At 51.2% G+C, this 115,343-nt stretch carries 95 protein-coding genes and 2 tRNA genes (2 of these 97 only partly in view); 47 read left to right on the top strand and 50 right to left on the bottom strand.

Features of this window, described 5'->3' with window-relative positions; translation table 11 throughout:
• The 8 genes from KIS77_03825 to KIS77_03790 form a co-directional block, all read right to left on the bottom strand.
• A protein-coding gene (locus KIS77_03825) for a DUF1738 domain-containing protein (protein MCW5921446.1) crosses the window boundary here: on the bottom strand, positions 1 to 365 show its beginning. The gene continues 589 nt to the left of window position 1, outside the view; the window shows 365 of its 954 coding nt (coding positions 1–365); the start codon lies at positions 363 to 365; the stop codon falls past the left edge of the window.
• 49 nt (positions 366 to 414) lie between these two features.
• Positions 415 to 873, bottom strand: a complete 459-nt coding sequence (locus tag KIS77_03820; GenBank protein MCW5921445.1) for a JAB domain-containing protein — start codon at positions 871 to 873, stop codon at positions 415 to 417.
• 696 nt (positions 874 to 1,569) lie between these two features.
• Complete coding sequence (locus KIS77_03815) at positions 1,570 to 2,229, bottom strand: DnaJ domain-containing protein (protein ID MCW5921444.1); 660 nt, start codon at positions 2,227 to 2,229, stop codon at positions 1,570 to 1,572.
• A gap of 74 nt (positions 2,230 to 2,303) precedes the next feature.
• Positions 2,304 to 2,705, bottom strand: a complete 402-nt coding sequence (locus KIS77_03810; GenBank protein MCW5921443.1) for a hypothetical protein — start codon at positions 2,703 to 2,705, stop codon at positions 2,304 to 2,306.
• A 69-nt stretch (positions 2,706 to 2,774) separates the two neighbouring features.
• Complete coding sequence (locus KIS77_03805; GenBank protein ID MCW5921442.1) at positions 2,775 to 3,377, bottom strand: hypothetical protein; 603 nt, start codon at positions 3,375 to 3,377, stop codon at positions 2,775 to 2,777.
• Between the two features lie 20 nt (positions 3,378 to 3,397).
• Positions 3,398 to 4,039, bottom strand: coding sequence for a hypothetical protein (locus KIS77_03800; GenBank protein ID MCW5921441.1), 642 nt, complete (start codon positions 4,037 to 4,039; stop codon positions 3,398 to 3,400).
• Between the two features lies 1 nt (position 4,040).
• Positions 4,041 to 5,588, bottom strand: coding sequence for a TraM recognition domain-containing protein (locus KIS77_03795; protein MCW5921440.1), 1,548 nt, complete (start codon positions 5,586 to 5,588; stop codon positions 4,041 to 4,043).
• A 1-nt stretch (position 5,589) separates the two neighbouring features.
• Positions 5,590 to 6,459, bottom strand: a complete 870-nt coding sequence (locus KIS77_03790) for a hypothetical protein (protein ID MCW5921439.1) — start codon at positions 6,457 to 6,459, stop codon at positions 5,590 to 5,592.
• Positions 6,460 to 6,544: 85 nt separating this feature from the next.
• Between KIS77_03790 and KIS77_03785 the strand changes: the two genes are divergently transcribed.
• The 3 genes from KIS77_03785 (at position 6,545) to KIS77_03775 (ending at position 10,321) form a co-directional block, all read left to right on the top strand.
• Positions 6,545 to 6,922, top strand: a complete 378-nt coding sequence (locus KIS77_03785) for a sel1 repeat family protein (GenBank protein MCW5921438.1) — start codon at positions 6,545 to 6,547, stop codon at positions 6,920 to 6,922.
• A 214-nt stretch (positions 6,923 to 7,136) separates the two neighbouring features.
• Complete coding sequence (locus KIS77_03780) at positions 7,137 to 9,941, top strand: relaxase domain-containing protein (GenBank protein ID MCW5921437.1); 2,805 nt, start codon at positions 7,137 to 7,139, stop codon at positions 9,939 to 9,941.
• The gene (locus tag KIS77_03775; GenBank protein MCW5921436.1) at positions 9,938 to 10,321 is read left to right on the top strand and encodes a hypothetical protein; all 384 of its coding nucleotides are present in this window, start codon (positions 9,938 to 9,940) and stop codon (positions 10,319 to 10,321) included. The genes KIS77_03780 and KIS77_03775 overlap by 4 nt, the downstream gene beginning before the upstream one ends.
• A gap of 43 nt (positions 10,322 to 10,364) precedes the next feature.
• Here KIS77_03775 and KIS77_03770 read toward each other — a convergent pair whose 3' ends face one another.
• The 16 genes from KIS77_03770 to KIS77_03695 form a co-directional block, all read right to left on the bottom strand.
• A complete protein-coding gene (locus tag KIS77_03770; protein ID MCW5921435.1) occupies positions 10,365 to 10,766 on the bottom strand; it encodes a single-stranded DNA-binding protein in 402 nt (133 codons plus the stop codon).
• 52 nt (positions 10,767 to 10,818) lie between these two features.
• A complete protein-coding gene (locus KIS77_03765) occupies positions 10,819 to 11,115 on the bottom strand; it encodes a hypothetical protein (GenBank protein MCW5921434.1) in 297 nt (98 codons plus the stop codon).
• Position 11,116: 1 nt separating this feature from the next.
• Complete coding sequence (locus KIS77_03760; GenBank protein MCW5921433.1) at positions 11,117 to 11,308, bottom strand: hypothetical protein; 192 nt, start codon at positions 11,306 to 11,308, stop codon at positions 11,117 to 11,119.
• A gap of 379 nt (positions 11,309 to 11,687) precedes the next feature.
• Positions 11,688 to 12,047, bottom strand: a complete 360-nt coding sequence (locus KIS77_03755) for a hypothetical protein (protein MCW5921432.1) — start codon at positions 12,045 to 12,047, stop codon at positions 11,688 to 11,690.
• A 508-nt stretch (positions 12,048 to 12,555) separates the two neighbouring features.
• Positions 12,556 to 13,440: a toprim domain-containing protein gene (locus tag KIS77_03750; GenBank protein ID MCW5921431.1), complete on the bottom strand. Its 885-nt coding sequence runs from the start codon at positions 13,438 to 13,440 to the stop codon at positions 12,556 to 12,558.
• Between the two features lie 82 nt (positions 13,441 to 13,522).
• Entirely contained in the window at positions 13,523 to 13,810 is a 288-nt protein-coding gene (locus tag KIS77_03745) for a hypothetical protein (GenBank protein ID MCW5921430.1), read from the bottom strand.
• Entirely contained in the window at positions 13,779 to 14,474 is a 696-nt protein-coding gene (locus KIS77_03740; GenBank protein MCW5921429.1) for a ParA family protein, read from the bottom strand. The genes KIS77_03745 and KIS77_03740 overlap by 32 nt, the downstream gene beginning before the upstream one ends.
• Positions 14,475 to 15,040: 566 nt before the next feature.
• The gene (locus KIS77_03735; GenBank protein MCW5921428.1) at positions 15,041 to 15,955 is read right to left on the bottom strand and encodes a plasmid encoded RepA protein; all 915 of its coding nucleotides are present in this window, start codon (positions 15,953 to 15,955) and stop codon (positions 15,041 to 15,043) included.
• A 168-nt stretch (positions 15,956 to 16,123) separates the two neighbouring features.
• Positions 16,124 to 16,393 (bottom strand): hypothetical protein, encoded by a 270-nt coding sequence (locus KIS77_03730; protein ID MCW5921427.1) that lies wholly within the window; start codon positions 16,391 to 16,393, stop codon positions 16,124 to 16,126.
• Positions 16,393 to 16,683: a helix-turn-helix domain-containing protein gene (locus KIS77_03725; protein ID MCW5921426.1), complete on the bottom strand. Its 291-nt coding sequence runs from the start codon at positions 16,681 to 16,683 to the stop codon at positions 16,393 to 16,395. Before KIS77_03725 ends, KIS77_03730 begins: the two co-directional genes overlap by 1 nt.
• Before the next feature lie 197 nt (positions 16,684 to 16,880).
• Positions 16,881 to 16,954, bottom strand: a tRNA-Pro gene (locus KIS77_03720).
• Between the two features lie 33 nt (positions 16,955 to 16,987).
• Positions 16,988 to 17,076 (bottom strand) — tRNA-Ser (locus KIS77_03715).
• Between the two features lie 43 nt (positions 17,077 to 17,119).
• The gene (locus tag KIS77_03710) at positions 17,120 to 18,394 is read right to left on the bottom strand and encodes a tetratricopeptide repeat protein (GenBank protein MCW5921425.1); all 1,275 of its coding nucleotides are present in this window, start codon (positions 18,392 to 18,394) and stop codon (positions 17,120 to 17,122) included.
• A gap of 417 nt (positions 18,395 to 18,811) precedes the next feature.
• Entirely contained in the window at positions 18,812 to 20,875 is a 2,064-nt protein-coding gene (locus KIS77_03705; protein ID MCW5921424.1) for a DUF4331 family protein, read from the bottom strand.
• 104 nt (positions 20,876 to 20,979) lie between these two features.
• Positions 20,980 to 22,698 carry a DUF4331 domain-containing protein gene (locus tag KIS77_03700; GenBank protein MCW5921423.1) on the bottom strand — a complete coding sequence of 573 codons (1,719 nt, stop codon included), beginning with the start codon at positions 22,696 to 22,698 and terminating at the stop codon, positions 20,980 to 20,982.
• A gap of 48 nt (positions 22,699 to 22,746) precedes the next feature.
• Positions 22,747 to 25,017 carry a TonB-dependent receptor gene (locus KIS77_03695; protein ID MCW5921422.1) on the bottom strand — a complete coding sequence of 757 codons (2,271 nt, stop codon included), beginning with the start codon at positions 25,015 to 25,017 and terminating at the stop codon, positions 22,747 to 22,749.
• A gap of 197 nt (positions 25,018 to 25,214) precedes the next feature.
• Here KIS77_03695 and purH point away from each other — a divergent pair, with 197 nt between their 5' ends.
• From purH to nth, 3 genes are all read left to right on the top strand, one after another.
• Complete coding sequence (gene purH, locus KIS77_03690; GenBank protein MCW5921421.1) at positions 25,215 to 26,732, top strand: bifunctional phosphoribosylaminoimidazolecarboxamide formyltransferase/IMP cyclohydrolase; 1,518 nt, start codon at positions 25,215 to 25,217, stop codon at positions 26,730 to 26,732.
• Positions 26,733 to 26,801: 69 nt separating this feature from the next.
• Positions 26,802 to 27,257: a lipocalin family protein gene (locus KIS77_03685; protein MCW5921420.1), complete on the top strand. Its 456-nt coding sequence runs from the start codon at positions 26,802 to 26,804 to the stop codon at positions 27,255 to 27,257.
• 5 nt (positions 27,258 to 27,262) lie between these two features.
• Positions 27,263 to 27,919, top strand: a complete 657-nt coding sequence (gene nth / locus KIS77_03680) for an endonuclease III (GenBank protein ID MCW5921419.1) — start codon at positions 27,263 to 27,265, stop codon at positions 27,917 to 27,919.
• A 3-nt stretch (positions 27,920 to 27,922) separates the two neighbouring features.
• Here the strand turns inward: nth and KIS77_03675 are convergent, their stop codons facing one another.
• Complete coding sequence (locus tag KIS77_03675; protein ID MCW5921418.1) at positions 27,923 to 28,429, bottom strand: hypothetical protein; 507 nt, start codon at positions 28,427 to 28,429, stop codon at positions 27,923 to 27,925.
• Between the two features lie 60 nt (positions 28,430 to 28,489).
• On the opposite strand from KIS77_03675, the gene bshB1 reads away from it, so the two are divergent.
• The 3 genes from bshB1 (at position 28,490) to KIS77_03660 (ending at position 30,485) form a co-directional block, all read left to right on the top strand.
• Positions 28,490 to 29,215, top strand: coding sequence for a bacillithiol biosynthesis deacetylase BshB1 (gene bshB1 / locus KIS77_03670; protein ID MCW5921417.1), 726 nt, complete (start codon positions 28,490 to 28,492; stop codon positions 29,213 to 29,215).
• Positions 29,216 to 29,308: 93 nt separating this feature from the next.
• Positions 29,309 to 29,734 (top strand): hypothetical protein, encoded by a 426-nt coding sequence (locus KIS77_03665; GenBank protein ID MCW5921416.1) that lies wholly within the window; start codon positions 29,309 to 29,311, stop codon positions 29,732 to 29,734.
• A 19-nt stretch (positions 29,735 to 29,753) separates the two neighbouring features.
• The gene (locus tag KIS77_03660) at positions 29,754 to 30,485 is read left to right on the top strand and encodes a PorT family protein (GenBank protein ID MCW5921415.1); all 732 of its coding nucleotides are present in this window, start codon (positions 29,754 to 29,756) and stop codon (positions 30,483 to 30,485) included.
• Positions 30,486 to 30,574: 89 nt separating this feature from the next.
• Here the strand turns inward: KIS77_03660 and atpC are convergent, their stop codons facing one another.
• Positions 30,575 to 30,835 (bottom strand): ATP synthase F1 subunit epsilon, encoded by a 261-nt coding sequence (gene atpC / locus KIS77_03655; GenBank protein MCW5921414.1) that lies wholly within the window; start codon positions 30,833 to 30,835, stop codon positions 30,575 to 30,577.
• Positions 30,836 to 30,954: 119 nt separating this feature from the next.
• The gene (gene atpD, locus KIS77_03650; protein ID MCW5921413.1) at positions 30,955 to 32,472 is read right to left on the bottom strand and encodes a F0F1 ATP synthase subunit beta; all 1,518 of its coding nucleotides are present in this window, start codon (positions 32,470 to 32,472) and stop codon (positions 30,955 to 30,957) included.
• A 19-nt stretch (positions 32,473 to 32,491) separates the two neighbouring features.
• On the opposite strand from atpD, the gene KIS77_03645 reads away from it, so the two are divergent.
• From KIS77_03645 to KIS77_03620, 6 genes are all read left to right on the top strand, one after another.
• On the top strand, positions 32,492 to 32,770 hold the full coding sequence (locus KIS77_03645; protein ID MCW5921412.1) for a hypothetical protein: 279 nt from the start codon (positions 32,492 to 32,494) through the stop codon (positions 32,768 to 32,770).
• A gap of 192 nt (positions 32,771 to 32,962) precedes the next feature.
• Positions 32,963 to 34,471: a transglycosylase SLT domain-containing protein gene (locus KIS77_03640; protein MCW5921411.1), complete on the top strand. Its 1,509-nt coding sequence runs from the start codon at positions 32,963 to 32,965 to the stop codon at positions 34,469 to 34,471.
• Positions 34,472 to 34,619: 148 nt separating this feature from the next.
• Complete coding sequence (locus KIS77_03635) at positions 34,620 to 35,390, top strand: response regulator transcription factor (protein ID MCW5921410.1); 771 nt, start codon at positions 34,620 to 34,622, stop codon at positions 35,388 to 35,390.
• A 58-nt stretch (positions 35,391 to 35,448) separates the two neighbouring features.
• Positions 35,449 to 36,405, top strand: a complete 957-nt coding sequence (ftsY, locus tag KIS77_03630) for a signal recognition particle-docking protein FtsY (protein ID MCW5921409.1) — start codon at positions 35,449 to 35,451, stop codon at positions 36,403 to 36,405.
• 75 nt (positions 36,406 to 36,480) lie between these two features.
• Complete coding sequence (gene fbaA / locus KIS77_03625; protein ID MCW5921408.1) at positions 36,481 to 37,551, top strand: class II fructose-bisphosphate aldolase; 1,071 nt, start codon at positions 36,481 to 36,483, stop codon at positions 37,549 to 37,551.
• A gap of 170 nt (positions 37,552 to 37,721) precedes the next feature.
• Positions 37,722 to 38,726, top strand: coding sequence for a serine hydrolase (locus KIS77_03620; protein ID MCW5921407.1), 1,005 nt, complete (start codon positions 37,722 to 37,724; stop codon positions 38,724 to 38,726).
• A 95-nt stretch (positions 38,727 to 38,821) separates the two neighbouring features.
• Here the strand turns inward: KIS77_03620 and KIS77_03615 are convergent, their stop codons facing one another.
• Complete coding sequence (locus tag KIS77_03615) at positions 38,822 to 39,469, bottom strand: DedA family protein (GenBank protein ID MCW5921406.1); 648 nt, start codon at positions 39,467 to 39,469, stop codon at positions 38,822 to 38,824.
• Between the two features lie 286 nt (positions 39,470 to 39,755).
• Between KIS77_03615 and KIS77_03610 the strand changes: the two genes are divergently transcribed.
• The 7 genes from KIS77_03610 (at position 39,756) to KIS77_03580 (ending at position 46,709) form a co-directional block, all read left to right on the top strand.
• Positions 39,756 to 41,546, top strand: coding sequence for an FAD-dependent oxidoreductase (locus tag KIS77_03610; GenBank protein MCW5921405.1), 1,791 nt, complete (start codon positions 39,756 to 39,758; stop codon positions 41,544 to 41,546).
• Between the two features lie 25 nt (positions 41,547 to 41,571).
• Positions 41,572 to 42,069 (top strand): signal peptidase II, encoded by a 498-nt coding sequence (gene lspA / locus KIS77_03605; GenBank protein MCW5921404.1) that lies wholly within the window; start codon positions 41,572 to 41,574, stop codon positions 42,067 to 42,069.
• A gap of 53 nt (positions 42,070 to 42,122) precedes the next feature.
• The gene (locus KIS77_03600; GenBank protein ID MCW5921403.1) at positions 42,123 to 42,371 is read left to right on the top strand and encodes a DUF4258 domain-containing protein; all 249 of its coding nucleotides are present in this window, start codon (positions 42,123 to 42,125) and stop codon (positions 42,369 to 42,371) included.
• Between the two features lie 4 nt (positions 42,372 to 42,375).
• Positions 42,376 to 42,606 (top strand): type II toxin-antitoxin system MqsA family antitoxin, encoded by a 231-nt coding sequence (locus tag KIS77_03595; protein ID MCW5921402.1) that lies wholly within the window; start codon positions 42,376 to 42,378, stop codon positions 42,604 to 42,606.
• A gap of 811 nt (positions 42,607 to 43,417) precedes the next feature.
• Positions 43,418 to 43,648 carry an HNH endonuclease gene (locus KIS77_03590; GenBank protein MCW5921401.1) on the top strand — a complete coding sequence of 77 codons (231 nt, stop codon included), beginning with the start codon at positions 43,418 to 43,420 and terminating at the stop codon, positions 43,646 to 43,648.
• 1 nt (position 43,649) lies between these two features.
• Positions 43,650 to 45,530, top strand: a complete 1,881-nt coding sequence (locus tag KIS77_03585; protein MCW5921400.1) for a 2-oxoacid:acceptor oxidoreductase subunit alpha — start codon at positions 43,650 to 43,652, stop codon at positions 45,528 to 45,530.
• 126 nt (positions 45,531 to 45,656) lie between these two features.
• Positions 45,657 to 46,709, top strand: a complete 1,053-nt coding sequence (locus tag KIS77_03580; protein ID MCW5921399.1) for a 2-oxoacid:ferredoxin oxidoreductase subunit beta — start codon at positions 45,657 to 45,659, stop codon at positions 46,707 to 46,709.
• An 18-nt stretch (positions 46,710 to 46,727) separates the two neighbouring features.
• On the opposite strand, the gene KIS77_03575 is transcribed toward KIS77_03580, so the two are convergent.
• The gene (locus KIS77_03575) at positions 46,728 to 47,831 is read right to left on the bottom strand and encodes an endonuclease (protein ID MCW5921398.1); all 1,104 of its coding nucleotides are present in this window, start codon (positions 47,829 to 47,831) and stop codon (positions 46,728 to 46,730) included.
• A gap of 102 nt (positions 47,832 to 47,933) precedes the next feature.
• Here KIS77_03575 and KIS77_03570 point away from each other — a divergent pair, with 102 nt between their 5' ends.
• Positions 47,934 to 49,343 carry an alkaline phosphatase family protein gene (locus KIS77_03570; GenBank protein MCW5921397.1) on the top strand — a complete coding sequence of 470 codons (1,410 nt, stop codon included), beginning with the start codon at positions 47,934 to 47,936 and terminating at the stop codon, positions 49,341 to 49,343.
• A complete protein-coding gene (locus KIS77_03565) occupies positions 49,324 to 50,373 on the top strand; it encodes a flippase-like domain-containing protein (protein ID MCW5921396.1) in 1,050 nt (349 codons plus the stop codon). Before KIS77_03570 ends, KIS77_03565 begins: the two co-directional genes overlap by 20 nt.
• 24 nt (positions 50,374 to 50,397) lie before the next feature.
• On the opposite strand, the gene KIS77_03560 is transcribed toward KIS77_03565, so the two are convergent.
• Together KIS77_03560 and KIS77_03555 are read right to left on the bottom strand one after the other, a co-directional pair.
• A complete protein-coding gene (locus KIS77_03560; protein MCW5921395.1) occupies positions 50,398 to 50,862 on the bottom strand; it encodes a DUF962 domain-containing protein in 465 nt (154 codons plus the stop codon).
• Between the two features lie 150 nt (positions 50,863 to 51,012).
• Entirely contained in the window at positions 51,013 to 52,086 is a 1,074-nt protein-coding gene (locus KIS77_03555) for a PorP/SprF family type IX secretion system membrane protein (protein MCW5921394.1), read from the bottom strand.
• A gap of 317 nt (positions 52,087 to 52,403) precedes the next feature.
• Here KIS77_03555 and KIS77_03550 point away from each other — a divergent pair, with 317 nt between their 5' ends.
• Positions 52,404 to 54,449: an oligopeptide transporter, OPT family gene (locus tag KIS77_03550; GenBank protein MCW5921393.1), complete on the top strand. Its 2,046-nt coding sequence runs from the start codon at positions 52,404 to 52,406 to the stop codon at positions 54,447 to 54,449.
• Between the two features lie 96 nt (positions 54,450 to 54,545).
• On the opposite strand, the gene KIS77_03545 is transcribed toward KIS77_03550, so the two are convergent.
• The 6 genes from KIS77_03545 to pyrR form a co-directional block, all read right to left on the bottom strand.
• Positions 54,546 to 56,225, bottom strand: a complete 1,680-nt coding sequence (locus tag KIS77_03545; GenBank protein MCW5921392.1) for an AarF/ABC1/UbiB kinase family protein — start codon at positions 56,223 to 56,225, stop codon at positions 54,546 to 54,548.
• 63 nt (positions 56,226 to 56,288) lie between these two features.
• Positions 56,289 to 57,074, bottom strand: a complete 786-nt coding sequence (locus KIS77_03540) for a PIG-L family deacetylase (protein MCW5921391.1) — start codon at positions 57,072 to 57,074, stop codon at positions 56,289 to 56,291.
• Between the two features lie 503 nt (positions 57,075 to 57,577).
• Complete coding sequence (locus tag KIS77_03535) at positions 57,578 to 57,736, bottom strand: hypothetical protein (GenBank protein MCW5921390.1); 159 nt, start codon at positions 57,734 to 57,736, stop codon at positions 57,578 to 57,580.
• 86 nt (positions 57,737 to 57,822) lie between these two features.
• On the bottom strand, positions 57,823 to 58,368 hold the full coding sequence (sigZ, locus tag KIS77_03530; protein ID MCW5921389.1) for an RNA polymerase sigma factor SigZ: 546 nt from the start codon (positions 58,366 to 58,368) through the stop codon (positions 57,823 to 57,825).
• A gap of 54 nt (positions 58,369 to 58,422) precedes the next feature.
• On the bottom strand, positions 58,423 to 59,340 hold the full coding sequence (locus KIS77_03525; GenBank protein MCW5921388.1) for an aspartate carbamoyltransferase catalytic subunit: 918 nt from the start codon (positions 59,338 to 59,340) through the stop codon (positions 58,423 to 58,425).
• A gap of 84 nt (positions 59,341 to 59,424) precedes the next feature.
• The gene (pyrR, locus tag KIS77_03520) at positions 59,425 to 59,976 is read right to left on the bottom strand and encodes a bifunctional pyr operon transcriptional regulator/uracil phosphoribosyltransferase PyrR (protein ID MCW5921387.1); all 552 of its coding nucleotides are present in this window, start codon (positions 59,974 to 59,976) and stop codon (positions 59,425 to 59,427) included.
• Between the two features lie 265 nt (positions 59,977 to 60,241).
• Between pyrR and KIS77_03515 the strand changes: the two genes are divergently transcribed.
• From KIS77_03515 to KIS77_03505, 3 genes are all read left to right on the top strand, one after another.
• Positions 60,242 to 61,774, top strand: a complete 1,533-nt coding sequence (locus tag KIS77_03515; protein ID MCW5921386.1) for a hypothetical protein — start codon at positions 60,242 to 60,244, stop codon at positions 61,772 to 61,774.
• 153 nt (positions 61,775 to 61,927) lie between these two features.
• On the top strand, positions 61,928 to 63,445 hold the full coding sequence (locus KIS77_03510; protein ID MCW5921385.1) for a zinc-dependent metalloprotease: 1,518 nt from the start codon (positions 61,928 to 61,930) through the stop codon (positions 63,443 to 63,445).
• Between the two features lie 199 nt (positions 63,446 to 63,644).
• Positions 63,645 to 65,150 carry a polysaccharide biosynthesis C-terminal domain-containing protein gene (locus KIS77_03505; GenBank protein MCW5921384.1) on the top strand — a complete coding sequence of 502 codons (1,506 nt, stop codon included), beginning with the start codon at positions 63,645 to 63,647 and terminating at the stop codon, positions 65,148 to 65,150.
• A gap of 23 nt (positions 65,151 to 65,173) precedes the next feature.
• Here the strand turns inward: KIS77_03505 and KIS77_03500 are convergent, their stop codons facing one another.
• A complete protein-coding gene (locus KIS77_03500) occupies positions 65,174 to 65,665 on the bottom strand; it encodes a hypothetical protein (protein ID MCW5921383.1) in 492 nt (163 codons plus the stop codon).
• A 173-nt stretch (positions 65,666 to 65,838) separates the two neighbouring features.
• On the opposite strand from KIS77_03500, the gene hutI reads away from it, so the two are divergent.
• The 3 genes from hutI to KIS77_03485 all read left to right on the top strand — a co-directional run bounded on the left by hutI (position 65,839) and on the right by KIS77_03485 (position 73,320).
• Positions 65,839 to 67,089, top strand: coding sequence for an imidazolonepropionase (hutI, locus tag KIS77_03495; protein MCW5921382.1), 1,251 nt, complete (start codon positions 65,839 to 65,841; stop codon positions 67,087 to 67,089).
• Positions 67,090 to 67,365: 276 nt separating this feature from the next.
• On the top strand, positions 67,366 to 72,006 hold the full coding sequence (locus KIS77_03490; GenBank protein MCW5921381.1) for a gliding motility-associated C-terminal domain-containing protein: 4,641 nt from the start codon (positions 67,366 to 67,368) through the stop codon (positions 72,004 to 72,006).
• Between the two features lie 141 nt (positions 72,007 to 72,147).
• Positions 72,148 to 73,320 (top strand): dipeptidase, encoded by a 1,173-nt coding sequence (locus KIS77_03485; GenBank protein MCW5921380.1) that lies wholly within the window; start codon positions 72,148 to 72,150, stop codon positions 73,318 to 73,320.
• Positions 73,321 to 73,384: 64 nt separating this feature from the next.
• On the opposite strand, the gene KIS77_03480 is transcribed toward KIS77_03485, so the two are convergent.
• Both KIS77_03480 and KIS77_03475 read right to left on the bottom strand, forming a co-directional pair.
• Positions 73,385 to 75,172 (bottom strand): hypothetical protein, encoded by a 1,788-nt coding sequence (locus KIS77_03480; GenBank protein MCW5921379.1) that lies wholly within the window; start codon positions 75,170 to 75,172, stop codon positions 73,385 to 73,387.
• Positions 75,173 to 75,236: 64 nt separating this feature from the next.
• Positions 75,237 to 76,259 carry an aspartate-semialdehyde dehydrogenase gene (locus KIS77_03475; protein ID MCW5921378.1) on the bottom strand — a complete coding sequence of 341 codons (1,023 nt, stop codon included), beginning with the start codon at positions 76,257 to 76,259 and terminating at the stop codon, positions 75,237 to 75,239.
• Between the two features lie 202 nt (positions 76,260 to 76,461).
• Here KIS77_03475 and KIS77_03470 point away from each other — a divergent pair, with 202 nt between their 5' ends.
• The 3 genes from KIS77_03470 (at position 76,462) to KIS77_03460 (ending at position 78,538) form a co-directional block, all read left to right on the top strand.
• The gene (locus KIS77_03470) at positions 76,462 to 77,115 is read left to right on the top strand and encodes a phosphatidylserine decarboxylase family protein (GenBank protein ID MCW5921377.1); all 654 of its coding nucleotides are present in this window, start codon (positions 76,462 to 76,464) and stop codon (positions 77,113 to 77,115) included.
• A 53-nt stretch (positions 77,116 to 77,168) separates the two neighbouring features.
• Complete coding sequence (locus KIS77_03465; protein ID MCW5921376.1) at positions 77,169 to 77,861, top strand: hypothetical protein; 693 nt, start codon at positions 77,169 to 77,171, stop codon at positions 77,859 to 77,861.
• Positions 77,862 to 78,100: 239 nt separating this feature from the next.
• A complete protein-coding gene (locus KIS77_03460; GenBank protein ID MCW5921375.1) occupies positions 78,101 to 78,538 on the top strand; it encodes a hypothetical protein in 438 nt (145 codons plus the stop codon).
• 107 nt (positions 78,539 to 78,645) lie between these two features.
• Here KIS77_03460 and KIS77_03455 read toward each other — a convergent pair whose 3' ends face one another.
• On the bottom strand, positions 78,646 to 79,209 hold the full coding sequence (locus tag KIS77_03455) for a UbiX family flavin prenyltransferase (protein ID MCW5921374.1): 564 nt from the start codon (positions 79,207 to 79,209) through the stop codon (positions 78,646 to 78,648).
• A 151-nt stretch (positions 79,210 to 79,360) separates the two neighbouring features.
• Between KIS77_03455 and KIS77_03450 the strand changes: the two genes are divergently transcribed.
• The 3 genes from KIS77_03450 (at position 79,361) to KIS77_03440 (ending at position 84,317) form a co-directional block, all read left to right on the top strand.
• Positions 79,361 to 82,801 carry a VCBS repeat-containing protein gene (locus tag KIS77_03450; protein MCW5921373.1) on the top strand — a complete coding sequence of 1,147 codons (3,441 nt, stop codon included), beginning with the start codon at positions 79,361 to 79,363 and terminating at the stop codon, positions 82,799 to 82,801.
• Positions 82,802 to 82,921: 120 nt separating this feature from the next.
• Complete coding sequence (locus tag KIS77_03445; protein ID MCW5921372.1) at positions 82,922 to 83,347, top strand: cupin domain-containing protein; 426 nt, start codon at positions 82,922 to 82,924, stop codon at positions 83,345 to 83,347.
• 136 nt (positions 83,348 to 83,483) lie between these two features.
• Complete coding sequence (locus tag KIS77_03440) at positions 83,484 to 84,317, top strand: AraC family transcriptional regulator (GenBank protein MCW5921371.1); 834 nt, start codon at positions 83,484 to 83,486, stop codon at positions 84,315 to 84,317.
• Positions 84,318 to 84,408: 91 nt separating this feature from the next.
• Here KIS77_03440 and KIS77_03435 read toward each other — a convergent pair whose 3' ends face one another.
• Positions 84,409 to 85,629, bottom strand: coding sequence for a T9SS type A sorting domain-containing protein (locus KIS77_03435; GenBank protein MCW5921370.1), 1,221 nt, complete (start codon positions 85,627 to 85,629; stop codon positions 84,409 to 84,411).
• A 15-nt stretch (positions 85,630 to 85,644) separates the two neighbouring features.
• On the opposite strand from KIS77_03435, the gene KIS77_03430 reads away from it, so the two are divergent.
• Together KIS77_03430 and KIS77_03425 are read left to right on the top strand one after the other, a co-directional pair.
• Positions 85,645 to 87,069 carry a hypothetical protein gene (locus KIS77_03430; GenBank protein MCW5921369.1) on the top strand — a complete coding sequence of 475 codons (1,425 nt, stop codon included), beginning with the start codon at positions 85,645 to 85,647 and terminating at the stop codon, positions 87,067 to 87,069.
• A 281-nt stretch (positions 87,070 to 87,350) separates the two neighbouring features.
• A complete protein-coding gene (locus tag KIS77_03425) occupies positions 87,351 to 87,785 on the top strand; it encodes a hypothetical protein (GenBank protein MCW5921368.1) in 435 nt (144 codons plus the stop codon).
• A gap of 115 nt (positions 87,786 to 87,900) precedes the next feature.
• On the opposite strand, the gene KIS77_03420 is transcribed toward KIS77_03425, so the two are convergent.
• From KIS77_03420 to KIS77_03395, 6 genes are all read right to left on the bottom strand, one after another.
• Entirely contained in the window at positions 87,901 to 89,220 is a 1,320-nt protein-coding gene (locus tag KIS77_03420; protein MCW5921367.1) for an amidohydrolase family protein, read from the bottom strand.
• Between the two features lie 92 nt (positions 89,221 to 89,312).
• Positions 89,313 to 90,644 carry a Gfo/Idh/MocA family oxidoreductase gene (locus tag KIS77_03415; GenBank protein MCW5921366.1) on the bottom strand — a complete coding sequence of 444 codons (1,332 nt, stop codon included), beginning with the start codon at positions 90,642 to 90,644 and terminating at the stop codon, positions 89,313 to 89,315.
• Positions 90,645 to 90,717: 73 nt separating this feature from the next.
• Complete coding sequence (locus KIS77_03410; protein ID MCW5921365.1) at positions 90,718 to 92,142, bottom strand: DUF1080 domain-containing protein; 1,425 nt, start codon at positions 92,140 to 92,142, stop codon at positions 90,718 to 90,720.
• A gap of 48 nt (positions 92,143 to 92,190) precedes the next feature.
• Positions 92,191 to 93,498: a polysaccharide biosynthesis C-terminal domain-containing protein gene (locus KIS77_03405; protein MCW5921364.1), complete on the bottom strand. Its 1,308-nt coding sequence runs from the start codon at positions 93,496 to 93,498 to the stop codon at positions 92,191 to 92,193.
• 51 nt (positions 93,499 to 93,549) lie between these two features.
• Positions 93,550 to 94,338, bottom strand: coding sequence for an anti-sigma factor (locus KIS77_03400; GenBank protein ID MCW5921363.1), 789 nt, complete (start codon positions 94,336 to 94,338; stop codon positions 93,550 to 93,552).
• Between the two features lie 55 nt (positions 94,339 to 94,393).
• Complete coding sequence (locus KIS77_03395; GenBank protein ID MCW5921362.1) at positions 94,394 to 94,957, bottom strand: sigma-70 family RNA polymerase sigma factor; 564 nt, start codon at positions 94,955 to 94,957, stop codon at positions 94,394 to 94,396.
• 446 nt (positions 94,958 to 95,403) lie between these two features.
• Between KIS77_03395 and KIS77_03390 the strand changes: the two genes are divergently transcribed.
• The 4 genes from KIS77_03390 to KIS77_03375 all read left to right on the top strand — a co-directional run bounded on the left by KIS77_03390 (position 95,404) and on the right by KIS77_03375 (position 110,496).
• Complete coding sequence (locus KIS77_03390) at positions 95,404 to 97,797, top strand: S8 family serine peptidase (protein MCW5921361.1); 2,394 nt, start codon at positions 95,404 to 95,406, stop codon at positions 97,795 to 97,797.
• 56 nt (positions 97,798 to 97,853) lie between these two features.
• Positions 97,854 to 101,273, top strand: a complete 3,420-nt coding sequence (locus tag KIS77_03385) for a hypothetical protein (protein ID MCW5921360.1) — start codon at positions 97,854 to 97,856, stop codon at positions 101,271 to 101,273.
• A 103-nt stretch (positions 101,274 to 101,376) separates the two neighbouring features.
• The gene (locus KIS77_03380; GenBank protein ID MCW5921359.1) at positions 101,377 to 104,736 is read left to right on the top strand and encodes a hypothetical protein; all 3,360 of its coding nucleotides are present in this window, start codon (positions 101,377 to 101,379) and stop codon (positions 104,734 to 104,736) included.
• Between the two features lie 63 nt (positions 104,737 to 104,799).
• Positions 104,800 to 110,496 (top strand): hypothetical protein, encoded by a 5,697-nt coding sequence (locus KIS77_03375; GenBank protein ID MCW5921358.1) that lies wholly within the window; start codon positions 104,800 to 104,802, stop codon positions 110,494 to 110,496.
• A gap of 90 nt (positions 110,497 to 110,586) precedes the next feature.
• Here the strand turns inward: KIS77_03375 and KIS77_03370 are convergent, their stop codons facing one another.
• Complete coding sequence (locus KIS77_03370; protein MCW5921357.1) at positions 110,587 to 111,585, bottom strand: hypothetical protein; 999 nt, start codon at positions 111,583 to 111,585, stop codon at positions 110,587 to 110,589.
• Positions 111,586 to 111,606: 21 nt separating this feature from the next.
• Positions 111,607 to 112,467, bottom strand: a complete 861-nt coding sequence (locus tag KIS77_03365; protein MCW5921356.1) for a hypothetical protein — start codon at positions 112,465 to 112,467, stop codon at positions 111,607 to 111,609.
• Between the two features lie 211 nt (positions 112,468 to 112,678).
• Between KIS77_03365 and KIS77_03360 the strand changes: the two genes are divergently transcribed.
• From KIS77_03360 to KIS77_03345, 4 genes are all read left to right on the top strand, one after another.
• Positions 112,679 to 113,224 (top strand): hypothetical protein, encoded by a 546-nt coding sequence (locus KIS77_03360; GenBank protein ID MCW5921355.1) that lies wholly within the window; start codon positions 112,679 to 112,681, stop codon positions 113,222 to 113,224.
• Positions 113,225 to 113,245: 21 nt separating this feature from the next.
• The gene (locus KIS77_03355; protein ID MCW5921354.1) at positions 113,246 to 114,229 is read left to right on the top strand and encodes a hypothetical protein; all 984 of its coding nucleotides are present in this window, start codon (positions 113,246 to 113,248) and stop codon (positions 114,227 to 114,229) included.
• Positions 114,229 to 115,131 (top strand): histone deacetylase, encoded by a 903-nt coding sequence (locus tag KIS77_03350; protein MCW5921353.1) that lies wholly within the window; start codon positions 114,229 to 114,231, stop codon positions 115,129 to 115,131. Before KIS77_03355 ends, KIS77_03350 begins: the two co-directional genes overlap by 1 nt.
• Before the next feature lie 194 nt (positions 115,132 to 115,325).
• A protein-coding gene (locus tag KIS77_03345) for a hypothetical protein (GenBank protein MCW5921352.1) crosses the window boundary here: on the top strand, positions 115,326 to 115,343 show its 5' portion. 795 nt of this gene lie beyond the right edge of the window; 18 of the gene's 813 nt are visible here — the first part of the coding sequence; the start codon lies at positions 115,326 to 115,328; its stop codon lies beyond the right edge, outside the window.

The following is a 115,343-nucleotide window of genomic DNA, read 5'->3' as shown; positions in this document are numbered from 1 at the left end:
CTTACCCGTGCTTCAAACTTGGTCAGGTTCCGGTCGTTGGCATCTTTGTAATACACATTGAAGTAAATGACCATTTGCGCTTTTGCGCCTTTGCGGATTTGCGCACCGCGTTCCTGTATCTGATTGAAGGTCATAAAATAAGGAACGGGGTGTTCCGTGTTGTTCATCAGGATCATATTTATCCCCGTGTAAATGTGCTTGGTTGCGTAATTGCGGGCTAAGCCGTAAGTGCTCCAAGTTCTGCGCCAGGGCGCTACACCTTTTTCAATCATCCCAATAATTCTATCGGTTACATCGCGGTAAAGGTCTCGGCCTGTGGTTTGGGTAGTGGTTGTGGGTTGGGCTGTTGCGGTTGCGGTCTGCATAGTGGTAAAATTTAAAGCGGAAGGATGTAAATGTTATGTTGGGTAGCAACTAAAGCCCGCCTTCATCGGCAAAGGAGTAGTAGCCGTTATAGGGGGCAAGAATGATGTGGTCTAACACTGGGACATCGAGCGTTTCCCCTGCACTGCGGAGTTTGCGCGTGAGTGATATATCCGCCTGGCTTGGAATGAGACTGCCGGAAGGGTGATTGTGGGCGACGATGATACCTGCGGCCATTGCTTTAATGGCTGATGCAAAGACGATTTTGGCATCTACCACAGTGCCGCAAGTGCCGCCACGAGAGGCACGAAAAAGCCCTTTTACCCGATTGGCTTTGTTCAAGAAGAGGACGACAAACTCTTCTAAAAAATCAATGTCGTCGCTCCAGTTCTGCCGAAGGATGTTTTCAGCATCGTGGGAAGAATTGATTTGCGGAAGGTCTGCCGATGGCAAATGACTTTTGTAACTTACCTGAACCTCCGATACTTGCCAAAATTTTGGATTTTTCATAATCGCTTGATTTTCAATTTCTCATAACAAGGAAACTCCCTCATTTCGGGAGCGGAGGGTTGCCTCGTTTGGGCTGATGGCTTGGTAGCCTTTTATGCTCTTAACTGAGGTATCCTCCCTTTTGTGAAGCAATCGTGGACAAGCGGAGCGGAGGCGAAGGCAAGGGGGCGCGGACTATTATTTTGAGGCTTGCCTTCGGGTGAAACCCGACCGGAACAGGCAAAAAAATCGGTTGTGCAACGACCTAAGGAGTGACCCTTGCCGTAGCACGGAGCGAGGCTGTAGATTTCGAAGCGAAAAGGGAGGAGGAAATACCGAAGGTTAAGAGGAAAGCAATTAAAGGCGATAAAGCACGAGCGTAGGCACACACCCAAAGCGAACCCATCAGTTTGCCGATTGCCCCTTGGAGTCCTGAAATGGCGGCGGTTTTTGCCGACTGCAAGTCAAAGCAATAAACCGTGACATTTTAGGGGGGGATGAGGGAAACTGAAAAAGAGCGTGGCCTTTGCGGGAGAGGAAATTTTTTGCCTTTAAAAAGCGGCTTGCCGACTGAAAGAAAGAGGGTTTAACGGCTTAAGGATGGGAGAGAGCCGAGTGCAAGCGAGGCGTCAGAATGACCGGAGTGAAGGCGAAGTCTCGGACAGCCTGACCCAATGAGGGAAGCCCCTGAATTTATCGTTATTTTTCTATTTGTCTCTACTTAATGCCGCGCTGTTTCTTTATTATTTCATAGGCTTCGTTAATCTTCTGGCTCATTTCTTTGGCGTATTTGTGCATTGCATCCGATGCGTTTGTTCCCAAGTGGTCAGGATGAAACTCTCTCACAAGTCGGCGGTAATTTCGTTTTATTGCATCAAAATCGTCTTGCGGGCGGGATTCAAGCAAGGTATAGTATTTTTGATAAAGATTGGTGCTGTTTGCGCTCCAAGTATTCGTTGAATCTTTCTTTTCTTGTGATTGTTGCTTGCCACTCGAAGAACTCGATGAACCTGAATAGTCTTTCCGGTTATCATTCTGTGAATCATCTGTGCTTTTTTTAGAATCGCCTGATTTGTTCGTTCCTGCTGAATTAGATGATGACTGACTTTTTTCTTCTTGCGATTTATTGCTTTTGTAGGTTCTTCTTGCATTTTCTGCACGTACTTCAAAAAACGACTCTAATCTAATTGCGATATGGTAACCCAAAAGCAATCCAATGAATCCACCAAATAGTGCTCCAATAATTATTACTATTATGTTGTCAAATTTATTATAAGTATAAATACCACCCCAAAATAGCCCAATTATTGGGAATGCAATAAGCAAACCCAATAAGAGCCATTCGAGGTTTTCATTGCCTCCCTTATTATTACTCATTTATGATCAGTTAATAAGATAAAAAACGAATGGAGTTGAAGGTTTTCTGAGATTTTACGTCACTATGTTAGAGGTTATTTTTTCCAGCCTTTCTTTATAGATTCCTGAATTGAGGCCGCGGCTTTGACTTCATTAGCGTGGTCTTGTTCAAAATTGTGAATTGCCATAATGGTTTTTGCCCCTATAGCGCCATCTACCCCGTTCTTATCTTTGCCAGATGTGCCTAGGTCATATCCAAGCCTGACAAGTTCATCCTGCATCTCTTTTATCAATGGGTGGTTCTTTTCAAATTCCTCTTTATCTTGGTAGTATTCTCCGACTAATACACCAGCAACATTCTGGATTGCATCTTTTTTTGCTTTTTCATCATTTTTTCCAGGCCATTTGTCAAGGGAGTCAGGTACACCATCTCTATCTTTATCCGGACCATATTGCATTTGTTGTTGCAAACCTTGACATTTGAAAAAATCAACCATAATTGCTCCCTTATTTGTTTATATTAATTTACCATAAAAAGATTAAAAAGAGGTTAACGAGAGTTAATTTTAATCTTTTTTTCGTCTAAAGGTATATATTTGTTTGAAATCATCTGAAAAGCGGCTCTCTTTAGTTACTATCTTATCCCTGTTGAATTTTACAATTGTAGAACTTACTTCCTTGCTCTGGTAGTTGCCAAAAAACCATCCGTTACCTACACTATAATATTTATAACAAGCGTCGAAATCTTTGTATGAATATCCTACTATAGAAGGCGGCAATAAATCACAATCACTGACAATTTCTTTCCAGTTGCCTTTGATAGTGTCAACAACAAAATGACCACTTATGCTCCCTCCTTGCAAAAAATATAAATAATCGTCATCTTTACTATCGCTATTATAGTGTTTTATTGTTACGCGTCTTTGAAAACTATCCTTGGCAAAAAATTCAACATCGCCTTCAAAAGTCCAAATGCCAAGCGTTGGGGACTTCCATTTTCCATAAAAATCCCATTTGCCAAGCAAAATTTCTTCCCATTCGTGATAGGGCGACACCTTTGAACCCACAGACAAAAAAGAAGGAAGTTCAAGATCATCCCTAAAATAAAATAATGGCCCGCCTATGAACAAAATAAGGAGGAGAAGGACAAAAAGGATGGTTCTGACCATAATAAAAGTTGTAGTATGGTTTAGTTGAAATCAGCAGAGTCCCTGTCGTCAGACCGACGGTTAGTTGTTTGAGGTTCGGGAGTTTCAAGAAAAATGGCATCCATCACCATGCAAGCCCAGACTGAAAGGGCGCAGTAGATAATCGGAATGCCCCAAAGGATATTGATAAATGAGAGAAATATTCCAACCGCCAAAGTTAAAATTGGCTCTGCAAGATTCTGAATTTTATTTTCGCTCCATCCGTCTTTTTTAAGGAAAGAGAGGACGGCACTTTCACCGACAAATTTATAAGGTCGGTTGGAGTTTCGTGCTTTGGCAATTCCTTTCAATCCATTACGGAGAACGATAAAACCAAGAATGAAATAAAATACCCCTGCCCAAGCAAAACTTTCGGGACTGCCGATGATTTTAGATGAGCCGTCTGCATACAGGTTTAGTAGAAAGAAAATAACGGCAATAAGTTCAAAAAGGATGAAGCAAACCACAATGCGCAGACCGCTTAACCCTCCGGGGCCAAAATTTCGGCGAAAGATAACTTGAACTGCCTCCTCACCGACAAAGGCGAGCATAGCGAGTATAACCCATGTGAGTTTATCCTTACCCACTATCAAAGACCCCAGGAAGCCCGCCATCCTTTCTGAGAATTCATCTCGATTTTTCATGTTATTTGGCAAATGATTGAGTGAAAGTTACAAGCCTGTAATTAGTGTTGTTTGACCAAAGTCGGTTAGCAACCAACATAATCGCCTCTACCTTGAAATCATTTTCCTTACCACCGGATTTTAAGACGGTAAATTCTCTTGGAAAAACCTGCGGCTGAATGACCATTGCTTCGCCCACACTCCTGTTATCATCAGGCCTGAACTTGCTGATTTGACGGCTTTCACTACCGGCGGGAAGTAGGGCATTGCCGATAAGCCTGCTGGCATATTCATTGGTTTCGGCATCCATATTGGCGTGGAAAATCTTGGTTGAGAGATTGCCAAGCAGACTGTCAACCTTCGCCTTTGACTCCATACCTGCGCCCATTACGGCGAGGTAGTTTGAGATATTCTGCGTCAAAAATACGGTTGCAACACGTTTAGAGCGTGCAGTGGTTAAAAATATTTGGTCGTAAGGGTTAACGAATAACTGAACTTCATCCGCCCATAAAAAGACCGGAATTGGATGTTTTCCCACATCCCGCCGTTCTGCCGCTTGCTGAAACATAAGTTTAAAAACACACTGGGCAATAATGCCCATATCCAAAAACTCTTTGACTGAAAAGTTCAGAATGAAAATCTTTTTGCTCTCCGGTCTTCCCTTGCGGGGATCATCATCAAAACTCCATTCGGGAAAAACATTGGTTTCGCCTGCGAAGTGTTTGGATAGAAGCCCTGCCAAAAAAGGCTCTGCCAACCCCATAAAACTTTCAGTAACAGTTGAGCGGGTTTTGTCACCAAGCGCGTTGAAATCACTGGTGAAATAACGATAAACCATTTCAAAGGCGCTTTCCGTTTCGACTGCATCTACCGCATCATCTTCAAATTTTCTTTGAACTTTCTGATAAGCATCAATTAAGCATTTAAGGCAAAAATTTTCGTCATCTTGAGATTCTGCGCTCCTTTCTGATGCTATTTCCTGGGCAAAAATTTCTGAATTTACATTTGCACAGGAGGAAAGGACTTGAACCATATTTTTAAAACTCAACGGCTTATCGGCAAGTTTTAAAAGTTCAATCACACGGTTTAGGCATCTTTTTAATGCCATATCCCAAAATCTTTCTTCTTTGCCGCCTCCCTCTCCCTCGCCCGCAACTCGATTTCCCATGCGGTAGATATTCATAAAAATATTAGTGATATTCTGAGTTTCACCCGCGCCCTCACCTGGCCGTTTCAATTCATAATCAATCGGGTTAAAAACCATCAATTGTCCTGCAAATGCGCCTTCTTTATGGGCTGCGCCCTTTTCAAAAACGATCAGGTCGTTTGTTCTACCTTTTTCTTCACAGTATTTCTTCCAGAGTTCGGCTTCATCAGTTTTTGCGCAAAGAACAACCCCGCCCCAACCTTCTTCGAGGTATTTAAGCGCAAGAGCGCGACCAGAAGCGGATGTCTTTCCGCTACCTGTTCCCCCCAGGATTGAGACACCTTTCATGGCATCATCAACAGTCCAGACATCTTTTGAGCCTTTCGGAAATTCGGCAATTATCTTGTTGAGATATTCATCCATACTACCTACCTTTTATTATGGGCTTGGGAGCGACTTTTGCGATTTCGGTTTTGGGGGCTTTGGGCTTAGGTTGTTCGGCGGTGGCTTTTTTTACTGCGTCAACTTTTTTCTCAATTTTTGAAATAATGCCTTCGCGCTTCGGAACTGGTTTTTCGGCAACTGGCTTTTCCGGTTGAGCCTTATCCTGTTTACCCACCTGCTCCTGAATTTTGGCATCTAAAGAAGCCATAAAAGATGACTTGTGTTTTGCTTGCTGTGGCTGTGATTCCTGCTTTTGTTGGGGCAGGGTAACGGCAGGCTTTTTATCTTTTTGGGAAAGTATGTCCTCTGGGTTCGTGTTTTTATGCTTCTCCTTCAAGATTTCATCCGGCTCTCTCATCATCGGCGAGCCTCCGCCGCGAAAACCGCCGCCCCTTGAGGGCGGGGTTTCTTTTCCGAAGTTTTTGGCTTTTGATGCGTCTTTAAGATTTTGCTTTGCGGTTTCGGGGTCAGTAAGAGCAGTAGTAGATTTGAGATGGAGGTCTTTATCGCCATGAAACAAAGCCTGTGTTTTCTTTTTAGGTTCAGAAGGCACACCCTTATTCTGTTCAACAAGTTTATCTGTCATCACTTCCTTAGGCGGTTTCAAGGTTTCAGCCTTGCCAATCCGTTCTTTGAAGAGTTTCCCTTCTTGCTTTTTACCCTCCTGCAAGATTTGTTCTACTGACTTTACTTTACCTCCGTCAGCATCTCTCACTCGTTCAATCTTTTCGCCTTTTGCCTGGTTGGATTTTTCATTTGCAGGTTCCCTCCTTTCGCCGTGCGTTTCAGCCCAATCAGTGCGGTAGTTGATTCGGGGGTCGCTAATGTCCTTTTTTTCTTCTTCGTTCATGGCGTGAAATGTTGGTTAGCAAACGGTTGCAATTTACGGTGGTTTTTGATATGGTATTTTTGTGGGGAGAGAATATTGGGAATTTATGTTGATTGACGCTGAATTGCTCCCTTTGAAAAAAAGAGCCGATGAAGGCGACCCTGTTGCTCAGGTTAAAATTGCCGACGCATATTATCAAGGAAGCGGCGTGCCTTTAGATTACGAGCAAGCCAAGCGGTATTTAATTATGGTAGCCTCAAACGACCCCGAAGTTTTACCGCAATATGGTTTTGGGACTTTGCTATATGTCATTGGGGAACTCTGCTATCATTCTGGTCAAATGAAAGAAGCAAATGAGTGGTATCAAAAATCCAGAGACTACTTCCGTGAAACTTACGAAGATGACTTTGGCAACGAACTAATCGGAGATTTTAAACTGGAAAATCTGATTGCAGAAACGCAACTAAAAATCGCTTCGCAATGATATAGCAATTCACCTAAAACGACAAAATAAATTAACCTCTTTTTAGACTTTTTTCTTTTTCAAAAACTTTAACAAACCAAATGAAACCATATTACAACAGATAGAACCAATATAGTTTTCACCCCTTGCGCATAGTCTTTTTTACTACTTCCTTTGCCTTAGGCTCTGCTAAGGAGAGATGTCTGTAAAAAAATTAATTACTATCAAAAACACTATGCTAAGGGTTATAGTAAACGCAAGTTCAGCCGGAGCAAAGTCATATTATTCACAAGGATTATCAAAAGAGGATTATTACGCAAAGGAAAATTCTCAGGAGATAATCGGTTTATGGCATGGCAAAGGCGCAACATTACTCGGTCTAAATGGTAAGGTTGATAAAGAACAATTTGCCTCACTTTGCGACAATATTAACCCTGAAACCGGTGAACAATTAACTGCCCGAAATATTGAAAATAGACGAGTCGGATATGACCTAAATTTTCACGCACCGAAATCAGTTTCCATCTGCTACAGTCTCAATCAGGATGAAAATATAATGTCTGCTTTTCGGGATAGCGTTCAGGAAACAATGACCGAACTTGAAAAAAATATGCAGGCGCGCGTTCGGGTAAATGGACAAAATGACAATCGTGATACCGGCAACCTGATTTACGGCGAATTTATCCATACCACTGCACGACCTGTTGACGGTATTCCTGACCCACATTTGCACGCGCATTGCTTCACTTTTAACGCCACTTACGACCAGGTTGAAGATAAATGGAAAGCCGGTGAATTTGCCACCATAAAGCGAGACGCCGCCTTTTTTGAGGCTTATTTTCATTCCGCTTTTTCCTCCAAACTGAAAGAAGCGGGCTACGGAATTGAACGAACTGAAAAAGGGTGGGAGATTGCCGGAATTAACCGCGACACGATTGAAAAATTCTCCAACCGCACTCAGGAAGTTGAAACTATCGCCGCCGAAAAAGGCATCACCGATGCCAAAGTAAAAGACGGACTTGGTGCCAAAACCCGAAGCAGTAAAATTGAAAACCTGACACTGGACGAACTGCGCACCGAATGGAGCGGTCGGCTGACTGAAAGAGAAAAAGCAGTTATCGGAGAGGTCGGGAAAAAAGGATTTGAAAAATCCCAAGTGCCGGATATGGAAGCCCAAGCGGACAAAGCAGTAAATATGGCACTGGAACATTGCTTGGAGCGAAAGTCCGTCGCCGGTGAGCGGGAAGTGCTGCGCGACGCAATGCGACGATCCTACGGCGATTGCACCCCTGCGGAAGTGATAAAAGCCTATGGGCTGAAAGAAAAAGAGATGTTTACGGTAGCGACAAAAGACGGCACTGTGCTCACGACCAAAGAGGCGGTGAAAGAAGAGCGGCAGTTGGTTGAAATGACCGTTTCCGACAAGGGAAAACTTGCACCTATTAATAAAGGCTACGAAATCCAAAATCCGGCACTGAATGAGGAACAGCAAAAGGCGGTGAAACACGCCCTTGCCTCCAATGACAGGGTCATCGTGATTGAAGGCGGAGCCGGAACCGGCAAAACAACTTTGATGAAGGAAATAAATCAAGGTTGTGAAAGTGCCGGAAAAAAAGTGTTTGCCTTTGCGCCTTCGGCAGAAGCATCGCGCGGGGTTTTGCAATCCGAAGGTTTTGAAAAAGCCGACACTGTGGCAAGGCTTCTCCAAGACAAGGAGTTGCAAACGCAACTGAAAAACCAAGTGCTGTGGGTAGATGAAGCGGGGTTGCTTGGCAACAAGCAAGCCGGTCAGATTTTGGAAATTGCAAAGAGCCAAAACGCCCGCCTGATACTCACCGGCGACACGCGCCAACACAACAGCGTTGAGCGCGGTGATGCGCTCCGCATCATCTTGGAAAAATCCAAAATCAAACCTGCCCGCGTTACGGAGATCCAGCGGCAAAGAAATCGCGCCGACTACAAACAGGTGGTGAAGCAGATTTCCGAAGGGAAGCAGGCACAAGCCTTTGACGGCTTGGAAAAAATGGGCGCGATTCAGGAAATAGCCGACCCTAAAGAGCGATATGCTGCGCTTGCAAAAGAATATGCGGCAGATGCGAAGAGCAAAAAATCGGTGCTGGTAGTGGCGCCGACCCATATTGAGGGCGAGCAGGTAACGGCGCATATTCGGGCGGAACTCAAAAAAACGAAGTTGTTTGACGGGACGCCTTTACTGGCTGAAAAAGAAAACACCTTCACCATTCAAAAGAACCTTTCACCGACTGAGGCACAGAAACAGGAGGTTGCTTTTTATCGGGCGGGGCAATCCGTGCAGTTTCACCAGAACGCCAAAGGTTTTATGCGCGGAAGCATTTTTGATGTGGTCGGCAAGGACGAAAAGGGAAATATTCAAATTCGGAACGGCAAGGGGGAGGTTTCCGTCTTGCCGCTGGCTGAAAGAAAAAAGTTTTCAGTGTTTGAAAAAACGGAAATCAATCTAAGCAAAGGCGACCGCATCAGGATTACTCAAAATGGGTTTTCAGAGAATAAGAAGCGGATGAATAACGGGAATATTATGACCGTTTCGGGGTTTGACTCTTCCGGCAACATCATCGCCCGCCCTGACCAGAGCAAAGCGGCGGTTATCATCGGCAAGGATTTCAGGAATTTCACTTATGGATATGCAACGACCTCGCATTCATCGCAGGGCAAAACTGTGGATAAGGTTCTGATTGCGCAAAGTTCGTTCTCGGCGCGGGCGGGGTCAAAAGAGCAATTTTATGTTTCCGTTTCCAGGGGAAAAGGTGAAATTTCAATCTTCACCGACAACAAGCAGGAGTTGAAAGAGGCGGTTGGCAAAAGTTCGGCCAGGGCAACCGCTTCCGAAGTGGCGCAAAAAGCCGAACAGCAGAAAAGAGCCTTCGGGAAAGACGTTCTGGCAAGACAAAGCCTTCCGGCGCAGCAAAAATTGGTCAGCAGGCTTGCAACCCTTGCGAGAGTGCATTATGAAAGAGCAAGGGCGATAACTCAAAATGTCAAACAAGTAATTGTTCGCAGATGAATCAGCCGTTAAAAACATCCTTCGTTGAAAAACTCCGCGCTCAGACCGAGCAAGCGGAAGAGGAAGGCAAATATTTCGGGTTTGACCGGCAGGAAAACGGTCGCGCCCTGATGTTTGAACTTCGCACCCGCGACGGCAGGCGTTCAGCCCTTCCCTATTCTTATATGACCCGTGCGGAATTTGACCCAAGCGGCGGAATTGAGATTTTTGTCTCAAGCGCGGTGATTTTGATAAAAGGGCGAGGTTTGGAGGCTATTTTCGCCTATCTGCTTCAAAATCGCCTGACTTGGGTGCGAGAAGATAGTTCCGGTATGGATACTGAAGATGAGACGGTTTTTGTTGAAGGGATTGAGGTAAAGGAGCGGGGGGAGATAGAATAATGCCCTTCCCGCCCGCTATCTAAAAGAAAAATTACTAAACGGTTTATGCGGCTTGAGAGATAGCCGTGTTAATTTCATCAAAGGAGAGTTCATCCTGGCGATTATATTCGACCTTTTCAAGGTAATTCGCAATGATACTTGCCTGGCGTTTGGTGTTCCCGCTCTCATCCTTGAACGTTTTATAGCCAAGTGAGGCGCTGATGGTAACAGCATCGCCCTTTTTCAGGTCGCGCGCGAAGTGCGCGGCGTTGGGGCGGAATACAAGAACATCGTGCCATACTGTTTCTTTATCCTTCCATTTGATTTCACCGGTCTTTTCATCTTTCACGGGGTAACTATCTGTTGTAGCAACGCGGAGCGCGATAAATGTTTTGCCGTTTTTGGAAATGGATTTCGGGTCTGCACCTAAAAACCCGTTTAGTTCTATTTTGCAGTTTGTAGCCATAAATACTCCTTTGGTTAATGGGTAAAAAGGGGGATTGCTCCCCCTGTAATTATCACTTTAGGTTGAGTCTTTCAAGTGCTTCTTCTGAAAGTTCATCTTTGAAGCCTTCTTCACCTGTTTTAAAATCGGTGTAGAAACTTTCAAGCCTGTCTCCGTTCATCATGGCAACCTGATAATCAGAATTGGTCAAAAAGACATTTCCTGAATGAGGGTTTAGAAGAAGAACGACTTTGTCTTCACGAAAATCTTCAGGTAAGCCCTGTTCGTTCCATGCATTTAAAAGTTGTTCGCCAAGTTTTCTTTCCCTTTTTCCGAATTCTGCAAAGTCTGATGTAACTAATTTTTTCATGTTATACCCCCGCCTTGCCGTTAGCCATTTCGCGGAGTGTCGGCATTGAATAGCCGCAAATTGCGATCAGAAGCGCATCGCAATCGCCTTCTTGATAGGCTTTTTCAAGCCAAGAAACTTGTTTGCTGCTTGACTCTTCATCGGTAAGAACTGCCTGCCTGATGACATCGATTAGATTCATTTTGTTTTTCATAAAACCTCATGGTTTGGATTATTAAGCGGTAACGCCACTATCAAAGTGCCGTTACCCTTCTGCCCTCCGGCGAGGAATGAGGAAAAAAGCAAACCGCCTTTGGCGGTGAAGCGACCGAATGAGTATGGGGGTGAGAGTGTCACCGGCGCGGCAAGCACAGTGCAGTGAAACGGAACAAGCAAGACGCAAAGGGAAAGCGGAGGGGAATCACCCAGTCTGCACGGAGCGAAAACCGAAGGCTTGATGCGGAGGAAGATTGGGGACACCGCTTGACACGAACGGGGGCGAAGCCCAAAAAGATTCCTGCTTTATTCACCAAAAAAAGACGGGGCAAAGCCCCGAAAAATTTGAGGGCAGGAAACCCCTGCCCTCATTCCTTTCAATACTCGCTTGGGAGTATCAAAGTGCCCTCAATAAACCAGAGGTCAATTTGCTCAAGCGGGAAATCGGTAAACTCCAACTTGAAGAATTTTACCTGATTTTTGTTTCCATCTTCAACGGTGATAGTTGCAGTGTTATCTTTGGCATTCAAACTCCAGACTTGAAAAGGTGTTTGTTGAAGTGTCTTGCTGTGCTGATTGCTGAATATGTAATCAAGCAACCAGTAACAATTGGCTTCTTGCGCCAGATACTTCACACCTTCGGTATATCTGAATTTGCGAAAAAGCGGGTTGTAAAAAACCTGCTCTGAGCCTGTGAAGTTTTTGAGTTCCGCTTGGAGTTTTATTTTATCAATCATATTATCCTCTTTGTTTTGGTTATTAAGGTAACGCCACTAAAAAGTGCCGTTAACCTTCTGCCCTCCGGCGAGGAGTGAAGAGAGCGAACTTCGGTGAGCGAATGAAATGAGAATGGGGGTGCGAGTGACACCGGCGCGAATGTGAACGGAGCGAAACAGGAGCAAGGGAAAGCGGAGGGGAATCACCCAGTCTGCACGGAGCGGAAACCGAAGGTTGGCGCGGAGGAAGATTGGGGACACCGCTTGACACGAACGGGGGCGAAGCCCCGCTTGCTAACTGAAAGAAAAAGTCATATTAGAATTTGCTTTACGCCCCTTGTTTATCTTACCTTTACCTTAGGTTTTTTGGGGTTATATTTCTGACGGTAGGGCGAATGCTCTGCCGTCTTTTTTGTAGATTATCCCCTCGAATTCGAGGGGATTAAAAACCTCTTTTGGCTATTTACGGATTTGGGCAAATGACCAAACACTCATTTGGGAATTTGAGTAATTGGGTATAATTGGATAATTAAATGGATATTAGAAACTCGTTCAAATCCTTAAATTCTTGATAATCAAAGCGCATATCAAAAAATAAATCACCGAACTCGGATTTGAATTTTTCACTGGCGTCATTCCCTGCCTTGTCATTATCAAAAAAGCCCAAGATTTTTTGATAGCCCTTTTCACGGACAAAGAGAATGGCCTTTTCGGTATAGGAAACAGAGTTGAGAATAAGCGCGTCGGCAGAAAGCGAAGGAACATTCTCAAGGGTGAGTTTTGAAAGAAAATCCATAAACCCTTCGAAAATCATTATTTCGCCCCCTGCCCCGTTTCCTTTGATGAAACTCATATCTTTTTCACCCAGAGAAGATTTAAAGAACGGGTTACGGATTTCATATCCGCCGGAGATGTTTTCAAAACCGACTGCAAAATATTTCTTGCCATTCTCCCGATTGGAGTACCGGACTTCCTTCAAATACGCCTTAGCGATTTCAAGATTTATTTTGCGCGCCTCCGTAATATAGGCGACAAGCGAGTTTGCGCTTGTGCCGAATGGAGTTATGCTTTCTAAAAGAAAAAACTCTTCCCTTTCCTGCTCTTGTTTCTCCGGCTTTTCAGGCGTTGGCGGCGGTGTCCAATTTCTGCCAAACATCTGCTCCAAAAATTCAAGTGCGCCCCTGACATCAGTATTTCGGTAACGGATTACAAAATCCAGTGCATTACCGCCAATGTCGCCGAAATCATACCAGACATTTTTGCGGATATTGACGAAAAGGCTTGCCTCTTTCTCTTTCCTGAATGGAGAGAGAAAGGCAAGTTCTTCCCCGCCTTTAAATGATTTGACCGCCTGCAAACCAAGTTTGGCAAGTATCTCTTGCAAAGGGATTTTTTTCGCTTGGGTTGAGTTCATTTAACCATTTACTTAATTGGTTAAGTGCGGATTAGCAAATTTACGCTAAAGCGTATTTACGCATCTGCGCATTTGAGTATTTTCAGTTTTTTACATCTTCTTCGATGAGGCGAATGATGTAAGCCATCAATGTTTGATCCTGCATTGTGGATTTGGTTTTTGCCTTTAAGTAAAGAGACACGGGCGCGTTGACTGAAATCCGTTTTACTTTTTCTGCGACGGGCAAGGGCAGGGGCTTTGCGGTTTCCTTTATCTGTGCAGGTTCGTGAATTTTTTTGGTGATTTGGTCAATCTCCACACTTGAAGGTTTGCGGGAAAGAGGCTTTTTCGAAATCAGATCAGCGATTGATTTTCTTTTTGGGTTTGACATTTTTCCTCCTGGGGGTTGAGTGTTTTATTATTGTTTCAAGTTCCTTACATAAATCGGCGACTTCCGTTTTAGCGCGCTCATCTTCCCACTCATAAGCAGTCAGGCCGTATTTGCTGGCGCGGCGGTGTGCAACCCTGTCGCCAAGTGTGGATTTAAGCGGTTTTATACCGCTTTCCGAAAATAATTTGAGAGCGGAGCGGACTTCTTTATCTTCATTAACTCGCCCGCTGAATTTGTTGAGGACTAAAAATGTCGGGATGTTTTCACGGTGGATTTTTACTTCTTCAAGACGGGTTAAAAATCTTTCAAAGGATTTGAGGTCATCAATGCTTGGTGTGATGGGGATGAGAAGAATATCACTGATGAGCATTGTTCGGGTGGCAACCTGATCCATTTGCGGAACGCCGTCAATGATGATGATTTGGTAGCCGTCTTGCTCGTGTGTTTCAACATCTTTGGGAAGAGCCTGAACGGTGGTCATCGGAAAAACCGGAATACGCATTTCGCTCTCTCTTCTTTCCTGCCAGTCGCAGGTGGTTCTTTGCTCAAGGTCGGTATCAATGATGCAGGTTTTGACGCCCTGCTTGATAAAATACGCCGCCAGATTTCTGGCAATAGTGGATTTGCCGACGCCGCCTTTCAAATTTGTTACTGCAATTATCATACGCTCTTGTTTTTGAAAGGAGCGTATAGTCAAATGGGGATAAGGGCAAGAAGGCATTTGCCCATTTGGGTAAATGTCCATCTGATTTTTTACCGACTTGTGCGTTTACGCAACAAGTCTTTCTTTCAGACAGCAAATTCTTTCAGTAAGCATTTTTATGATTTGTGAGCGAAGCGAACTCAATTTTAGGCAATGCCGAAGGCTTACGCCTTCGGCATTGGGAGGAGCGAACGAAGTTCGCGGAGGGTAGGTGCTTAAAGGATAGTTATTGTTTATTTGTATATATAGGGTTGTCAACCAAACTTCACGTGGTTTCGCTACCAAACTTCACGTGAAAACCTACCAAACTTCACGGATTTTGCCTACCAAACTTCACGTGGTGGCGTGGTGAAAAGCCCGATTATACCAAACTTCACGTGCGGATTTTGATAATTATACCAAACTTCACGAATTGTCATCCTGTTTCATACCAAACTTCACGCGGATTTTGGGGTAATCATACCAAACTTCACGTGGTTTTGCCGGTGTTTATTGAAAAAACCTACCAAACTTCACGCAATGCGTGTTCACGCGGATTGCTGCCCCAAACTGATAAAGGTTTTTTTCTCAATTGGGGAAGGGGAGTGATGAAGCCAAAAACCTTCGTTTTTATCTTCAAAGATATTTGCCTGCGGGTATTGGGTTCTGGCAAGAGAAAGGGTTTTCCTGAATATCTGTTTGAACTTATACATCTGGTTGTAACCCCTGCCGAATTGCTCTTTAAGTGCCTTCCAAGTGAGGAATTGCGGCCCTTTGGGGTTGATGCGGTGAAGCCTTTGCACAAGCCAAGCGTAAATATCCAATGCCATTGCACTGTGAGAAAGAGCAGCAAGAGCGCGCTCATCAAGCGGTATGGCGTGGTTTATCAAACTGTTGAAGTAGTCGTCCGTTAGTTGGACGGTTGTCGGCCATAAAACCCTTTGCCGCTCATCTTTTGGGAACCAGAGATCAAATGCCTTGACGATTTTCAAGTCAACCTGGACACCTTTTTCATTGTCGGAATAGCCAAGACTCAAAGTTGAGGAGGTGATTTTTCTGAGTTGGTTTTTAACCTCATTGATAGTTCTGCCGTCAGTATTGAGGCCGATACATTTGATAAAGGCGGTCATACTGTCTTCTACATTGATGGCTTTGGACTGGGTTCGGATTGCCTCGCTGTTGATATGGGCGAGGATCAGGCGGGCTTTCGGGCCGTAGGGCAGCCCGATAAATTCAAAATCGTCTTTCTCAGGATTGAAGGTTTCGCTCGCTTGAATGGCAAGGCTAACATTGCCTTGTTTCTGCTTCCAAATGCGGACATCAGTGCCAGGATTTCGGTAAGGGAGGAAGGTTTGGCAGAGGACGCTGTGTTGAAAAACGGCGTCTTTGATCGTGCCCTTTTTTAAAATCAGTTGATAAGCCGAGTCTTGGAGACGCTTTTCTATTGGGGTGATTTCCGACATTTTCCGCTCTTAAAATTGCTTTATAGCAACTTTTAAGCAGAGGGAACGGCTTGTCAAGAAATTTGAAGTGGGTTGCGGGCTGAAAGAAAAAATGATTTTGGAAACAAGTGGATATTTTGAAACTGACAGGCAACCCCTACCAAACTTCACGTGTTCAATTTCGGCATTTCAAATATCAATATCCATTTCCTTATCGTCGCGGTCGCGGCTGGGCTTTCTTTTCGTAGGCTCACCGAAATTTTCCTTGAGTTTTTCCAAGAACTTGGACTTGCCACGAGAACGCTCTGCGATCATTTCCTTGCTTCCGGCGATATAGCCTTCAGCAAACGGGCTGGTTTTATCCTGAAACCCTTTTACAAGCATTTTGGAGAGTTGGGGCAGGTATTTCTCAATCAGATACCCTGCATTGAAAGCCTTTTGAATTACTGCGTTTGCCATCAGAAAGTATCTTTTGCCTTAGTGTTTAAGAAATCCAAAATGGAATTGCGGTCATAAAGGATCAGTTTTCGGCTTGGTTGTGAGAAGCGGATAAGCCCTTCATCGCGGTAGCGTTGTAGGGTTGTCTTGGAACTGATGTGGAGAAGTTTCATTGCTTCCTCATCATTTATCCATTTCTCCTGCTCGATGCCGTTTTTTTCTTTGAGGCGGTTCACAACTTCCTCCACCAAAGCGTAGAACGCTTCGGACTCAAGGCAAATAACATCAAGGCGGTTACCGAATTCTGGCATCGCCGAAATGTAAAAACAAATTGCGAAGTGGAGTAGGGCGAGCCAAAAAAATCGCTGAAAGCAAGGTATGTGGAAAAAAATTTAAAAAATTTTTTCTACATCAAATAAGCCCAAAAGAAACCGAATTCTGCTTGCAAATTGCTTGCAAATAAAAAAGGAGTTACAAACTTTCGTTCATAACTCCTTGATTTTCAGTGTCGGGATACCAGGATTCGAACCTGGGACCCCCTGCTCCCAAAGCAGGTGCGCTACCGGACTGCGCTACATCCCGAAAAAAAGCCCGCAGGATAGCGGGCAAACGATGCGGATAGGGCGGGATTCGAACCCGCGGTACAGGTTTACCCGTACGTCGGTTTAGCAAACCGGTGGTTTAAGCCACTCACCCACCTATCCGAATGGGTCGCAAAGGTAAGCGAGGCCAATGCGATTCGCCAAATTAACTGCCCAACATTTTTTTTAGTTTCATCAATTCTGGATGCTTCGAATCGGTCGCGGCAGCTTTGACGAGATGCTCTTTGGCTTTGACACTGTCTTTTTTCGCCAAATATATTCTGGCCAGCAACCGATTTACGTCAATGTTTGCGGGACGCTTGTTGTATTCGCTTAAAGCCAATCGCAAGGCTTTGTCATAATCTGGTTGCAACTCCAAATGAAACTCAGCCATTTCCATGCTCATGTTGTGTCCTTTGTCAGTGTCTTCTTGCATCATTTCAAGAATTTGCGATGCGAGTGCCTGATATTCCTCTATGCGTCCGGTTTCGCGATATAGCGCGGCCAACGTTTCATAAAAACTAACTTCGGGGGCAATATCACACGCTTTTTTCAACAGTTCTTCGGCCTTGTCGTATTGCTTCTTTTGCATTTCCACTTCTGCGAGCATTGCGAGGGCAAAAGGATAGTTCTCTCTTTCGAGCAAAATCATCTGATACTGTGTCTCGGCTTTTTTCCAATCGCCGTATGTCTTGTGAATGTTGCCAAGCGTCAGCCTCGCCCAAGCGGTGGCTTCTTGGCCGGGGAAACCCGCCTTGACGGCCATGACAAGCGCCTCGACGGCACCCGGCACGTCGCCGTGAATCTCTCTAAGATAAGAGACGCGGGAATAGGAGCGCAAATCAGGCCGAATGCTCACCATTTTGTCTGCCATTTCGACGGCCTTGGCATAATTGCCAAGCTCCACATGTGCATCGACCAAAGCTCCGTAAATCTGGGCGTTGTAGGGGTTGATTTGCACAGCCTTGTTGGCTGTTGCGAGGGCGCTGGAAAAATCATGCAAGGATAGTTGCACCCCTGCTTTAGCAGACAAAGAGCGAAAAAGCAGGTCTTTTTGCTCAATTTTCATTTTGGCAATATCATCCTGAGGTATTTGCGCCAATACTTCGTCCAACATTTTGAGCGCCGCCGGGTAGTAGTGCGGGTGTTCGCCCGTGACGCGAGCTTCCTGTATGAACAGCTCAGCTAGCTTCAGTCTTGGCTCAAGTGCCGTCGGGTTGGCAATAATGGCTTGTCGTTGTGCGCCATAGATATTTTGCACGTTGTCCCATTCTTTTCCCAACCGGAGCGTTTCGTTGCGGTCAAGCAGCGGAGGGATAGAGGCTGCAATTTCTTCGGGAGTCAAATTGGTTTTTGCGGAGTTTGTGCCTCCAAACTGGGAACAAGCGATGCAAAGCAGGCTTGCGGCAAATGAAAATTCGATGAGGGTTGGGATTCGCATGGTCGTTTTTTTTGAAAAATGTGTTATACCCAGATTAAAGAGGATTTGAAGATTTCCTTGATTGATTTGGTGATTTTCAAAGGATTGCGAGCAACGTTTGTTCAAAACCACTTTGCGTTGACTATATCGGTGGAGGATGCGGGCATTAGTGTTCAGTTGTCACTTCCGGTAAATGACCACTAAATTGGAGGAAAAGACATTTCACAAGCCTGTTTGGCAACTCATGGCACCCTCTCAACCTTTAACTAAAAACCAGCGCCAATGTGAGACAGGCTTGTAAAACGCCTCTTGTGGTTGCGTTTCAAATTGTCGCCAAATGTGTGGCGGAATGGCATCGCGGCAACTACCTGAATGCCATTCCGGGTTACAAAAGGCGACAATTTGAAACGCAACCATTCTTGTGAGGATTTCAAATACTCATTCGCGGGCTTTTGACAACTTTAATGCCTGTACGACCTTGCCATTTGCCACCACCGATGCAAAGTATTGACCCGTAGGCAGGTTGGACATGGACACGTCGAACTTGTAGTCGCCCGCAGCCTTTTGCTCGTTCAGCACCGTGCGGACAAGACGACCATTCGCATCATGTATCACCACTTGTATTTTGGCCGGGGAAGCGACGTGCAGGCTGAGCGTGGTGTTTTCTCGAAAGGGGTTGGGAGCGCTCGACATTACTGCCTGCGCTGGTTGCAAACCCAGCAAACTGCTTCCGCCCCGTACATCCGCCACTTGCTTGACGGGGCGAGCATCATCGGCCAGCGTACCGCCACAGTCGCCGTCGCCCGGCCACGGGGCCGCCACATAGGGGAAAGAGGTTTTGAATGGCGCATCGTTGGTGTCAATCCCTGTTGTGTAAGTCAATACATTGAGCAGCTGTTGAGTCACGGGAGAGCCTCCGGGCACAAAATCATCGTACCAAAGCCCTATTGCAGCCAGAGCGATACCGCTAACTGCTTGCAGTTCTATACGGGTGACATCGTCTTCCAAACGGCGGCCGTTTGGAAAGCCATCCATGTTCGGGATGAACTGCAAATCGGCGGTAGTGTTGTATGTTGGGTCGGTCAGGCCCAGCACCGCAGCTTGGATGAGGCCGAGCGAGCTAAAGCTAGGGTCGTTGCGCGGTGTCACGGGTACGGCCATGTTCAAGCGGAGCATATCACCTCCGTTTGGCAGGAAGTTGTTGATGAATGGTTTGCCCGGTGCGAGAGGGTTGCCGTTCTTACCCGTCGCCAATTGGTAGGGTGCCAGATTGGGTACTCCAGTATGGAAAATTGGCCACAAGTCCACCGAGCGAGGCTTGGCGGGTCCGGGCAAAAGCAACGTGCCAAATACTGCATCATCCAGTGCCGTGCCAGCCAGAGCGGGGTTGCCCTTGAGGCCAAACAAACCATCGTTGCCATTCCCAAAATCGAACGCGCCCAGAGCGTTGCGCTGAATTCGCAGTTTAGCAAATGCTGGCACAGCAGCTCCGAACAGTGAATCGTCCATGTAAAGTGCCAGTTCGGGATTGTAGAAAAAGCCATCCAAGTTTTGGTCGTTGATTTCCACGTATGGCGAGAGCGAGTTCCAGAGGTCTTTCCAGCCAATCGGAATCACCACTTCATTGGTCAGCGGCATGCCCAGCCTTGACACTTGCACCCAATCGCCAGAGGTTTCGATTTGCCCGTATTTCTTTAAAGTGCGAGTGGCTGGCCTGCTGGCCGATGCCCATACACCGATGACGTAGTCAGAGTCAAGTATGCTGGTTGGTTGCAGCGGTGCACCCGCCTTTAGCAAATTAGCGATGGGTACCTGAATAGCGATGGTGCTCGTGTTGAAGCAAGCAACGCCGTCTCGAGGCTTCCCATTTTGTCTTGGCAAATCGCCGAGGTCGAACGCTCCTCCCAAATCAACAAAGAAAGGGTCGTCGGCAGAGCCACAGTAAATCTTCTCGCCAGTCGGCAGGGTGCGTATGGCTTTATTGATAAGCGCATCGTAGGTCGTGTTCAGGCCAACCGGGCTCTCGATGGAACGCTTGCCGATATTGGAGGGCGGCACGAAGCCATCTTGTACCAAGGTTTGGAATGTGGCGCCGCCATCCGTGCTTCTTTCAAGAGTATAGGTAGTGCGGTTGTTTCGCAAACCAAGCCGCACGCTAAAAAACGTGGTAGGGTCTTCATACACGTTTTTGAATGTGAAGCGATAGATAATATCGTCACCGGGAGTGGCGATGTTGTTGTCAATGTGGATTTCGTAGCGGATGTTTTCGCCAAAAAAGTAGTAGTTCGGACCGCCTTGTGGCAGTTGCAAGGGTACATAATTGGCAATGATGGTAATCGTGTTGGGGTTGTCGGGGCTGCGGAAAGCATATACATCGGTGTTGTCCGCAAGCGGGTCGTCAGCGATGAGCGGCGCCTCGCGATGGCTGGATGCCACGGCAAATTGGAATGTCATCAGCACGAACAGAGCTGTGGCGATGGTTATTTTTGCTAAGTATTTCATTGCAAATTTTATTTTAAACGGTTTGGAGCATCAAACTATCCATGCCTTTACTGAGTGATAGTTTGACACACTCGGTGATGAGAGATGATTGTGTTGACAACGGTTCAGTCCGGTTCTTGCCCGCTCCAAGGGGAAGCGATATATGGGAAAGTGGGCTTGAAAGGCCTGTCGTTTTGGTTTACGCCTGTTCGATAAGTCAACACGTTGAGCAGGTTCTGAGTCACTGGGCTTTCCCCCGGCACAAAATCGTCGTACCAAAGCCCGATAGCAGCCAATGCTATGCCGCTGACAGCTTGTAGTTCTATGAGCGTCACGTCATCCTCCAAGCGACGACCGTTGGGGAACCCATCCATGTTTGGGATGAACTGTAAATCGGTGCTTGAGTTGTAAGTGGGGTCTGTCAGACCAAGTACCGCCGCTTGTATGATGCCAAGTGGGCTAAAAGCAGGGTCGTTGCGCGGTGTCACCGGGGTTGCCATGTTCAGTCGAAGCATATCGGCTGAATTGGGTAAAAAGTTGTGTATGAAGGGTTTGCCTTCCGCGAGCGGGTTCCCGTTCTTGCCAGTTGCCAATTGATATGGGCGCACGTTGGGAACGCCCGTATGAAAAATCGGCCACAAATCCACCGAGCGGGCACTATTGGGACCTGGAAGAAGAAGGCTTCCAAAAACAGCATCATCCAGAGCCGTCCCTGCCAAGGCGGGGTTTCCTTTTAGGCCAAATAGCCCATCCTTCTTGTAGCCAAAGTCGAATGCCCCCAAAGAATTGGTCTGGATGCGCAGCGGGCCGAAAGCGGGTACTGCTGTGCCGAAGAAGCGGTCGTCCATGTAAAGCGCAAGCTCGGGGTTCCAGAAGTATTGGTCGAGAAACTTGTCGAAGATATCCTCATAAGCAGTGAGCGAGTTCCAGTAGTCTTTGAAACAGGTCGGGATGATTACCTCGTTGGTGAGCGGCATGCCGAGGCGAGATACCTGCACCCAATCCCCTGTTTCGCTTAGCGTGCCATCATTTCCAAGTGTGCGAGTGGCGCGTCGGCTAGCCGAGGCCCACACACCAATCACATAGTCCGGGTCAAGGATGCTGATTGGCTGTGCCGGGGCACCAGACTTGAGCAAGGTGGCAATCGGTATTTGCAGACAAATGCTGTGGACGTTGTAGCGTCCAAGCCCGTCGCGGCTAGGGCCATCTTGGCGAGGCAGGTTGCCCAAGTCGAACACGCCTCCTAGATCCACGAAAAACGGGTCGTCGGCAGGACCACAAAACACTTTTTCTCCCGTAGTCGCAGTCACGATAGCTTGATTGATGAGCTCATCGTAATCAAAAGCGCCCAATCCTACGCCACTTTGTATGGAGCGAGGCCCGATGTTTGGAGGCGGCACATCCCCGTTGCTCACAATGACTTGCCAAGTTTTGCCGCCATCAATCGAACGCTCACAGGTGTAGCGCGTCCGAAGGTTGCGCTGCCCAAGGCGGATGTTGAAAAAGGTGGTCGGGTCTTCATTCACGCGGCTGAAGGTGAACCGATAGGTAATCTCGTCGCCAAATTTTGTGACATCGTTGTCAATGTGAATCTCATAGCGGATGTTCTCCCCGAAAGTATTGTAGTTGGGACCGCCAAAAGGCAGCTCCGCCGGGATGTAATTGGCTATGATGGTGATGGTGTTGGGATTGTCGGGGCTTCGAAAAGCATATAGGTCTGTGTTGTCGGCTAGCGGGTCGTTGGCAATTAGGGGAGCTTCTCGATGGCTTGAGGCCATGGCAAGGTATGACCAGCATGCAAATAGCAAAGCGCCAAGAAACCTGAATCGTCTATTGTTTGGCATGGTGAAAAAGATTTTATTGTGTGATAAAAAAGATAGTTGAGTTGTGGGTCAAAACGAGAACTGCACATACCCTCTCGCAAAAAATGGGGTACCGGGCGTGAAGTGGATTTCGGCAACAGGCTCCAGCTCATCGCGCAGACGCGACTCGGTTTCGAACTGTGCTTCTTTCCATCGAGAGTTCATCAGGTTCTGTATCGAAAATCCCAGCTCGCAGCCGCCCCTTCTCCACCCGCCCACCGCGTCGAGCAGGAAATAGCCCTTGGCTACAAGGCTGTTGTCTTCGTTGGCAGGGCGGTCGCCCAGATAGCGAAAACGCAAGCTGCCAAAAACACCCTTGCCTTTGTCCCATGCCAAGCCGCCTGTACCCGTCCATCGCGGAGCGAGCGGTATAAACCGGTTGCCTTCCGGCTCATCAGTCGCGCGAGCGTGCGAGTAGGTCACGTCGGCATCAATAAAGAAGTGCCTCAGCCACTGGATTCGAGCAGATATGTCCACCCCATAACGAGCAGTTTTGCCGCCCGGCTCCACAATGCCCGCATCGCCTACATAGACAAACTCTTGTTCGAGGTCGAGATGCCAACCCGCCAGATTGAATAGCATGGAAGGTAGCGGCTTAAACACAGCTCCCACATCCACCCCCAGTGCTCTCGGCAAAATTTGCCGGCCTGCTTGGGGCGCCACCACGCGTGCGTCGTTGGAGTGAAAACCATAACCGCTGTTGATATAGAGCCTGACCCTTTTGCTGAGGTCATAGTAGAGGTTGAGTTTTGGGCTGGCCAAACTCGCATTCACGCGCTGTGGCGCATAGACAGAATCCAACTTATTCTCGTATTGAAATTGGAAAAGGTCGAAACGGCCTCCTGCGTCGAGACTCAGATTAGGCAGAATTTCCCATGTGGCCGAAACAAAAGCGCCTGTATTTGTCTCGTTCACGTTGCCCAAAGCAATTGGGTATTGGGTGAAGCTGCGCTGAAAAGTGCGCGACAATTCGTTGTCGCTCACATCGTCGTTGCGGAAAAAAAAGCCGATTTCCGAAACAAGCCGTTTGCCGGACAGACTGCCCTCTTTTTGAAGCGCGCCGTTGTAACCAAATATGCGACGACGCTCTTTTTGCCTTATCTCATCTCCTTTGTCAGGTTCTTCCAGGAAAAAAGTAAAGTTGGAGTAAAGCTCAAAGGCATAATCCGTGTAAAAAATCTGGTTTTTTATCAAACCGTTGTTTTTCAAGTTTTTGAGGTGCTCAAAGTTGAGGTTGTACCGGCTAGTGATGCCTCCTTCATTGTCATCAATTGCTCCAAAATATCCAATCAGCCCGGTTTCCACTGCACGGACCGGTATTTGACCGGAGGCATCCCACTTGCTCTGAAAAGCGGAGGCAGAAAAAGTAACTTGTTGACCGTCATCAAATTGAGTGTTGTATTTGCCAAAAAGATTCAGCCGATGAAAATTTTGGGGGCTATCAAAATAACCATCCGAGTAAAAAACTTCGGATGCCACATAAGCGTGCTGATTGCGGCGAGCCGCATTCCTGCCCAACAGGTCGAACGCACCGACAAATCTTGCCGTGGCAAACTGCCCGACCTCCGTCTTGATAAAACTATTGGGCAAGGCATCGGCCGTCTCGAAACGCGCCAAACCCGCCGTGGCGAAATTGCCCGCGTCCGCATAGTAGGGGCCTTTCTTGAACTCTACGTTGCTAATAATTTCGGGTATGACGAAGTGCAAATCCGAGTACCCTTGACCGTGAGCGTGACTCACCATATTGACAGGCATCCCATCCACTGTCAAATTGATATCGGTGCCATGGTCGATGTCAAAACCGCGCAAAAATATTTGCTCCGCTTTGCCACCACCGGCGTGCTGAGCGATAAAAAGCCCCGGCACAAGCCGCAAGATGTCCTGTGAGTTGGTGATGGGGCGAGTGCGCATATCCACTGCGCTGATGTTTTGAAATGGGTCGCTCACCCGAGTTTTGATTTCCACGTCTTGCAGATTGACGGGCGCAAAATCAAGGTCAATCCGAATCGTGGTGGTTTCGCTGTCTCGAACATTGACATCGCTCACCGTCTTTGTCTCATAACCCACATAATTGACAGTAAGGGTATAGCCGCCCGCCGCCACGTTGACAAAGCTGAAAAAACCCAACGCATTGGTGGCAACATACTGACCTCCCGGTTCTATCCGCACCACAGCACCCGGCAGGGCAAGCCCTGAGGCATTTTCAATTACTTGGCCGTTGATAGAGCCGTTGTGCGCACAGAGATGAGACACCAAGAAAAGGCATAAGGCGGTGACAGATGATTTCAATGTGTTTTGCACGTTCAGAAAAATTTTGTTCGATGCTCGATATTTACGAACCCGACCATGCATTGGATTTCCTGACCGCGAAAAATCTTCTTACAACTTCAAACACTCTTCAAATCCTTCCGCCAATCCGTCGCACCCTGCTACCTTTGCGACTTGCCTTGTTTATATTAGATAGGCATTCAGCTTAATCACGAACATTCAAAACCTGCATGCAAATCCGTTCAGCCCTTATTTCCGTTTATTCCAAAGACGGACTCGAACCCATCATCCGCCGCTTACATGAACTTGGAGTCCAACTTTACAGCACAGGCGGCACTCAATCATATATCCAAAAATTAGGCATTCCCGTCACTTCGGTAGAGTCGCTCACCGGCTACCCAAGCATTCTCGATGGCCGTGTCAAAACGCTGCACCCGGCAGTGTTCGGCGGGTTGCTTGCCCGACGCGAGGCGGCACATTTGGCGCAATTGGAGGAATATAAAATACCGGAGCTCGACTGTGTTATCGTGGACCTATATCCTTTCGAGGAGACCGTCGCCACCTCCAACGACCCGGCAGAAATCATCGAAAAAATCGACATAGGCGGCGTGTCACTCATCAGAGCAGCAGCAAAAAACTGGAAAGACGTGGTCGTGGTAGGGTCCAAAGAAGAATACAAGATGTTTCTGGACTTGCTTCATGAGCAGGCAGGCGAGTTTTCAGCCCTCGAGCGCCGAGAACTTGCGCGGCGTGCCTTCAAGGTCACATCCAACTACGATATCGCTATATTCAACTGGTTCAACGAAGGCACCGCCGATATTTCTTTCAAACACTCGATACACCGCTCAGACATTTTGCGCTATGGCGAAAACCCACACCAGAACGGAGTGTTCTTCGGCGATTTTGAAAAGATTTTTGACAAACTTGGCGGCAAAGCAATTTCCTACAACAACCTCGTGGACATAGACGCGGCGGTACTGCTGATGCGCGAATTTCAAGTCGGCAAACCCTGCTTCGCCATTCTCAAACACACCAACGCCTGCGGGGTGGCACGCAGGCACACATTGCCCGAAGCCTGGCAGGCGGCCCTGGCCTGCGACCCCACTTCCGCCTTTGGAGGCATCTTCATCACCAACTCAACGGTGGATTTGCAGACAGCGGAAGACATCAACAAACTATTTTACGAGGTGCTGATTGCCCCAGACTTCGAGCCTGCGGCTTTGGAGCTGCTCCGAAAAAAAGAACAGCGCATTCTGTTGAAAATCAAAAGCTTTGAAGTACCAAAACGTTCTTTCCGCAGCCTCCTGAACGGCGTGGTGGAGCAGGATACCGATTTGAAGACCGAAACCGAGGCGGATTTGAGAACCGTGACCGAGCGAAAACTCACCGCCAAAGAGGTGGGCGAGCTTATCTTCGCCGTCAAGTGCGTGAAGCACCTCAAGTCAAATGCCATCGCGCTCGTAAAAGAACGACAACTCATTGGCATGGGCTGCGGTCAGCCCAGCCGGGTGGATGCGTTGCGACAAGCGATTGCCAAGGCAAAATCGTTTGGCTTCGATTTGAAAGGCGCCGTGATGGCCTCTGATGCGTTTTTTCCTTTCCCCGATTGCGTCGAAATCGCGCATGAGGCAGGCATCACGGCCGTCATTCAGCCGGGAGGCTCCGTGCGCGACCAAGAATCCATTGATGCTTGCAACAAGTTCGGCATGGCAATGGCCATGACCAGCGTTCGACATTTTAGACATTAACGCGCGCATGGGGGAACGCCAAAAAATTTCACTCCCTCATACGCATCACTAATCAAAAGTCATTTTTCAATGAGAAAACCGATTTTTTTGTTGCTTGCGCTCCTGTCGGCGCAGGCGTTCGTCGCGTGTAAAAAAGACAGCACCGATGCCCCCAACAATGCACTCACCAACGGCAGGTGGAGGGCAATAGCCTCTACCGCGACCATCACCGTCGGCACCATCAACCAAACAGTGGACGCGTTGGCCATGCTGCCCGGATGTGAGCGCGACAACTTTTTCATATTTCAAGCCGGGGGCACACTCATCACAGATGAGGGAGCGACCAAATGCAATTCCAGCGCGCCTCAACAAACGACGGGTACTTGGCTGCTGACCCAGAACGACACGCGATTGGTGGTCGCCAGCAGTGGCTACAATTTTGATGCGGAAATCGTGGAGCTGAACGCCTCCAAGCTCAGGGTCAAATACACCACAACCGTTAGCGGTGCCCCGGCGAGCTTTGATACCACCTTTGAAAATTTTTAAAAAACATGGCGACAAAAGCCCCAGCCGTCAAGAAGCGCCTGTCTCCCACCGTCAAGGCCAAGGCTGTGCGTATCCAAGAAATTCTCGACGACTTGTACCCCGAAACACCCATCCCGCTTCGACATGAAGATGCATTCACTTTGCTGGTGGCGGTAGTGTTGTCGGCGCAATGCACGGACGAACGGGTCAATCAAATCACCCCCCTCTTGTTTGCCCGTGCCGACAACCCGACAGACATGGCTCGGCTCCCGACGGAAGAGATACAAGAGATTATCAAACCTTGTGGCCTTTCCCCGGCGAAATCAAAGGCGATTAGCGGATTGTCGAAAATTATCGTGGAGAAACACGGCGGCAAAGTCCCGGAAAGCTTTGAGGCGCTGGAGGCGCTCCCCGGAGTGGGTCACAAAACCGCATCGGTGGTGATGTCGCAGGCATTTGGGCATCCGGCGTTTCCAGTTGACACCCATATTCATCGTTTGGCCGCTCGTTGGGGACTTAGCAACGGGAAAAGCGTGGAACAAACCGAGCGCGACCTGAAAATGATTTTTCCCAAAAACACTTGGAACAAACTGCATTTGCAAATCATCTTCTTCGGTCGCCAGTATTGCCCGGCAAGGGGGCATCAGCCGGAAAAATGCCCTATTTGCTCGTGGGCTGGATAAAACTCACTGGCACCGACGCTTAGAGGCGCTGACGATTTCGTGGATAAAAATAAGCTGAGGCTGGATGGATTTGAACTCTGGCCGTTCCAGGCTTTTTTCCAACGCCTGCTCCACTTCCTCAAACTGACCATTGCCGATTGCCAGCTCAAAACCGATTTGATTTTCCCGTTGAAATTGCCTGAACGCCACTACATGAGGTTCTTTTGGCTTCAATTTTAAATAAACAAAGCACAGCACCAATGCCGTGACAAAACCGCCCAAACCTGACAGCATCAGCATTTTGAACCCAAAGCCCCCTTTTTGAATTCGGAGCGTTTCGTAGTCGTGCTGCAATCGGTGGTTTTCGTTGCGCAGGTCGCGGTTTTGGTCGTAAAGCGACGACCAGTCATCCTCGAAGCTCTTGGCCCGTCGTTCCATAGCCGCCAATGCCTGTTCGAGTGCCTCGATTTGGTTTTGCTGCTCGGAGAGCAATCGCGCCGCATTTTCGTTGTTGGATGGATTTTGTTCCATTTTTTAGTTGTTTTTGCCTCGCAAATGTAAGCACCCCCGACCACGTTGACACTTCAGACCATGACACAAAAAATTGACATTCTAGCTATCGGCATCCACCCCGACGATGTGGAGCTCTGTGCGGCAGGCACTTTGCTGCATCACGCCGCTTTGGGAAAGACATTTGGCATACTTGACCTAAGCCAAGGCGAATTAGGCACACGCGGCACAGCCGCCATCCGACTTCAAGAAGCAGCCCAAGCTGCCAAAGTGTTGGGGGCCGCCTTTCGCAAAACGCTCGACATCCCCGACGGATTTTTCACGCACACGCCAGAACACTGGTTGAAAATTGTGCGCGTCATTCGGGATTGTCGCCCCGAAATTGTGCTTTGCAATGCCCCCGAAGACCGCCACCCCGACCACGGCCGCTCTGCCAAATTGGAGACCGATGCTTGTTTTTATGCTGGTTTGGAAAAAATAGAAACTTTCGACGACGAAGGGGAAAAGCAACAAAAATGGCGGCCCAAGGCAGTATATCACTATATTCAAGACATCAATTTGCAACCAGATTTCGTGGTGGACATCACGCCGTTCCTCGAACAAAAAAAAGCGGCCATACTCGCCTATCGCTCACAATTTTATGACCCCCACAACACGGAACCCAACACCCCCATCTCTGGCAAAGATTTTCTTGAATACTTGGAGGCCAAGGCAAAAGTATATGGGCGGTCTATTCAAGCACCTTACGCGGAGGGGTTTATCTTCTCTCGGATTCCGGGTGTGAACAACTTGTTTGACCTGCTTTGACTGCCCTTTCGCCCAATCACATTTTTTGAACACAGTAATGCGGAAACGCGCTTTTTCGCGTAGGTTTGCCATCGTTACAAAACTGTCATCAACATGAAAAAAATCACACCTGTTCTTTTGTTTGCTTTTGCAATGCTGGCCAGCAGCTGCGCCAGCCCAACCAAACAATTTTCCAAGCGGCTTCGCGGCACCTGGCAAGTCGCCAATTATGATGTGGAGCGCCCCAACACTCGCTCTGCCTCTGCCTCCGTGACCGATTTTGGCTCCATCACCTTCAATAAAAACGGTACTGGAAGCCTCGAAAACGCCAGCATATTCGACAACCTCACATCTGGCAGCCGCAATAGCGCCGGCCGATACGATTTCCGCTGGAGCAACACGGAAAACATCGTGGTGCTGAGAGAGGAAGGCTCCATCATCTCAAAATCTTGGATAGTCATCACGAACAAAAAAAGTCAGCAGGTGTGGAAATCCACCGATGGCACCAATCAGGTAAAGACCATTGAATTGCGCCGCTAAACAGTGCATGAACTCAACCATGGAAAAGACCCTTTCCCTTTGTTTGGCACTACTCCTGTCTCTCTGCTGCGCCATATCCAATGTCGCAGGGCAAACGCGGTTTGGCGTGAAGGCGGGTGTTAGCTTGGCAGATATGCCGCTGAGTTTTGACTATCAGAATGTCTTGGGGTTAATCGAGGTGCAGGGAGTTGCCACCCGACTGGAAACCAAATGGCTGCCAACTTATCACGCTGGCTTTGTGACAGAGTTCTGGCTAAGCAGCAAATTTGGAATCGGCACAGGCCTGCATCTGAACGTGAAAGGCTCCGAACGGGAATTCAGGGGGGAGGTGCTGAACGTGCCATTCACCCGCACCCGAAAACTGATGCCCATGTATTTGCAGCTGCCTTTGTCTTTCGCGTTTCGCGCCGAAGGCCTTTACATGGGAGCAGGGCCTTATATCGGTTACGCCGTCGGTGGAAACGTGAAAATCAAGACCACCTCAAACGGCTCCTCAAGCAGCGGCTCGGAGAAATTGAAATTTGGCGACGAAATCAACGACGACCTTACCAAACTTGACTATGGCCTCGGATTTGAAATGGGCTACGAGCTCGTGGGGGTGAGGCTTTCTTTGTCCTACAACTTGGGATTAGCCAACGTGCTGCCCAAAAAAGCGGTGGATTTTGCCGCTGACAACGGGGGCAAATGGCACGCAAAAAACAATGTGGCAAGCCTTTCGGTCGCCTACCTGTTTGGCAACGACGAAAAATAACCTAACCCTATATGCCCACAAACACAGAGCCAACGCCGTTTCAGGACAGCGTTGGCTCTTTTTATTATTGCCCTTAAAGCAGAAATCAATCACGCCTCTTCGGAAGTGGCCACACCCGACACCAACAACGAAACCTCATTGTTTAGCATTTCAACGAAGCCGCCCTCCACATTAAAGGTCATTTTTTCGCCATTGCCTTTCAGGACGCGCACTTCACCTTTGGCCAACGAAGAAACTATCGGAGCGTGATTTTTCAAAATCTCGAATTGCCCGGCACTACCCGGAACCTTCACCGATTTCACTTCTCCAGAAAAAATCTCTCTTTCAGGACTCAAGATAACTAAATTCATGTTGCTGCGGATTTGGTGGAATGAGTGTGAATTGTTGGGCAATTAAATCCGGCTTCATGCAGCCACTCCCCTTAGTGTCTCGCTAACGAAGTCCTTTTCGCCCGCCATTTTCACAGCTGTTATTTTGATGCTTCTTCCAACATTTTCTTGCCCTTCGCGATGGCATCATCAATGGTGCCAACAAGGTTGAAGGCAGCTTCGGGATATTCATCCAACTCGCCGTCCATAATCATGTTGAAGCCGCGAATCGTCTCATCAATCGGCACCAATACGCCCTTCAAGCCCGTGAATTGCTCCGCGACATGGAACGGCTGCGACAAGAAACGCTGCACACGACGGGCGCGGCTTACCACGAGTTTGTCCTCATCGGAGAGCTCCTCCATGCCAAGGATAGCGATGATGTCCTGCAATTCATTGTAACGCTGCAATATCGCCTTTACACGCTGAGCGCAATTGTAGTGCTCGTCGCCAATGATTTTTGGGTCAAGGATGCGAGAGGTTGAGTCAAGCGGGTCCACAGCAGGGTAAATGCCGAGCGAGGCAATTTTTCGGCTCAACACCGTCGTGGCATCCAAGTGAGCGAAGGTCGTTGCTGGCGCGGGGTCGGTCAAGTCGTCCGCTGGCACATACACGGCCTGCACGGAAGTGATGGAGCCACGCTTGGTGGAGGTGATGCGCTCTTGCATGATACCCATTTCGGTAGCCAACGTGGGCTGATAGCCCACGGCTGAGGGCATACGCCCGAGCAATGCGGACACTTCCGAACCCGCTTGCGTGAAGCGGAAAATGTTGTCCACGAAAAAGAGAATGTCGCGTCCACCGGCGGGGTCGCTCAAATCGCCGTCGCGGAAGTACTCAGCCATCGTGAGACCGGAAAGTGCCACACGCGCACGAGCGCCGGGCGGCTCGTTCATTTGGCCAAAGACAAGGGTTGCCTGCGATTTGGCAAGTTCAGCCTTATCCACCTTGCTCAAATCCCAACCGCCTTCTTCCATCGAATGCTTGAAGGCATCGCCATATTTGATTACATTGGATTCAATCATTTCGCGCAAGAGGTCGTTGCCCTCGCGAGTGCGTTCGCCCACGCCAGCAAAAACCGACATACCGTCATACGCTTTCGCGATGTTGTTGATGAGCTCCATAATCAACACCGTCTTGCCCACACCTGCACCGCCAAAAAGGCCAATCTTGCCGCCTTTGGCATAAGGCTCGATAAGGTCAATGACCTTGATGCCTGTGTAAAGGATTTCCCTTTCGGTCGAAAGGTCCTCATAAGCAGGGGGCTTGCGGTGAATCACATAGGCGTTTTTGCCTTTTTTCACTTCGCCGATGCCATCTATTGCTTCTCCCACCACGTTGAACAAGCGACCGCGCACTTCCTCACCAACAGGCATGGCGATGGGAGCGCCCGTGTCAACACACTCGATGCCACGCATGAGGCCATCGGTGGAGTCCATTGCAATGGTGCGCACGCCATCCTCGCCGAGGTGACGCTGCACTTCGAGCACGAGCTTGGAGCCGTCGGGACGGGTGATTTCGAGGGCGCTGAGAATTTCAGGCAGTTTGCTGTCGGGGCCGCTGAAGTCAACATCCACGACAGCACCGATAATTTGTTTGATACGACCGATATTAGCCATTGAACAGAATGATGTTTGGTTGGAGGCGCTTGTTTTCCGCATTTGGCCGATTTTTTCGGAACCATTGAGCGCCCAGTCTCTAAAAAGCCGCGCAAAAGTACGCACGTTTGGCAGAAAACAATCGGTGATGCCAACTTTTTCTGCTTCAAAATTAAATTTTGCAAAAAAGATGTATTCTGCACTGAAAGTGTCAAAATTGTGCCGTTTATTTGATGCGATTTCCATCGTCTGGCGCGGAAATTCCGCAAATGTGCAATGTCGTTGGCAAGCATATTTTGCAAACGAATTTTTATTTTAACACTTGAAATGCGCAATTACCCGCAAAGAAGCACGACTTTTGCAACTTCTTTCCCGAAAAGCACGAAAAACACGGCAAAACAGCCACCCTTCCCCCTTTAAAGAATAAAAATTGGCAATGGGCGTTTTCCGCCTCGTCATTTTTATTTCTGTGTAATTTTTGTTTTTTCTAAACTTCAAATTTGAGTACAAGATGCAGTTGAGAAACCCTGTTTTACGCTGGTTGACCCTGTTTTTGACCGTTTCATGCCTACCTCTTTATGCCCAAACGACCGTTGACGTGATTCAGGATGCGGGGTTGGAAGAACCTGCAGACATTTCGGAATCCCTTGTGGCAAAAGGCGTTCTTCCCTTGCCCACCGAAGCGGAACTGCGCGAGCGACTTTCTTACCTTTCCAGCTGCGTGGAATTGAAATCACACCCCGTGGTGAAGGGCTACATCAGGACTTATGTGCAGGTGAAAACCGAAAAAACCCGCACAATGCTCGGCAAGCGCCTCACATACTTTCCTCTTTTTGAGCAAAAACTGAAAGAATATGGCTTGCCCGCTGACCTGAAATATCTGGCTGTCGTAGAATCCGCGCTCAATCCTCATGCAGTCTCGAGAGTTGGCGCGACAGGTCTGTGGCAATTCATGCCAGCTACTGGCGCACAATACGGCCTTCACACGAGCAGCGTCGTGGAAGACCGCAGCGACCCAGTGAAAAGCACCGATGCCGCCGCCCGCCATTTGAGAGACCTTTACAATCTTTACAATGACTGGGCTTTGGCCCTGGCAGCCTACAACAGTGGGCAAGGCCGCGTAAACGCCGCCATCAAAAGGGCGCACAGTCGCAACTTCTGGTCTATCCTGAATTACCTCCCGCAAGAGACCCGGAATTATGTGCCAGCATTCATCGCCGCCACCTACATCTGCAATTACTACACCTCGCACGGGCTTGTGCCTTATGAGCCTGACTACGACGAACAACTTACCAACTATATTAAGGTGTACGAGGGTATGTCGTTCCGTGATATTGCCGACGCTACAGGCATTGACTATCAGACCGTGAAGACCCTGAATCCCGGCTTCCGCCGCGATTATGTGCCGCCTACTGCCGCCGGGCATTATGTGATACTGCCGGAGCGCGTCATGCCTGCATTCGTCCGCTATCTCAACTCGCTTGGCAGCCGCACCTACTCATTGGAAAGCAAGGATAATTATGTCAATTCGGACCTTGGGGATGGCCGCTACTGGCAGCGTTTCATCAGCGTTCAGCAGCCCGACCATATCGAGACTGTCGCGCAAAAACTGGGTTGCAACGCTGACCATTTAAAAGCATGGAACAATCTGAGTTCCAACTATGTGTATAATGGACAGAGCCTCAAAATCTTGCATCCAGTATATGTACAGAAGCACACCTCCGGTCGCGTCGAGGCTCCTGTGCAAAACACGAGCGCAGCCAAGCCAAAGAAAAATGAGGGAGCAACCCGCCCCACCACCACCACTACCCCACCCGAACGAACGAACGTGCCGCCCCCGATTATCGTGTCGTTGGAAGATTCGCCACGAAAGGGCGAATTCCAATATCACACCGTGCAGCGCAACGAATCATTGGAAGATATAGCACGACAATACGCAACCAGCGCCGCGAGCATCAAGAAACTCAACGATTTGGAAACCTTGAAAGTTGGCATGCGCCTGAAAATCAGGGAGTATTGAGAAGAAAGAAAAAGCTTTCAATCGGCTAATATACCGATAAGCGACGCGGGCGATGAGTAAGGTTTGAGGTAAAATTACCTCAAACCTTATTTTTTTGCGATAAAGTCAGACTTTTGCATTTCTGTTCATTAAAGCGAAACCACTTATCATGACAACAAGGGCGCTCCTCATCGAAGACGAACCGGAAGGTTTGGAAAACCTCCAAAACCAGCTTGCCAAATACTGCCCCGATGTGGAAGTGATGGCCACCGGCGGTTCGAATGCCGACTTGCTCCGATTGGCCTCTGAAGACAACGACACGAAGTACGACGTGGCCTTTCTCGATATCAACTTGCCGGACGGCTTGGTTTTCCAAGCCTTGCAGCAATTCGACGAAATACCCTTCGACATCATTTTCGTGACAGCTTTCGATAAATATGCGCTAAGGGCTTTCGAGTTTGCCGCCATTCACTACGTCGTAAAACCTATTGACGGTGAAGAACTAATCAAAGCTGTGAGCCGTATCCGCCGTCGCAACGCTGCCACCAAGCAACGCATGGAAGTGCTCAGGCAGAATTACAATCCCAATGCCCCCAATGCTTTTGATAAAATTGGCATCTCCGGCCTCGACGGCATCCATTTTGTCCCGCTCCGCGACATCGTCCGCCTCGAAGCAGAGGACAACTACACACACTTCATCATCAAAAACGGCGAACGCATCACCGCAACCCGCACCATCAAAGCCTTCGAGGACACCCTGTCAGCCCTGAGCTTCGTCCGTGTGCACAAAAAGCATATCGTCAACATGAACTTCATCCGCACCTACATCAAGGGCGAAGGTGGGTATTTGGTGCTCGAAACGGGAGAGACAGTGGAGGTGTCGCGCCGAAAAAGAGCGACGCTCATAGAATCGGTGCGACGCACCCACAGTGAGCTTTGATTTGATTGGAAGACAAACCCTACCGACATGAGTATTTTCAAACCCACTAACCTCTTTCATGGGCTTTTTTGACAAATTTTTTAACCGCGAAAAAAAAGAAGACCTCGACAAGGGTCTTGAGAAAACCAAAGAAGGTTTTTTTGACAAACTATCTCGCGCCGTAGCCGGCAAAAGTACGGTGGACGTGGAGATACTTGATGAACTGGAAAACGTGCTCATCAGTAGCGATGTAGGGCTTGACACCACCGTGAAAATCATCGAACGCATAGAGGCAAGGGTCGCTCGTGACAAGTACATCAACACCGCGGAACTCAACGCCATTCTTCGAGACGAAATCGTGCGGCTATTGTCCGAAAACAACACAGAAGATGCCGATGACTTCGATATTCCCGTCGGGAAAAAACCGTACATACTACTTGTGATAGGTGTCAACGGTGTCGGCAAAACCACCACCATTGGTAAATTAGCATACCAATTCAAGCAAAAAGGACACAAAGTCGTGTTGGGTGCCGCCGACACATTTCGCGCTGCCGCAGTTGACCAACTCAAGATATGGGCCGACCGCACAGGCTGTGACTTTTACTCAAAAGGCATGAACGCCGACCCTGCCGCGGTGGCTTACGAAACCACCAACTATGCCGTCGAGAACGGTTGTGACGTGGCCATTATTGATACTGCCGGACGCCTGCACAACAAAACACACCTGATGCAGGAGCTGGGCAAAATTCACCGCTCCATCGAGAAAAAGCTGCCCGGTGCCCCACACGATGTGCTGCTCGTCCTCGATGCTTCAACCGGCCAGAACGCACAAGAGCAGGCCAAGCAATTCACCGAGGTGGCTCCCATCACTTGCCTCGCGCTCACCAAACTTGATGGCACCGCTAAAGGCGGGGTAGCCATCAGCATCAGCGATCAGTTCAAGATACCCATCAAGTATATCGGAGTGGGAGAAAGCATTGACAAACTACAAATTTTCAACAAAAGAGCCTTCGTGGAATCCCTCTTTGACCAGTAGTGCTTTATTTGCGCCCGAACACCCAACACCCAAAAGACAATCAACCAAAATCGTCAAACCAACCACTTTTTTATTATGAGCCGTTTTCGCCCGGGAGTCCTTCATGGACAAGAAGTCACAGACCTTTTCAATTATGCCAACGAACACAACTTTGCGCTGCCCGCTGTCAACGTCATCGGCACCAACTCCGTAAATGCCGTACTCGAAACTGCGGCAGCGGTCAATAGCCCAGTCATTATCCAATTTTCACACGGAGGGGCAGCCTTTTTCGCCGGCAAAGGCCTCTCCAACGAAGGCAACAAAGCCTCCATACTCGGTGGCATTTCAGGGGCGCAACATGTACACGCGATGGCCGAGGCATATCGCGTGCCGGTCATTTTGCACACCGACCACTGCGCATTGAACATCATCACTTGGGTGGATGGCCTGCTCGACGCGGGTGAAAAATTTTATGAAAAAAATGGCTACCCGCTTTACAGCAGTCACATGCTCGACCTTTCGGAAGAACCACTTCACGAAAACATCGAAATCTCCTCCAAATATCTCGCAAGAATGTCGAAAATGGGCATGACGCTTGAAATCGAGTTGGGCGTGACAGGCGGAGAAGAAGACGGAGTGGACAACACCGATGTGGATTCGTCGCGTCTCTACACCCAACCGGAAGAAGTAGCATATGCTTACGAGCATCTGAAAAAAATAAGCCCCAATTTCACCGTTGCTGCCGCGTTCGGCAATGTGCACGGGGTTTACAAACCCGGCAACGTCAAATTGCAGCCTGTCATCCTGAAAAACTCGCAAGATTACATACGGGAAAAATACGGCCTGAACGACAAGACACCAGTCAACTTTGTCTTTCACGGCGGCTCCGGCTCCTCACAATCCGAAATCAGAGAAGCCATCGAATACGGCGCCATTAAGATGAACATTGACACCGATATGCAGTGGGCCTTTTGGGACGGCATCCGCAGCTATTATGAGGCGAAAAGTGGCTATCTGCAAGCGCAAATCGGCAACCCAGACGGAGCCGACAAACCCAACAAAAAACACTACGACCCACGAGTATGGCTGCGGGAAGGCGAAAAATCGTTTGTAGCCCGCCTGAAACAGGCATTTGAAGACCTGAACTGCATGGGGCGCAACGCCTAAAGAGGCGAGACTCTGTCGCTATCGACTGACAAAAAAGCACCAACTCCTCTCATTTGCGCAAATTGCTTTTTTTGGCAAAAAAGAATTTGGTCTTGTAGGCATCGCAACCTTCAAGACACACCCTTCGTTTAGAGCGCTGCCAACACAGACTACTTCATACACCTCGCTCTATGCAGCCAACTCAATCAGAACGAACCACCAACCAAAAACTCTTTGTCTATATTATTGCCGCTTTTTTGCTGGGGGGCACAGCGCTTTACACTTTGCAAAACGCAATGGGTAAAAAGCCGACACCCCAGAATTCCAATACCGAATACAACATAAGTCGGGTGCAAGGATTTCGCAATGTTCAACCATTGTTGCTCGTAGAGACCGCTAACAAAGCAGAGGCATTTGCCCCACTAAGAGGTGAATTGAAAAAATTGGTGGATAGCCTGAAAGCCGTTCAACAAATCACTCAGGCTTCCATATTCATAAAGGAATTCGACCGTGGGGAGTGGACCTCGCTAAACAAAAGCGAGCGTTATCATCCTGCCTCTTTGATGAAAGTGGCATTGCTGTTGGGGTATCTGCGCATCGCGGAAACCAATCCCGAACTGTTCAAGCAACAATGGCTATATGAGCCACCCAACACTCCCATCACCCCACAATACTATAGCTCTAAATCAATAGAACCCGGCAAGAAATACACTGTGCATGAGCTGCTCTATTACATGATAGCGCACTCAGACAATCATGCAACATGGCTATTGGCCAGCCGATTCGACAATAAGCTTCTGAAAAGGATGTTTGCGGAATTCGGCCTGCCAGAGCCTATTGAAGACGACATTCAATTCACTATGACCGTTAGAGAGTACTCGGTTTTTTTCAATGCCATCTTCAATGCTTCCACTATATCACCTAGTTATGCCGACTATGCCGCGGACTTGTTGAGCAACTGCGATTTCCAAGAAGGATTTGTCAAAGGTTTTCCAGCTGGCACCAAAATGTGGCATAAATTCGGAGAATGGAGAAATTTTGGCCATGACTATGAGCTACATGAGTCAGGCATTGTCTATATGAGCGACAAGCCCTATCTCATCACTATAATGACCAAAGGAAAAGATACCGACAATCTGGCACTTGCTATTCAAAAGATTTGCAGAAAAATCTATCAAGGGATTCCTGCTCCTTGACTTATGTATTTGGCGGCCATATTCTTAGCCTCACCACATTTTTCAGCATGATTGAAATCTCAATCCATTTATGAAATCAAAAACATCAATCATGCTCATTCTTTTTTGCCAAACTTTGCTCGTGCGAACTCCACAATTATCGGGAGCACCGAAATGCCGATAATGCCGAATACCACAATTTCAAAATTGTTCTTCACAATCGGTATCTGACCAAAAAAGTAGCCAGCCAGCGTAAGGCTTGTGACCCACAGAATACCACCGCCGATACAATAGCCAATGAAACGGCGATACTCCATCTTGCCAACGCCCGCCACAAAGGGCGCGAACGTGCGCACTATCGGCACAAACCGCGCTATCACCAGTGTTCTCCCACCATATTTTTCGTAAAATTCCTGCGTCTTGTCAATGTATTTCCGCTTCAAAAACCAATAGTCGCGTGTAAACACCTTGTCACCAAGAAACCGTCCGAAAAAATAATTGGTATTGTCGCCCAGAATAGCCGCCATAAAAAGGAGCGGTATCAGCAGCCACACGTTCAGGATACCGGTTTTGGCGGTTATCGCCCCCGCCGCAAATAGCAGCGAATCGCCCGGAAGAAACGGCGTGACCACAAGCCCCGTTTCGCAAAAAATAATCAGGGCCAATATCAGGTAAGTGGCGAGTTCGTACTCCCGCATGATGTTTTCGAGGTGAACGTCGAGGTGTCGGATGAAGTCCAAAAATTGGGTAAGTAGTTCAATCATAGGTGTTTATTTGCAGAAAAGTGTCTTGGCTGAGTGGAAAAGCTGGGCGAAGGTACGCTTATTCGCCCGGATGGATTTTCGGAAAAACCATTACGACCATAAACTTACCAACTTGCGCGATTTGTCGCCAAAACGTCATACTGCCAAAACGAGCCTTTGAAAATTTTTACCCCGCATCTTTATTGGTTGGAATAATAAACGTCGGCATATATTTACCCGCCCGGATTTCAAAAATCAAAAACCCGTCAATCGTGTAAATCCTATCCATAAAAACAAACCCGTCGTCATGCAGCCGACCAACATAAAAGACCCGGAATACTTTCACAAAGTCGTTGATTGCCAGTATGCTTGCCCAGCGCATACGCCTGTGCCGGAATACATCCGGCTCATCGCTGCTGAACGCTACACCGAGGCGTACATGATAAATTGGGAATCCAACGTCTTCCCTGGCGTGTTGGGTCGCACCTGCGACCGCCCCTGCGAGCCCGCCTGCCGACGCGGTCGCGTGGAAGAAGAGCCAGTCGCCATCTGCCGGCTCAAGCGCGTGGCCGCTGACTTCAAAGGCGAGGTCAAATCGCTCATGCCGCAAGGCCCGTTTCCACCCAACGGCAAAAAAATCGCCCTCATCGGCGGCGGCCCGGCCTCGCTCACCGTCGCCCGCGACCTCGCGCCGTTGGGCTACGAAATCCATCTGTACGACGAACAGGAGCTCGGCGGCGGCATGATGCGCAGCCAGATTCCATCGTTTCGTTTGCCCCAAGAGGTACTGGATGAAGAAGTTGGGTTCATCTTGGACATGGGCATCCACACCCATTTCAAGACCTACGTTTCCAGTATGCGCGAGATGCTGGGCATGGGTTACGATGCGATTTTCGTCGGCACAGGCGCACCGCGTGGGCGCGACTTGGCCGACCTGCCCGGCAGAAAAGAAGGCGCATCGAACATCCAAATCGGCATCGAGTTTTTGGCAAACGTCGCTTTCGAGCACACCAATAAAATAGGTAAAAAAGTCATCGTACTCGGCGGCGGCAACACGGCGATGGACTGCTGCCGCACCTCACGGCGGCTCGGCGGCGAAGATGTGAAAGTCGTCGTACGCAGCCCGCGCAAGGAAATGAAAGCCTCGCCGTGGGAAATCGAAGACGCTGTGCATGAAGACATTCCGATTTACGAGAATCACGTTCCGAAAGAATTTGTCGTGGAAAACGGCAAATTGGTAGGGATGAAATTTGAAAAAGTAAAAGCCGTGTACGACGAAAACGGCCGCCGCTCGCTCGTGCCAAGCGGCGAACCCGACGTGTTTTTTGAAGCCGACGATGTTCTGATTGCTGTCGGTCAGGAAAATGCTTTTCCCTGGATTGAACGGGATTTAGGAATTCAGTTCGATAAGTGGGAGGTCCCGGTTTTGGACAAAACGACTTTCCAGTCCACGCGCCCGGAAGTTTTCTTTGGCGGCGACTCAGCAATGGGGCCGAAAAACGTCATCACTGCCGTTGCGCAAGGCCATCAGGCCGCCGTTTCGATTGACCTTTTTTGTCAGGGCGAAGACCTCATCATGGCGCGTCCCGCTCCGCGTACCAACCTGATTCACCAGAAAATGGGCATCCACGAATGGATGTACGACAGCGCGGTTGCGCCCGATTTGAGGTTCAAAGTTCCCCACGCCGATAAATCCAAAACGCTGAAAGACCGCCGGATGGAAGTCGAACTGGGTTTTGACAAAGAAATGGGTTTTAAGGAAGCCCAACGCTGCCTGAACTGCGACGTGCAGACCGTTTTCACCACCAATCGCTGCATCGAGTGCGACGCCTGCGTGGATATCTGCCCGACGGCTTGCATCACGTTTACCGAAAATGGCGAAGAAGCCGACTTGCGCACCCGACTCAGTGCCCCGGCACACGAACTTTCCCAAGACCTTTATGTGTCCGACGAACTGCCGACCAAGCGCGTGATGGTGAAAGACGAAAACGTGTGCCTCCACTGCGGCCTTTGCGCCGAGCGTTGCCCGACGGCGGCCTGGGATATGCAGAAGTATCTGTACAGCGTGGCGAAGGCGGGAGAGTTGGAGTATGCGTAATGTCCTTTCTAAAAAAGTCAAGTACATGAAAATCAACAAAATACTCCATTACGCCGCTATTATTTTAGTCGTTTCCGTTAACATCGGTTGCGACCAAATCTCCAAGGCGGTCGTCCGGGAAAACCTTGAAGACCATGAAGACATCCAAGTTTTGGGCGAACACGTCGTATTGACAAAAGTGGAAAATTCCGGCGCGTTTCTCAGTCTTGGCGATTCACTGTCGCCGCTGGCCAAAAGCCTGTTGCTCACGGCAATACCTTCGGTGACTTTACTGATGATGTTCTTTTGGCTTTTCGCGCACAACCCCGGCAAGTGGGCGATTTTCGGACTTTGTTGCATGGTGGGCGGCGGCATTGGCAACATCTTCGACCGGATTGTGTACGGCTCCGTGACGGATTTCATGTTCATCCAATTTGGCTTTTTCCGAACAGGGATTTTCAACGCTGCGGATGTTTCGATTACATTTGGGATGTGTTTGGTGGTGGCGCAGCAGGTGTTTAAGAGTCGAAAAAACTGTGTTTAGCCTAAAGCAAAATAACCATGCACTGTGAAAACATCGAAATATCGCGCCATGCCTTGAAAAAATCCCTCGACAGAGGATTGAACTTGGCAGATGCAATCGAAGTTGTAAAGCGCGGCGAGGTTATTGCGAAATACACTGACACAAAACCTCATCCGTGCTTTTTGCTCTTGGGTTTCTCGAAAGGGGAACCGCTCCACGTTGTGGTAGCAAGAGACGAAGTGACAGAGGAATGTTGGCTGGTCACGGTGTATGTCCCTGACCCAGCCGTTTGGAACGAAGATTTCAAAACCAGAAAAAATTAAAACTATGACAACCTGTGTAATGTGCAATAAAGGCAGCCTCCACCCCGGCAAAGTGACCGTGACGCATGAAAAGGGCAACTTTTTCATCGCCATCCGCGACGTGCCTGCTCGGGTGTGCGACCACTGCGGGCATTATTTTCTCTCGACAGAAACCGCCCTGCGAGTGGAAGCCGAAGTGAAACAAGCGATGGAAAAAGGCGTGGACGTGGAAGTGTTGCGCTTGCAGGCAGTTTGAAATTCTTGCCCTGAAAAACCTGAAACCACGCGCGGCCACTCACGCGAAGTATTGTCGGCGGGACGCCAACAACGGCAAAAAACAATCTCAAACACAGCCTATTTTTGTAAAAAACTTTGGTCAATGGGTCACGACTGATGTGCTCGACCAAGCCATTCTGCTGCGGCAATCAAAGAAAATGTCCTTGGGAGATTCAATCGTAGCAGCGACCGCTTTGCTGAATAACCTCGAACTTAACACCCGCAATATCAATGATGTTTCACACATACAAGGGCTGGTTCTGGTGAATCCTGTGTGAATTATACCCCGCCACTCACGCGAAGTGTTGATTGGCGGGATGCCAACAACGGCAAAATAATAAAACTATGACCATTCAAGAAGCAAAAAATCTGAGACTAATTATACCTCGTGCCGCCAAGTTTTCAGCATGGTTGGAAGGATGAGATCACGTTTACTAAACTTCAAAAGTTTAGTAAACGTTACCCTAGACGATGCTGAAAACTTGGCGGCGCGAGGTATATCCTTGCAAGTGAAACACTTTTTCAACCAAAGTATGCCGTCGAATAGATACTTATTGAGGGTGAAAGTATTTCTAGTTTTCATCAGTGGGCGAACGAAAAACCATACGAAGGGGCATTTTTAATTAGAGTTGCAAGATTGGCGAAGAAAGAGTTTATACCTCGTGCCGCCAAGTTTTCAGCATGGTTGGAAGGATGAGATCACGTTTACTAAACTTCAAAAGTTTAGTAAACGTTACCCTAGACGATGCTGAAAACTTGGCGGCGCGAGGTATAAAAGAAAAAATGGAAGATTGTTTTGCCAGATTTGTGGCTTTGATTTCCAACAAGTATACGGTAAGGTCGGAGAAGATTACATTGAAGCACATCATACCCTGCCATTAAGTGAGATTGAAAACGAACAAACACAAACACAGATTGAAGACATTGCCTTACTCTGTTCAAATTGTCATAAAATGATTCATCGAAAAAGACCTTGGTTGACAATGACTAAAATAAAGGACTTGATTGCAAACCAAAAATAAAATGGCCACCAATAATCACCTCACCGCACTCAACGACTTCGTAGTCCGTTTCGCCAACGTCAACGGCACCGGCTCGGCCAGCGCGAACGATATGTTCGCCAAAGCCATTTTCCGCATGGGTATCCCCGTGTCGCCCAAAAACATTTTTCCGTCGAACATTCAGGGTTTGCCCACATGGTACGAGGTGCGCGTCAGCGAAAAAGGCTATCTCGGCCGCCGCGAAGGCATAGACATTATGGTCTGCGTGAACCCGCAAAGTATGCCCAAAGACATCGCAGCCGTGCGGCCCAAGGGCTACTTCATCTACGACAACACGAAGGAACTGCACAAGGAATTCATCCGCGACGACATCCACTACCTCGGCGTGCCGATGATGCAGATGTGCATGGACAAATTCGCCGACCCGCGCCAGCGCCAGTTGCTGAAAAACATGGTGTATGTGGGTACGCTCGCGGCTTTGCTCGACATCGAAGTGCCTGTGTTGCACGGCATTATAACGGAAAAATTCAAAGGCAAAGAAAAACTCGTCACCGCCAACTTCGAGGCTTTGGACATGGGTTTCCAATACGCCAAAGAACATTTCCAATGCCCGCTCGGCCTCCGGCTCGAACGCCGCGACAAGGTGGGTGACTGGATAATGCTCGACGGCAACACGGCTTGCGGCCTCGGCGCGGTCTATGCCGGCGCGACGGTGCTGGCCTGGTATCCCATCACGCCTTCCACCTCCCTGGCCGATGCTTTTGGCAAATACGCCAAAAAACTCCGCGTGGACCCGGAAACGGGGCAAAACAAATTCGCTATCGTGCAGGCAGAGGACGAACTGGCCGCCATCGGCGTCGTCATCGGCGCGAACTGGAACGGCGCGCGCTCGTTCACGGCCACTAGCGGCCCTGGCGTGTCGCTGATGAGCGAGTTTTTGGGACTGGCATATTTTGCCGAAATCCCGACGGTGCTGATTGACGTGCAGCGCAGCGGCCCCTCCACCGGAATGCCCACGCGAACACAACAGTCTGATATTCTGTCGGCTGCGTATGCTTCGCACGGCGACACCAAGCAGGTTTTGCTGTTCCCCAGCACCCCGAAAGAGTGTTTCGACTTCACGGCGGATGCCTTCGACTTAGCCGAACGCCTGCAAACACCCGTCATCGTGATGACCGACCTCGACCTCGGCATGAACGACAATATGTCACCCCCGCTCGAATGGGATGACAGCCGCGTGTACGACCGAGGCAAAGTGCTGACAGCAGAAGAGTTGGAAAACATGGGCGAACGCTACGGACGCTACTTGGACGTTGACGGTGACGGCATCACTTGGCGCACCATCCCCGGCACCCACCCCACGAAAGGCTCTTTTTTCACTCGCGGCACTTCGCGCGACGAGTATGCCACTTACACCGAAGAGGGTGCCGCATACGTCCGCAACGTGGACAGGCTGTTGAAGAAATGGGAGACCACCAAACAATATGTGCCAGGCCCTGAATTTTATCAAGAAGAGAAACAGAATGCATTCGGCGTGATTTTCTTTGGCACCACTACTTACGCAGCATTGGAAGCGCAGGAGTTGTTGGCCGAACAAGGCATCACGCTCGATGCGATGCGCATCAAGGCGTTTCCTTTCAACGAGGATGTCAGAAAATTCATTCGACAACACGAGCGCGTCTATGTGGTGGAGCAAAACCGCGACGCGCAATTCAGAACCCTGTTGATGAACGAATTGGATGTCAACCCGACCAAATTGGTGCCCATTCTCAACTACGATGGCTTCCCCATCACGGCGGAAACGATTCGCCAGCAGATTTACAAAAGCCTGTTGGGAAAACTGTCGCCCGCTTTTGCAGAACATGAGGCCGCGCCTCCGAGTGATTCGGAAGTGGAGGAGTAATAATTTCAAACACAGAGACACGGAGGACACAGAGATTTTATTTTTAACTCTGTGTGCTCCGCGCCTCTGTGTTAAATCTGAATTCCAACTCACCAAATCCACGAATACCCACATCCACAATAAATTATGACATTCGTCCGACCCACGTTCCGTCACCCCGATTCGCCCAAAAACGCGCTGGGCTACACCAAAAAGTTCTACGAAGGGGCGCTCTCCACGCTTTGCGCAGGCTGTGGCCACGACTCGGTGAGCGGCGCCATCATACAGGCTTGTTTTGAAATGGCCGTCGAGCCGCATAAGGTAGCCAAGCTCTCTGGCATCGGCTGCTCGTCGAAAACGCCGACTTATTTTTTGGCTAACTCGCATGGTTTCAACTCGGTACACGGGCGGATGCCCTCCGTCGCCACGGGTGCCAACCTCGCCAACCGCGACCTGCTCTACATCGGCGTGTCGGGCGACGGCGACTCGGCTTCCATCGGGATGGGGCAGTTCGTCCACGCGATTCGCCGCAACCTGAACGTCACCTATATCATTATGAACAACGGCTGCTACGGCCTCACAAAAGGACAGGATTCGGCAACGGCGGACGTGGGTTCGGTCAGCAAATCGGGCGCGGCCAATATGTACCAAGCCATTGACATGGCCGGGCTGGCGCTGGAATTGGGCGCGACCTTCATTGCCCGCAGTTTTTCCGGCGACAAAGAGCAGTTGATTCCACTCATCAAAGCCGCGATGTCGCACCCGGGTTTTGCGCTGATTGACGTGATTTCGCCTTGCGTCACTTTTAACAACAACCCCGGCTCCACCAAGTCGTACGACTACACACGGGAACACATCGAAACGACGGGAGCCATTGATTTTGTGCCGATTATGACAGAAATCACTACCCGCTACGATGAGGGAAACTCCGTCACCGTGCCACTGCACGATGGCTCGGTGATTCAATTGAGCAAGTTGGCAAAAGACTGGAACCCGCTCGACCGCCATTCGGCCATGAACAAGCTTTATGAGGCCAAAACGACAGGCGAAATACTGACCGGGCTGATTTTTATTGATACCCACGCGCCTGACTTGCACCATATTTTGAACACGGTAAAAAAACCGCTGAACGCGCTGGGCGAAAAAGAACTTTGCCCCGGCAGCGAAGCGCTCGAAAAAATAAATGCGGGATTTCGTTAGGCGTGGACTATGCGACACTTACCAACCGACCACCCTGACAACCCCCTTTGCAATCCTTTGGCCGTCTGTCAAATGGATCTCCATGATGCCCATCTGCGCCCTAGCGGTAGGGGGTATTTCCACATCAAACTCAAAAGCACCCGCTGAAGCATTGGGCACCACCCACTTTGCCACTTCTTTTCCCAACATGGAGCGAAATACGATGTCCAAGCGGCCATCGAATGGCAAATAGGCCTGCAATTTCCCTTGCCCATTAAACGGATTTGGCGACAAACGCGGCACGAGCAAATCAGCTGGACGCTCTTCTATAGAAAGCATAGTGCAAGTCGTCGGCACATCGGGGCACCAACACCGATGTGCCAAGGTGCAATCAAGCACAAACGGGTTGGGCTTTCCATCCTGATAGGTGGCGATGCGCCATGTTTTCACCAATTCTGCCGAATCGGGTGGGTCTTGTTCGTTCCACTGACAAAGGGTGAGTCGCTGGGATTCAAAGAAATTTGGGTCAGCGGCATTCGCCTGACCACGATACACCGTGTAGAAATAAAACACCGCCCGAGCCACATCGCCTTTTACAGATTCGCGTGGCTCAAAAGCACCACTCCTCGATTCTGTGTATTCATCAATGTGGGAGGTAGGTACGCTGAATAGAATTTGCGTGCCGCGAAACCACTTTTGTGTGAGCGCATCAGGTATTTCGGCATAAGGAGCGTTGCCACGCGCCTCATTGACGGGGATGCGGGCCGGGAACAGATGGTGCATATCGCTTCGCGGATTGCCTTTTGAAGCCCCCTTACTTTGCGGATATGCGTGTTCGGTGTTCATGCCGAGGCTGCTGCCATTCAAGTAAACATACTGCGTCGGGTCTTGAGTGGGGTCAAGATAAAGCTTGTGGCCAGAGTAAATGCAGCGCAACGTGTCGTCATCCACGGCAAGCACTTTGGCAAAGAGGGTGTCGCGGGCATTTGCGTAGTCCAGCACAGAGGCAGGTCGAAATCGAGCGGCCAGACTATCACGCAGCTCCTCGCCCACATACTCGGGAAAAACTGGCTCAAACACCTGAGCCAACGCAACATGAGAACAAATACCGAAGAAGAAGAAAAACAAGGAGAGGCGGGTCATGCGAACAGAATTTGTGGGCGAAAGGTACGAATGAATGTGCGACGAGGCAGCAAAATCCAAAGTCTGCTTACTTTGCGCCGAACTTTACATTAAGGTAACATTTTGAAAAAACCGTTAGCAATCATCTTCCTTATTGACGGTGCCCGCCCGGATGTGATGCAGGAACTTTTGGAATCGGGTGATTTGCCCAATATCCAAAAAGAAATTCTATCTCGTGGCACTTTTCGCACAGCCACTTCTTGTTTCCCATCCACTACCGGCCCAGCCTATCTGCCTTTTCTGACTGGCACTTTTCCCGGCACCAGCAACATACCCGGCATTCGATGGCTCGACAAGGCCGAGTTTCATCAAAGGCGTTGGGGGCGCAGTAGCTTTCGCAGCTATTGTGGTTACGAAGCGTCCTATTTCAACGACGACCTGCCTAAAGAGCGGCCAACACTCCACGAGCTGTTCGAGCGGCCATTCAATATCTTTTCCATGATAACTCGTGGGCTGCCCAATGGCCACGACCTTACCAAAAAAGTGAAGCCGGGTCTCTACATGCGCGCGCATTTCAGCCACAAATGGAGCAAAGTGGACGAGGCTTCCCATCAACATCTCATGCTCGGCCTTGAACAAAGACCGGAATTCATGTTCGTCGTTTTTCCGGGCGTCGACTCTAACTCGCATTTGCATCATCCGCGCCACGACAACACGATTCGGGCTTACAAATATCTGGATTACAGCATCGGACAGGCAGTGGAAAAACTAAAAAAACAAGGCAGATGGGACGACACGCTGACAATTCTGATTTCCGACCACGGACTGACAGAAACGCATACCCATCTTGATTTGGCGCATTTTTTCAAACGTCGTCGTATCAAGACACTGGAATATCCGGTGGTTTGGACACAAAACCCAAAGATGTCTGTCATGATTTCTGGCAATGCGGCAGGGCAAGTGTATTGTTTGCAGAATGGCAACGGACACCCGATGTATGGCGAAGAAATACAGCGGCGATTGGGCGATGTCTGGCAAGAGCTGCTCGCACGGGAAGAGGTGGATTTCGTCACATGGCGACACGACGCAAATACTTTCGCCATAGGCTCGGCAGCCGGAGAAGCCCACATCGTCAAGCATGAAAATGGCCTCAATTATGTGCCTCAAACGGGCGACCCGCTGGGGTTGGGTCTCTTGAACACCCCGCTGAATAGAGCCGAAAGCCTCGCTGCCACCTTCGACACTCAGTACCCCGATGCACTCGTGCAAATCGAGCAAGTGTTCTCATGCACCCGCACAGGCGACTTCATCGTGACTTCCAAAAAGGGGTACGACCTGCGCGAGGTATGGGAGTGGCCGGAACACCACGGCTCGCATGGCTCGCTGCACCGCGAACACATTATGGTGCCGCTCATCTACAATCAAACCGGCTGGGACTCACGCCCTGCCCGCACGACCGACATTTTCAACACTGTCCTAAAATGGTCGGGCAAGCCGACCTTGCACAACACCGATGGAGAATCGCTCTGCTGACACCCCTTTGCTGCCTTCGCAAAAAACGATTTTGTATGGCATTCAGATTTTCGTGTTGTGCTCCTTGGCGGGCACATTGCTGGGGATATGGTGGAAGCGCCCAGCCGGTCTGGGTGAGTTGACCGCCCGGCTCGACTGGCGCTTTTGGATTGGCTTGCTGCCTCTCATCGGCTTGGACTACTGGCTGGGCGGCTTTCGTTATCGCCTGTTTTTCAACGGGAAACAACTACCTTTCATCTCGCAGTGGGATTGTATGCGCTCCAACTGGGCCAATATGTTCATGGGAGCAGCCACCCCCTTCCAGACAGGCGGCGCGCCCGCGCAACTTTATGTTTTGTGGAAAAAAGGAGCAAGCGTGACCAACAGCCTTTTGGTGTCTATGGTCAACTATGTGGCAACCCTGCTCTTTTTCTTGCTCTCAAGCCTTGCGGCCCTAGCTTATTTGCCGGATAACTTGTTTGGCGAAAATTTCGGCGTGGTTTTCCGAACTGGCTTTGGCGTGATAACCACGGTGGTTTCCCTCACCTTGATGGTCTTGTTTTTCCCGCAAACTGGCATATCTCTCATTAGGGCGGTGCTGAGCATTTTGCCCATAAAAAAAGAAAAGAAGGAGCGGGCGCTCGAAAAAGCCGGCACGGAATCGCGGCGTTTCAACGACGGATTTCGCAGCATCTTGCAACAGAACAAGTTGGGCATTTCATCCGCATTTCTGGCCACCTGCCTGCTTTATTTCAACAAATACCTCATAGGCTACGTCATCGTGCGAGCGATGGGCATAGAGGTACCTTTCGACGTGTTTTTGTGCGTTCAGGTGATTCAGATGCTGCTGCTCTATTTTGCCCCGACCCCAGGCGCGTCCGGGTTGGCAGAGGTCTCCACGATATGGCTGATGAGCGCCTTGATGCCCGCATCCTTGTTGCTCGTTTACACTGTTTTTTATCGTTTGTCCACCACCATGCTGGGGGCACTCGCCGGAGGGGTGGTCATCATACAAGAGATGCGCAGCGCAAAGGCGCCGCGAGCCAACTGACACACAAAGAGCAAATGCTCTCCCTTAAACTTTGATGCCCGCCCGCTCATAGATGAAGCTCATCAGCCAAGCAGGGCCAATCATGAGGAATTGGACATCTTTCAAAAAAGATGGCTTTTTGCCCTCGATTTTGTGCCCCCAGAATTGGCCGACCCACGCCAGCACGAACAAGATGAGGCTGACTTGCCACAACGAGGCACCGCTCGCTTCAATCACCCGGCAAAGCCACAGACACAGCAGCGAAAAAAGCGTCATGCCGATGGCCAACGTGGGGGATAGCCTGACGTAATACAGAATGGTCAGTGCCAACGCGACGATGGCCAAATTGAGCGGCATATTGGGCAGAATGTTTACACCCAATTTGACGCTGTACAGAAGACCCACCACACAGAAAAAAATGACAGGCACACAAACCCAATGCACCAGTTTGTTGGTGGGGTTTTGATGGCTCTCGCCGTACTCGGAAAGGAGAGACTGAATGGTACGCATGGCTTCTTTTATTTTGAAAAAAAGTGTCAGGCAAAAATACACATTGATTCGATAGGATTTATCAGATGAGCATGATTGATGACCGCGATTTTGAGCAGATTACGTCTTTGCCCTGCACAAAACCTAGTGGCGCGAAGCGTAGGAACCTGCTCAAAACTTTGGACACAAAACTTCCTCATTCTCATACTCGCCCAAATAAGCCACCGAAATCTCGAACGCGCCCTGCCGTTGCTTGGCCTGAATGGCCCGCAGGTTCAGGTCGTAGCTCAAGCCTATCAGCACGTTGCTGAACTCCAAGCCCACAAGCGCCACCACCGAATCGAAGCCGGGGCCGTCGTTGTTGCGCACAAAGCGCCCCCAACTGCCCACATGCAGTGCCGTGCTGCCGTATTGACCCACCGCAATGCGGAAGTTGGTGCCTGTGTTGATTTCGGTGTGCGGGCCTTGGCGGGCTATCAAAAAACGAGGCAAAAAGCCCACATTGTTCTCCCTATCCAAAGGGATATTGGCAGCCAGCTGCGCGGATAGTTTCCGGTACAACCTGCCGCCTTCGCCAGTGTTGCCATAGAAAGATACACGCGGCTGGGTGGCATGGTGCATGCCAACACCCGCAAAAATGCGCCCTTCACGGCCCACTTGAGCCATGTAGTTCAACCCCACATTGAGGTCGGAATAAGAGAAGTTGTTTTCAGGCAACTCCTCGCCAGTGCCCATGGTGTAGCCATTCACCCCGTCGAATTGGTCATGAAAGTTGAGCGAACCGTAGTTGACATTGCGCTGCGTAAGCCCCCCTTGCACCCCCAAAGTCAGGAACTGCGTGTTGCTGGAGCCAAGCGATTTGTGATAAGCCATCGAGACGGCAATTTGGGTCGTGCTGAAATCCACCACGCTCACCTTGTCGGTGAAGAACATGAGACCCAAGCCAAAAGCATCCTCCGTGACTTTTTTGCTGGGCGCTCTCAAACGCAGGTCGGAAGCTACCGCAAAGGTGGTGATGGGATTGTCGAGCACTTGGCGCCATTGGTCCCGATAAATGGCCGACACCCTGTATTTTCCATCAAAAGCCCCGGTGAGCGCGGGGTTCAAAACCATCGGGGAAGCGTAGAATTGGGAGAAATGCTTGTCTTGCGAATATGTTTTGGGAATGAGCGTGCCTAAAAGGAACACAATGGTCAATGCCGCGACTGGCGAAGGGAGCAGGGAGTAAAGTAACCGTTTTTTCATGTGCTTAAAAATTTGGGCAAAGGTAGAGATTCTCATCTCGCAGTTGCCTTGTTTTATACCTTGATTCGACAAGATTTGTCGGGTAGCCATAATTGTTCTTCTTGATTTTGAGCGGATTGCGCTTTTTTCCATGTTGAAAACTTGGCAGCGCGAGATGTAAATAAATCCCGAAAACGACCGAAGTCCGAAAAATAGGGGCGAGCGCCAAAGTTTAACACTGGACTTTTGCAAGGACGTTGGCTTGCTTTCAAAAATTTCTACCTTTCGCGCTTCGTGTTGCCATTAAGTCCTCCACAACGAAACACACCTATCTATTCATGGAACAATCCAACACACCTGAATTCAAGCCCTACATCGCCCCGGAGAATACTTCGGTCAAGGAATTCACCTTGCGAGCCTGCGTGCTGGGAGCCGTGTTCGGCATCCTGTTTGGCGCAGCCACGGTATATCTCGCCTTGAAGGCAGGGCTGACCGTTTCGGCTTCCATCCCTATCGCCGTGCTCGCCATTTCGCTGGGCCGACGGTTTCTGAAAACCACCATTCTGGAAAACAACATCATTCAGACCGCCGGCTCTGCGGGCGAATCGGTCGCGGCGGGGGTGGTCTTCACACTGCCCGCGTTTTTGTTTCTCAGCGACGGCATCGGCAAGGGCTTTTTCAACTACTGGACGATTCTGATGCTCGCCATATTCGGGGGCATACTGGGTGTCTTGATGATGATTCCGCTGCGGCGCTCGCTCATCGTGAAAGAACACGCCAACCTCCCCTACCCCGAAGGCACGGCCTGCGCCAGCGTGCTCATAGCGGGCGAAAAAGGGGGAGACTATGCCCGAACGGCCTACCTCGGCTTGGGCTTTGCTTTCTTGTATGCCTTGCTGCAAAAAGTGCTGCACGTCATCGCGGAAGTGCCGACGTGGAGCACCCACATTGCCAACAAATACCTCCCAGCGGCACGGGTGAGCGGCGAAATCACGCCGGAATACCTCGGCGTAGGCTACATCATCGGCCCGCGCATCGCAGGCGTGTTGGTGGCGGGGGGCGTGTTGGCTTGGCTCGGCCTGATTCCCTTGCTGGCCACCCTCGTGCCACCCGAAGTAATCGCGGCTCAGCTCGCCAAACTCGGCCTGCTTGACCTCTCGCAACCCAACGCCCGATTCGGCTGGGACCCTGTCACCCGCACCATGACCGACCTTTCGGAAGCTGTTTACCGCGCCTATGTCCGCCAAATCGGTGCCGGCGCGGTGGCCGGGGCGGGGTTTATCACGCTCATCAAAACCCTGCCCACCATCGTCTCCTCTTTCAAAGAAAGCATCGGCGATTTGCGCAATCGCGACAAGACTGCCGCCGTCTCGCGCACGGAGGACGACCTATCGCTCAAAGTGGTCGGTTTTGGCAGCCTCGCCTTGGTGTTGCTGATGGCGGTGCTGCCCAATGTGCCGGGCGAAAACATCCTGAGTAAACTCCTCATCGGGGTGCTGGTCATCATTTTTGGATTTTTCTTCGTCACCGTTTCCAGCCGCATCGTGGGCATCATTGGCAGCAGCAACAACCCCATCTCCGGCATGACCATCGCCACCATCATGGGCACTGCCCTCGTGTTCATCGGCGTGGGCTGGACGGGCAAATTCTACGAGCCAATGGCGCTCGTGGTCGGTGGCATGATTTGCATAGCCGCTGCCAACGCAGGAGCCACGTCGCAGGACTTGAAAACAGGCTACCTCGTGGGCGCCACGCCGCGCTATCAGCAGTTGGCGCTCTTCATTGGGGTTGTTTTTTCATCGCTCATCATCGGTTTCACGGTACAATATCTCGACACGCCGACCGCCGAGCTCCGCGCACAAGGCATCGAACACGCCATCGGTGAAAAATTCAACGCGCCACAGGCCACCCTGATGGCGACGCTCATCAAAGGCTTGCTCTCCTTCAACCTCGATTGGCAATTCGTGCTGGTCGGCATCTTCATTGCCATCACCATGGAACTGTGCAGCGTGAAATCGCTCTCCTTTGCAGTCGGGCTGTATCTGCCGCTCGCCACCACGCTGCCTATATGGATTGGTGGCGTGCTGAAAGGGCTGACGGACTGGCTCGCCAAACGCAAGGGCGAGACGGTGGAAGACTCCGAATTGGGCAAGGGCAGTCTTTTTGCCACAGGCTTGGTGGCTGGCGGCGCGCTCATGGGATTGGTCGTGGCGCTCTGGCAGGCCAAAGAGGCATCCTACGAAACCGGGCAAGGCTGGCTGCCCAAAGTCAACTTGGAGGAAAACATGGTCAAAGTCTTGGGGCCGGGCGGGTACGAGTTGCTCGGCGTGGCATTTTTTGCCACATTGGCCTACCTCCTCGTGCGGGCAGCACGCAAGAAGTAAGCGTGATTTGGATTGGGACAAAAAAACATGAGTCATCGCCGAACGTTCGGGGTGGCTCATGTTTTTTTTGAAATACTGTCTGAACACAAAACGACCTCACCGCTGCATGCGCCGCCACAACCGCTCTCCTTTCTGCATTCCGAGCAGCATCAAAAACGCGCACAAGCCTGCTGCAACAAAAGTATAGGTGGCAGAGCCGTGGTCGCCTTGCTGCCTCAACCACCAGCCATAAGCCCCGGCAACCACACCCAAGATGGCAAACAACACCTGCTGAATCACCAGATACAGCAGTCGCGCACTGTCGCGCACGTCAGGGTTGAGCGTCTCTATTTTCCCCTGCCGGGCTTTTTGCAATACATGGCGCAACTCGTCGGGCAGCGACAGTGCATTGACGATGGAGCCTTGCAGGTATTTGCGGATGAGGGTCACGAAATCGCCGCGCTGACCGAGCACAAAGTCTTTCGCGTAAGGGCGCACCACGTCGAGCGGGTTGAGTTTGGGGTCGAGCGTGTTGCAAAGGCCGAGCAAGAGCGTGAGCATCCGGTTGAGCAGCACCCAGTCTTTCGGCACCTGCACAGTGCCGGAGATGCCGCCAAGGCCAATGTCCTGTATGAGGCGAAAAAGGCTGTTGTCGAAGGGTTTGATTTTGATGTCCTTGAAGTTAAGCCCGTCAAGTTGGACCTCGTTTTGCAGGAAATGCTGCATGGCGGATATCATTTGCTCGGCCATCAAGGTGGCCTCCCGCCCTTCGGCGAGGAAGCCCATGGTGCGAAAGGCATCCACCATGCCGGAGGTGTCTTTTTTCACCGCCGCCTCTATGAGTTGGGGGATGCCTTCCCGCATGGCGGGGCTGAGTTCGCCTGTGGCACCAAAGTCCAGCAGCACGATTGTCCCATCTTTTTGCACCAAGATATTGCCCGGGTGCGGGTCGGCGTGGTAGATGCCGTCTTGAAGCAGCATTTTGCAATAAACGCGCAACAGCCTGACAGCCAGGTCGCGGCGGTCAGTTTTCCATGCATCCAACTGGCCGAGTTCGGAGATTTTCACCCCTTCGTAAAAAGTCGTCGTCAGCACCCGCGTGGTGGAAAAGGCCGGGTGGACTTCCGGCACAAAAACCCGTTCGCTGGCGGGGAGGTTCGCCGCGATTTGGGTCATGTAGCAGGCTTCGCTGGCAAAATCGAGTTCTTCCTCTATCATCTTGCGCACCTGCGTGTACAGGAAGCCCATGCCCTTGATGTGGAAGAAAAAGGAGATGAACGCCGTGAGCCGCCGCATGATTTCGAGGTCAATGCGGGCGATTTCCTCGATGTCGGCGTGCTGCACTTTCACCACCACCTCGGTGCCGTCGTGGAGTTGGGCGCGATGCGCCTGACCGATGGAGGCGGCGGCCAAAGGCATCTCGTCGAAGCGGGCGAATAAGGCTTCCGGCGGCTGGCCGAGCTCTCGCTCGATGCGCTCGCGGACTTGGTCGAAGGGGCGGGGCGGGATTTTGTCCTGCAACGCTGCCAGCGGTTTTTGAAATTCTTCGGGCAAAAAATTGCTCAAAATGGACAATAACTGGCCGATTTTGATGAACAGCCCGTTCAGGGCGAGAATGGCGGTTTTCACCCGTTCGGCGTTGCGGAGGTGCAGCGCGAGGATATGTTTTTCATAGTACGCTTGGCCGAAAAATTTGCTCCGCAGGCTCAGCCAGAAGTAACTGAGCATGACGACCGCTGCCGTCCAGTAGGCTTTGCGGACCCGGCGGGGGCCGGAGTAGATTTGGGTGGGTGGCATGGCGGGGCAAAGATTGGGGAAGTTTTGGGAAATTAGGATGTCGTTTTCCGTCTGCCGGAGCATTCAGCAACAACCGGCGCGCCCAGCACGCGAGCAATGGTTGTCGGGGGCTGTGCAGCAGTCTTCGGGGCAGTTTTCCAGGGCTTCTGTGAGCGAAGCAAGCAGGTGAGGGGGCTGCTCGTTCACCAGTTCAAAATGGGTGCGGCTGCCGATTCGCTCGACGACGTTGGTCGTTTTGACCATTTCCTGATAGGTTTCGTAGCAGCTTAGGGCGTTTTTCATGGCTTCGATATTTTCCTCGCCCAATTCGACGGTCACCGCGATGTCTTCCGGTTTTGTCCACGTCACCCTCGGGATGCCGCCTTCGAGGAACATGGGCAAGCCTGTGTCCACGACTGTGAACAGTGCCAACCGGCGCCAAAAGCGGGGTCCGTTTGCTTTTTCGAAGAACAACCGTTTCACCGCATGATGGAGGGCGATGTGGTCGTGGTGCCCGCTGCCGCCGTGCACGGGGTATGTGACCACCACATCGGGGCGAAAGGTTGTAATCCAACTTTTCACTTCTTTTTCGAGTTCGATAGGGTCAATTTTCGCCAGCCCCCCGTCGGGATAGTCCAGTATTTTCATTTCGGCAATGCCGAGCGTTTGTTTCACTTTTTGCATTTCCCGCACTCTCACCTCACCCATTTCCTCGATGGTCAATCTGAGTTGATGCCGCACTTTGGTAGCGCCGCCTTTGGTGAGTGTGAGCAAAAAAACTTGGTTTCCTTCCTGAACTTGCTTGTGAATGGCTCCGCCGGGCCCGAACGATTCGTCGTCGGGATGCGGAAAGACATAGAGGATTTTCATGTTGATTGAAATTTGATAAAAACTTAGGCAGGATTACAGACATTGAATTTTGGTAAAAACTTAGGCAGGACAGCGGACATTCAATTTTTGACAGGATTTACAAGATTTACAGGATTTTTCGCGGCGAAGCCGCCTCATTGAACCTGTAAATCCTGTCAAAAACCTATAAGCCTGTCAACCGAGTCCTCTGCGCTTGAAGGCTGACTAAGTTTTTACAAATTTTGACAGGATTTACAAGATTTACAGGATTTTTCGCAGCGAAGCCGCCTCATTGAACCTGTAAATCCTGTAAGTCCTGTGAAGCGACGACACAACGACACAAAGAGTTGATTATCATAAAAATAGAATCGTAGTGTTGACGTGTCGTTGTGTGAAATAAATCTGTGCATTAACTTAAGCAGTAAGGCGGATTTGCAAATCCGCCTTACCAGATGACAGGAAAGACTGTGAGACATGAAAGAAGCGGAGCGCAGGGCGGCAAGCGCCCCGAACCCCGCCTTTCGTCATTCGCAGCAGAACGGTTCGCAAGGCTCGTCGCAGCTACCGGGGTCGCATTGCGATTGGTTGCAACAGGCCGTGGTCGGGGTGGCGGCGGGTTTGCCTGCGATGATGGCGGCCGTGGCCGCGAGAGCGAACAAAGCGATGATTGCGCCTTTCTTCATTGAAAATAGAATTGAATGGTTGCACAAACAAAATCGTATGTGCCAAGAAGACGAGAGCGGTTGTGAAAAGACGCAAAGGCGAGGTTTCAGCAACTGCAATTTTTTTTGCCTGTGTCAAGCAGGTTGCCATAGCGGTCGCTTTCGTAGGCGCAACAATCAACAATCAGTTCTTTCAATTTTTCCTTGCCGCGTTGCACGCGCGATTTTGCGCCCGAGTAGGAAATGCCCAGCCTTCGTGCCAGTTCTTTTTGCGAAAGTGCCTCGAACTCGGTCAGAATCAGGGCTTCCCGGTATTTGTCGGGTAGTTGCGCGACAAAGTTGCGCACGCAGCATTCGGCGATTGCGGTATTCAGTGAACGTGCGGGTTCTTCTGCTGGCATCGTTTCTTCCAATTGCGGCTCGGCAATCGGCGCGTTTTTTTTCCTGAAATAATCTTGCGTTGCGTTGCGGGCAATGCCATAGAGGTAGTGGCGCAGATTGTCGGCTCGCTCGATTTTGTCTGAGTGGAGCATTATTTTCAGAAAAATGTCTTGCAAAATATCGTCCGCATCGTTGGGGTCTTTCACCGTTTTTACAATCAAGCCCTTCAATGCGCGGTGAAATTCTGCCCAAATGTTTTGAATCTCGTTCATCGGAAAAGTCTTCGTGATTCATAAGACACGGGAATTGGGAAAAAGACGCAATCCTTACCGCTGCCCTGCCAGCAGATACAAAACGGCCATGCGCACGGCCACGCCGTTTTCCACTTGTTGGAGGATGATGCTGTGCGGGCTGTCGGCCACGTCGGAGCTGAGTTCCACGCCGCGATTGATGGGGCCGGGGTGCATCACCACGATTTCGCGGTCGAGTTCGTCGAGCATTTGCCGTGTGATACCGAAGTATTGGTGGTATTCGCGGAGGCTGGGGAAGTATTTGATGTCCTGACGTTCAAGTTGAATGCGCAGCACGTTGGCCACGTCGCACCAGCGCAGGGTGTCGCGCACGTTGTGGCTGATTTCGACGCCGAGTGCGCCATAGTGTTTGGGGATGAGGGTCGGGGGGCCGCACACGCGGACTTTTGCTCCGAGTTTTTTCAGACAAAAAACATTGCTTAGCGCCACACGGCTGTGCAGGATGTCGCCTATGATGGCGATTTTTTTGCCTGCCACGTCGCCGAGTTTTTCGCGGATGGAGAATGCGTCGAGCAGGGCTTGGGTGGGGTGTTCGTGCGTGCCGTCGCCCGCGTTGATGATGTTGGCGGGGATGCGGGTGCTGAGATAGACACAGGCACCGGGCGCGGGGTGGCGCATCACCACCATGTCCACTTTCATGGAGAGGATGTTGTTCACCGTGTCGAGCAGGGTCTCGCCTTTGCTGACGCTGGATGAGGAGGCGGTGAAGTTGACGATGTCGGCGCTGAGGCGGCGTTCGGCGAGTTCGAAGGAGACGCGGGTGCGTGTGCTGCTTTCAAAAAAAAGATTGGCCACCGTGATGTCGCGCAGGCTTGGCACTTTTTTGATGGGGCGGTTGATGACTTCTTTGAAATTGTCCGCCGTCTCGAAGATGAGCCGAATGTCGTCTTCGGTGATGTTTTTGATGCCGATGAGGTGGCGTGTGGAGAGCATAGAGCAGGTTGCAAGGTTTCAGGGTTTCAGGGGCATCGTGAGTCAAACTTTCCGAAAGTTGAAAACTTTCGGGAAGTTGAGTCTCTATTTTGGTTTGTTTTCAAAAAGCAAAATCTCGTCGTCGCCGTGTGTTTCTTGCCAACGCACTTTTATGTAAGCCTCGTCGAGCGCATCCACGGCGATGCCGAAATAGTCGGGTTGAATGGGCAATTCCCGGTTGAAGCGTCTGTCCACGAGCACGAGCAGTTCCACCGCGTCTGGTCGGCCATAGTGCTGCAAGGCTGCCAGCGCCGCGGAGATGGTGCGCCCGGTGTAGAGCACGTCGTCAATCAGCAACACACGTTTTCCTCCTACGAGAAAATCAATTTCGTTGGGGTGTGGGGTGAGGGGCGTGTCGGTCATGCGGAAGTCGTCGCGAAAAAAGGTGATGTCGAGTTTTCCGTATTCAATGGATTGGTTGCCGGTGAGCTGTGTCAGGCGTTCGTGGACTCGATTGGAGAGCAGGGTGCCACGCGGCTGGATGCCGACGATGCAGGCGTTGGAAAAATCGTCCCAATCCTCGAGCAGCTGGTGACAGAGCCGTTCGAGGGTGAGCGCGAAGCGTTCGCGGGTGAGGAGCGTTTTTCCGGTTGACATTTGTTTGATTTACGATTTTGGATTTACGATTTACGATTGCCGAGCAAGACTTTGCGATTTATGATTGTCTGATGGATGGGGATGGCGGCAAAGATAGTTGGGGGGAGACAAGGGTTCAAAGGTTTTGCGCGGGGAAGTTTTTGAGGCTATGGGGATTTGTTCGGGAGAGTGTTCAAAAGGACATGAATGGCATTGTTCGATTCGTGCGTGTGGGATGCTTGATAAAAAGGCTATGTTTGCAGCACACAATTTTTGATGATAGACTATGCGCTTTTTTCCGCTTTTGGCCCTTTTGATGGGCTTTTTTCCCGCTCTTGCTCAGGAACCCGGCAAACACGAACTCGCGCCGTGCGGCACGCCGCCCGGCCTCGACCCGTTCCTGTTGGAATACCTTGCGTACCCGGAGCAGTTCGTCGAGGAGCGTTCGTCGGACACGCTAAAATTGGGGGTTCAAATTCACTTGTTGGCTCGCGACAACGGTACGGGGCGTTTTTCGCCCGGCCAATTGCTGGATGCTTTTTGTCGCCTCAACCTCGATTTCGCCGACACGCGGATTCGACTGTATTTCAAAAACGAATGGAATTTGATTAACAACACGGGGTGGTATCAGCACCAAACCATCCCGCAGGGCATTGACATGATGCTGACCAACAATGTGGCAGGGGCGCTCAATAGTTATTTTGCCGCGAACGTGGCGGGCAATTGTGGTTACAATTTGCCTTACGCGGGCGTGGCGATGTCTCATGGCTGCTCGGGGCCAAACGACCACACTTGGGCACATGAGGTGGGGCACAACCTGTCGCTGCCCCACCCTTTCATAGGTTGGGAAGGCAAGGTGTACAGCTTCGCCAACCCAACGCCTGACACCTTGACATACGACTATACCTACTTCCACGACACGATTGACACGCAAATCCCGGCCCCGCTCGACACAGCATTGGTGGAGTATGTGGACGGGAGCAATTGCGCCGTCGCGGCGGACTTGATTTGCGACACCAAGCCAGATTATCTGAGTTACCGTTGGGATTGTGACAATCAGGGGAAGAGCTTGGTGCAGCAGAAAGACCCTACTGGCGCGACCTTCTTCTCGGATGGAACGTTGTTCATGTCTTACTCCTTCGACAAATGCGCCAACCGATTCTCCGACGAGCAAATCACGATTATGCGTGCTGCCTTGCTGAACAAAAAACCCGATTGGCTGACGAACGAGCAGCCACAAGGCGACATTGAGGACACGCCCACTTTGCTCGCTCCTATCGGGGGGCAGCTGTCGCCCACGGTGGGCACGGTGCTGCAATGGTCGTCGGTGCCCAACGCAACGCGCTATGTGGTGCAGCTGTCGCGCTTTTCCAACTTCAGTATTCGGGAATTGGATGTGGTGACATCCGACACTACTTGGGTCTTGGGCAATTTGGTAGCCAATCAGAACTACTACTGGCGTGTGCGCCCTTTCAACGATTGGTATGTCTGCACCACGCTCAGCCCTTCGGCTACTTTCAAATCGGCAGTCATCGTATCCACCTCGGCACCCGATGCCGAAGGCTGGCGCTGTTACCCGACGCTGCTTACGGCGGGTCAGCCGCTCACGATGGAGACGCCTTTGGGTTGGCTGCACCAATCGGTTCAGTACTCGGTGCATGATTCGATGGGGCGTATCGTTTGGCAGTCAAATCAGTTGGTCGGAAGTGACAGAACGCTGCTTCATCTGCCATCCGCTTCTTGGCCCGCAGGCACCTATCGTTTGGTGGTGCTGCATGAAGGAGGGGTGAAAACACTGCCGTTTGTTGTTGCGCGATGAGTAAAAAATGATATTTCATAAAAAAATGTCGCGGTTTGGCGCTTGTCTCAACTGACTTTGTTGAAATGTGGCGGCGAAAGCAGACATTTGCCTCGCGAACAAACACCTGTACCCAAATTTCCCGTCCAACTATTCAAACCTACTCTGTGTTCAATGCGAATCAAACTTTACCCCGCACTTTTGTTGTTGCTGGTCAATCTCTTGTCGAAAGATGCATTTGCGCAACATCCAATTTCCGAGACCGGCACGGGCTGTGGCTATACCGGGAAATCACCGTGGCTTGAATGGTATCAAGCAAACAGGGCGAACATCACCCAAGCCCGTGGCGACAATGACACGGCGTGGCTGTACGTCCCCATCACCATACATTTGGTAGGCACCAGTTTTGGAACAGGACACTACAAAATGGACCAAGCCTTGCGGGCGGTGTGCGAGATGAACGCTCAGTTTGCCGAAGGCCGGATTCGTTTTTATTTGATGCCGGGCGACCCCGTGCGCTATCACAACAACAGCGCGTGGAACGACCACCAATACTTTCCGGGCGGCGACGAAATGATAAATGCCAATAGGTTGCCCAATCGAATGAATGTGTTTGTGGTGTCGAACCCTGCGGGCAACTGCGGCTATGCTTGGCAAGACGCGATTGTGATTGGGGTCAATTGCTCCGGCCCCGGCAACACGGTATGGGCGCATGAGGCTGGCCATCATTTGTCGTTGCCGCACCCATTTGTGGGCTGGGAGGGTTTTTCTTGGAACTACACTCAACCCGCCCCCGCTGAAATATATGGCCACCCAGTGGAAAAAACGGACACCTCAAATTGCTACTTTTCCGCAGATGGCTTTTGCGACACGCGACCGGACTATCTGAACTATCGCTGGCCTTGCAACAGCGAGCAACAAAGCATCGTCATCCAACGCGACCCCGACGGGGTACAGTTCCGCTCCGACGCGACGCTTATCATGGGCTATGCTTATGATGCTTGCGCTTCCCGGTTCACCCCCGAGCAGATAGAGGCCATGCGTTCCAACATCTACTTTGAACATTCGCAGTATTTGCAAATTTTTGACCCACTGCCCGAAATTGATGACAACGCAACGGTGCATCTCATCAGCCCTGTGGACTCTCAGACTGTGCATTTCAAGGAAATCACTTTTACATGGGATACGGTGCCGGGTGCCACCATGTACAACCTTGAAATCGGGTTGGCGCCCAATTTCAACCCCAAAATGTATAATCAAGTCCACTACAACACTACCTCCGTGACGGTCACGGGTGGCATCCCCAACAATCGGGACATTTTGTGGCGGGTGCGGGCATATAGCGAGTGGGATGTGTGCCAACCCAACACCAATGCCCAAATAGGTGTTTTCAAAACCAAGAACCTGACATCCACCAATGACTTGGAGCGTGTGGCCGTGGCTGAACTATCGCCCAACCCCGTTTCGGGCGGGCTGCCAGCGGTATTGAATGTATCCTCCGATGAGTACATTGAGGCTGTGCTCGCGGTACACGATGCGGCAGGTCGGCTGTGCCAGTCTCAAAACGTTCGACTTTCTCCCGGCGACAACCGCATCAACATTGCAACGGAAAGGCTCAACACGGGGATTTTTATCGTCTCGCTCCGCAACGAACGGGGAGCGTTGGTAAAACGCCTTGCTATCGCGGAGTAACGCCGTGCCGTGCGTCTTGTAAAAAGAAAAAAGAACCCAACTTTGAAGTCTTCCGATTCCGAGGCGGCGTTTTCTAACTTGATTCGCTAAGATTTGTCAGATGGGCATGATTGCTCTCCCTGATTTTGAGCAGATTGCGATTACATCTATGCCTAAAACTTGGCGGTGATAGGCATCGTTTATTTTTCCATTTTCCAACATGGGAGTCATCCGGCGGCAAAGCCTGAAACATTCTATCGTCAACTTCACGGGGTTGATTATTGGTGCGTTCAGCACTTTGTTCGTGTATCCTCATGCCTTGGAGGCGTACGGATTGGCGCAAGTGCTGCTCTCGGTTGGGATGATAGGGCTACCGCTGCTTTCCTTGGGGGCCAATACGGTCGCCATTCGGTTTTTTCCTCGTTTTGAAAATAAGGCATCGGGGCATCACGGTTTTTTGCCGCTCTTGTTGATGATGTGCGCGGCAGGTATATTGCTGTTTGTGGGAGTGGCAAGCCTTTTTTGGGGACCGTTGTCCGAGAGTCTGGCAGCAAAGGCGAGAGGAGGCTCGGCGCTGCTGTCGCAATACCTGTGGCTCTCGGTGCCTTTGGCTGCGCTGTATGTGACGGTGTCGGTAATGGGGCAGTATTCATTCAATTTCAAGCGCATCGTCGTTCCGTCCCTGCTTATTGATTTTTTCCCAAAAGTAGGCTTGCCGCTGCTGCTCATTGCTGTTTGGCAAGAATGGCTGTCGTTGGAGGCCGCGCTTGGGGGGTTGCTGCTGCTGTGGGTCTTTATCACGGGCGGCATGGTTTTTTATTTGCGCAGGCTTGGCGAGTGGTATATTCAGCCCGATTGGTCTTTTTTGTCGCCGGTCTTGCGCAAGGAATTGTGGCAATTTGTCGGCTTTGGCGCTTTGGGCGGCTTTGCCATGCAAATGGCTTCCAAGATTGACGTGTTCATGGTGGGTTCGGTGGGCACGTTGAATGCTGCGGGGATATATTCAATCGCCGCCTACATCGCAGCCGCCATTGATATTCCGACCAAAAGTTTGTTTTCGGCCAGCGTGTCGTCGGTGGCGAAATATGTGGCCGAAGGCAATCGCCCTGAGTTGGAGGGGCTTTACAAAAAGGTGTGTATCAATTTGTTGGTGGCGGGGTTGCTGCTTTTTGGGGCGGTCTGGATATCGGTTGACAGTCTTTTTCAAATTGTTCCGAACGGAGAGGAAGTGGCTGCGGGCAAGTATGTTTTGTGCCTCATCGGTTTGTCGCGCATTGTGGACATGAGTGCCGGGCTGAACAACTATATTGTCTATTACTCGCGCTATTACCTGTGGTCGTTGCTTTCCTTGGGGGTGTTGGCTGTGGCCAATGTGGCGCTCAATCTTTGGCTCATCCCCCGCATTGGCATGAACGGGGCCGCCATTGCCACGCTGGTGTCCGTTGTTTGTTACAATGTCGTCAACATGGTGTTGATTTGGCTCAAATTCAGGCTTTTCCCCTACACGCGCCAAGCCGTGCTGGCGGCAGGGATGGCATTGGGTGCTTTCGGATTGGCGCAGCTCATTCCTCACACTGGTTTTCCACTGCTCGATATTGCGCTGCGTTCTGGCGCTTATGTGCTGCTTTTGGGAGCACTGGTGCTACGCCTTCGAGTATCGCCCGACCTGAACGAGGGGCTGCGCGTTTTGAAAAACAACATCGCGTCTCGTTTGGAAAGGCGTTAGAGGGAAAGTGAAATCTTGCTGCCTCATTTTTGCGAAAAAACAAGCAACAAGGTGCTTTGCTCTGTGCCAACCACTCGGTCAACGCGCACAAAAACCCCGGGTTCCACTTCGTGGTCTTCCCCAAGCCTCATCTCTCTTCGATTTGCCTCTATGACATCTGCCCAAGCACGAAGCGGTGCCTGTTTTGGAGAAAACGAGCTGAGAAACACCAATTGTCGAGTGGCTTCTTTGAGCCAAAGCGTGTCGGGGTGCTTACTGTAATCACCCTGTACCGCAAATCGGTATTCTTGTCGGGTTTCCGTACATATGTCCTGATGTATTTCCAGCAAGACGTTGGTATCAAGCAAAAGACTCTCAAGGGAATATCGGCCCTCCACCTCAAAATTATATTGAAGAATATGAGGCAGTCCCGACTCGAAGATGGGTGAAGGTTTGTATTTGCAGGGCTTTTCTGTTTTGCAGGCGAGCAGCAAAAACACGACAAGCGAGAAAAGACAAAGTGGGCTTTTTTTCATTTTACACCTTAATACGATTGATGTCCGTGATTTTGAGCAGAATGTGATTATAGCCATGTCAAAAAACTTTGCAAAGCGAGGTATTACATGGCAAAATAAAACGGATAGGCCGCAAAAGTAGATAGTTTTGCCCCGCGCCCAACCAACCGGGGCGATACAAAGTATATTCGATGATGTCTCTTCTTATCCGCAATATCAAAACCCTTGTGTTGGCAGAGCAAAACCCTCGCCGCTTGGTGAAAGGTGCCGACATGGCCGAGCTTCCCTTGTTGCACAATGCTTTTTTGCTCATTGAAAATGGGCGGATCGCCCGGTTTGGCCCCATGTCGGAATGTCCTGAAAGAGCCGAACAGGTACTAGACGCAAGGGGGCGATTGGTCTTCCCAAGTTGGTGCGATTCACACACGCACATCGTCTATGCCGCCAGCCGAGAAGAGGAATTTGTGGGCCGGATTCGCGGTCTTTCTTACGAGGAAATTGCCCAGCGTGGCGGCGGCATTCTCAATTCAGCACGGCGACTTCAAGCCGCTCCGGAGGACGACTTGTTTGAAAGCGCCTTGCGACGGCTTCACGAGGTGATTGGCTACGGCACGGGGGCCATTGAGATAAAAAGCGGATACGGGCTTACGGTGGAAAGCGAGCTCAAAATGCTCAGGGTGATACGCCGCCTTAAAGCGGTCAGCCCGATACCGATAAAAGCCACGTTTTTGGGTGCGCACGCCGTTCCGCTTGAGTACAAAGAACGCAGACAAGCCTACATTGACGTGATTGTCAATGAAATGCTACCGCAAGTGGCGGCTGAGGGACTGGCTGACTACTGCGACGTTTTTTGCGACAAGGGCTTTTTCAGCCCTGCGGAAACGGAACAAATACTACAGGCTGGCTGGCGCTATGGACTAAAGCCGAAGATACACGCCAATGAATTGGGATACACAGGCGGAGTGCAAGCGGGAGTGGCCAATCGCGCTATTTCGGTTGACCACCTTGAGTACACAGGCGATGCCGAAATCGAGGCTTTGAAACAAGGCGACACACTCCCCACCCTACTGCCTTCCTGTGCGTTTTTTCTCGGCATCCCCTACTCGCCCGCACGAAAAATGATAGACGCAGGTTTGCCCGTCGTATTGGCAAGCGACTACAACCCGGGGTCTTCCCCGTCTGGAAAAATGTCGTTCGTGGTGTCGTTGGCTTGCATCAAAATGAAGATGTTGCCGGAAGAAGCCATCCATGCCGCTACCCTCAATGGGGCAAAGGCCATGGAACTGGAAACTGAGCTTGGCAGCATTGCTGTCGGGAAAATGGCAAATGTGTTCATTTCCGCCCCGATTTCGTCGTTAGCCGTCGTGCCATATTCTTTTGGCAGCAATCTTGTTGAGACGGTGGTTCTTCAAGGCAAAGTATGGGAGCCGCCGGTTCGGCAATAAAAAAAGTTAAGGTCGCGTTTTGGGGCGACTACCGGACGGCGGCTTTTTTTAAACATTTATTTTGCATCAATATGTTGGAGAGACGGTTCTTCCCTACTTTTGCGCCCACTGTCCCGGAACTGGTTGCGCAATAATCCCTTTCCTTCCCCCAACAAGTGTTAAAACCGCCCGCCGCAGACAGCATGAATCCCCCAATCTGCATCATGCACTTGTTTTTTCAAATCCCGTTTTCTCGAACATATCCATCAACCTTTGTTAAAATTTTTTACTCACGCAATGCACAAGTTTCTAATCCTGCTCGTCGTGTGCTTCATTGGCACAGCTGCACTTGTTCACGCCCAGGTTCCTCAGGTAATCTCAGTTGCTCCTTTTCAATTCGACCCAACTGCCGTCTCGCTAACGCCCGATGCGCCATGCAATGCCGCAGGCACTTTCACGCTTGGCCCCTTCGTCGGGCAAAGCAACGACACTTCTCTTGACACGATTTACCTGTGTGAAGGCGACCAAATCTCTATCATTCACAATGGCGATTTTAATCTGGCTGGCGACCCCGTGCCTGCCACGCCGCCGGGTATTGCTTGGGCCTTTTACACCTGCAAACCAACTGTGGCTGGCGACAGTTACCAAACCTTGCTGGCCAATGAGCCTTGTTTCTTGATAGGCTCGACTGGCAACCCAGTTTTTGCCTTTGGACAGCCCAACGGTAATATCACCTTCCTAAACAACGGCCTTTTGCAAAACACCTTCAACGGTGGCCAACCTGTTTCTTTCTTCTTCGCACCCATCACGGTTGACAACTTTGACCCCAACCAGACGTATGAAAGCAGCATAGTGGGGGCGCCGCCCGGCCCTTGTGTCAACGTCAACATCGCTGCTGCTTTTCAGGTGGTGTATTTGAATGCCATCAAGGAGAGTGGCGTGTCCAACAACTTTGGGAATGACTGCCTCGGCAAGTTCCGCGTCAGCGGTGGCCTGCCACAGTGGAACCCCAGTTCGCGCTACACCATTGATATTTCATTGGCAAGCGACCCGACCGTGAAGGCGTTGATTCACAACAGCAGCAGCCAGATAGGCAATAACGCGGACGTGTTTTTCTCTGTGTCGCAGCCCGGCATTTATACCGTCACTATCGAAGATGGAAAAAGCTGCGGCCACACGTTCCAGATAAATATGTCAGGTTGCAATCCGAGCGACAACGCCACTATTGCCCAGCCCGACACCATTTCCCCTCCCAACTCTCAAATCTGTATCCCGCTGACCGTTCAGAATTTTCAGGTGGTGGGCGCTTCTTTTTCCATCAATTGGGACCCGACCATACTTGAATATAACGGTGTGCAAAATCCGAGCGACTCAATCGGCTCTGTTTTCGACCTCAACAACTTGAACATACAATTGACCAACCAAGGGAGACTGGGTTTTGTGATTTACAACCAGTCTGATTTGGGCAAGGTCATCAACATACCCAACGGAAATACTTTGGTCGAGGTTTGCTTCAATGTCATTGGCCCATTGGGTTCTTGCTCGCCCCTTACCGTGACGAGCAGCCCGACGGGTGTGAACATAGAAAACGCGACTGGCAACACGGTAGCCTTGACTGCCATACCCGGTCAGGTTTGCGTGGATTTTTTGCCGTTGACTATTTCGGCAGAGGTCATAAACCCTACCTGCTTCGGCGATGCCTCTATTCGGGTGACGGCTACTGGCGGCACTGCCCCTTATGATGTGATTATCAGAAGTTTGGGGACTGGGCCGACCTATTCAGGCAACATCCTCGCCGCTGGGGCATCGTTCACCCGAACGGGGGTTCAAAGTGGTTCTTGGGAGGTATGCGTGACTGATGCCAACAACGTAGAGGTATGCGATACGCTCGTCGTGGATGTTCCCATCATTGGTGCTTCGTTGGAAAACACCAAGCGGCCTACTTGTTTTAGCCTCACGGATGGTATCGTGACGGCCATTGTCTCTTTGAATGGTTCGGCAGTACCTAACCCGGGGCCTAATTTCACCTTCACATGGTCGCCACCTAACCCTGCTGGCAGTGTCCCGGTTTTCAACAACGCATCAGCAGGTGTGTATTCCGTGACCGTGACCGAGACCAATTCTGGCTGCACGGCTTTTGCCACTGGCACACTCGACCAACCGCAGAATCTTATCATTCCGAATGCTAATTTGCTCATCACACCCACTACCTGTTCTGGTGTCAACGATGGTGCCATTACGCTCACCCCGCTTGGTGGCACGCCTTTTCCCGGCATGGAGTACCTATACAATTGGGAGTATGTGTGCAATGTGAGCGACCCGCCAGCCCAATGGTCTTCTGGGCAAAGCAGCACGGTGCAAATAGATGGGCTAAACGACTGCACTTATTTCGTCACTATCACCGATGCGAATGGTTGCTCTGTCACCCGCGAGATAGATGTGACCACCGCCCGAAACGTGGATTTGCAAGTGACCAGCACCACACCTATATTTACTAATTGTTTCGGCGACAACACGGGGTCTATTTGTGTGCGTGTGGTGGAAACCCCCGCATCCGCTACCCCCAATTACTCTTTCTTTTGGCAACCGATTGGATTTCAGCAAAACACGGTCAGTCCTACCGAATCTTGCTATGATGACCTGCCTGCTGGCATTTACAGGGTGCTCGCCATTGATGCGATTGGATGCTTGGATACCATTACGGTGGAGGTTTTTTCGCCGGAGGCTTTCTTTCTCGACACGACGGTGTACCAGATACCCACCTGTACGTTCCAGAATAATGGTGCGCTAACGGTGCAGGGCTTTGGCGGCAATGGCTTCCCCAATGGCTACACTTATCTATGGAGTACCGGAGCAAGCGGCAGCTCTATTGCCAATCTCTCTCCGGGCGATTATTCTGTGACGGCAACCGACTTGAATGGTTGTGTGGACTCATTGTTCTTCACCTTGGAATTGCCACCTCCCCCTGTCATCACGCAGGTTGACTCTTTGCCCGTAAAATGCGGCAGCGATGGCAGCATCACCGTGGCCTCTCCAACAGGGGTAACATACACTTGGCAAACCCTTGACGGACAACTTGTTGGGAACACCTCTACCATTTCAGGCTTGCCGGGCGACACCTATATCGTGACCATCATGGACAATCAAGGGTGCACGACTTCCGACACTTTCACTTTGGCTCCCGTCACGCCCATGTCTTTCTCCGACACGAGCTTCACCGAACCTGCCTGCTTTGGCTACTCCGACGGTATCATAAGTGTAGGTGTGATGGATGGCAACCCAGCTTATCAGTATCTCTGGAACGCCGATTCATTGGGGCAAGGCACTTCTACCCTTATCAACATCCCCGCCGGAGACTACACGGTCACAGTAACCGATTTGGAGGGCTGCACATTGGTGGGCACCTTCACTTTGGGCCAGCCACCCGAAATCATCGTCACTTTTGGCACTCCCATGCCAACCTCTTGCTTCGGCGTTTGCGATGGCAGTGTGATTCCAACCGTAACTTACGCTGATGGCACGACTGCTGACTTCAATTTCGTGTGGTCGGATGGAGGCTTGGGCTCCATGCGCAATAACCTTTGCGCCGACACGGTGAATGTGATTGCCATTGACCCGAACAACTGCTTCGGAACAGACACCATCGTTATCCCGGGACCACCCGCTGTGGCTTTCGACACGCTCTACACCATTCCCACCACTTGTTTCGGCGGCGACGACGGCCAAGCCGTCGTGAACGGCGCAGGCGGCAACGGCGGACCGTTCACCTACATTTGGGAAAGCGGTTCGACGAGCGCCACCGCTACTGGGCTTGTGGCGCAAGAATACAATGTCACGATTACTGACAATAAAGGGTGTACCGGAGTGTTTACAGCCGAAGTGGGTCAACCCGACGAAATCATTGTTTTGCAAAACGGCGCGGAAACCGAGAATGTAAAATGTTTTGGTGGTGACGATGGCCGATTGGGCGTGATTGTCACCGGTGGCAACCCCGGCGGATACACTTATCAGTGGGTTGACCAAGACAGCATGACCGTGGGCAATATGCAAAATGAAGGAGGCTTAAAGGCGGGTGTTTACGCTGTCACCGTGACCGACCCGAAAGGATGCACTGGTGTGCTGCAAAACATGGTCATCACCGACCCGCCGCCCGTACAGGGGCAATATCTGCCTTTGGAATCGCTGTTGTGCTTTGGCGATGAGACCACCCTCTTCATTGACACCATTTTCGGCGGCTCTGGCGGGCCTTATCAGTTCAGCGTTGACTTTGGGGTGCTTTTGCCACCCAGTTTCCCTGTCTCAATTGGTGGTGGGGAGCATTTCATCACCTACTATGACCGCTTCAATTGTGAATTCACCGAGGTCATCAATGTGCAAGAGCCTGCACCGATATTGGTGGAATTCAACCCGCCGACTTGGGAAATTGAATTGGGTGATACTCTATACCAACTCAAACCGATTATTTCAGGCCCGGCATTGGACACTTTTGTATGGTCGCCTGCTGATTTGCTTCGAAATCCGTTTGACTTGCGGCCTTATGTCAACTCTTTCAACAATCAAACATACACCCTGACGGTCTTTGACGCAAACGGCTGTTCGGGTACTGGCTCTATCCTTATCGAAGTGGACCCCAACCGCAACGTCTATGTGCCCAACGTTTTCAAACCGGGCAACACGGGTGGCGAAAACGATTTCTTCTACCCCATCGTTGGATTGGGCGTGGAAAAAGTCAACTATATGCGGGTCTATGACCGCTGGGGCACGCTGATGTATGAACGCAACGACTTTTACCCCAACCCCGATGTGTTGGCTCAAGGTTGGGATGGGCGATATAGGGGGCAATATGTCAATCCTGCGGTGTTTGTGTATGTCATGGAGGTCAAATTCCTTGACGGCAAGGTGTTGACCTATCGCGGCGACGTGACAGTGGTTCGATAGTTGCAGGCCCCGGTTTTACGAATAGGAAGAGCCATCCCACCTTACAGGGATGGCTCTTTTTTTATGATGCCAAATGCGCTCTATCTCAAAAAAGCAGAGCGGTGTGGCAACAACATTTTATTTTGCAGCAAAAAACGGACTATGTTGCGTCAATTCTTTTTGCTGTTTGCACTATTTGCGTTTGCGGCCTGCGCCACCGACAAGCATTTGCGTCAAGCCCAAAAAATACTCGCCGACACCCCGGTGGTGGACACCCATATAGATTTTCCATGGCATTTGGTGGAAACTGGGAAATGGCACAAACCCGGCTACACCGCGTTTGCCTTGAAAAATCCAGCAGGTGACTTTGATTTTGAAAGGGCAAAAAAGGGCGGGCTTTATGGCGCTTTCATGTCAATATACATACCTGCTCGCTATCAAGCAGAACCGGGACGCTCTAAACAAGTGGCCGATTCATTGATAGATGTGGTCTATGCGATGGGAAGAGACTACCCTGATAGGTTTGCGCTTGCAACAAATGCCAACGACGTGCTGCGCAATTTTAAAAAGGGCATCGTGTCGCTTCCAATGGGCATGGAAAACGGCTCGCCCATCGAGACGCTCGCCGACGTGGCTTATTTTCACCAGCGCGGCATTCGCTATGTCACGCTGGCACATAGCCGCGACAATCAAATTTGCGACTCCTCCTACGACACGCTCAGAACCCACGGCGGCCTGAGCGAGTATGGCCGCGAGGTGGTGCGAGAAATGAACCGCGTGGGCATCATGGTGGATGTCAGCCACCTTTCGGATGATGCGATTTGGGATATTTTGAAAATATCGAAAAAACCACTCATCGCCACGCATTCAGCCTGCCGCCATTTCACGCCCAACTTTGAGCGCAACCTGCCGGACACGCTCATCAAGGCCATCGCGCAAACTAACGGGGTGATTCAAGTGCCATTTAGCCACTATTTCTTGAGCACCCGCGCCAGAGAGGTTTTCAAGAATGCAGAGGAAGCATTGAAGAAAAAAGGGCTGTCCGAGAAGTCGCCAGAGGGCCGCGCTTTCATGCGACAACAACTGGTGCTTGGCGGCATAACGGTCCGCGATGTGGCAGACCATATTGACCATGTCAAAAACTTGGTCGGGATAGACTTTGTAGGGCTGGGTGGCGACTTTGATGGCGTGGGTCTCGCGTTGCCACCCGATTTGGCGGATGTGAGTATGTATCCGAACCTGCTCGCCGAATTGCTGCGACGGGGGTATTCCCGACAGGATATCAAAAAGATATGTCACGAGAACGTTTTGAGGGTGTGGAAGGCTAATGAGTAAAAAAGGAAACGCCCAGTATGCACAAAGCTTACTGGGCGTTTTTTTATGAATCAAGGATTCCCAATCAGGCATCCGTTTTTTTGGTGCGCTTGGCTTTCGGCTTCTTTTCGGCTGCATCCTCTTCGACGACGGTCTTCGCGCTCTCCAACTCATCACCGACAGACTTGTGAACCACGTCGTCTATGATGCCCTTCGCGCTCTCCAACTCATCGCCGACAGACTTGTGAACCACGTCGTCTATGATGCCCTTCGCGCTCTCCAACTCGTCGCCGACAGACTTGTGAACCACGTCGTCTATGATACCCTTCGCGCTCTCCAACTCGTCGCCGACAGACTTGTGAACCACGTCGTCTATGATGCCCTTCGCGCTCTCCAACTCGTCGCCGACAGACTTGTGAACCACGTCGTCTATGATGCCCTTCGCGCTCTCCAACTCGTCGCCGACAGACTTGTGAACCACGTCGTCTATGATGATGCCAGCCTTTTTATCGGCATCAGCTTCTTCGTTTCCTTTTTTCACCGCTTCCAAAACATCTTCCACCACGTCGGAGGCTTTTTTCATCACCTCATCTGCGATGTCTTCCGCCTTTTCCATCGCCACAGAGGCTACGGCTTTGACTGAATCGAGCGCATCCATCAAAACATCGCCGAGCACAGTGCCTGCTGCTTCAATAAATTCGCCCGTTTCTTCCGTGGTTGAGGGGGCATTGGGCCTTGTCTTGATTTGCGCGGCGATTTCAGATTTTGCCTTTTCTTTGGCCGCTTCGATTTTTTTCCGCTCCTCATCTTTTTCTGCCTTACGGGCCTCTTTGTCCTTTGCCAACTCCAGCTGGCGCTGCACATCGTCGCGCACTTGGGTGAGTTCCGCCAATTTCTCGCGCTTGGATGCCAAGCGGTCTTCAATCATTTTGATTTTGGCGATGCGTATTTGCGCCTCGAGCTGCCCCTCGCTTGTGTTTACCTTTTTGTGCTGGAAAGCGAGCTCTTCCTCGTCGCGCCGCACATTGTCCGCCATGCGCTTGATGGCCTCGTTGAGGCCGGCGATGCGGCGAGCATTGCGCTCGACCAATGAGACTTCGTTGACCGACGGTCCGAATTTGCGGTTTTTCGCTTTTTTGAATGCGGCATCCAAGCGATTCCACAGTTGGTTGCGGTGTTCGTTGGTCATCTGCACGTCGCGGTAGCGGCGCTGCAACTGTTTGAGTTCTTCCAACACACTATTGATTCTTTGGCCACCAGCCTCTATGCGGGCTTCGATGTCGGTCAATGTTTTGTTGAACTCGTCGAACACAGATTGAGATGCGGCCGCGAACTCGCTATTGACGCGCGAGCGGATTTTTTTCAACTCCTCAAAAAGTGCATTGATATTGTCGCGCAAATTGTCGGCATGCTCGCGGTAAAGATTGCGTTCCCGGCTTTGGGTTTGCACTTTGTCCCAGAATGACCTCAGCCCTTGAAAAATTTTGTTGTCGTAGGAGGTCAATGCCTCGATTTTTTCTTTGAACTCTGCCAGCTCTTGTTGGTAGGTTTCGTGGAGTTTGGAGGATAGTACGGCAAACTGCCACTCGGTCTGTGCTCGAGAGACAATGTCTGTCCGGTCTGTTTTGATGTCGTCGGGCAAAAGCGTTTCGGTGATGCTGAGCGGACGTTCGATGGCGGTGTGACCTTCTGGAAAGGCCACTTCTTTCCCACTGCGCCACTGGTTCATTATTTTGTTCACGAAGTCATCGGTGGCAATGGCTAATGGGAACGTGTAAAGCATTACTTTGCTGTTATCTGCTTTAAGTTCCAGAGCAATCAGGATTTTTTCGTCGTCGGCGTTGGTTCCCCAAACTACTACTTTGTTCTTCATTTCTTGCTGTTGGCTGTAACTGTTGGCTTTTGGCCTTGAGTTGGTTTGGCAATCGGCGGCAAAATTATGCCGCAGTCGCAGTTTTTTTCACTTTTAATTTCAAAATCCCCTGTGCGAGCAAGTATTCTGCGATTTGAACGGCATTGGTAGCAGCCCCTTTTCGCAAATTATCGGACACCACCCACATATTCAGGGTATTGGGTTGGCTTTCGTCGCGGCGCAATCGTCCCACAAAGACATCATCTTTGTCGTGGGCAAAGAGCGGCATGGGGTATTGCAGTTCGGCAGGGTTGTCCGTCAGCACCACGCCCGGCGCGTGAGATAGGATGCGGCGCACTTCGTCCAAGTCGAAGTCGCGCTCAAATTCGACGTTGACCGACTCCGAGTGCCCGCCAATGACTGGCACACGCACTGTGGTGGCAGTGACCCGAATCGAATCGTCGCCCATGATTTTTTTGGTTTCGTTCACCATCTTCATCTCTTCCTTGGTGTAGCCATTTTCGGTAAACACATCAATGTGAGGCAACAAATTGAGGTCAATTTGGTAAGGATAGGCGCGTGTGCCGGGCTTGCCCTTGCGCTCGCTCATCAACTGGTCAACGGCCTTCACGCCTGTGCCGGTGACGCTTTGGTAGGTGCTGACCACCACGCGCTTGATTTTGTACTTATCGTGCAAAGGCTTGAGCGCCACCACCATTTGAATGGTGGAGCAGTTCGGGTTGGCGATGATTTTGTCTTTTTTCGTCAACACTTGGGCATTCACCTCCGGTACCACCAGTTTCTTTTCGGGGTCCATGCGCCACGCCGAGGAATTGTCAATGACGACCGTGCCTTGCTCCGCAAACTTCGGTGCCCATTCCTTCGAAACGCTGCCACCAGCTGAGAAAATGGCTACGTCGGGCTTTTTGGCCACCGCCGCTTCCAAGCCGATTATCTTGTATCTTTTGCCGCGAAATTTGACTGTCTTGCCTACCGAACGCTCGCTGGCGACCGGAAAAAGTTTGGTGACTGGGAAATTGCGCTCTTCGAGCACTTGCAACATTTTCGAGCCAACCAACCCGGTGGCACCGACAACTGCTACCTTCATGTTGTGAGTGAATTTGTTGAGTTGAGGATTTGTGTTATCGTCGCTTGATAGTCGGCGCGTTCCTTTTGCTGGGAAAAAAATGCGCGCCACCCGATTTTTTATGCCCGCAAAGGTAGAAAACCCAAAAGGCAAGGCTCAAAAATTATCTAATTTTGCCTCGTTCAAAAAAACCACGCCTATCCTTCTCAACAATACAGCGCAAATGCTTTATCGAATCCACAAAGAGGGCCGCACCATCCTATTGACCGTATTGGTGGCCTTGGTCGTGCTGAACCTGACGTTCTGGAAGTTTCTCCCGATGGCGTTCTGGATTTTTCTGGCGCTATCGGTCGTTTTTTATCTGATTGTGCTTCAATTTTTTAGAAACCCCGTGCGCGAGATAATGGTCGCTGACAACAGCATCGTCTATGCGCCAGCGGATGGACGAATATGCGTCATAGAGGAAGTCTACGAAGCCGAATACTTCAAGGAAAAGCGCCTGCAAGTTTCCATTTTCATGTCTCCGTTCAACGTACACGTCAATCGAAACCCGGTGAGCGGAGTGGTCAATTATTTTCGTTATCACCCGGGCAAATATCTGGTGGCTTGGCATCCCAAAAGCAGCACCGAAAACGAGCGCACCACCGTCGTGTATGACATGGGCAAAGGCAAGATACTGATGCGCCAAATTGCGGGAGCCTTGGCCAAGCGCATCAAATGGTATGTCCAAGAAGGCGACCAAGTGCGGCAAGGCCAAGACATGGGTTTTATCAAATTCGGCTCCCGCGTGGACTTGTTCTTGCCATTGAACGCCAAAATCGAAGTAGCCATGAACCAACAAGTAAAAGGCAATCTGACCGTGGTGGCCCGCCTGTGACATCCCCGCACTCAAACCCGATTTTTTCACATAAAACAAACATATACAACGCCATGAGAAAATCTATCCCTCTTTTTTCACTGCTCCTAATCCCCATGCTGGCCACCGCGCAGAAATGTGTCGAATTGTACGACTACTTCAAAGAAGGCATTACCCTTGAATACACCAACTACGACAAAAAAGGCAAAGCCGAAATGGTGACGACCCAAAAAGTGACCAGCCTGACGGAAAACGCCGATACGCTCATTGCCACCATCGGCGCCTCCGCCGTCAACGAGAAAGGCAAAGACCTGTACAGCAACGTTTTCCCCATCAAATGCCACGAGGGGGTGATTTACATGGATATGCGCTCGCTCGTGCCTCCCCAACAAAATGCAGGTCAGTCGCCCGATATGCAGATGGAAATCAAAAGCAACGATTTGATATTCCCCGCGGATATGAAGCCCGGCCAGTCGTTGCCTGATAGCGAGATGGAACTGACCGTTCGGATGGGCGGCCTGCAAATCATGAACAACAAATACTACATCAAGAACCGCAAGGTGGAAGCAGAGGAAAACGTGACCACCCCGGCCGGCACATACAAGTGCCTGAAAATCAGCTACGATTTTGAATTCAAAATGTTGGGCACTCGCACCTATCGCACCGAATACTGGTATTCTCAAGCAGTGGGCATGGTGAAATCAATCAACTACGACAAGAAAGGAAATGTGGAAAGCCGGACAGAACTGACCAAATTCAGCCAATAACCCATTCAGCGATTCTCGCTTTGTCGGGCTTTGAGGTGTCATCCTATAAGAATGGAGGGGTGACATCTCAAAAACTGGTCGAGATGTCACCTTTTTTGTTCCTCAAAAGATGACACCTCTTACAAACCGAGCATAGCCGTAACCCATTAACACCCGTTTAAGATTTGGGCAATGAAACCCTCGGCACATCGAATGGTCTAACGGCCGTTCCTTCTCAAAAAAAGGGAATTTTTTCAGACATGAAACTACGAATCTTGTTCAAATCGCTCCCCTCGCTCCTATTGGCTTTGTTTTCTTTCGTGGCGCTGCACGCTCAGACCGAAAAGCCATCACCCTCAAAAGATGCCAGAGCCAACATGGCTGAGCGCCGCCAAAGCAACGCGGACGAACTCGCCAAGGAATTGAATCTTTCCGACGAGCAAAAAGCCAAACTCAACAAAATTGATGAGGATTTTGCGGCCAAGGCCAAAGCCTCCCGCGAGGCAAACAAAGAAAACGCGCAGCAAATGCGGGAAGAACGCATCAAGGCGTACAAATCAGTGATGACACCTGAGCAAGCCGCCAAGTATGACGAATACCGCGAAAAGAAAAAGGCAGAACACAAGCAAAAAAGCCAGCAAAGGCAAGAAAAACGAGCCAACAAGCCCAGAGGCAAGGCTGCGCCACAAAGACAATAAAGAGGCGGTTAAACACCACGAATGAGACCAATGCCCCGTCTGCTCTGCACAGGCGGGGCTGTTTTTATACCCTGACTTGACTTGCCAAGATTTTTCAGAAGACTGTGTTATTCCGTTTCCCCCCAACGGAAACTCTCCAATCCGAATCCTGCCAAATCCAACACCCTGTCCACTACTGTGGCCGCGATGGCCTCCAAATCAGTTGGTTTGGAATAAAAAGACGGACTGGCTGGGCAGATGATACCGCCAGCTTCCGTCACGGACTTCATGTTGTTGATGTGAATCAGGCTAAGCGGCGTGTCGCGGGTGACGAGGATGAGGCGGCGACGCTCTTTCAGCACCACATCAGCGGCACGAGTCACAAGGTCATTGCTAATGCCTGTGGCGATGCGGGCCAACATCCCCATCGAACACGGGCAGACAATCATGGTGTCATATCGGGCAGAGCCTGAGGCAAATGGTGCGTAGAAGTCGTTTTTTTCGTAAAATTGAAAGGGGTATCGAGTAAAATCAGAGGAGCCGATTTCCAGTTCCCAATTGATTTTCGCATTGTCGGAAAGCACCACCCCCACGGCACTCCACTGGCCTTGCAGCCCAGCCAATTTGTCGAGCAACACCTTCGCATAAATAGAGCCGGAAGACCCGGCAACGGCAACGATTATTTTTTTCATGGCATCAAAAACTGCATTGGCAAGATAAAGTTTGGCCACACGCCCCTAATTGACTGACAAGTTTTTTGAAAGCCTGCCTGCCCGTTGGAAACATGAGCCAAAGTTTGGCAACACGAAGCATACCTTTGCTCCTGAACAACTTCCTCCGCTCATGGAAATTTCAACCTTCAAGGCAAATACAATCGCGTTCATACTCTTTGCATACGCGTTTTTCGGAGCATATTGTTGCGAAAAAAACAAGTCGCAACCCTCAATATCTGCGCACGACGATGCCACTCCCCCTCCCGACGCGCTTTTTCAAAAAGTCCCTTCCGCTCAAAGCAACATCCGCTTCATGACCGAGGCGAAAGAGGATTTTGCCAACAACATCATTCTCAACCCCAACTTTTACAACGGTGGCGGGGTCGGCGTGATTGACGTGAACAACGACGGCCTGCCTGACCTGTTCTTCACCAGCACCACCGGACGCTGCGGGCTTTACCTAAACGAAGGCCACTTCAAATTCCGCGACATCACCGACGCGGCGGGAGTCGCAGCGGCAGAAGGGTTCAAAACCGGAGTCGCTATCGCCGACGTGAACGGCGACGGCTGGGAAGACATATATGTGTGCCGGGGCGGTCTCCAGCCCAACGAGCAACGTCGCAACCTCCTGTTTATCAACAATCAGAACAACACATTTACCGAAAGCGCCAAAGCATATAAAGTAGATGACCCTTCAGCCAGCAACTGCGCCAACTTCTTCGATTATGACCTCGACGGCGACCTTGACTTGTATGTAGTGAACTATCCCACAGACTTCCAATTGGCCCATCGCATGGATTTGGTACAACAACCGGACGGCAAAATAGTGCGCAACAAAAAACCGCACACCGAATTCGATTCCGACCGCCTGTTTCGCAACAACGGCAACGGGACATTTACGGACGTGACCCAATCGGCAGGTGTCGAGAATATCGCTTTCGGACTTAGCAGCCTTGCATTGGACTGGAACCACGACGGCTGGCCCGACCTGCTCGTCGCCAATGACTACATCGAGCCGGACTTCCTTTACATCAACAACCGAAATGGCACCTTCACCGACCATGCCGAAAAAATCTTCAGGCACCAATCGAACCACACGATGGGCACCGACGCACCTGACATCAATCTGGATGGATTCCCCGACCTGATTGCGCTGGATATGTTGGCAGAAGATTATCAGCGACAAAAAACACTGAGCACCATCATGAAAACCGACCGCTACAAGACGCTTCTGAGTTACGACTACGGCCACCAAATGATGCGCAACGTGTTGCAAATCAACAACGGCGACGGAGGCGGAGGCAAACTGCCGACTTTTAGCGAGGCAGGGTGCATGGCAGGTGTTTTTCAGACCGATTGGAGCTGGAGCGTGCTCGGACAGGACTTCGACCAAGACGGTTGGCCAGACCTGTTCATCACCAATGGGTATCGCCGCGACGTGACGGACCTCGACTATGTGCAGTTCACCGACGACTCCATTCAGCGCAAACACGGTGGCATCGGGCCAAGTGTGTTCAAGACTATTTATGAATATCTCAACTTGATTCCCTCGGTGCCGCTGCGCAACTATGCCTACCGAAACAAGGGAGACCTCACATTTGAAAACACAACCATCGCTTGGGGATTCACCGACAAAACATTTTCCAATGGGGCCGCCTATGCCGACCTTGATGGTGACGGCGACCTCGACTTGATTGTCAACAACATTGAAAGCGAAGCCCTCCTCTATCGAAATACCGCTGCCGACAACAAAAAAGGCGCTTGGCTGCAACTCTCCTTCAAAGGCACCCCCGGCAACCCTTCGGCTTTCAACACCATCGCCCGCATCACCGCGGGCGACAAAATGTGGCAGCAGGAGCTCACGCCCGCGCGAGGCTTCTTTTCTTCCAACCAGCCCCTGATGCATTTTGGCTTGGGCAACCTCACCACTATTGACAAAATAGAGGTGCTATTCCCGCCCGGCAACAAACTCATCACCCTGCAAAACCAACCTGCCAACCAACGACTGACCCTCCATGTCACCGACGCAAAACCCGGCAAACTGCCCCCCATAGAGCGCCCGCAAAATCAATTTTTCTCCGAAATAAGCGGCAACAAGGGACTTGACTTTGTCCACAAAGAGGACCCTTATGAAGATTTTGACCACGAACGCCTATTGCCTTGGCGCTTGTCGTTGCCCGGCCCAGAAATGGCTGTCGGCGATGTGAATGGGGACGGCTTGGACGACTTCTATATCGGTGGCGCCACCGGGTTTGCCGGTGCCTTGTATTTGCAAAACGCGAATGGACAATTTTCCAAAACCTCCCAAGCAACCTGGGAGGCCGACAAAGCACATGAGGACACAGGCATGGTCTTGTTTGACGCGGACGGCGATGGCGACCTCGATTTGTTCGTGGCCAGCGGGGGGAATAGCGCCCAAGGGGGTAGCCCCGCTTACCAACCTCGACTCTATCTCAACGACGGAAAAGGCCATTTTTCACGCGCCGCCCCACCAGCCATTCCCGCCATAACGGACAGCGGCGGCACCGTCGTTGCTTTCGACTACGATGCCGACGGCGACCTCGACATTTTTCTCGGCGGCTGGTGCACACCCGGCTCTTGGCCACTCACGCCGACAAGTTATGTTTTGAGAAATGACAAAGGCATATTTACCAACGTGACCGCACAAGTCGCGCCAGCCTTTGCCTACTGTGGCATGGTGCGCGACCTGCTTTTTGCCGACCTCGACGGCGACAACCGCCCCGAAATGGTCGTCGCAGGAGAATGGCTGCCCATTACGATTTTTAAATACAACGGCGGAAGGTTCGAGGACGCGACCGCCACATTCGGCCTCGACCAAACGCAAGGAATATGGAGAAGCCTCGTGGCCGCCGACTTCGATGGCGACGGCGACCTCGATTTGGTGGCTGGCAACTTGGGGCTGAACACACGACTCACAGCCTCACCCGAAACGCCACTTTTTGTGTACGCAAAAGATTTTGACAGCAATGGCAGCCTCGACCCGCTCATGGGCTACACACAAGGCGGCAAGGAATATCCCCTCGCGCTGCGAGAAGTGCTGCTCAAGCAACTCCCCCCCTTGAAGAAAAAATTCGTGCGCAACGCGCCTTACGCATATTCGGCCATGGAAGACCTCTATCCGCGCTCCGAACTCAACGCCGCCAAACGTTTCCATGCCAACACGCTCACCACCTGTTATTTTGAAAACAAGGGGGGAAAATTCATCTTGAAACCCCTGCCGAATGAAGCCCAAATAGCCCCTACCCAATCCCTCCTTGCTGCCGACTTAAATGGCGACGGCAGGCCCGACCTCATATTGGTGGGCAACGACTATGGGCAACAGGTTGAAACGGGCCCCATCACGGCAGGCAATGGTCTTGTGATGCTCAACATAGGCAAAGGCAACTTCAAGCCCATGCCTGCCTCTCAATCAGGTTTTTGGGCAAACAAAGACGCCCGCAGCCTGAAACTGCTCAAATCGGCTCATGGAAAAACAATTTTCTTGATAGGCAACAATAGCGGCGCGATGCAGGCTTTTGAACTAAAAACCGGAGGCGCGATGGTGCAATAAACAGCCTGCACGGTGGCACACAAGCCCATGATGTCGGATTTCTTCAATTTTTGCCCTTTCAGCCCCCGTTCCTTTGCAGCGTTTTTCATTCATTTCTCAACTAAAAAACACAATAACGCTATGACTACAGTCAATCTGAATGCATTGGAGCTCTCCGAGTTCACTGGAAAATCCGACAACCAACAACACTGCCGCTCCACCTTTCCGATGTTGGGCGCTCATGGCACCCAGCATACCGCGACGGTCTACTTCGAGCTGGAACCCGGCAAAAAACTCGGCAGACACACCGACAGCGCCGAAGAGTTGCTGCTCATCTTGGAAGGCACGGTGGAAGCCTCAGTCGGTGAAGAGAAAGGCATACTCACCCAAGGAGAAATGGCCTTGGTGCCAGTGATGGTGCCACACGATTTGCGCAACATTGGTGCCACCAAGGCAAAAGTCCTCGGCTTTTTTGGCGGCGCCAACCACATCGTCGCTACCTTCGACCAAGATTGGTTGCCTATTGGGACAAACACGGTGAGCACGGCGCAAGTATTTGCCCAGTAATATCAAAAACCCATGTCTGGATTAGCCTCTGGTGTTGTTCGCCAGAGGCTGTTTTTTTTTGAAAAAGCTCAGGTAGTGCAACCCCAAAGGCCCGCCGCAAGTCTGGATGGTTTGTGAAATTGGAAAAAAACTGAAAATGAATATCCAGACGCACGAGTTCGTCCCTTGCAAACCACTCCAGCCTTTCGTGGAGTTTTTTTGGAGAGGCGAATTCAACATAAATGGCGACGGGATGCTCCGACAAAAAGTGTTGCCCAATGGCTATGTGGAACTGGTGGTGCATCTGTCCGACCTGCATTGCCACCTGTTCAAAAATAGCCTTTGGAATCCGTCGCCCGCTTACACACTCATCGGGCTGCATTCACATCCATATCAAGTGCAATTCAGCGATTATGTGCGGGTATTCGGTATCCGATTCAAGCCGGAAAGTTTCAGCGACATCTTTGGGGTTCCCGCTGCCGAGTTCGGCGACACTTTCGACGACGTGAGCAGCGTCCTCGGCCAATCATTCCATATCTACTGCGAGCAGCTGAGGCACACAGAAAGTTTGTCTGAAATGCTCGCATTAACCGAGCAATATCTTTTGTGGCAATTGGAGCGACAACACTTCCACGAAGAATCTTACATCAACAAAGCCGCAGAAATCATTCGACAATCAAAAGGGTTCATCCGCATAGAAGAACTGGCAAAGCAGGTTTATGTCAGTTCGCGGCAGCTGGAGCGTTCGTTTAAGCAGAAAGTAGGGGTCAGCCCAAAATTCTATATGCGCATAGCCCGCCTCAACGAAGCACACCGTTTGCTCGAAAACAACCCTTCACTCAAACTTACCCACCTGTCTTACGAATGCGGCTACGCAGATCAAGCCCATTTCATTCGTGACTTCAACACACTTACGGGCATTCGACCCAAGCATTTTGTGAAAAACCGAGAGGCCTTTATCGTGAACCCACACTTGGCAAAGAGTGGATAAAAGCATGAGGCTTCGCAGTCCCATAAAAACAAAAAAACACGGTCCCGATTGCTCGGAGCCGTGTTGAGAAATGCGTTTCGAGTGGTTTGTTTTACTCTGACTTTATGACTTTCAGCGTCTGCGATTTCCCATCCGCTTCAATGCGCAACAGATAGAAACCCGCCGACAGCCCCGCAGTGGACAACGCAAAGCGTTCCTGACCAGCATCAAATTGCTGCTCCCGCACCATTTGACCTTCAAGACTATAGAGCCGCAGGCACACTTTTCCCTCGATAGCCCGCCCCATCGTCACCTGCAACGATTCGGAGAAGGGGTTGGGCGAGGCGGTAGCCGATTGTCGAACAACAGACGCATCATCCCCCCTATCGGCAGCGCCTGATGATGGTGGGCCAGACAGCCCGTTGGGAAGTGATGTCAACCTCACAATCTCATAGCCTGAGGCTATGTGTGTCAAGGTCAATCTGCCAATCGTACCAGTACCAAAAGGGTTGTGTTCGCTCAATTCAAAGGTTGCAATAGGGCTATTATTGCCATTTACAAAAACCTGAAAAGAGACACCCTCCACACCTTGTGCCGTAGGAACTTGGCCGTCAATCCTAAAATAAAACACCCCTGTCGGCGAATCTACAATACCCCTTAATTTTTCTTTCGGACTGAACACTTTTCTCACGTTGAAGAATCTGCCCGCGCCACTACTTATGTAGCGGACTTTAAAGATGCTTCTGCTGCCATCAATGGGAAACTCACAATACTGCCCAACATTTACAAGATTACATGTGGGGTTGTTGCTCGACTCTTGAATGCCAGCGACTATTAGGTCGGCAATAATGGTTTCCCAAAGCCCCGAAAAAGATTGATATTTCCCATCGGTACCATCAGGGCAAATAGGGTTGATAGTAGAAAAATACACGGTGCCTGATTCGAGTCCTATCAACGTCAGGTCTGGAATCTGAGCCGCTGTCATCACGGTATCGCTAATTAAGATATTCCCAACTGCTTTATAGGTTCTTACGCGATGCGACACTGAGGCCTGAGGAGTCCAAGTTAATCTCGCCCAATTGGCCCCGATTGCCACCACTTGGAAATTGGTAGGAGCGGGCAAATCACAAGTGTCGTTAAGATTAAAAGCGGCCTCCCCAAAGTTCCTTAAAGGTGAAGAGCCATTACCAAAAACGAAAAAGGGCGAGAAAGCCAAAAGCAGCAATAGGATGTTTTTTTTGCACATAAAGAAGGATTTAAAAGTGACGTGAGAAACTACCGTGAAGTTATAGGTGGGGGATTCAAAAAAAATTGGACACTTTTGCCCGCTCATTCCGACGTGTCATTTATGACCAATAGCTACCTACTGGAAGTCATCAAAGCATTAAATCCCATCGAACGGCAAGAAGTAGTCCTCTTTTTGGCATCGCCTTATTTCAACAAAGGAGGGAATGTCCCCGAATTGGCGCGTCTATATCAGGTCATTTTGGATGCCGCGCCTGATTTTTCAGAGGAATTATTGACCAAGGAAAAAGTATATCATCAGGTTTTTTCCGACCCAAACATAATTCCCGGCAAGTTGGAAAAATTGATGGCCGCCCTAAATAAACTCCTGCGGGTGTACGCGCTGAACAGCCGGTATTTTTCAGAAAGCAACGAAATACGGCAACAGGTTGACTGGGCTGCTTGGTTGCGAGAGCGCGGGTTGACCGAACGCTCCACACAGGTGTTGGCAAAACTAAAAAACCAAACCAATACTGAAAACCTTGATTCACTGGAACGATATCATTCCAACTTCCTGATTGCGGAAGAGGAACACCAAAGAGAAAGCTTTCTCAATCAATTAAAAGGCGATTTAAATATCCCAAACCTAATTTATAGTTTGGAACTCTATTACCATAACTACCGAACCGAACTGATTAATCGCTATCTACTTCAACAAAAAGCGCCTCAACTGCCAGATTTGCAATGGGAAAACATATCCGTGAAATTCTGGGAAGAAGAAAGTGTACTACTTCAAATTTCGAAGAGCATCAATAGCATATTGCGTCAGAATCTACCTTCGAGCGAGGAGTTCTTCGAATTTATGCAGTTGTTGCACGGCAAAGCAGACAACCTTTCTTTTGAAACAATAGCCCAATTCTATGCTTATTTGCGCAGTATTTGTACATTACTTATCAACGGTGGGCATTTAGAGTTTATACCCATTCTTCACAATATCCATATAGACAACTTACAACGAGGTTATTTTTTTACCAATGGAGAATTGACTCCTCTTGTATATCTCAACATAGTACAAATTGCCACCCGAGCAAAAGAATATGCATGGGCAAAAGAATTTACAGAGAAGTATAAGCATTCAATTATCGGAGGTGACGAGGAGCAGTTTTTCTATCACCTTAACATGGCTCAATGTCTTTTCGCGGAAGGAAACTTCGAAGAGTCTTTATCTCTTTTGCCCGATGCACCCTCTGCCTCTCACTATCACCATATAGTGCGGCGACTAGAACTGAAAAACTATTATGAACTAAAATCGGATTTGCTGCCATACAAGATTGATGCCTTCCGAAAATTCATCGAGCGAACAGGCTCGAAAACCATTGCGCCCGACCAAAAAACAATGCACATCAATTTTGTCAACTTCCTGCACCAGCTCAGTCAGTCGCCCATAAAAGACAAAACTCGTTCGGCACGGTTGGTGGAACGAATCGAGCGCAAACATCTCGTGGCAGAGCGGGCTTGGCTGTTGGAAAAGGCAAGGGAAGTAGGGTAATTTAAGCATCCCGCGAGGCCTTCTTTCAGAATAACTGCTCGTTTCTGTCTAATTTTTAAGGCTGCCGCTGTCCCTTTTTGACCCCCAATAGCGGTTTTCCAAGTTTCACTCTGGCGAAGTTTCACGGTTGCCCCCCCCGCTTTTTTCTGGTACAAAGCGATCAAACTGTCCTTTTATGCCGCAAAGGAAAGGACACACCTTTGCTTTCAGAGCTTTGATTCGTTGGCGAATGAAATCTCTTCTGTCAATCTTTCTTATTTCACTTTTAAACTTGTTTCATCATGAAAAAACTGATTTTCATCAATTGTGTCCTCGCCTTAGCGGTTGTTTTTACTTTTTGCAGCAAGCCGGACAGGCAAGATGAACTGATTCCGGTCGACACCGTCACGAGTATCGAGGAACGCAACAGCACCACATCCACCTGCCTCCTGACCAGCAATCCCATGACCAACACGCCTCTCGTCATTTGCGGCACCAACACCAACCAGCAGGCTTGTGTGCCCTGTGGCGGGTTGCAAGCATTCATGGGCGTGGAAGTGGCAATGGGCGGCAACATCAACCTCTCGCTGAACACGCCCATCTCGATTTCCATCTCTGCCCCCAACGGTGCTCAATTTGTGCTGGACGCAGGTAACAACCAAGTTCCCATTGCGCTTCAGCAAGGAGGTTGTCGTTTAATCCACATTGATGCCGATTGCTTTATTACGGCGAATTAACCCCTTTTTTTGGATAAGATAGGTGATAAGAACGGGTGCCCGCGTGTTTGCGGGCACCCGTTTTTCTTTTAGGTATGCCTGATTTTGCAACCAATACCGCTACGGCGCTTACTGGCTAGCGAATGGTGTTTTTGTATATCACCCCGTTTTTCATAATCAAGACAAAGTTCTTTTCGGGGTCAGCGACCAAGTTGAGGTTCTGGAGAGGGTTGCCGTCCACCAAAATCATGTCCGCATAGGCACCTTCTTCCAGCACGCCCAACTTTTTGGGATACGGGTTTCGAGGGCCAGACAGGGTCAACAATTCGGCATTGTCGGCCGTCGCCATTTTCAGCACCTCGAAGGGTGTGTACCACTGGGACATGGTTGCCAAGATAGCCCCCTGCTTGGGTGTCATGGCGGGATTGAACAGCATATCGGTACCCCAAGCGGTTTTGATTTTGTATTTCTTGGCAAGTTTGTAGGCATTGTCTGTGCCAGTGCTCACCAATAGTTTTTTGGCCTGTCCCTCCGGCGTGGGTTGCTTATTGGCAAACTCATTGTCGAGGAAGGGCTGCATACTGAGCCACACGCCCTTTTCGGCGAGCATTTTTGCGGTCTCCTCGTCCATCAATTGCCCATGTTCTATGCACTTCACGCCACTGCGAATAGCCATCTGCATGGAGCGAGGTGTGTAGGCGTGCACGGTGACATAAGTGCCCCAATTTTCAGCGGCTTCGACGGCGGCGCGAAATTCGGTTTCGGTATATTGGCTCACATCTATCGGGTCGTAACTGGAAGATACGCCGCCGCCAGCAGCCAGCTTCAGCTGCGAGGCACCAAGCATCAGCTGTTCGCGTGCGCGCTGAAGCACCGCCGACGGGCCGTCCGCTATGATGCCGACGTTGTATATCTCGGCGCGGCTCAACTGAGCGGAATTGGCTGCCGGCACATCCCAAGGCATGCGAAAATCGCCGTGACCGCCCGTCTGAGAAATCATGGCGCCCGAAGGATAGATGCGCGGGCCGGTGACGATTTCTCTATCAATGGCAGTTTTCAAAGCAAAGCTGGGGCCACCCACATCGCGGACAGTGGTAAAACCGCGAAGCAGGGTTTGATTGGCTTCCCTGCCCGCCACCAAATAGATGTAGCCAATATCGGCGGTCATCAGTTCCATTTTGGGCATAGCCGCCATCATGGCGTGCCAGTGGGCATCAATCAGTCCCGGCATCAGAAATTTGCCTTTCCCATCTATGATGGTCACATTGGCGCTTCTGTTGGTCGGGATGGGCGCGGTGGATATTTTGGCGATGGTGTCGCCTTGTATCAACACATTCCCGAGAGTGAGTTTTTCGTCCGTACCGTTGAAAATCTGAACATTGTTGATAAGGGTTGTTTTTTGGGAGGTGGCGCAAAACGCACATAGTGCAAGCAGAAAGGAGAGAATTGGTTTCATTGTTTGTAAGTTTTGTTTTGAAAGATGAACCGTGCGGCTTTCGGCCGGGGTGTATTTTAAAGAACATCAACCAATTATTGGCAAAAGAGTTCTCAGTAATTAAAAACCTTCCCTCCCGCCAGCACCTCTTGTTTTTTCTCATCAAACGTCACCCGCAGCCCTGTGCGGTAAGCTGCCAAAGCCATGATATTGGCTATAGAATGCTGGTAGCCCGCCTCTATGGGTGCATTGGGCTGCTGGCGGCTGCGCACACAATCGAGCCAGTTGCGGACGTGGGCGGAGGTGAGCGGGTCGCCGCCTGTGCTGGCCGAAGTTTCCACCTTGAATCCTTCGAGTTTTTGCGGCTCCAGCAGATTGGGTTTCATACCCATCGCCTTGGCGTGGTATTCCACGAGGCCGCCCGTCGAGGTGATTTCATTCGTGTCGAGATTTATCATGCCCCCATTGGAATAGTAGAGTTCTTTCACGTCGCCGGCGGAGTTCGAGAATCGGCTAGTGAACACCACTTGAAAACCCGAAGTCGGGTCGTCGAGCGGGCCGTAGTCGAACACAATGGTGAGCGTGTCGGGATTGCTGCGACCGTCTTTCCACTGGTAAATGCCGCCGTTGGCCACCGCGGAGCGCGGGTGCGGAAGCCCGCTGAACCAATGGACCGTGTCAATCTGGTGGCTCATCCATTGCCCCGGAATGCCCGACGAGTACGGCCAAAACAGCCTGTATTCCAAATACTTGCGCGGGTCGAAGGCCTCGGTAGGGCGGTTGAGCAGGTAGCGTTTCCAGTCCAAATCCTCCTCCTTGCACTGCGCCACGAGCGCGGGGCGGCGCCAGCGACCGGGCTGATTGACGTTCCACATCAGTTCGACCATGACGATGGGGCCGAATTTTCCTTGCTGGATGAACTCGGCAGCGGCGTGATAATTCGGTCCGCTGCGGCGCTGCGAGCCGATTTGCACGATTTTGCCTGACTCCCTGACCGCTTTCAAAACAGCCCGGTTGTCGGCCATTGTTTCTGCCAAAGGTTTTTCAGTGTAGCAGTCCTGCCCTGCTTTCAACGCCTCAATAGTGTGCAGCGCGTGTTGGAAATCAGCCGTCGAGATGATGACCGCGTCGGTGGCGCGGGCGGCGTACATCTCTTCGTTGTTGCGGAACGCGACCGTGCCGGGATTTGCTTTTTCTTTCAAAAAAGCCAAACCCTCCTCGCGGCGCAGTTTCCAGATGTCGGACATAGCGACGATTTCGAAGTTCAGTTCCCCCTTGTGGCGGTTGAAAGCCGGGAGCAAATCGTTTTTGAAGCGGTCGGAAAAACCAACCACGCCCACGCGCACCCGGTCGTTGGAGCCGATGATGCGGGCGTAACTTTTGGCTGAAAAACTCATGGCGATGCCCGCTGTTGCGGTGGTTTTGATAAATGTGCGTCGTTTCATTTTATTTGTGTTTAAAACACAGAGGTACAGAGACACGGAGATTTTAAAACTCTGCGCCTCCGTGTCTCTGTGTTCAATTTTTCAATTCCCTAATCTTAATACTCCGAAACCGAACCGCGTCTCCATGGTCCTGCAGCAAAATGGGGCCTTTCGGCGCGGAGGCAAACTGCTTGCCCCACACGACGAATTTGCTGCGCTCCACAAGGGAATTGAATAACGGAGAAAGCCGTTGGTATTCGAGCATCTTGAAGCCATTCAAATAATGCTCCACACGGTTGTCAGGATATACAATGATGCGGCCTTGATTCCACTCGCCGGGTTTTCGCACGGCGCGGCTGCGGTGGCCTGTTTTATCAGCGGGAATGAGGTCGTAGAGCGAGGCGAGGGTGCGATTGCCTGCCGCGCCGAGTTTGGCATCGGGGTGACGGTCGTCGTCAAGGATTTGAAATTCGAGGCCGATGGCTGAGCCTTTTTGAGCGTGTTCTGCCGGGACAGTCATCGTTTGGCCGGGCTGAAACTCGTGGGTGTATTGCAGCAGTTCGCGCACGAAGTATTTGATGCCCGAATTCGCGCCTTCCGAGTAATTAAAATCAAACACCAACTCGAAGGCCCCGAATTGTTCCAACGTGAGAATATCGCCGCCGTTGGCCGATTCCACGCCCGCGCTTTTGACCACCCGCAGTTCGCCGTCTTTGATTTCCCAACCTACCGAAGGGAAAGAGTTTTTGTAAGCCCCGCGCCAGCCATTGGTTGTTTTTCCGTCCCACAAGAGTTTGAATCCCAATGACTTTTCTGCTTCCGAAAGGTCGTTCGGGAGCAAATTGACCACGCGGATATTGCCCGGCGGCGAAGGTTTCAGGCTGGTAGTTTGGATGCGGATGTTGCGCCAGCGCACTTGTTTTCCCTCCTCTTCCTTGCTGCCGATGCTGTGGACTTGCAGACTGAAAAAGCCTTCTGTGGTCATGTCGTCTATGACGTGCGCCACCTCCACGCCGTTGATGAAGGTGCGCAACGAATGGCCGATGGCCTCTATGCGGTAGAGGTTCCAGGCGTTGTTGCGGCGAAATGCCGTTTGGCCGGTGGGGTTGAGTTCCGGCACATAGAGCCAGCCGCGCCGGGCTTCGTCGTAGATGCCGCCGGAAAACGCGCGGTCGGTCGCGTCAATTTCCATTTGGTAGCCATGTACGCGACCATTTTCAACGTCGGGCGTTGACAAGCTGCGAAACTGGATGCCGGAGTTAAGGCCTTCATCCACGTTGACTTCGCATTCAAAAATGAAATTGCCGTAGGTTTTTTCGGTGCTCAAAAATGAATTTGGTGTGCCAGCCACCGCCGTGCCGACGATAGCGCCGTCTTTCACTTCGTAGCGAGCCTTGCCGCCGAGTAGTTTCCAGCCGGATAGCGTTTTGCCGTCGAAGAGAGATTGCCAAGCGGGGTTCTGCGCAACCAGTCCTGTGAGTGAACAGATGAGCGCGAGGAGAAGGGCCAGTCTTTTCATGGAAGAAAGCTTGTGTGTCTGGCAAATATCGGAAATCCTGTCAGTGTCTCACAAAATAGTGGCCATATATGCCACACACAGCAATGACACATAAACCAAATACCAACGGATATCGAGCCATTGCTCGATATGTAGCCCATATTTTTTCCTTAATAGCCACATCAAACCCAGCTTTTCCACCCAGAAGGCCAGCACCGCTGACCATGCCACACCGACCAACCCCCAATGCTGAATGAAAAACAAACCAAGCGCAATTTTTACGAGCAACTCCACAAACCCAACTCCCAAAACGAGATGAGGGTCTCCTTTTGCCAACACAATGGCATTGGGCAACAACACGCGGCTGGCCGTGATGAGCAAATAGATGTTGAACAGTGGGGCGCTCGCCGCAAAATCGGGATTGAACACCCACGGAAACAAGGGTTGAGATAGAAACAAAAGCGCCAGCGTAAGCGGAAAGACTAAGTGCATCAATTGTCGCGCTTGGCTTTTGAGCAAAGCAAGCCCGCTCGAAAAATCGTCGGCCAAGAGAGGTATGGCCGACGTAGCCAGCGCGGAGGCAAGTGCCGTAGCCAATGGAAATTCGCGCGAGCCGTAGCGAAATATAGCAAATGTGGTCTCATCCTTGAAGTGCCAGCCCACCAGCCAAGCATCGAAAAGGATGATGAAGTTGCCCACCAGCACATTGAGTGTCAGCGGAGCGGAGAATCCCAAATAGTGCCGCACAAGGTCGCTACGCCACTGCATACTGCCCGACACGAGCACCAGCCGCAGGGTCCAAAGCAATTTCAAAACACTTAACAAGATAAGCGCCATAAAGCCTCCGCGCAAGCCATAGCCTAACCACACAGGTAGATAGAGCGCCACTACATGCAGGCCGAAGGTGGCCATTCCCCAGACAACAATATGACGGGGCTTTTCTTTCAACAGATAAATATACTCGACTGGCAAAGTGGGCAAGTGCAAGAGCAGGTAGAGCGAAAACAATCGAAAATATGGCACCTCAGCCTGTCCGGTGAGTAGCGGGGTCAACATTTTTTCCCCGAAAAAAAGAAGGAGAAACACGGCGAAAGCAATGCCGCAAAACACCAAAAAGTTGTTGAAAACAAATGCTTTGCGGTCGGTATCGCCCAAAGAGGCGTACACAGGCGACATCCCCATCAACAGGCCATTGACCCAAAAAAAAGTCATGCTTGTGCCGATGTACAGCAACATCTCATAAGTGCCGATTTCGGCGGTGGAGAGGCCACTCTTGGCCAGCAGGATGCTCGTCAGGATGACCGAGGCGAGGCGCATCAACTGAAACAGTTGGAGTGCCCGCGTGGTGCCGATATTGCCGGAAAAGAGGTGCCTCATTGCCGCGCAAACATATCGGGAATCATCGAGAGTTGTTTGTCAGGACAAAAACTACCCTGCCGGGATGCCGCCCACCAGCAGCACTTGGGTAGGAGTTGGGTTGCCATTCGGATTGTCCTCCAAAGAAATGGCAAGTGCTACGGCGTTGGGTTGGCACGCAATCAGTTGCCACCCGCCGGAAGCCTGTAAATCCACCATGCCCATGCTGACGGGCTTGCCATCCACGATGGACCAAAACTGCATATACTTACCCTGTTCGGGAGCGGGCAGGCTATTTAGGTCAATGGCGACCTCGCATCGGGAGGCATTGAGAAAAGCGAGGCCGGCGAGCGATGGGTTTTCGGTGTTGCCCAGCGGCACGTTGCGCGTGCCGCGGTCGCGGAGCAGGTTGTTGACCTGTTGAAGTTTTTCCATTTGCAACCCGCGTTCGGCGCAGTCATCTATTTGTCGCTGCAGCTCGGCTAGGCGGCCTTCGAGCGCCGTTTTTTCAGAAGTCAGATTTTTTTGTTGGAAAAACAAAAAACCAGCGAGCAAGACAAGCCCCAAAGCCAGCGCCTGAAAGATGCGAAGCGAAACGCGACTGGGCGCTGGCGACCTTTCGACGGTGGGAGGCGCTTCGGCCTCGATGCGTTCGAGGATGCGGCCTTTCATCCATGCAGGAGGCGGCACGGCATTGGCTGCCGCGTAGCCTTCGAGCGCCATTTCGATGATGGCCATTTCGGCACGCACCTCGGCATGCTCGGCCACCATACGCTCCACCAGCGCACGCTCTTCGGGTGTGCATTGCCCAAGCAAATACGCTTCAAGCAAACCCGATTGGATGAAAGATTTGATGTCCATTGTCATATATATCCTAACAAATACCCCCTCGATGAGGCAGTATCGTCGGTTGCAATCATTTATTCAAAATAACAGCCGCCAGCAAAGCGACTGCCGCGACGTTTTCGCCAAAAAGTTTTCTAAGTTCCTGAATGGCATAGCGCAAGCGGGTTTTCACCGTGCCAAGCGGTATGCCTGTCTCTTCTGCCACCTCCTCCTGAGTGTAACCCTTGAAATACACCAAGTCAATCAGCGACTTGTATTTTTCGTCGAGGCGACTCACCACCTCTCGCACCCCGACGTGCTCGGGGTTGATGGTTTCGCCACCGGGTTTATGTACGAGGTGGTCGAGCGAGTCGGTTTTCTTGTAGTGTTGGAAATGCGCCGTGCGAGTGGCATCTATGGCTGTGTTGCGAGCGATGTTGAGCAACCAAGTGAACAGACGACCTTTGGCGGGGTCGTAACTCGCGCCGTTGCGCCATGCTTTCACAAACGTATCCTGCAACACCTGCTCCGCCAGTTCCCTCGACTGCACGATACGCAGCACCACGCCAAACAAAGCGCCCCCATAAGCGTCGTAGAGCTCGCCAACGGCCGTGCGGTCTTGTTCTTTTAAGCGGTGTATGAGACGGTCTTGCATTCAACTTTTCGACAGTTCGCTCCGGGCGACCTGTTTTGAGGAGCAAATGTGGTGGTTTTTGCGATGCCGGCAAACGGTTTTGAGTTATTTGACTTTTAATTCTACGAGCGCAAGTCCCCTCTTAGTTTTTTTTGAAAAATATCACTCTAATGCGCGTTAAAATCGTCTGCGAAATTTGGGTGTTTGCGAGAAGCATTTACTTTTGTCGCGCCCAATAAATTTGTTCACCGTTCCTTTAATCTGCTCTCCAATGACAAACAATCCCCGACCGATTTTCTCATTCCTCCACATGGCGGATGTAGCGAAATCGTTTTCTGCGCTATCACTCCCTTCCCCCTTATCGCTCTCCCCTTTTGCCGCTCGAGAAGCCCTATTCAAGTTGTTGAAAGGAACACACGACATTTTTGTCGCGTGATTTTTATTCCACTGTCATCCTTTTTTTACTGATGAAAAAACTGCCTGCCGAGTATCAATTGCTGCTCATGCGAAGGGCGCAAAAACAAGAAGGCGACTTAGAGTCCTTTGCCAAGGCACCCACCATGCCGGAGGAGGTGGAAATTCAGTTTGAGTTTAAGGACAGTCTCGAACCGTTGATAACGATGGGCCTGAGGGTGGTCGCGCAAGACGGCTTTTTCGCCGATGGGGTGATTGCGCTGAGCCAATTGGAAGCATTGGCGGCACATCCGAACATAGTGCGCATCTCGCCCTCGCCACATTGGAGAAAGGCGCTTGACAAAAGCATCCCCGACATCAAAGCCAATCAACTCTGGAGCCGCAGCGGTGACGTGTGGAGTGGAAACACAGGCAAGGACGTGATTATCGGGGTAGTTGACACTGGCATTGACTACGTCCACAAATCTTTCCGAAAGGCAGACAACTCGTCACGCATATTGAGTATATGGGACCAGACGCTTACCCCCGTCCCGCCCCACGAAAGCTCGCCCGGCACCGTCAACACGCCCGGTGGCAGCGTGACGCTCAATTATGGGGTGGAATATGTGAGAGAAGACGCGGGCAACCCCAACCGCCCAACCATCAAAAAAGCACTCGATAACAGCAACCCTTATTCTGTCGTGCGGCACAAAGATACCGATGGGCATGGCTCACACGTGGCGGGCATAGCAGGTGGCGATGGTTCCCAAAGCGATGCGTGTTGTGGTGCATATACATATATTGGTGTGGCGCCAGAAGCCGAGTTCATCATCGTTCGGCTGATTGGCCTCACGGATGGCGACCCTAGCGCGCCGGCTGGTTCAGGCAATTCCAAGCTGAACGCCATTCGGTACATACTCGACCGCGCCAACGGTCGCCCATGCGTCATCAACCTGAGCCTCGGCAGCGACTTGGGCGCGCGGGATGGCTCCGGCATCGAAGAGCAAAGGGTGGAGACCATCGTGGGCCAGTATGCCAACAAAATGGCCATTATTCAGGCCGCCAGCAACGATGGTGACAGAAAACGCCATGTGTATGGCTATGTGCCAGACAACGACACTGCCGACATTTTTTTCAAAATACCGCTTGACAACGCCGACACATTGTCGCTCGAGGTGCGATATAACGGCAACCATCTGGACGCGGCACTCAAGCCTCCCGGCCGGACTTTCAATGCCGCCGACTGGCAGTGGGTGACACCGGGCAACACAAGAACCAATCTGGATTACAACGGCACCAACGGTCTAGTGCTCGACAATGGCAACAACGAAACGAGCGTCATCCAAATCACCTTGTCGCCACCTGCCAACGGCAAAAACACAAGCGGGGTCTGGACGCTCCGACTGCGCAACAACACCAGTGCCGACACGGACATTCATGCGTGGTGTGAGGCAGGAATAAAATTCAACGCACCAACAGCTGACGACGCAACGATTCATATCTCCTCGCGCTCTACCATCAGCCCAGATGCCTCTGGAAAAAACGTCATCGTGGTCGGAGCCTATGCTACCGAAGGCAGCAGGAAAGGCCAACTGGCAGGCTTTTCCAGTCGAGGCCCCGCACTCGACACCACCGTCCCAGACTCGCAAAACATCCGCCCGCACATTTCCGCTCCCGGAGTGGCCGTCACTTCGGTTGCGACCGACAAATACCGCAGCGATGATATCTGGGACACGATATGCTGCTGTGATTGTTGTCAAGATTACTACACAAACATGAATGGCACCAGCATGGCCACGCCACATGTGGCAGGCGCGGCGGCCCTCATGTTTCAAAAAAACAACGACCTCGACTGGACACAAATCCTCGACAGCCTCAAAAACACGGCGCGTACCGATGTGCCCGACAATGACGACAAAGTGCCGCCTTTGCCCAACAACAACTGGGGCTGGGGCAAGCTGGATGTGAAAGCAGCCGTGGATGCCGTCCCGAATCCACCCGCACCTTTCCGCGCCCCTACCCCACCGCCGGCCGAACCAGTGGTTGTTCGGATGACGGCAGACCAGGCGAGCCTGACGGCTTTGCGCGACGAGTTTTTCGCCATTCCCAAGGCGAGATTTTATCAGGACCTCGTGAAGCGCCATTTTCAAGAGGTGCGGGCACTTATCAACACCAACAAGCGAGTGGCCACCGTGTGGCATAGAAATGGCGGCCCCGCACTCATTCGCTTGGGCATGCAGTCCGCCTTCCGACCCGAACAGCCTTTACCCATCGAAATAGAGGGCATCAGCCTCGTCGAACGCGCCCACAAAATCATTGGCATCATAAAAAGATACGGCAGCGAGATATTGATACGCGACATAGAAGAACATTTGAACGACTGGGTTTGGGTGCTGAGCCAAGGATTCAGTTTAAAACAGTTGCTGTCAGTATTTAAGGAACAAGAGATGATAATGGGAACCCGTTGAACAAAACCACCCCCTCCGCCGCCGCCTGACCGTCCTAATCTTCATAATTCAATCTTATGCCCAGCGCACCCGGAACTATCGAAATCATCGCCCGCGAGATAGGTAAGGCACTCGAACCATTGGCCGACATTCTCGGCCCCGACATTTTGGAGCGGCTGGGGGTGTCCGTGCCGTCCGCGCTGTCGCAACACCAGTCCGTGATAACGGCCTTCGGGCCACCCGCCGGCATTGTGCGGGATTTGCCCCCCATCGTGCAATCGTTGGCCAATGCGATAGACACGGAAAACGTCTCCGGCATCATTTCTTCGGGGAAAAGCCTGCTGGAAAAAATCATTCAACTCATCAATGCGCTGAGCAATCTGGGCAATGCCGTCAAGAACGCATCGGGAAGCGTGGGACTCACGCCCGCACAAGTGGCAGAAATCAATCAGTTCGGGGAAAAGTTGGCCATCAAAATACTGCACTACATGACTGTGGAGTACATGGACAAGCGGCTTCCCACGCTTGCCTCTTCGCTCAACGTGTTGGGGATTCTCGAAAACGACCTGCTCCCTGCCGACCCAACCAAATTGCAAGCGGAGTTCCGCAAACGCGAGATTCATTTCCAACGCATCATTGACATCGGCACCGACCCCGTCAAGTACCTCCGCGACCAGTACAAATTCGGGGCAAATGATTTTGACGGCAAGCTGATGCTGGAGCGATTGAAAAACATGCTCGACCGCTTCGGCTTCCCCGCCGAACTCTACAAAGTCGGGAGCCAGCCCTACACCCTTGAAGCATATTATTTTAGCCTTCAAGCCGACCCAACAGCCAACCCTCCCAGCTTGAAATTGGATCTGCGCATCCCAGCCGCTTTCGAGGCCAACCAAACGCTCGACCTCGTCGGCCCTTGGAAAGCGGTGCTGAAATCGAAAGGCACCTTCGACGCAGGGGTGCAGGGCAAAATAAGTGCGCCCTTTGAAGTGGAAATGTCCCCACCAAGTGGCCAATTGACATTTGAGGCACTGTTGGGGCTGAAAGCCGAATATCCCGGCGACCGCCGTGTCATGTTCATAGGCACCACCGGAGGCAGCCGCTTGGAGAGCAAATCCATTGGGGGCGCGTTGGGTTTCAATGCCCGATGGAATTCATCCACCAACCGCGCCGAGGCCGAGCCAAGCGTGGAGATAGAAATCAAAGGCGGGAAGTTGGTCATTGACCTCAGTCAGGGAGACGGCTTTTTGCAACAAGTGTTGTCGGGATTTGGGATGGAGGCAGATTTTGACTTGGTCGGCACATGGATGCCTTCCACTGGCCTTCAATTGGTCGGGAGTGGCGCCATCGAGCTGCTGTTGCCCATCCACATCAATTTGGGCATTGCAGAGCTCAAAGGGGTTTACGTCATCGTGGGTTTTGGCACAGACGCGCCAATAAAGACAGATTTGGCGGTTTTGCTGAATGCCAACCTCGGCCCCTTGAAAGCGGTAGTGGACAAGCTTGGCGTGTCCATACCGATGAAGTTCCCTGCAAATGGCAAGGGCAACCTCGGCCCCCTCGACATCGGGTTCGGATTTCGCCCCCCCAATGGGGTCGGTCTCTCCATTGATTTGGCAGTGGTGAAAGGAGGCGGCTACCTCTATTTTGATTTCGACCGCGAGGAATATGCCGGTGTGCTCGAATTGTCCATCTTGCAAATTGTCACGGTGAAGGCCATTGGTCTTATCACGACCAAAATGCCCGATGGCTCGAAAGGCTTTTCGCTGCTGCTCATCATCACGGCAGAATTTGGCACCGGCATCCAACTCGGATTCGGCTTCACCTTGTTGGGTGTGGGCGGCTTGCTTGGCCTCCATCGCACCATGAACCTGCAAGCCCTTGCCGAAGGCGTGCGCACGGGAGCCATCAACAGCGTCATGTTCCCCCAAAATCCGGTGGAAAACGCGCCGCGCATCATAAGTGATTTGCGCACCATTTTCCCACCTTACGAGGGCAAATTCCTCATCGGGCCGATGGCGAAAATTGGCTGGGGCACACCTACGCTGGTAAGCGTTTCGCTGGGCGTCATCATTGAGATTCCGGGCAACATCGCCATTCTGGGCATACTGAAAGTGGCCTTGCCTGCCGAAGACGCGCCTTTGATTCTCATTCAAGTCAATTTCATTGGCGCGATAGAATTTGACAAAAACCGCTTGTGGTTTTTTGCCAGCATCTTCGAGTCGCGGGTGCTGTTCATCACCATCGAAGGCGAAATGGGCTTGTTGGTGGCTTGGGGCGAAGACTCCAATTTCGTTGTTTCCGTTGGTGGCTTCCACCCGCGTTTCAACCCGCCACCGTTGCCCTTCCCCAGCCCCAAGCGCGTGGCGCTCAATATCTTGAACACGGATTTTTGCCGCATTCGCGTGGAAGGCTATTTTGCTGTCACGTCCAACACGGTGCAGTTTGGGGCAAAAGTAGAACTAAGGGTCAACCTCTCCGTAGTACGCGTGGACGGCCACCTCGCCTTCGACGCTTTGTTCCAATTCTCCCCATTCTACTTCATCATCGAAATATCGGCATCGGTATCCCTCAAAGTATTTGGCATTGGATTGTTCAGCATCCGCCTGCGGTTTGCGCTCGAAGGCCCCACCCCATGGCGCGCGCACGGCACAGGCACGCTCAGCCTGCTGTTCTTTGATGTGTCTGCCGACTTTGACATCACTTGGGGCGACAGCGAGGACACCACGCTGCCCCCAGTGCAGGTGATGCCGCTCATCACTGCCGAGTTGGAAAAACTGGAAAACTGGAAGGCGGAGCTGCCCGTAGGGAACAACCTGCTCGTTTCGCTGCGCAAATTGTCGGAAGCCGAGACCGCGCAGGTGTTGCACCCGCTTGGCTCCTTGCGCATCAGCCAACGTGCCGTGCCTTTTGATTTGAAAATTGACAAGGTGGGCAGCCAAAAACCTTCGGATGCCAACGAGTTCAAACTCGGCGCCAATGGGCTGACGAAAGTGCAAGACACCATCGAACAGTTTGCCAAAGCCCAATACCTCAAAATGAGCGATGCCGACAAGCTCTCGCAACGGGCATTCGACCCGCTGCACGGAGGGGTGTTGCTCTCGGCAGGGGCGCAACAATTGGGCGCTTCCAAGTTGGCCAAACGCCGGGTTCGATATGAGCAAATCATCATTGACAACAACTACAAGCGATTCCGCAGGAGGTTTAAATTATTCACAGCCAAGTTTTTCGGTCATTTTCTCAATGGTGCGGCTGTCACAAAATCAGCGCTTTCCAACCATTACAAATCCCAACTTGACCCATTCATCAACGAAGCTAAGGTCAAAGTGCAAGACACGGGGTTTGTGGTAGCCTTTACCGAGAACAACAAGGCATTCAACGCCGAAGCGACCAGTTTTGCCAGCGAGGCACTGGCCAATCAATTCATACAGCAACAAATAACCCTCAATCCCGCTTTGCACGAATCGCTTCATGTGATTCCGAAATACGAAGCAGTGTGACCCGCGTTCCTCGTCTTCGCAGACCTGAGCAAACAGGCGCGAACAAAACTTTCTTTCTCTTCCGGGTGGCCGGACCGCACGGGAGTACAACAAACAAGAAAAAATGGACAAACCCATCGGCACATATTCTTTTCTACCCTACTTGCGCGTCGGTCTGGCGAACAAAACGACGCAGGCAGATCAAGATGCAAGCGTGAAATTGCGTGCCACCTTCCATCTCCAACTGGAAGTGGAAGGCAAGGCCGTCAACGGTGGCGCCCCCGTCGTGGCGACCATCCCCAGAAACGTGGAACTCTACGGCCCTGGCGACGTGGTGGGCATTGACCCACGCGCCATAATCAAGAACGAACCACGCAATTGGATAACCAACTTTGAAGCCAACTACCTGCCCTATATTGATTTCTACGACGAGGATTTCCCGTGGCGCTACACGCCCAGCAAAGCCAACGAGCCAGCACATCGGCTTCGCCCGTGGCTGGCATTGGTGGTGCTGGAAGAGGGCGAGTTTCAGGAGGGTAAAAACCTGAAAGACAAGCCGTTGCCATTCATTACCGTCCAAAATGCCAGCGCAAAGTTTTTGCCGCCCGAACAATTGTGGGCTTGGGCGCACGTCCATGTCAACCGCGACATAGCCGCCACGCCGGAAGAGATTTTGTCGGAAAACATGGGGGCGGTGTTGCCAAAATTGGACACGGCACTCAAACAAAATCCCGACTTTGGTTATTCGCGCATCCTTTGCCCGCGCAAATTGAAGCCATCCGCCGCCTACCACGCCTTTTTGATTCCCTCCTTTGAAAGTGGCCGACAAGCAGGCTTGGGTTTAGAGGTCGAGCCAGACTTCGCCTCACAATATGCTTGGGGGCAAAAGCCCGACCAAACCACATTCCCCTACTATCACCGATGGTATTTCCGCACGGGAACGGTGGGCGACTTTGAGTATCTCGTGCGCCTGCTCAAAGCACAACCCGCCGACGAGCGCGTCGGTCGGCGCGACATGGATGTGCAACAACCAGGTTGGAACCTTCCCGGCCTCGACCCAAACGGCGAACTCGGCGGCATCCTCAAACTCGGTGGCGCCCTGCGTGTGCCAGACGAGGCACTAAGCAACCCCGCCGAGTTTTACAAATACGAAGATTGGTTAAAGGTCAACTACCCACAGCCCATCAACGAAGGCATCGCCCAATTCGCCAACCTTGCCGACGACTACCAAAAACCAGGTGCCAATCCACAGCCCATTCCAGACCCCGACAACCCACTCGACCCAGACCCGCTCATCACGCCGCCGCTCTATGGGCGCTGGCACGCCGCCGTGGACCGCCTGCTGCACCAACCCAACGGCTCCCCGGTGGCCAACCCAAAAAACTGGATTCACGAGCTCAACCTCGACCCTCGTTTTAGGGTACCTGCGGGTTTCGGCACAAAAGTCATTCAGGAAAAACAAGAAGAGTACATGAACGCAGCTTGGCAGCAAGTGGGCGATGTGGTGAAAGCAAACAGCCTCATCCGGCTGGCACAATTGAGCCAAGAAGCAATCTTTCAGTGGCATACCAAGCATTTTCAAGCACTCCTGACCCAACGCCCCGACAAGCTGTTCCTGTTGAGCGCACCCGTGCAAAAGCGTATTTTGGTACAAAACGCCACCGTTTTTCACCAAATAAAAATGAGCCTTGTGCCACCAGTCGCCGTTTCGCCACCTATGCGAAAAGTGTTGCGGCCACGCTCCCGCGTCGTGACCCGACTGCCTTTTGCGGCAAAAAACATTGCGCCAGCTACATTGGTCACGCGGCTCAACAAAGGCGAAATCGTGCCGGCTCCGCCTAAAATCACACCCGACATACCGACCGAGCAGGTGCTCATCGAGCAAACCACTCCCAACCCACAGCCCAAATGGCTGGCCGATTTGCTGAAAAAATACAAATGGCTGCCCTTGCTCACGTTGGGCTTGGCGGTCATGTTGCTTGTGCTGCTCTTGCTGTTCAGACCCGCCGCCTTTTGGATGGCGCTTGGCATGACTGTGGTAGCGGGGTTGGTGTTTTTGTGGAGAAAGATGAACGAGATATTGAGACAGCTGGCCCAACCAGAGATTTTCACCGAGCGAACCGAAACCCCCGAACGGGTGGACATGGCTCCGAAAAGCCCCGATTTTCGCATCACGGAGCCAGATGAGCCCTTCCGCCCGCAAACAGGAGCCTCCGACAGCCCGGAAGCATTGCGTTTCAAAATCGCCCTCAAGGAAATGTACGCGGTGGAGGTGGCAGCCAGAGAAGCAGCCTTTGTGCCACCCAAGGTGCCGCTCGACATATCGCTCGTCGCTTCCGAAACATTGGCAAGCCTTCATCCAGACAAAACCATCCCGCGCTTGGTGCTCGACCGCATCCTGCTGCCCGGTCGCATTCGGTTCGTTCCCGAAAAGTTTGACGAAATCATGGAGTACCCCAAATTCGACCAGCCGATGTACGACCCGCTCGTCAAACTCTCCGATGAGTATTTTTTGCCCAACATCAACCTGATACCCCAAAACAGCATCACCCTTTTGCAAACCAACCAAAAGTTCATAGAAGCTTACATGGTCGGCATCAACCACGAAATGTCGCGTGAGTTGCTGTGGCGAGAATATCCGACCGACCAACGCGGCAGCTATTTCCGACAATTCTGGGATGTGAGCGCCTATCTGCCCGAGGATGGGGAAGACCTGAGCAAGCTCGGCGAAAAGCTTAAAGACATCCCTGAAATACACAAATGGCCGCGTGCCTCCAAACTCGGCGAGCACGACAACCGCGAGCAAGGAGGCACCAATGAGGAAGAAGTCGTGCTAGTGATTCGCGGCGAATTGCTGAAAAAATATCCCACCGCCGTCATTTACGCTCACAAGGCCAAGTGGCAGACCAAAAACAACGACGGCTCCGGCGGCTTCGACCCAGCCAAAGAGCGCGACCTGTTCGACATCCCCAACGGCAAAGAGGACAACCCACCACGCGACATAGTGAAAACACCACTATACAGCGCCAAAGTGGACCCCGACATATACTTCTTTGGCTTTGACCTTACTTCCGACGCGGCTAAGGGCAACGACGGCAGCAGTCCTACCGAACATAACGCAGGTTGGTTCTTCGTCATCAAGGAGCGCCCCGGCGAACCTCGCTTTGGTCTTGACATCGGCGGCCCCAATGCCGTGAAGCGCACTTGGAGCGACCTTGCTTGGGAAGATGCCGCGCCCGGCTTGCCAGAAGGCGGTTTTCTCCAAATCACCAACGCCACCCCAAACATCAACCTCGTCCCCCCCACCGATACCTCGCAAGCCGAATACGAGGAGGAATTGTTGCAGCACAACGAGGACAAAAACATCCGTTGGCGCAAAGAAGCCGACTCCGCCGATTTGGCCTATATCCTTTACCAAGTGCCCGTGATGGTGGCTGTGCACGCGAGCGAGATGTTGAAGCCCAAAGAGAATCTGCTGCCCTGACCTTCCGCCCCCCAGCCCCACCAACAAAAACAGGTGCTTGAACCTTCAAAACTTATTGAGCAAATGTCTGATTTTCAGCAAACAAGAAAAAACCTGTCCGACACAAGAGCCGCCTTTGCGCAAGCCGAGGGCGAACTGTTTCGCGTGTCAGAGCAACTGAAACAAGTCAACGCGCAGTTGCGAGAGATGGGACGTTGGTTCAACCCCGACGAGCCTGAACACCAGAAGCAACGCCAGCAGTTGGAGGGCAAGCGCCAGCAATTGGAGAGCCTGAAAAAACAACGGGAAAAGACATTCGGGACATTCAAAAATCAACTGGCAAACCTTTATCCCAATTTCTGGCAAACCTGGACCGACCCGCGCCAAAACGCAGCCCATCTCAACGACGACATCCCTATTCTGCTCTTCCCGCTTCGTTTGGAAACACGGTTCAAGACCCTAAGCGTGGCAGGCGCGGCCACCCAGCACCAACTTTGGGTACGGGTTTTTCCCGACGAATGTCTGGTGGACACATTTGAGGAAACCCTCTCGGAGGTCGAACTCAAAAGCGCCGGCATCTTCTGGCGCGAATACTTTCACGCCGCAGGAGCGGAAGATGAGGAACGCGCCGCTTGGCGCGGCTTGGTGGCCAGCCATGGCTCCGGGCGAGCGACGTGGATTGTGCAGCATTTCCGACCGCTGAACCCAGTTTCCCCCGACGACGCATTGGGCGACCCAACATTGGAGCAAAAACCGACATCGAAAGCACCGGGAGAACTCGTCCTCGTGGTGACAGCCGACGAACATCTGGCAGCAACAGAACGCCCCCTGCTGGCAGCCTATTGGTCTGCAGTATGGGAATCGGCAGGCCACGAACCAACAGCAAGCGCCGCTTGGTCCGCGCTGGCAACAGCCGTGGGAACAACGAGAGCAGAGACATTGGCGGAACAATACAAGCCTTACAACCTGACGGAAAAACCCGCGCACGGCTTTGACCATTCGACCACCACCGTGCGCGTGTTTTTTATGTATTTGCCCAAAAATGAAGACTTGGAAACCAAAACCACCTCATGGGCGAAGGCCGCACAGGCAAGTCTGCTGCCCGAACGCTTCGTCCTGCTCGGCTTCCAGAAAGGGAACAAGGTCTTGGAAGAAATCAGCGCACCCGTGCAAGCGCCCTTCCATGTAAGCCCCAACCCGACCGCCGACACGGAATCACAGTTTCAATTCGACGAATTTGGCAACCTTATCATCGGAGATGAGCTGCGGTGGATGCTCGATTTTGAGGAAGCCGTCAATCGAGGGATGGGCTTTCGCGTGAACATCACGGCGCAACAAGCCACCGCTGGTTTCGACCGACTTTTTGTGTTGGGGTTGCGGCTTGGCGCCGACGCTGCGGAGGGCAAAACCGAGTTGGAAGCACTGCTCCAACATCACTACTACAGCCGTTCTGGATTTGCTTTTTTGCCACAGGGTGCGCCCACCAACAACACGGAAGAGGTCAACTCAGCCTACTCGCGCGACGACGACGCGGACGCAAGTTTCGAGGTCGTTTTCAAAGGAAAAGCACAATTCGAGGAAGAAGCGGATTTTTTCAAAAAACGCGACGGCCAATGGTTTGCCGAATGTCTTGGGCTTGACACCGCATGGCTCAAACAAGTGCCGCTCGCCGGGCACACCGACCAATGCGAAGCCCGTGCGATGAACACAGCCCTTTGGTCAGCCACGCTGGGCTATTTCATGGACACACTCATGCAACCCGTTTTCAACGACGACGACATCTACTACACGCGCTGGTTTTTCAACCATTTCGTGAGCGGGCGCGGCATGATTCCCAGCATTCGCATCGGTCGCCAGCCCTATGGCATATTGCCCACCACCGCTTACAGCAAAATAGGCTGGATATATGGCGACCAGAAGGTTTCTTACATTGATTATTCCAAAAAATTTCAGGAAAAACAACGCAAAACCGAGTTTAAAGACTGGCTTTGGAAATATAGCGGCGTGTTGAACCACCTGCGGAAAACGTGGGAGGAAATTGCCAAAAACGTCGCCCGCGTTGACCCCGCCCATCCCGGCGACCCGCATCAAGCCCTGCTGGATGTGGTAGGATTGCATCCCGCCTCAGTGGAGTTCTATCAGCGGTACGCCAACACCAAAAAACAGATGGACAACATCGCCAAACTTTGGAAGTACCAAATAAACTGGAAAACGCTCTCGGCCAAAATGCAGCAACAGGCCATGACGCAGCTACAGCTCATGGGATATAGCAGCGACGAAATGCCCAAATTGCTCGACCTGTTTTTCAAAACAAAGCCTAATCGGCTGAACGGCCCCATTATTCAAGAAGGCCCCATGTCGGAATGGGAGGCACTGCGCGTCGTCACCACCAATGGCCGCAATTACATCGAATGGCTGCACGAGTGGGCGACACAATCGTTCGACACATTGCGTGTGGAAGACGGCTTCGTGGACAACAAGTGGCCCAACGCGCTGCTTTACATATTGCTCAAACACTCCCTCGAACTCGGCTACCACGACGCTGGGATTCGAGTGCTCGACGATGCCCAACTCCTCAACAACGAACAGAAAAAAATCTTCCGCAGCGAACCGCATTTTTTCCAAATACAAGATACCAAAGCAAGTATCGGGACAGTAACCACTGCCTCGCCCAGCCAAGTCGCCGCAGAGCAAAGCCGCTACCAACTGCTCTACACCCCTTTCCAGCAAATCACCGACCACCCCACGCGAACACTCGCCGAACACATCACGCTCAACCTGAGCCACCTGTTTGGCACCCGTTATCTGAGCGAGCAACTGAAAGCCCTCGAGCACCTGACCCAAACACCCACCGCCCGTCTCGAACGCCTCTTGGCCGAGCATCTCGACTGCTGCTCCTACCGCCTCGACGCTTGGATAAATGGCCTCGTCCATTTCCAACTCGCCTCCATGCGATACGCTCGTTTGGGCGACGACGAAGGGCTGGGCGACGATTCGCTGCACCGAAAAGGGGTGTACTTGGGCGCTTACGGATGGCTGGAAAACGTGGTTTCAGAACAAAAAAAACTTACCCCTTTCGTCCCCAATGACACAAAACTGGACGAGATTTTCAACAAACAAGTGCCTGAAAACCAACGCATACAACTTGTGCGCGACAACAAAAACGAAGGCTACATCCATGCGCCCTCCGTCAACCACGCCGTCACCGCAGCCATTTTGCGCAATGGCTACATAGCCAACGCCACCCCCGCCCATCCAGAGCTGCTAAAAGTCAACCTCGCTTCCGAGCGCGTGCGCCTTGCACTGAGCATGATAGAAGGCATTCGCAACGGCCAAAGCCTTGCCGCTTTGCTCGGCTATCAATTCGAGCGCGGGCTGCACGACCGCTACAACTTCGCGGAATGTGATGAATTCATCTACCCGCTTCGACGCGTTTTCCCGCTTTACACGCGCCCAGAAGACTTGCCCGACGATGTGTCCATCGAGGCCATCGAAGCCCGCAACGTGGTCAATGGGCTGAATTTGATTCGCCACGTCAAAAACCCCAACGGCACCGTGAAGCCATATCCTTTCGGGTTCCCCATGCCAAACAAATTGCCAACCGCTACCATTGCCCAACAAAACATCATCAATGCCGAAATCAATCGCCTGCTCGACATTTACGATGCGTTGGCTGACCTCGCCATTGCGGAAGGCGTGCATCAGGTGGTGTTGGGCAACTATGACCGGGCGGCAGCCACCCTCGACGCTTACAGTCAAGCCACTTTCCCGCCAGTGCCGGAAGTGGTGCAGACGCCGCGCAGCGGCATCGGCCTAACGCACCGGGTCGCCCTTCATTTTGACGCATCCGCCGTCGCGGCGGCTTCCGACAACCCACGTGCCAAGGCCGAGCCTGCCATGCACCATTGGCTAAAAGACACGCTGCCCCCAGCGGCACAAATAAGTTGCAAGGTGGAATACGAAGGAAATCCCAACCCCATATTCGTGACGCAAGCCAATTTGGGGCTTCAACCTCTTGATTTGCTGTATATTATTAACGCCGACAGCTTGGAAACGCGCACGGAATTGGAAGACCGCATCCGCGAATATGTTTTTCGGAACGCCGCGCCAAGCCCCCGCCCCGATTCGACTTTGCACATCACTTACACCGAATGTGACGCAGGGCATTTTTCTTTTTTTGAAATAATGCCCATGCTGCGCAGCCTTCGAGCCTTGTTGTTGCGCTCGCGCCCGCTCCGTTCCACGGACGTGGCGTTGCCAACCGAGGCCAAGCCTGAACATGAAGGCGGCATCGCACTCCAACGCACCAGAGTGGATTTTTTGCTGACAGATTTGGCGAACGAAAAAACAACGCGCCTTCAACCGCTGCTCAACCAACTTGATTTGGTTTTCCCCCAACCCGGCCCTGACACGCCAAACATAGTCGCCAACATTGACAACTATCTTGGCGACCTCGTCGTGGCGCTGCGTTCAATTTCCCTGTATGGCTTGCCGCAAACAGGCTATGGCATTTTTTATGAGACCAAGGGCGCCATTTTCAGCAGCATTTTGAAAAAAGCCTCCGAAATCGCGCAACGGTGGGAGGAAAAATTGGTGGAGTACGATGATTTGCTCTTAGACTTGCCTATCCAGCCCGGCGAACAGGAGCGCATCGAACTGCTGCAAAAAGCGGAGTTGCTCATCTCTACCACTTTCGTGGACACCGCAGGCAAAAACGCTATCCAGATATATGCGGAAATAGAGGCCAAAAAGGCATTGTTCGAGGCAAGGAAAAACGACTTCCAACTGTTGACACAAACTGCCAAGACCAACCTAAGCGAGGTCTGGGCCGACTTTACCTCCTTGCTGCCTGTAGAGAACTTTGATTTGCAGGAGGTCGAAGCAAATCAGATAGAGCAATCAATCGTCGTGCTTGCGGAAGATATTCGGACAAGGACGGAGCAGCTTATCGCCGATTTGGACAAGCGTATCGAAAGCGTGCAATCCAAACTGGACGAACACGACACGCAAGCAGCCTCCGATAAAAAAGTCCAAATCCTGACGGAGGCTGCCCGAGCGATATTCGGGGACGAATTTGTGTTGGTGCCCTCATTCGTCCCGCCAAGCACTCAAGCGGAGGAATGGGAAAAAGCACACAACAACACATCCCAACTGCTTAACTATCAGCAGGCTATACTCAAAAACGCATTTCCGGTGGACGATTGGCTTCACGGCATGGCAAGGGTGCGCGAGAAAATACACCACTTGGAGAACCTGACTTTCCTGACAGAGGCGTTCAGCACCACGACACCAGCGCTACACCCGGCACAGTTTCCATTTGAGGCCGATGTCCCGTGGTTAGCTTTGGAATTCCCGCCAGACACAAACGAAAAATTGGAACGCGACCACCTGCTCTACACAGCTATTTACACCGGGGCTGGTTTTGACAAAAACCAACCGCAATGCGGGTTGCTACTCGACGAATGGACGGAAATCATCCCTTCCGAAACGGAAACGACCGGCATCGCTTTCCACTTCGACAAACCGAACGCAGAGCCTCCGCAAGCCATCCTGCTCGCCACGCCGCCCAATTTCAATGGCGCTTGGCAATGGGAGGACCTCGTGACCACCCTGCACGACACGCTTGATTTGGCCCGTCTGCGTGCGGTGGAGCCGCAGCAACTCGACAAAACCGCACTCTCCATGTTTTTGCCCGCTACCATATTGGCAACTACATGGCGCCCCATCACCATCGGGGCGGATTTGGCAAGGGTCAACAAATTTGTGGAAAAAATGCCTTAGTGCAGCGTAATTGCCACAAAGCCACAAATGCTCCAAGAATTGGATTCTTGAAACCTTTGTGGCTTCACATCTATATGGCAAAGTCAATCTTCATTTCTTGTAGAGATGCACCCACGCATCGCCCATAGCAAATTTGCCCGCCTCGTCGTTGGGAACAGCATCGGGTGCAGCCAAGCGAGCCACTTTGTCGAACGTGCGCTGCAACTCGCTGTCGGAGACACGGGGCGGGGCGGCGGTAGCGATGGCTTCAGTCGCGTAGCCGTGGAGCAGCGGCTCGAATTTGCGGCGGAACAAGTCGGGATGACCAAAAATATCCACGCCCAACACGCGGTCGCCACAAACGACCACCATGCCTACCATGTTAGTAAGGTGCTCCGGCTTGCCGTCGAAATAGCCAATGTATGCGTCGCGCTTGGCCTTGTACTCTTGAGCCGTTTCGAGCGCGGCGTATGTTTTAGTACCGGACACGGCGCTGTTGGATGAGGTCACTTTGGCGACGGCACTCCACACCTCTTCCTGATTCCCAGTACGTTGCACGGCCTCACGCACTTGCGGACTGGCTACGTTGTAATACCCTTTGAAGGCAAAAATTCGCTTTTCATCCTCCGTTGCGGTAGGGTCATCGAAGTGCCAGCGGCCTTGTTCCACACAAAAGACCTCGATATTACGCACCGTTCGAGCCACCACTACTTGGTCTTGCGCTATCACGCGGTCTTGGTTGCCGCCCGTCACCACATCACCCGACATGATGAAGATAGGCTCCTCGCTTTTGTTTTGCACAGTGAGTGCGTTGACGCGGGGTTCGACGGAGCGACCGAACTGTTTGAGTTCGGTGATGCGAAAACCGGGGGTTTTCATTCCTTCCGTGAGGGTTTTCAAGTGCCGCAAGTCAGCGTGCTTTTCGAGTAGCGCGGCATCGGCCAACACGGGGTAGATGCGCAGGTTTTGAAATTCCCATTCAGGGTCGTTTTGAACGCTGAGACGAAGACCATGTGAAGTGGGGGTGTTGGCGACGGTAGGGGTATTGTCGTTTTGGCAGGCCGTCAAAAGGAGTAAGACAAGCACAGGCACACAGAGATGTTTTTTCATAACTTTCTGAATTTCTTATGTTTAATCAGGTGGCGGAAGCGGCTTGTCTTCCAACACGGGACGCATGGGTTGCTCACGCGGGTATTCGGTTTCCAAAGTCGGAACAGGCCGCTCGGCATCTTGGCGGCCCACCGTGGCTCGAGGCAAGTCGCCGCGCAAGCCCCGCATGAGCGATATGAAAAGAAAGAACCAAATCATCCAACCAAGCCATTCGGGCGGATTCACTTGGGACGGTGGCCGGTATTCCAACGAATCGTCCTCGTCGCCCAAATACGGCTGCGCCTGTTGACCCGCTGGCAGCGCAGTTCCGTCGGGAGCCGCCAGACGGCTTTGCGCAAATTTGGCCTCATCCAGACCGCGTTGTGCCTCTTTGATAACTTTGGAAAGTTGTTTGGCAATTTCGTAGAATCCCTCCTCGATGGGCTTGACTTCGACCAGCGTTTTTTTCTTTGGGCCAAGAATATCGTAGTTCGACAGCGGCGATTTTTCTTTCCAAAGCGATGGTGCGAGTATGACGGGAAAAATGTGTGGGCTGAGCCAATCGCCATCCACTCTTCTGCCTGCGGCCAAGCGCAGGTCGTTTTGTATTTGTGGGTCGTTCAGCGACTTGTAACTCGTCATGAACAGGTAGATGTGGGCGCGTTCCTTGCGACGCTGGTTCACTTTGGCGTATTCACCCCTAAAATCGCGGGGCTGGAAGATGGGAAGCAACAACGAAATCCATTCCCAGGGCAGCGAAAGCGGGCGAGGGGCCGGAGGCGGGTCATTGTACCAAATATCCACCTCGTCATGCATCGGGCGCAGAAAATCGTACAGCTCCTTGACCGTTTTTTTGTCGTCAGGTGTGTGCGAGATGTAAACTTTCAACTTTACTGGCGTCATGGCGTTGTCGGTTTTGCGCTGACAAACGTACTTGAAAAAAAGCAATTTGCAAAAGAGGGCGCTCCATCGGCTAATTTCGCATATTCGTCGCAATTTTGCCCTCGTCGCGCCCCAAGCCCTCTTTTTCGCCTTCATTTGCGATGAGACTTTTGCAAATGCAAACTCAACCAATCTTTTTCAAACCTTTTACCATCCAATTCCACCTAAAAAAATGGTCACAACAAAATCGCTTTTTGCCGCAGAGGGGCTGGACGAACGAAGCCTTGAGTTTTTAGCCTCCGCCATTGAGAAAAACAATCTGCCCGGATTCGACTATTACGAGTTCAAACGCGCCGTCGTCGCCCTTTCGCAAATGAAACTCGACGAACCCACCGCGCACAAAAGCGCCTTCACCACCGCAGCCACCGTGGGCGTGACGAAGGAAAAACTCATCGAATCCGCCACTTATTATCGCAACCTTGTGGAAAAAGAAAGGGAACAGTTCGACAAAGCCCTCGAAAACCAGAACGCCGTGAAAATAACCGCCCGACAGGAAGAAGCCAAGCGACTGCGCGACCAAGTGGAGCGGCACAAAGCGGAAATCGCTCGCCTTCAGGACGAAATCGGCGGATACCTCAACCAGATTGACCAAGCCGAGGCCGCCTCCAAACTTGAGAGCGAAAAACTCGAAAAGGCCAAAGCCGCCTTTGAAAAAACTCACAAAGCCGTTTTGCTGCATATCGACAAGGATATCGAGAATATGCACAAGTATTTGTAGTGGCCACACAACTGTGTTCTTATGCAACAAAAATCATTTTGGCAACGCCCGGAGGGCATCACGGGTGCGCTGTTCCTGCTGGGGATGGTGGTGGGCGGCGGCATTTTGTTGAGTAGCCTGCTGCCGGCACTTGTTCTATTGGTTTCCAACACGCTTTATTTCGCGGGACTGCTGGCTGTTTTGGCAGTCTTGATTTATGTGGTGCTCGACCCCAAATTGCGCAACCTCGTGTGGTATCTATACAAGTCCGTGATGCGCTGGATAACGGGTCTTTTTGTAAAAATTGACCCTATCTCGATTCTGAAATCATACATCGAAGATTTGCAGGACACCTTGAAGAAGATGAGTCGCCAAATCGGTTCGCTGCGTGGCCAGATGCGCCAACTAAAAGGCACCATGGATGCCAACACCGACGAAATCAAAAAGAACATGACACTGGCAGAGCAAGCCAAGAAAAAAGGTGACGACAAGAATATGGCGCTCGCCGCTCGCAAGGCTGGTCGGTTGAAAGAAGCCAATGCCAAGTACGAGGAACTCTATATGCGCATGGAGGTGCTTTATCGCATCTTGGCAAAGATGTATGAGAACTCCGAAATCGTACTGGACGACACCAAAGACCAAGTAGCGGTGAAAGAGCAGGAATACAAGGCGATTCACGCCAGCCATTCGGCCATTCGCTCGGCCATGAGTGTTATCAGCGGCGACCCCGACCAACGCGCCATGTTCGACCAAGCATTGGAAGCCCTGGCCGACGATGTGAGCAACAAAGTGGGTGAAATGGAGCGATTCATGGATACCAGCCGCAACCTTATGGCTTCCATTGACCTGCAAAACGGCATCTTCGCGGAAGAAGGGCTTCGGATGCTAGAGCAATGGGAAAAAGAAAGCCCGTTGCTCGCCCCCCCCGCAAAAACCAAGAAACCTGCGGAAAAGCCCCTAGATTTGAACAAGCCGCCCAAAGAACTATTAAAAGACGAGAACGATTACACAAAACTATTTGAGTAGTGCTCAAAATCGCTTGGTCGCCGATATACAAATACGAACTGCCTGAGGGACATCGGTTCCCCATGCTCAAATACGAGCTATTGCCCGAGCAACTACTCTACGAGGGCACCGTGACCAACAACAACTTTTTCCATCCCGACCCGCTCTCAGAACCCGTCGCGCTGCGAACCCACACCAAAGAATACTGGGACAAACTCACCACCGTCAGCTTTTCAGACCGTGAAATCCGGGCCATCGGGTTTCCCATCAATGAAAAATTCGTGGAGCGCGGGCGGCACATCTCCAACGGCACTGTGCGGTGCGCCCAATATGCCCTCCAACACGGCTGCGCACTCAATGTGGCAGGCGGCACCCATCACGCATTCGCCGACCGCGGCGAGGGGTTCTGTTGTTTCAATGACCAAGCCGTGGCAGCCAATTACTTGCTCGACCACGGGCTGGCCCGACAAATACTCATAGTGGACTTGGACGTGCATCAGGGCAACGGAACGGCACATATCTTCCGCAACGAGCCGCGCGTGTTCACCTTCTCAATGCACGGAGAGCGCAACTATCCCCTGCGCAAGGAAACCTCCGACCTCGACATAGGGCTGCCCGATGGCATGGAAGATGGGCCTTACCTAAAAACGCTGCGCGAGGCCTTGCCACGCCTCGCCGACAGGGTGCAACCAGACTTCATTTTTTATCAAAGTGGCGTGGATGTGCTGGCTTCCGACAAATTGGGCCGCCTCCACCTAAGCCGCGAAGGTTGCCGCGAGCGCGACCGCATCGTCCTGTCTTTTTGCAAAACAAACCACATCCCCGTTGCCGTGAGCATGGGCGGCGGTTATTCCCCCCGCATCGCCGACATCGTGGAAGCCCATGCCAACACTTTCCGCACGGCCCAAGAGATTTTCTTTTAACGAAGCTTTAAGCCACGCTTGTTTAAACCCTTCGTTTTGCCCGCCGTCTATGCTCCCGTTTTTCATTGGTTGACAAAAGCAAGTGGGGTTTCGCCCCAGTTGATGCGCAGACCATCGGAACCTTATTTGTTTCATTGTCAATGATATAGACCCCTGCAACCTTTACCTTTCAAACACAACAACTGGTTCAAAAAATGAAAAAGTCCATTTTA

The organism is Saprospiraceae bacterium, from assembly GCA_026129545.1.
In the GTDB taxonomy this organism is placed as follows: Bacteria; Bacteroidota; Bacteroidia; order Chitinophagales; family Saprospiraceae; genus M3007.
This window is presented reverse-complemented; position numbering and strand designations above follow the sequence as displayed.

Bases quoted from the DNA above. Each gene is read 5' to 3' on its own strand.
- KIS77_03815 (MCW5921444.1), bottom strand. From the start codon at position 2,229: ATGAGTAATAATAAGGGAGGCAATGAAAACCTCGAATGGCTCTTATTG.
- KIS77_03425 (MCW5921368.1), top strand. From the start codon at position 87,351: ATGAAAAAACTGATTTTCATCAATTGTGTCCTCGCCTTAGCGGTTGTT.
- KIS77_03415 (MCW5921366.1), bottom strand. From the start codon at position 90,644: ATGAAACGACGCACATTTATCAAAACCACCGCAACAGCGGGCATCGCC.
- KIS77_03640 (MCW5921411.1), top strand. From the start codon at position 32,963: ATGCAGTTGAGAAACCCTGTTTTACGCTGGTTGACCCTGTTTTTGACC.
- KIS77_03410 (MCW5921365.1), bottom strand. From the start codon at position 92,142: ATGAAAAGACTGGCCCTTCTCCTCGCGCTCATCTGTTCACTCACAGGA.
- KIS77_03400 (MCW5921363.1), bottom strand. From the start codon at position 94,338: ATGGACATCAAATCTTTCATCCAATCGGGTTTGCTTGAAGCGTATTTG.
- KIS77_03475 (MCW5921378.1), bottom strand. From the start codon at position 76,259: ATGAAGGTAGCAGTTGTCGGTGCCACCGGGTTGGTTGGCTCGAAAATG.
- KIS77_03675 (MCW5921418.1), bottom strand. From the start codon at position 28,429: ATGGAACAAAATCCATCCAACAACGAAAATGCGGCGCGATTGCTCTCC.
- ftsY (MCW5921409.1), top strand. From the start codon at position 35,449: ATGGGCTTTTTTGACAAATTTTTTAACCGCGAAAAAAAAGAAGACCTC.
- KIS77_03450 (MCW5921373.1), top strand. From the start codon at position 79,361: ATGGAAATTTCAACCTTCAAGGCAAATACAATCGCGTTCATACTCTTT.
- lspA (MCW5921404.1), top strand. From the start codon at position 41,572: ATGAAAATCAACAAAATACTCCATTACGCCGCTATTATTTTAGTCGTT.
- KIS77_03505 (MCW5921384.1), top strand. From the start codon at position 63,645: ATGGGAGTCATCCGGCGGCAAAGCCTGAAACATTCTATCGTCAACTTC.
- KIS77_03760 (MCW5921433.1), bottom strand. From the start codon at position 11,308: ATGAAAAACAAAATGAATCTAATCGATGTCATCAGGCAGGCAGTTCTT.
- KIS77_03805 (MCW5921442.1), bottom strand. From the start codon at position 3,377: ATGGTCAGAACCATCCTTTTTGTCCTTCTCCTCCTTATTTTGTTCATA.
- KIS77_03785 (MCW5921438.1), top strand. From the start codon at position 6,545: ATGTTGATTGACGCTGAATTGCTCCCTTTGAAAAAAAGAGCCGATGAA.
- KIS77_03370 (MCW5921357.1), bottom strand. From the start codon at position 111,585: ATGAAAAAACATCTCTGTGTGCCTGTGCTTGTCTTACTCCTTTTGACG.
- KIS77_03610 (MCW5921405.1), top strand. From the start codon at position 39,756: ATGCAGCCGACCAACATAAAAGACCCGGAATACTTTCACAAAGTCGTT.
- KIS77_03385 (MCW5921360.1), top strand. From the start codon at position 97,854: ATGCCCAGCGCACCCGGAACTATCGAAATCATCGCCCGCGAGATAGGT.
- KIS77_03810 (MCW5921443.1), bottom strand. From the start codon at position 2,705: ATGGTTGATTTTTTCAAATGTCAAGGTTTGCAACAACAAATGCAATAT.
- KIS77_03620 (MCW5921407.1), top strand. From the start codon at position 37,722: ATGCAGCCAACTCAATCAGAACGAACCACCAACCAAAAACTCTTTGTC.
- KIS77_03820 (MCW5921445.1), bottom strand. From the start codon at position 873: ATGAAAAATCCAAAATTTTGGCAAGTATCGGAGGTTCAGGTAAGTTAC.
- KIS77_03595 (MCW5921402.1), top strand. From the start codon at position 42,376: ATGACAACCTGTGTAATGTGCAATAAAGGCAGCCTCCACCCCGGCAAA.
- KIS77_03430 (MCW5921369.1), top strand. From the start codon at position 85,645: ATGACCAATAGCTACCTACTGGAAGTCATCAAAGCATTAAATCCCATC.
- KIS77_03800 (MCW5921441.1), bottom strand. From the start codon at position 4,039: ATGAAAAATCGAGATGAATTCTCAGAAAGGATGGCGGGCTTCCTGGGG.
- KIS77_03585 (MCW5921400.1), top strand. From the start codon at position 43,650: ATGGCCACCAATAATCACCTCACCGCACTCAACGACTTCGTAGTCCGT.
- KIS77_03485 (MCW5921380.1), top strand. From the start codon at position 72,148: ATGTTGCGTCAATTCTTTTTGCTGTTTGCACTATTTGCGTTTGCGGCC.
- KIS77_03470 (MCW5921377.1), top strand. From the start codon at position 76,462: ATGCTTTATCGAATCCACAAAGAGGGCCGCACCATCCTATTGACCGTA.
- KIS77_03540 (MCW5921391.1), bottom strand. From the start codon at position 57,074: ATGAAAATCCTCTATGTCTTTCCGCATCCCGACGACGAATCGTTCGGG.
- KIS77_03790 (MCW5921439.1), bottom strand. From the start codon at position 6,459: ATGAACGAAGAAGAAAAAAAGGACATTAGCGACCCCCGAATCAACTAC.
- KIS77_03490 (MCW5921381.1), top strand. From the start codon at position 67,366: ATGCACAAGTTTCTAATCCTGCTCGTCGTGTGCTTCATTGGCACAGCT.
- KIS77_03465 (MCW5921376.1), top strand. From the start codon at position 77,169: ATGAGAAAATCTATCCCTCTTTTTTCACTGCTCCTAATCCCCATGCTG.
- KIS77_03740 (MCW5921429.1), bottom strand. From the start codon at position 14,474: ATGATAATTGCAGTAACAAATTTGAAAGGCGGCGTCGGCAAATCCACT.
- KIS77_03445 (MCW5921372.1), top strand. From the start codon at position 82,922: ATGACTACAGTCAATCTGAATGCATTGGAGCTCTCCGAGTTCACTGGA.
- KIS77_03705 (MCW5921424.1), bottom strand. From the start codon at position 20,875: ATGAAATACTTAGCAAAAATAACCATCGCCACAGCTCTGTTCGTGCTG.
- KIS77_03380 (MCW5921359.1), top strand. From the start codon at position 101,377: ATGGACAAACCCATCGGCACATATTCTTTTCTACCCTACTTGCGCGTC.
- KIS77_03565 (MCW5921396.1), top strand. From the start codon at position 49,324: ATGGAGAATCGCTCTGCTGACACCCCTTTGCTGCCTTCGCAAAAAACG.
- KIS77_03420 (MCW5921367.1), bottom strand. From the start codon at position 89,220: ATGAAACCAATTCTCTCCTTTCTGCTTGCACTATGTGCGTTTTGCGCC.
- KIS77_03355 (MCW5921354.1), top strand. From the start codon at position 113,246: ATGCAACAAAAATCATTTTGGCAACGCCCGGAGGGCATCACGGGTGCG.
- KIS77_03515 (MCW5921386.1), top strand. From the start codon at position 60,242: ATGCGCTTTTTTCCGCTTTTGGCCCTTTTGATGGGCTTTTTTCCCGCT.
- KIS77_03460 (MCW5921375.1), top strand. From the start codon at position 78,101: ATGAAACTACGAATCTTGTTCAAATCGCTCCCCTCGCTCCTATTGGCT.
- KIS77_03365 (MCW5921356.1), bottom strand. From the start codon at position 112,467: ATGACGCCAGTAAAGTTGAAAGTTTACATCTCGCACACACCTGACGAC.
- KIS77_03765 (MCW5921434.1), bottom strand. From the start codon at position 11,115: ATGAAAAAATTAGTTACATCAGACTTTGCAGAATTCGGAAAAAGGGAA.
- KIS77_03580 (MCW5921399.1), top strand. From the start codon at position 45,657: ATGACATTCGTCCGACCCACGTTCCGTCACCCCGATTCGCCCAAAAAC.
- KIS77_03375 (MCW5921358.1), top strand. From the start codon at position 104,800: ATGTCTGATTTTCAGCAAACAAGAAAAAACCTGTCCGACACAAGAGCC.
- KIS77_03560 (MCW5921395.1), bottom strand. From the start codon at position 50,862: ATGCGTACCATTCAGTCTCTCCTTTCCGAGTACGGCGAGAGCCATCAA.
- KIS77_03750 (MCW5921431.1), bottom strand. From the start codon at position 13,440: ATGAACTCAACCCAAGCGAAAAAAATCCCTTTGCAAGAGATACTTGCC.
- KIS77_03735 (MCW5921428.1), bottom strand. From the start codon at position 15,955: ATGTCGGAAATCACCCCAATAGAAAAGCGTCTCCAAGACTCGGCTTAT.
- KIS77_03665 (MCW5921416.1), top strand. From the start codon at position 29,309: ATGAAAAAAATCACACCTGTTCTTTTGTTTGCTTTTGCAATGCTGGCC.
- KIS77_03710 (MCW5921425.1), bottom strand. From the start codon at position 18,394: ATGCGAATCCCAACCCTCATCGAATTTTCATTTGCCGCAAGCCTGCTT.
- KIS77_03395 (MCW5921362.1), bottom strand. From the start codon at position 94,957: ATGCAAGACCGTCTCATACACCGCTTAAAAGAACAAGACCGCACGGCC.
- KIS77_03480 (MCW5921379.1), bottom strand. From the start codon at position 75,172: ATGAAGAACAAAGTAGTAGTTTGGGGAACCAACGCCGACGACGAAAAA.
- KIS77_03360 (MCW5921355.1), top strand. From the start codon at position 112,679: ATGGTCACAACAAAATCGCTTTTTGCCGCAGAGGGGCTGGACGAACGA.
- KIS77_03455 (MCW5921374.1), bottom strand. From the start codon at position 79,209: ATGAAAAAAATAATCGTTGCCGTTGCCGGGTCTTCCGGCTCTATTTAT.
- KIS77_03700 (MCW5921423.1), bottom strand. From the start codon at position 22,698: ATGCCAAACAATAGACGATTCAGGTTTCTTGGCGCTTTGCTATTTGCA.
- KIS77_03500 (MCW5921383.1), bottom strand. From the start codon at position 65,665: ATGAAAAAAAGCCCACTTTGTCTTTTCTCGCTTGTCGTGTTTTTGCTG.
- KIS77_03730 (MCW5921427.1), bottom strand. From the start codon at position 16,393: ATGGCAAACGCAGTAATTCAAAAGGCTTTCAATGCAGGGTATCTGATT.
- KIS77_03525 (MCW5921388.1), bottom strand. From the start codon at position 59,340: ATGCTCTCCACACGCCACCTCATCGGCATCAAAAACATCACCGAAGAC.
- KIS77_03510 (MCW5921385.1), top strand. From the start codon at position 61,928: ATGCGAATCAAACTTTACCCCGCACTTTTGTTGTTGCTGGTCAATCTC.
- KIS77_03660 (MCW5921415.1), top strand. From the start codon at position 29,754: ATGGAAAAGACCCTTTCCCTTTGTTTGGCACTACTCCTGTCTCTCTGC.
- KIS77_03770 (MCW5921435.1), bottom strand. From the start codon at position 10,766: ATGGCTACAAACTGCAAAATAGAACTAAACGGGTTTTTAGGTGCAGAC.
- bshB1 (MCW5921417.1), top strand. From the start codon at position 28,490: ATGACACAAAAAATTGACATTCTAGCTATCGGCATCCACCCCGACGAT.
- KIS77_03535 (MCW5921390.1), bottom strand. From the start codon at position 57,736: ATGAAGAAAGGCGCAATCATCGCTTTGTTCGCTCTCGCGGCCACGGCC.
- purH (MCW5921421.1), top strand. From the start codon at position 25,215: ATGCAAATCCGTTCAGCCCTTATTTCCGTTTATTCCAAAGACGGACTC.
- KIS77_03755 (MCW5921432.1), bottom strand. From the start codon at position 12,047: ATGATTGATAAAATAAAACTCCAAGCGGAACTCAAAAACTTCACAGGC.
- atpD (MCW5921413.1), bottom strand. From the start codon at position 32,472: ATGGCTAATATCGGTCGTATCAAACAAATTATCGGTGCTGTCGTGGAT.
- KIS77_03405 (MCW5921364.1), bottom strand. From the start codon at position 93,498: ATGAGGCACCTCTTTTCCGGCAATATCGGCACCACGCGGGCACTCCAA.
- sigZ (MCW5921389.1), bottom strand. From the start codon at position 58,368: ATGAACGAGATTCAAAACATTTGGGCAGAATTTCACCGCGCATTGAAG.
- KIS77_03780 (MCW5921437.1), top strand. From the start codon at position 7,137: ATGCTAAGGGTTATAGTAAACGCAAGTTCAGCCGGAGCAAAGTCATAT.
- KIS77_03615 (MCW5921406.1), bottom strand. From the start codon at position 39,469: ATGATTGAACTACTTACCCAATTTTTGGACTTCATCCGACACCTCGAC.
- KIS77_03555 (MCW5921394.1), bottom strand. From the start codon at position 52,086: ATGAAAAAACGGTTACTTTACTCCCTGCTCCCTTCGCCAGTCGCGGCA.
- KIS77_03435 (MCW5921370.1), bottom strand. From the start codon at position 85,629: ATGAGCGGGCAAAAGTGTCCAATTTTTTTTGAATCCCCCACCTATAAC.
- atpC (MCW5921414.1), bottom strand. From the start codon at position 30,835: ATGAATTTAGTTATCTTGAGTCCTGAAAGAGAGATTTTTTCTGGAGAA.
- KIS77_03440 (MCW5921371.1), top strand. From the start codon at position 83,484: ATGAATATCCAGACGCACGAGTTCGTCCCTTGCAAACCACTCCAGCCT.
- KIS77_03575 (MCW5921398.1), bottom strand. From the start codon at position 47,831: ATGACCCGCCTCTCCTTGTTTTTCTTCTTCTTCGGTATTTGTTCTCAT.
- pyrR (MCW5921387.1), bottom strand. From the start codon at position 59,976: ATGTCAACCGGAAAAACGCTCCTCACCCGCGAACGCTTCGCGCTCACC.
- fbaA (MCW5921408.1), top strand. From the start codon at position 36,481: ATGAGCCGTTTTCGCCCGGGAGTCCTTCATGGACAAGAAGTCACAGAC.
- KIS77_03635 (MCW5921410.1), top strand. From the start codon at position 34,620: ATGACAACAAGGGCGCTCCTCATCGAAGACGAACCGGAAGGTTTGGAA.
- nth (MCW5921419.1), top strand. From the start codon at position 27,263: ATGGCGACAAAAGCCCCAGCCGTCAAGAAGCGCCTGTCTCCCACCGTC.
- KIS77_03390 (MCW5921361.1), top strand. From the start codon at position 95,404: ATGAAAAAACTGCCTGCCGAGTATCAATTGCTGCTCATGCGAAGGGCG.
- KIS77_03795 (MCW5921440.1), bottom strand. From the start codon at position 5,588: ATGGATGAATATCTCAACAAGATAATTGCCGAATTTCCGAAAGGCTCA.
- KIS77_03545 (MCW5921392.1), bottom strand. From the start codon at position 56,225: ATGCCACCCACCCAAATCTACTCCGGCCCCCGCCGGGTCCGCAAAGCC.
- KIS77_03775 (MCW5921436.1), top strand. From the start codon at position 9,938: ATGAATCAGCCGTTAAAAACATCCTTCGTTGAAAAACTCCGCGCTCAG.
- KIS77_03745 (MCW5921430.1), bottom strand. From the start codon at position 13,810: ATGTCAAACCCAAAAAGAAAATCAATCGCTGATCTGATTTCGAAAAAG.
- KIS77_03725 (MCW5921426.1), bottom strand. From the start codon at position 16,683: ATGCCAGAATTCGGTAACCGCCTTGATGTTATTTGCCTTGAGTCCGAA.
- hutI (MCW5921382.1), top strand. From the start codon at position 65,839: ATGTCTCTTCTTATCCGCAATATCAAAACCCTTGTGTTGGCAGAGCAA.
- KIS77_03550 (MCW5921393.1), top strand. From the start codon at position 52,404: ATGGAACAATCCAACACACCTGAATTCAAGCCCTACATCGCCCCGGAG.
- KIS77_03685 (MCW5921420.1), top strand. From the start codon at position 26,802: ATGAGAAAACCGATTTTTTTGTTGCTTGCGCTCCTGTCGGCGCAGGCG.